97 protein-coding genes (2 of these 97 cut by a window edge) are annotated in these 115,343 nt (G+C 47.3%); 47 read left to right on the top strand and 50 right to left on the bottom strand.

Going from position 1 to position 115,343, the window contains the following annotated elements:
• From ACFFUV_RS16195 to ACFFUV_RS16155, 9 genes are all read left to right on the top strand, one after another.
• Nucleotides 1-1,411: the 3' portion of a sensor domain-containing diguanylate cyclase gene (locus ACFFUV_RS16195; protein ID WP_390194643.1), read on the top strand. The gene continues 509 nt to the left of window position 1, outside the view; the window shows 1,411 of its 1,920 coding nt (coding positions 510-1,920); the start codon falls outside the window, past its left edge; the stop codon is at nt 1,409-1,411.
• 180 nt (nt 1,412-1,591) lie between these two features.
• The gene (gene aspA / locus ACFFUV_RS16190; protein WP_390194640.1) at nt 1,592-3,040 is read left to right on the top strand and encodes an aspartate ammonia-lyase; all 1,449 of its coding nucleotides are present in this window, start codon (nt 1,592-1,594) and stop codon (nt 3,038-3,040) included.
• A 119-nt stretch (nt 3,041-3,159) separates the two neighbouring features.
• Nucleotides 3,160-4,467: an anaerobic C4-dicarboxylate transporter gene (locus ACFFUV_RS16185; protein ID WP_390194638.1), complete on the top strand. Its 1,308-nt coding sequence runs from the start codon at nt 3,160-3,162 to the stop codon at nt 4,465-4,467.
• Nucleotides 4,468-4,630: 163 nt separating this feature from the next.
• The gene (locus ACFFUV_RS16180; protein ID WP_390194636.1) at nt 4,631-6,427 is read left to right on the top strand and encodes a protein-disulfide reductase DsbD; all 1,797 of its coding nucleotides are present in this window, start codon (nt 4,631-4,633) and stop codon (nt 6,425-6,427) included.
• A gap of 155 nt (nt 6,428-6,582) precedes the next feature.
• Complete coding sequence (locus ACFFUV_RS16175; RefSeq protein ID WP_390194634.1) at nt 6,583-7,218, top strand: response regulator; 636 nt, start codon at nt 6,583-6,585, stop codon at nt 7,216-7,218.
• Nucleotides 7,219-7,403: 185 nt separating this feature from the next.
• Entirely contained in the window at nt 7,404-8,033 is a 630-nt protein-coding gene (locus tag ACFFUV_RS16170) for a MarC family protein (protein WP_390194712.1), read from the top strand.
• Nucleotides 8,034-8,234: 201 nt separating this feature from the next.
• Nucleotides 8,235-8,498 (top strand): DUF4212 domain-containing protein, encoded by a 264-nt coding sequence (locus ACFFUV_RS16165; protein WP_390194632.1) that lies wholly within the window; start codon nt 8,235-8,237, stop codon nt 8,496-8,498.
• 12 nt (nt 8,499-8,510) lie between these two features.
• Nucleotides 8,511-10,238: a sodium:solute symporter family protein gene (locus tag ACFFUV_RS16160; protein ID WP_390194629.1), complete on the top strand. Its 1,728-nt coding sequence runs from the start codon at nt 8,511-8,513 to the stop codon at nt 10,236-10,238.
• Nucleotides 10,239-10,336: 98 nt separating this feature from the next.
• The gene (locus ACFFUV_RS16155; RefSeq protein ID WP_390194627.1) at nt 10,337-10,819 is read left to right on the top strand and encodes a hypothetical protein; all 483 of its coding nucleotides are present in this window, start codon (nt 10,337-10,339) and stop codon (nt 10,817-10,819) included.
• Between the two features lie 27 nt (nt 10,820-10,846).
• Here the strand turns inward: ACFFUV_RS16155 and ACFFUV_RS16150 are convergent, their stop codons facing one another.
• Together ACFFUV_RS16150 and ACFFUV_RS16145 are read right to left on the bottom strand one after the other, a co-directional pair.
• On the bottom strand, nt 10,847-14,290 hold the full coding sequence (locus ACFFUV_RS16150; protein WP_390194625.1) for a hybrid sensor histidine kinase/response regulator: 3,444 nt from the start codon (nt 14,288-14,290) through the stop codon (nt 10,847-10,849).
• An 89-nt stretch (nt 14,291-14,379) separates the two neighbouring features.
• Nucleotides 14,380-15,573: a 3-phenylpropionate MFS transporter gene (locus ACFFUV_RS16145; RefSeq protein WP_390194622.1), complete on the bottom strand. Its 1,194-nt coding sequence runs from the start codon at nt 15,571-15,573 to the stop codon at nt 14,380-14,382.
• Nucleotides 15,574-15,757: 184 nt separating this feature from the next.
• On the opposite strand from ACFFUV_RS16145, the gene ACFFUV_RS16140 reads away from it, so the two are divergent.
• From ACFFUV_RS16140 to acs, 3 genes are all read left to right on the top strand, one after another.
• Complete coding sequence (locus ACFFUV_RS16140) at nt 15,758-17,584, top strand: DUF294 nucleotidyltransferase-like domain-containing protein (protein WP_390194619.1); 1,827 nt, start codon at nt 15,758-15,760, stop codon at nt 17,582-17,584.
• A 10-nt stretch (nt 17,585-17,594) separates the two neighbouring features.
• Nucleotides 17,595-18,230, top strand: coding sequence for a 3'-5' exonuclease (locus tag ACFFUV_RS16135; RefSeq protein WP_390194617.1), 636 nt, complete (start codon nt 17,595-17,597; stop codon nt 18,228-18,230).
• Between the two features lie 206 nt (nt 18,231-18,436).
• On the top strand, nt 18,437-20,386 hold the full coding sequence (gene acs, locus ACFFUV_RS16130) for an acetate--CoA ligase (protein WP_390194615.1): 1,950 nt from the start codon (nt 18,437-18,439) through the stop codon (nt 20,384-20,386).
• 91 nt (nt 20,387-20,477) lie between these two features.
• On the opposite strand, the gene ACFFUV_RS16125 is transcribed toward acs, so the two are convergent.
• Complete coding sequence (locus ACFFUV_RS16125) at nt 20,478-21,263, bottom strand: hypothetical protein (RefSeq protein ID WP_390194613.1); 786 nt, start codon at nt 21,261-21,263, stop codon at nt 20,478-20,480.
• Nucleotides 21,264-21,722: 459 nt separating this feature from the next.
• Here ACFFUV_RS16125 and aroQ point away from each other — a divergent pair, with 459 nt between their 5' ends.
• The 11 genes from aroQ (at nt 21,723) to ACFFUV_RS16070 (ending at nt 32,643) form a co-directional block, all read left to right on the top strand.
• Nucleotides 21,723-22,175, top strand: coding sequence for a type II 3-dehydroquinate dehydratase (gene aroQ, locus ACFFUV_RS16120; RefSeq protein ID WP_390194611.1), 453 nt, complete (start codon nt 21,723-21,725; stop codon nt 22,173-22,175).
• Nucleotides 22,176-22,237: 62 nt separating this feature from the next.
• Nucleotides 22,238-22,696, top strand: a complete 459-nt coding sequence (gene accB / locus ACFFUV_RS16115; protein WP_390194609.1) for an acetyl-CoA carboxylase biotin carboxyl carrier protein — start codon at nt 22,238-22,240, stop codon at nt 22,694-22,696.
• Between the two features lie 14 nt (nt 22,697-22,710).
• The gene (accC, locus tag ACFFUV_RS16110; protein ID WP_390194607.1) at nt 22,711-24,054 is read left to right on the top strand and encodes an acetyl-CoA carboxylase biotin carboxylase subunit; all 1,344 of its coding nucleotides are present in this window, start codon (nt 22,711-22,713) and stop codon (nt 24,052-24,054) included.
• A 145-nt stretch (nt 24,055-24,199) separates the two neighbouring features.
• Nucleotides 24,200-25,087, top strand: coding sequence for a 50S ribosomal protein L11 methyltransferase (gene prmA, locus ACFFUV_RS16105; RefSeq protein ID WP_390194605.1), 888 nt, complete (start codon nt 24,200-24,202; stop codon nt 25,085-25,087).
• Between the two features lie 139 nt (nt 25,088-25,226).
• On the top strand, nt 25,227-26,195 hold the full coding sequence (gene dusB, locus ACFFUV_RS16100) for a tRNA dihydrouridine synthase DusB (protein WP_390194604.1): 969 nt from the start codon (nt 25,227-25,229) through the stop codon (nt 26,193-26,195).
• A 23-nt stretch (nt 26,196-26,218) separates the two neighbouring features.
• Nucleotides 26,219-26,515: a DNA-binding transcriptional regulator Fis gene (gene fis, locus ACFFUV_RS16095; RefSeq protein WP_000462885.1), complete on the top strand. Its 297-nt coding sequence runs from the start codon at nt 26,219-26,221 to the stop codon at nt 26,513-26,515.
• 164 nt (nt 26,516-26,679) lie between these two features.
• The gene (locus tag ACFFUV_RS16090) at nt 26,680-27,528 is read left to right on the top strand and encodes a GNAT family N-acetyltransferase (RefSeq protein WP_390194603.1); all 849 of its coding nucleotides are present in this window, start codon (nt 26,680-26,682) and stop codon (nt 27,526-27,528) included.
• 144 nt (nt 27,529-27,672) lie between these two features.
• The gene (locus ACFFUV_RS16085; RefSeq protein WP_390194602.1) at nt 27,673-28,515 is read left to right on the top strand and encodes an ATP-binding cassette domain-containing protein; all 843 of its coding nucleotides are present in this window, start codon (nt 27,673-27,675) and stop codon (nt 28,513-28,515) included.
• Nucleotides 28,516-28,523: 8 nt separating this feature from the next.
• Nucleotides 28,524-29,300, top strand: a complete 777-nt coding sequence (locus ACFFUV_RS16080; protein WP_390194601.1) for an ABC transporter ATP-binding protein — start codon at nt 28,524-28,526, stop codon at nt 29,298-29,300.
• Between the two features lie 24 nt (nt 29,301-29,324).
• Complete coding sequence (locus ACFFUV_RS16075) at nt 29,325-30,851, top strand: ABC transporter substrate-binding protein (protein WP_390194600.1); 1,527 nt, start codon at nt 29,325-29,327, stop codon at nt 30,849-30,851.
• 13 nt (nt 30,852-30,864) lie between these two features.
• Nucleotides 30,865-32,643: an ABC transporter permease subunit gene (locus tag ACFFUV_RS16070; RefSeq protein ID WP_390194599.1), complete on the top strand. Its 1,779-nt coding sequence runs from the start codon at nt 30,865-30,867 to the stop codon at nt 32,641-32,643.
• 73 nt (nt 32,644-32,716) lie between these two features.
• Here the strand turns inward: ACFFUV_RS16070 and nhaA are convergent, their stop codons facing one another.
• From nhaA to ACFFUV_RS16035, 7 genes are all read right to left on the bottom strand, one after another.
• Complete coding sequence (nhaA, locus tag ACFFUV_RS16065; RefSeq protein ID WP_390194598.1) at nt 32,717-34,129, bottom strand: Na+/H+ antiporter NhaA; 1,413 nt, start codon at nt 34,127-34,129, stop codon at nt 32,717-32,719.
• Nucleotides 34,130-34,374: 245 nt separating this feature from the next.
• Nucleotides 34,375-35,517 (bottom strand): iron-containing alcohol dehydrogenase, encoded by a 1,143-nt coding sequence (locus ACFFUV_RS16060; protein WP_390194597.1) that lies wholly within the window; start codon nt 35,515-35,517, stop codon nt 34,375-34,377.
• 10 nt (nt 35,518-35,527) lie between these two features.
• A complete protein-coding gene (gene rhaD, locus ACFFUV_RS16055) occupies nt 35,528-36,328 on the bottom strand; it encodes a rhamnulose-1-phosphate aldolase (RefSeq protein ID WP_390194596.1) in 801 nt (266 codons plus the stop codon).
• Nucleotides 36,329-36,431: 103 nt separating this feature from the next.
• Entirely contained in the window at nt 36,432-37,691 is a 1,260-nt protein-coding gene (locus ACFFUV_RS16050) for an L-rhamnose isomerase (RefSeq protein WP_390194595.1), read from the bottom strand.
• Between the two features lie 9 nt (nt 37,692-37,700).
• On the bottom strand, nt 37,701-39,143 hold the full coding sequence (rhaB, locus tag ACFFUV_RS16045) for a rhamnulokinase (protein ID WP_390194594.1): 1,443 nt from the start codon (nt 39,141-39,143) through the stop codon (nt 37,701-37,703).
• A 220-nt stretch (nt 39,144-39,363) separates the two neighbouring features.
• Nucleotides 39,364-39,687 carry an L-rhamnose mutarotase gene (rhaM, locus tag ACFFUV_RS16040; protein ID WP_390194593.1) on the bottom strand — a complete coding sequence of 108 codons (324 nt, stop codon included), beginning with the start codon at nt 39,685-39,687 and terminating at the stop codon, nt 39,364-39,366.
• 14 nt (nt 39,688-39,701) lie between these two features.
• On the bottom strand, nt 39,702-41,423 hold the full coding sequence (locus ACFFUV_RS16035; RefSeq protein ID WP_390194592.1) for a purine-cytosine permease family protein: 1,722 nt from the start codon (nt 41,421-41,423) through the stop codon (nt 39,702-39,704).
• 353 nt (nt 41,424-41,776) lie between these two features.
• Here ACFFUV_RS16035 and ACFFUV_RS16030 point away from each other — a divergent pair, with 353 nt between their 5' ends.
• Complete coding sequence (locus ACFFUV_RS16030) at nt 41,777-42,583, top strand: helix-turn-helix domain-containing protein (protein ID WP_390194591.1); 807 nt, start codon at nt 41,777-41,779, stop codon at nt 42,581-42,583.
• A 49-nt stretch (nt 42,584-42,632) separates the two neighbouring features.
• Here ACFFUV_RS16030 and ACFFUV_RS16025 read toward each other — a convergent pair whose 3' ends face one another.
• The 13 genes from ACFFUV_RS16025 to pilM form a co-directional block, all read right to left on the bottom strand.
• Nucleotides 42,633-45,275, bottom strand: a complete 2,643-nt coding sequence (locus ACFFUV_RS16025) for an ExeM/NucH family extracellular endonuclease (RefSeq protein ID WP_390194590.1) — start codon at nt 45,273-45,275, stop codon at nt 42,633-42,635.
• A 336-nt stretch (nt 45,276-45,611) separates the two neighbouring features.
• Nucleotides 45,612-46,628 carry a tryptophan--tRNA ligase gene (gene trpS, locus ACFFUV_RS16020; protein WP_390194589.1) on the bottom strand — a complete coding sequence of 339 codons (1,017 nt, stop codon included), beginning with the start codon at nt 46,626-46,628 and terminating at the stop codon, nt 45,612-45,614.
• A 108-nt stretch (nt 46,629-46,736) separates the two neighbouring features.
• On the bottom strand, nt 46,737-47,429 hold the full coding sequence (locus ACFFUV_RS16015) for a phosphoglycolate phosphatase (RefSeq protein ID WP_390194588.1): 693 nt from the start codon (nt 47,427-47,429) through the stop codon (nt 46,737-46,739).
• A gap of 27 nt (nt 47,430-47,456) precedes the next feature.
• Nucleotides 47,457-48,128, bottom strand: a complete 672-nt coding sequence (gene rpe / locus ACFFUV_RS16010) for a ribulose-phosphate 3-epimerase (protein ID WP_390194587.1) — start codon at nt 48,126-48,128, stop codon at nt 47,457-47,459.
• 93 nt (nt 48,129-48,221) lie between these two features.
• On the bottom strand, nt 48,222-49,076 hold the full coding sequence (locus tag ACFFUV_RS16005; protein WP_390194586.1) for a Dam family site-specific DNA-(adenine-N6)-methyltransferase: 855 nt from the start codon (nt 49,074-49,076) through the stop codon (nt 48,222-48,224).
• Between the two features lie 70 nt (nt 49,077-49,146).
• On the bottom strand, nt 49,147-50,694 hold the full coding sequence (locus ACFFUV_RS16000) for an SPOR domain-containing protein (RefSeq protein WP_390194585.1): 1,548 nt from the start codon (nt 50,692-50,694) through the stop codon (nt 49,147-49,149).
• A gap of 39 nt (nt 50,695-50,733) precedes the next feature.
• On the bottom strand, nt 50,734-51,822 hold the full coding sequence (gene aroB, locus ACFFUV_RS15995; RefSeq protein ID WP_390194584.1) for a 3-dehydroquinate synthase: 1,089 nt from the start codon (nt 51,820-51,822) through the stop codon (nt 50,734-50,736).
• A gap of 32 nt (nt 51,823-51,854) precedes the next feature.
• A complete protein-coding gene (gene aroK, locus ACFFUV_RS15990; RefSeq protein ID WP_390194583.1) occupies nt 51,855-52,373 on the bottom strand; it encodes a shikimate kinase AroK in 519 nt (172 codons plus the stop codon).
• A 173-nt stretch (nt 52,374-52,546) separates the two neighbouring features.
• On the bottom strand, nt 52,547-54,190 hold the full coding sequence (locus ACFFUV_RS15985; protein WP_390194582.1) for a type IV pilus secretin PilQ: 1,644 nt from the start codon (nt 54,188-54,190) through the stop codon (nt 52,547-52,549).
• Nucleotides 54,180-54,710 (bottom strand): pilus assembly protein PilP, encoded by a 531-nt coding sequence (locus tag ACFFUV_RS15980; protein WP_390194581.1) that lies wholly within the window; start codon nt 54,708-54,710, stop codon nt 54,180-54,182. The genes ACFFUV_RS15985 and ACFFUV_RS15980 overlap by 11 nt, the downstream gene beginning before the upstream one ends.
• Entirely contained in the window at nt 54,697-55,299 is a 603-nt protein-coding gene (locus ACFFUV_RS15975; RefSeq protein ID WP_390194580.1) for a type IV pilus inner membrane component PilO, read from the bottom strand. The genes ACFFUV_RS15980 and ACFFUV_RS15975 overlap by 14 nt, the downstream gene beginning before the upstream one ends.
• Nucleotides 55,289-55,864, bottom strand: a complete 576-nt coding sequence (locus tag ACFFUV_RS15970; RefSeq protein WP_390194579.1) for a PilN domain-containing protein — start codon at nt 55,862-55,864, stop codon at nt 55,289-55,291. Before ACFFUV_RS15970 ends, ACFFUV_RS15975 begins: the two co-directional genes overlap by 11 nt.
• On the bottom strand, nt 55,854-56,846 hold the full coding sequence (gene pilM, locus ACFFUV_RS15965) for a type IV pilus assembly protein PilM (RefSeq protein ID WP_390194578.1): 993 nt from the start codon (nt 56,844-56,846) through the stop codon (nt 55,854-55,856). The genes ACFFUV_RS15970 and pilM overlap by 11 nt, the downstream gene beginning before the upstream one ends.
• 141 nt (nt 56,847-56,987) lie before the next feature.
• Here pilM and ACFFUV_RS15960 point away from each other — a divergent pair, with 141 nt between their 5' ends.
• Nucleotides 56,988-59,570 (top strand): penicillin-binding protein 1A, encoded by a 2,583-nt coding sequence (locus ACFFUV_RS15960; RefSeq protein WP_390194577.1) that lies wholly within the window; start codon nt 56,988-56,990, stop codon nt 59,568-59,570.
• Between the two features lie 54 nt (nt 59,571-59,624).
• Here ACFFUV_RS15960 and oxyR read toward each other — a convergent pair whose 3' ends face one another.
• The gene (gene oxyR / locus ACFFUV_RS15955) at nt 59,625-60,512 is read right to left on the bottom strand and encodes a DNA-binding transcriptional regulator OxyR (RefSeq protein ID WP_390194576.1); all 888 of its coding nucleotides are present in this window, start codon (nt 60,510-60,512) and stop codon (nt 59,625-59,627) included.
• A gap of 167 nt (nt 60,513-60,679) precedes the next feature.
• Here oxyR and ACFFUV_RS15950 point away from each other — a divergent pair, with 167 nt between their 5' ends.
• Together ACFFUV_RS15950 and ACFFUV_RS15945 are read left to right on the top strand one after the other, a co-directional pair.
• A complete protein-coding gene (locus tag ACFFUV_RS15950) occupies nt 60,680-61,411 on the top strand; it encodes a glutathione peroxidase (protein WP_390194575.1) in 732 nt (243 codons plus the stop codon).
• 313 nt (nt 61,412-61,724) lie between these two features.
• Nucleotides 61,725-61,994: a DUF3624 domain-containing protein gene (locus ACFFUV_RS15945; RefSeq protein ID WP_390194574.1), complete on the top strand. Its 270-nt coding sequence runs from the start codon at nt 61,725-61,727 to the stop codon at nt 61,992-61,994.
• Nucleotides 61,995-62,164: 170 nt separating this feature from the next.
• On the opposite strand, the gene argH is transcribed toward ACFFUV_RS15945, so the two are convergent.
• From argH to argC, 4 genes are all read right to left on the bottom strand, one after another.
• On the bottom strand, nt 62,165-64,039 hold the full coding sequence (gene argH / locus ACFFUV_RS15940) for an argininosuccinate lyase (RefSeq protein WP_390194573.1): 1,875 nt from the start codon (nt 64,037-64,039) through the stop codon (nt 62,165-62,167).
• A 150-nt stretch (nt 64,040-64,189) separates the two neighbouring features.
• Complete coding sequence (locus ACFFUV_RS15935; protein WP_390194572.1) at nt 64,190-65,404, bottom strand: argininosuccinate synthase; 1,215 nt, start codon at nt 65,402-65,404, stop codon at nt 64,190-64,192.
• Nucleotides 65,405-65,494: 90 nt separating this feature from the next.
• Nucleotides 65,495-66,283, bottom strand: coding sequence for an acetylglutamate kinase (gene argB, locus ACFFUV_RS15930; protein ID WP_390194571.1), 789 nt, complete (start codon nt 66,281-66,283; stop codon nt 65,495-65,497).
• A 29-nt stretch (nt 66,284-66,312) separates the two neighbouring features.
• Nucleotides 66,313-67,314 (bottom strand): N-acetyl-gamma-glutamyl-phosphate reductase, encoded by a 1,002-nt coding sequence (gene argC, locus ACFFUV_RS15925; RefSeq protein WP_390194570.1) that lies wholly within the window; start codon nt 67,312-67,314, stop codon nt 66,313-66,315.
• Between the two features lie 156 nt (nt 67,315-67,470).
• On the opposite strand from argC, the gene argE reads away from it, so the two are divergent.
• From argE to ACFFUV_RS15910, 3 genes are all read left to right on the top strand, one after another.
• Nucleotides 67,471-68,610 (top strand): acetylornithine deacetylase, encoded by a 1,140-nt coding sequence (gene argE, locus ACFFUV_RS15920; protein ID WP_390194569.1) that lies wholly within the window; start codon nt 67,471-67,473, stop codon nt 68,608-68,610.
• A 237-nt stretch (nt 68,611-68,847) separates the two neighbouring features.
• A complete protein-coding gene (gene ppc / locus ACFFUV_RS15915) occupies nt 68,848-71,481 on the top strand; it encodes a phosphoenolpyruvate carboxylase (protein WP_390194568.1) in 2,634 nt (877 codons plus the stop codon).
• 415 nt (nt 71,482-71,896) lie between these two features.
• Complete coding sequence (locus ACFFUV_RS15910; RefSeq protein WP_390194567.1) at nt 71,897-72,439, top strand: PadR family transcriptional regulator; 543 nt, start codon at nt 71,897-71,899, stop codon at nt 72,437-72,439.
• A gap of 82 nt (nt 72,440-72,521) precedes the next feature.
• Here ACFFUV_RS15910 and cysE read toward each other — a convergent pair whose 3' ends face one another.
• From cysE to ACFFUV_RS15875, 7 genes are all read right to left on the bottom strand, one after another.
• Nucleotides 72,522-73,343 carry a serine O-acetyltransferase gene (gene cysE, locus ACFFUV_RS15905; protein WP_390194566.1) on the bottom strand — a complete coding sequence of 274 codons (822 nt, stop codon included), beginning with the start codon at nt 73,341-73,343 and terminating at the stop codon, nt 72,522-72,524.
• An 85-nt stretch (nt 73,344-73,428) separates the two neighbouring features.
• The gene (gpsA, locus tag ACFFUV_RS15900) at nt 73,429-74,466 is read right to left on the bottom strand and encodes an NAD(P)H-dependent glycerol-3-phosphate dehydrogenase (protein ID WP_390194565.1); all 1,038 of its coding nucleotides are present in this window, start codon (nt 74,464-74,466) and stop codon (nt 73,429-73,431) included.
• Between the two features lie 117 nt (nt 74,467-74,583).
• On the bottom strand, nt 74,584-75,054 hold the full coding sequence (gene secB / locus ACFFUV_RS15895; protein WP_390194564.1) for a protein-export chaperone SecB: 471 nt from the start codon (nt 75,052-75,054) through the stop codon (nt 74,584-74,586).
• A gap of 153 nt (nt 75,055-75,207) precedes the next feature.
• Nucleotides 75,208-75,642 (bottom strand): rhodanese-like domain-containing protein, encoded by a 435-nt coding sequence (locus ACFFUV_RS15890; protein ID WP_390194563.1) that lies wholly within the window; start codon nt 75,640-75,642, stop codon nt 75,208-75,210.
• A gap of 125 nt (nt 75,643-75,767) precedes the next feature.
• The gene (locus tag ACFFUV_RS15885; RefSeq protein ID WP_390194562.1) at nt 75,768-76,727 is read right to left on the bottom strand and encodes a Wzz/FepE/Etk N-terminal domain-containing protein; all 960 of its coding nucleotides are present in this window, start codon (nt 76,725-76,727) and stop codon (nt 75,768-75,770) included.
• A gap of 58 nt (nt 76,728-76,785) precedes the next feature.
• Nucleotides 76,786-79,398, bottom strand: coding sequence for an SLBB domain-containing protein (locus tag ACFFUV_RS15880; protein ID WP_390194561.1), 2,613 nt, complete (start codon nt 79,396-79,398; stop codon nt 76,786-76,788).
• Nucleotides 79,399-79,422: 24 nt separating this feature from the next.
• Nucleotides 79,423-80,625, bottom strand: a complete 1,203-nt coding sequence (locus ACFFUV_RS15875; RefSeq protein ID WP_390194560.1) for a capsule assembly Wzi family protein — start codon at nt 80,623-80,625, stop codon at nt 79,423-79,425.
• Between the two features lie 397 nt (nt 80,626-81,022).
• On the opposite strand from ACFFUV_RS15875, the gene ACFFUV_RS15870 reads away from it, so the two are divergent.
• From ACFFUV_RS15870 to ACFFUV_RS15855, 4 genes are all read left to right on the top strand, one after another.
• Complete coding sequence (locus ACFFUV_RS15870; RefSeq protein WP_390194559.1) at nt 81,023-81,271, top strand: hypothetical protein; 249 nt, start codon at nt 81,023-81,025, stop codon at nt 81,269-81,271.
• Nucleotides 81,272-81,341: 70 nt separating this feature from the next.
• The gene (locus ACFFUV_RS15865) at nt 81,342-82,010 is read left to right on the top strand and encodes a YjbF family lipoprotein (protein ID WP_390194558.1); all 669 of its coding nucleotides are present in this window, start codon (nt 81,342-81,344) and stop codon (nt 82,008-82,010) included.
• Nucleotides 82,011-82,023: 13 nt separating this feature from the next.
• Entirely contained in the window at nt 82,024-82,773 is a 750-nt protein-coding gene (locus ACFFUV_RS15860; protein ID WP_390194557.1) for a capsule biosynthesis GfcC family protein, read from the top strand.
• Complete coding sequence (locus tag ACFFUV_RS15855; protein ID WP_390194556.1) at nt 82,770-84,953, top strand: YjbH domain-containing protein; 2,184 nt, start codon at nt 82,770-82,772, stop codon at nt 84,951-84,953. The genes ACFFUV_RS15860 and ACFFUV_RS15855 overlap by 4 nt, the downstream gene beginning before the upstream one ends.
• A 49-nt stretch (nt 84,954-85,002) precedes the next feature.
• On the opposite strand, the gene epmA is transcribed toward ACFFUV_RS15855, so the two are convergent.
• On the bottom strand, nt 85,003-85,974 hold the full coding sequence (gene epmA, locus ACFFUV_RS15850; protein WP_390194555.1) for an elongation factor P--(R)-beta-lysine ligase: 972 nt from the start codon (nt 85,972-85,974) through the stop codon (nt 85,003-85,005).
• 348 nt (nt 85,975-86,322) lie between these two features.
• Here epmA and frdA point away from each other — a divergent pair, with 348 nt between their 5' ends.
• Genes frdA through frdD form a run of 4 tightly spaced genes read left to right on the top strand, consistent with a single transcriptional unit; the run spans nt 86,323 to nt 89,668 of the window.
• Nucleotides 86,323-88,125 (top strand): fumarate reductase (quinol) flavoprotein subunit, encoded by a 1,803-nt coding sequence (gene frdA, locus ACFFUV_RS15845; RefSeq protein ID WP_390194554.1) that lies wholly within the window; start codon nt 86,323-86,325, stop codon nt 88,123-88,125.
• Between the two features lie 5 nt (nt 88,126-88,130).
• Complete coding sequence (locus ACFFUV_RS15840; RefSeq protein ID WP_390194553.1) at nt 88,131-88,889, top strand: succinate dehydrogenase/fumarate reductase iron-sulfur subunit; 759 nt, start codon at nt 88,131-88,133, stop codon at nt 88,887-88,889.
• Between the two features lies 1 nt (nt 88,890).
• A complete protein-coding gene (gene frdC, locus ACFFUV_RS15835) occupies nt 88,891-89,274 on the top strand; it encodes a fumarate reductase subunit FrdC (protein WP_390194552.1) in 384 nt (127 codons plus the stop codon).
• 10 nt (nt 89,275-89,284) lie between these two features.
• Nucleotides 89,285-89,668, top strand: coding sequence for a fumarate reductase subunit FrdD (frdD, locus tag ACFFUV_RS15830; RefSeq protein ID WP_390194551.1), 384 nt, complete (start codon nt 89,285-89,287; stop codon nt 89,666-89,668).
• A 71-nt stretch (nt 89,669-89,739) separates the two neighbouring features.
• On the opposite strand, the gene hslU is transcribed toward frdD, so the two are convergent.
• The 5 genes from hslU to priA all read right to left on the bottom strand — a co-directional run bounded on the left by hslU (nt 89,740) and on the right by priA (nt 95,992).
• Nucleotides 89,740-91,086, bottom strand: a complete 1,347-nt coding sequence (hslU, locus tag ACFFUV_RS15825) for an ATP-dependent protease ATPase subunit HslU (protein ID WP_390194710.1) — start codon at nt 91,084-91,086, stop codon at nt 89,740-89,742.
• 41 nt (nt 91,087-91,127) lie between these two features.
• A complete protein-coding gene (gene hslV, locus ACFFUV_RS15820) occupies nt 91,128-91,673 on the bottom strand; it encodes an ATP-dependent protease subunit HslV (RefSeq protein ID WP_390194550.1) in 546 nt (181 codons plus the stop codon).
• A gap of 131 nt (nt 91,674-91,804) precedes the next feature.
• Nucleotides 91,805-92,362, bottom strand: a complete 558-nt coding sequence (ftsN, locus tag ACFFUV_RS15815; protein ID WP_390194549.1) for a cell division protein FtsN — start codon at nt 92,360-92,362, stop codon at nt 91,805-91,807.
• A 113-nt stretch (nt 92,363-92,475) separates the two neighbouring features.
• Nucleotides 92,476-93,483, bottom strand: coding sequence for a DNA-binding transcriptional regulator CytR (gene cytR / locus ACFFUV_RS15810; RefSeq protein ID WP_390194548.1), 1,008 nt, complete (start codon nt 93,481-93,483; stop codon nt 92,476-92,478).
• Nucleotides 93,484-93,790: 307 nt separating this feature from the next.
• On the bottom strand, nt 93,791-95,992 hold the full coding sequence (gene priA / locus ACFFUV_RS15805) for a primosomal protein N' (RefSeq protein ID WP_390194547.1): 2,202 nt from the start codon (nt 95,990-95,992) through the stop codon (nt 93,791-93,793).
• A 304-nt stretch (nt 95,993-96,296) separates the two neighbouring features.
• On the opposite strand from priA, the gene rpmE reads away from it, so the two are divergent.
• Both rpmE and ACFFUV_RS15795 read left to right on the top strand, forming a co-directional pair.
• Entirely contained in the window at nt 96,297-96,512 is a 216-nt protein-coding gene (rpmE, locus tag ACFFUV_RS15800) for a 50S ribosomal protein L31 (RefSeq protein ID WP_390194546.1), read from the top strand.
• A 238-nt stretch (nt 96,513-96,750) separates the two neighbouring features.
• Nucleotides 96,751-98,025: a malic enzyme-like NAD(P)-binding protein gene (locus tag ACFFUV_RS15795; RefSeq protein WP_390194545.1), complete on the top strand. Its 1,275-nt coding sequence runs from the start codon at nt 96,751-96,753 to the stop codon at nt 98,023-98,025.
• Between the two features lie 178 nt (nt 98,026-98,203).
• Here the strand turns inward: ACFFUV_RS15795 and metJ are convergent, their stop codons facing one another.
• Nucleotides 98,204-98,524, bottom strand: coding sequence for a met regulon transcriptional regulator MetJ (metJ, locus tag ACFFUV_RS15790; RefSeq protein ID WP_390194544.1), 321 nt, complete (start codon nt 98,522-98,524; stop codon nt 98,204-98,206).
• A gap of 250 nt (nt 98,525-98,774) precedes the next feature.
• On the opposite strand from metJ, the gene ACFFUV_RS15785 reads away from it, so the two are divergent.
• From ACFFUV_RS15785 to metF, 3 genes are all read left to right on the top strand, one after another.
• Nucleotides 98,775-99,929: an O-succinylhomoserine (thiol)-lyase gene (locus ACFFUV_RS15785; RefSeq protein ID WP_390194543.1), complete on the top strand. Its 1,155-nt coding sequence runs from the start codon at nt 98,775-98,777 to the stop codon at nt 99,927-99,929.
• A 12-nt stretch (nt 99,930-99,941) separates the two neighbouring features.
• Complete coding sequence (locus ACFFUV_RS15780; protein WP_390194542.1) at nt 99,942-102,353, top strand: bifunctional aspartate kinase/homoserine dehydrogenase II; 2,412 nt, start codon at nt 99,942-99,944, stop codon at nt 102,351-102,353.
• Between the two features lie 299 nt (nt 102,354-102,652).
• Nucleotides 102,653-103,543, top strand: coding sequence for a methylenetetrahydrofolate reductase (gene metF, locus ACFFUV_RS15775; protein WP_390194541.1), 891 nt, complete (start codon nt 102,653-102,655; stop codon nt 103,541-103,543).
• Nucleotides 103,544-103,648: 105 nt separating this feature from the next.
• Here metF and zapB read toward each other — a convergent pair whose 3' ends face one another.
• A complete protein-coding gene (zapB, locus tag ACFFUV_RS15770; RefSeq protein ID WP_390194540.1) occupies nt 103,649-103,891 on the bottom strand; it encodes a cell division protein ZapB in 243 nt (80 codons plus the stop codon).
• A gap of 297 nt (nt 103,892-104,188) precedes the next feature.
• Here zapB and glpX point away from each other — a divergent pair, with 297 nt between their 5' ends.
• A complete protein-coding gene (glpX, locus tag ACFFUV_RS15765) occupies nt 104,189-105,196 on the top strand; it encodes a class II fructose-bisphosphatase (protein WP_390194539.1) in 1,008 nt (335 codons plus the stop codon).
• Nucleotides 105,197-105,892: 696 nt separating this feature from the next.
• Here glpX and ACFFUV_RS15760 read toward each other — a convergent pair.
• Nucleotides 105,893-107,329 (bottom strand): ATP-binding cassette domain-containing protein, encoded by a 1,437-nt coding sequence (locus tag ACFFUV_RS15760; protein WP_390194538.1) that lies wholly within the window; start codon nt 107,327-107,329, stop codon nt 105,893-105,895.
• A 208-nt stretch (nt 107,330-107,537) separates the two neighbouring features.
• Between ACFFUV_RS15760 and ACFFUV_RS15755 the strand changes: the two genes are divergently transcribed.
• Complete coding sequence (locus ACFFUV_RS15755; RefSeq protein ID WP_390194537.1) at nt 107,538-107,981, top strand: hypothetical protein; 444 nt, start codon at nt 107,538-107,540, stop codon at nt 107,979-107,981.
• 74 nt (nt 107,982-108,055) lie between these two features.
• On the opposite strand, the gene groL is transcribed toward ACFFUV_RS15755, so the two are convergent.
• From groL to ACFFUV_RS15735, 4 genes are all read right to left on the bottom strand, one after another.
• Nucleotides 108,056-109,702 carry a chaperonin GroEL gene (gene groL, locus ACFFUV_RS15750; RefSeq protein ID WP_390194536.1) on the bottom strand — a complete coding sequence of 549 codons (1,647 nt, stop codon included), beginning with the start codon at nt 109,700-109,702 and terminating at the stop codon, nt 108,056-108,058.
• 71 nt (nt 109,703-109,773) lie between these two features.
• Nucleotides 109,774-110,064 carry a co-chaperone GroES gene (locus ACFFUV_RS15745; protein ID WP_390194535.1) on the bottom strand — a complete coding sequence of 97 codons (291 nt, stop codon included), beginning with the start codon at nt 110,062-110,064 and terminating at the stop codon, nt 109,774-109,776.
• A 243-nt stretch (nt 110,065-110,307) separates the two neighbouring features.
• A complete protein-coding gene (locus tag ACFFUV_RS15740; RefSeq protein ID WP_390194708.1) occupies nt 110,308-111,435 on the bottom strand; it encodes an LPS O-antigen chain length determinant protein WzzB in 1,128 nt (375 codons plus the stop codon).
• A gap of 297 nt (nt 111,436-111,732) precedes the next feature.
• Complete coding sequence (locus tag ACFFUV_RS15735) at nt 111,733-112,788, bottom strand: Wzz/FepE/Etk N-terminal domain-containing protein (protein ID WP_390194534.1); 1,056 nt, start codon at nt 112,786-112,788, stop codon at nt 111,733-111,735.
• Between the two features lie 286 nt (nt 112,789-113,074).
• Here ACFFUV_RS15735 and ACFFUV_RS15730 point away from each other — a divergent pair, with 286 nt between their 5' ends.
• Both ACFFUV_RS15730 and ACFFUV_RS15725 read left to right on the top strand, forming a co-directional pair.
• Nucleotides 113,075-113,692, top strand: coding sequence for a helix-turn-helix transcriptional regulator (locus ACFFUV_RS15730; RefSeq protein WP_390194533.1), 618 nt, complete (start codon nt 113,075-113,077; stop codon nt 113,690-113,692).
• A gap of 229 nt (nt 113,693-113,921) precedes the next feature.
• Complete coding sequence (locus ACFFUV_RS15725; RefSeq protein WP_390194532.1) at nt 113,922-114,266, top strand: DUF3135 domain-containing protein; 345 nt, start codon at nt 113,922-113,924, stop codon at nt 114,264-114,266.
• An 84-nt stretch (nt 114,267-114,350) separates the two neighbouring features.
• Here the strand turns inward: ACFFUV_RS15725 and birA are convergent, their stop codons facing one another.
• Nucleotides 114,351-115,313 carry a bifunctional biotin--[acetyl-CoA-carboxylase] ligase/biotin operon repressor BirA gene (birA, locus tag ACFFUV_RS15720; RefSeq protein ID WP_390194531.1) on the bottom strand — a complete coding sequence of 321 codons (963 nt, stop codon included), beginning with the start codon at nt 115,311-115,313 and terminating at the stop codon, nt 114,351-114,353.
• Nucleotides 115,310-115,343 carry the final stretch of a UDP-N-acetylmuramate dehydrogenase gene (murB, locus tag ACFFUV_RS15715; protein WP_390194705.1) on the bottom strand. It continues 1,013 nt past the right edge of the window, so 34 of the gene's 1,047 nt are visible here — the last part of the coding sequence; its start codon lies off the right edge, out of view — the gene reads right to left on this strand; its stop codon occupies nt 115,310-115,312. Before murB ends, birA begins: the two co-directional genes overlap by 4 nt.

The raw sequence follows: 115,343 nt of genomic DNA, 5'->3' as shown, positions 1-115,343 counted from the left end.
CCGGCCTGTCATACCATACCTTCCTGGCTATCGTATTATCCACCCCATCAGCGACAACAATACCCGCTATGGCTACCTAATTGCGAATCTTGCAGTTCTTAAAATTGTACGCCAACTGACGGCATCAAACGTTGAAACCAATCAATCGATCGATTTCGTTAATGAACTCGGTTTCTATCGCCTTAGCCAGCAAAGCGACAAACTGTTTGGTGACCTCATCGCCGATAGATATCACTATAATCTTCGTAACGAAAACATCGATTTATGGCGACAAATTCAAGCAAGCGACGCTCGTAGAGGGAAGTATATGAGCCCCAATGGCTTATATGTTTTCAAGCCGATGGAGTCAAAGCTGTTCGTTTCCAAAAGCCCGCTCATCATGTTGACTCATATACCAGCGGCTGACATCACAGCACAATTTGATGCTTTGTCGACGGATATTCAACAAGAGTTGGTCATCATCTGGTTATTCTCCGGCATCCTCAGTGGTATTCTGGCGTTGGTTTGGGATGCCAAACAGCGCGAATTACTCGACCAAAAATTTGCTGAGCTGGTGCTCTCCAGTGGCACCGCTATCGTGATTACCGACAGTCACCATCGTATTACTCGCGCCACACGTCGTTTCTGTGAGTTAGTCGACCAAGAAACATCTGACGTTTTAAACGCCAATATTTTCAAATTTACCCTCGATCCCAAACAAGCAAAATCCATCGAGCACGATTTATATTTAGCGGATAGTTGGAAAGGTCAGCTCACCTTTCTCGCCAAAAGTGGCCAACAGCGTATTTGCCAAGCCGAAGTTACCACCTCTTCCTCAAGTTGGAATCGTAATCGTCATTATCTGTATTCGATTAGCGATATCTCTGAACAATATGAACGAATCAAACAACTTAAGAGTCAAACAGAACGTGACCCAGCAACGGAACTGTGGAACAAAAGTAAATTTCATCATGTCTTGGAGCATTACTCCAAGTTATATCAGCGCTACCCAGAGCAGCCGCCAAGCTGCCTCGCGATTATCGACATTGATAACTTCAAACAAATTAATGATTCTCTCGGTCACTCCGTTGGCGACCGAATCATTTTATATGTCGCTGATAAGTTAGCCGCGTTACTGCGCGAAACCGACTTTATCGCCCGCATTGGCGGCGATGAGTTTGCCGTAATCATTCAACATGCCGATACCGATAAAGCAGCACTGCTCATGCGTCGTGTATGCCAAACGATTGAAACCTCACAAGCTTATTCCCTCACCATCAGTGTCGGCATTGCTCAAATTGAGCTTGAGCCCGAACACTCGTTCAGCCACGCTGACGAGGCACTTTACCGCTCTAAAGCCAAAGGCAAAAACTGCGTAACCATCCATGGCAAAGAACAGCTGCACATTATAAAAAGCCACTCCCACGACTGATATTTATCACACGATGATAAAAAACCCGTCTTTTCCTCTATATTTCAGTGTCGATAACAGTATTATGTAGCGGCTAAGTCGGGAGCGATTTACCGCCACATATTCTAACGAATGGATTCTTAATTTTAGATTGGCAAACGATTCATCTTAAATACAAAATAATTATCTAAGGATCCTGTTATGTCGACTTTTACTGACGCTCCAGCAGCAGCCAGCAACGCGACTCGCATCGAAGAAGACTTGCTTGGCCAGCGCCACGTTCCAGCCGATGCTTACTACGGTATTCATACCCTACGCGCCATCGAAAACTTTAACATTTCCAACGTCACCATCTCTGATGTGCCCGAATTTGTTCGTGGCATGATCATGACTAAAAAAGCGGCAGCTTTAGCCAATAAAGAACTTGGCGTCATTCCTAGTGAAGTCGCTCACTACATCATTCAAGCTTGTGACCTGATTTTGGACACAGGAAAATGTATGGATCAATTCCCTTCTGATGTGTTCCAAGGTGGGGCTGGCACATCAGTCAACATGAACACCAATGAAGTGGTTGCCAACGTTGCTTTAGAGTTGATGGGAAAAGAGAAAGGGCAATATCAGTTCGTTAACCCTAACGATCATGTCAATCGTAGCCAATCAACCAACTGTGCTTACCCAACCGGTTTCCGTATCGCGGTGTATAACTCCGTGCACAAACTGATTGAAGCCATCGAGTACTTAAAAGGCGCTTTTGACCTTAAAAGCCAAGAGTTCGGAAGTATTTTGAAAATGGGCCGTACTCAATTGCAAGATGCCGTGCCGATGACGGTTGGCCAAGAGTTCCACGCTTGGTCTGTGACCTTGAATGAGGAAATTCGCGCACTTGAATACACATCAAAACTGTTACTTGAAATCAACCTTGGCGCCACAGCCATTGGTACTGGCCTCAACGCCGCTGAAGGTTATCAAGAACTTGCTATCAAACATTTAGCAGCCGTAACGGGATTAGATGTGGTCGCTGCCGAAGATTTGATTGAGGCAACTTCTGATTGTGGTGCTTACGTTATGACTCATGGCGCTCTTAAGCGCCTCGCCGTTAAGCTCTCCAAAATCTGTAATGATTTGCGCTTGCTATCTTCAGGACCACGCGCGGGTCTCAATGAGCTCAACTTACCTGAACTGCAAGCTGGCTCATCAATCATGCCCGCCAAAGTCAACCCTGTGGTACCGGAAGTGGTTAACCAAGTGTGCTTTAAAGTTCTCGGTAACGACAACACGGTCTCATTTGCAGCAGAGGGTGGGCAACTTCAATTAAACGTGATGGAACCGGTCATCGCACAAAGTATGTTTGAATCAATTTCTCTACTTTCAAATGCCTGCGTTAACTTGCGTGACAAATGTATTGATGGCATCACCGTCAACAAAGAGGTGTGTGAGAATTACGTCTACAACTCGATTGGTATCGTCACTTACCTCAACCCATACATTGGTCATCATGAAGGCGACATCGTCGGAAAGATCTGTGCAGAGACAGGCAAGAGCGTACGCGAGGTCGTCCTTGAGCGTGGCTTGCTTAGCGAAGAGGAAATTGACGATATTTTATGTGTCGATAACTTCCTGCATCCGAAATACAAAGCCAAACGCTACTAACCAATAAATCGCTAACCAAAGGGCCGATCCGTCGAGCCCTTTTTGTTGGCCTTTATTGGTACGCCATTCCCATTATTTATCCAATCATGTTTGGTATTACTCATTATTAAGGTTTATTCATGATCACACTTGAGTTACTTATCGTCCTGCTGTTTATCTATCTGGGCGCCCGAATGGGTGGCATCGGGATTGGGCTTGCGGGAGGCGCGGGCGTCATTGCGCTATCAGTAGTGCTGGGCGTTCCCACCAGCCAAAGTTTTATTCCGGTTGACGTCATTTTAATTATTATGTCCGTCATTACTGCAATTGCCGCTATGCAAGTGGCTGGAGGTATGGATTGGTTGGTACAATTAGCCGAAAACTTTCTGCGAAAACACCCCGAGCGTATTACCTTCTATGCGCCCATTGTGACTTTCCTAATGACCTTGATGGCAGGCACCGGGCATACCGCGTTTTCCACCTTACCCGTCATTGCCGAAGTGGCCAAAGGGCAAGGCGTTAGGCCTTCTCGTCCTCTATCTATCGCCGTCGTGGCTTCTCAAGTCGCTATCACAGCGTCGCCCATCTCTGCCGCGGTCGTTGCATTTGCAGCGATGCTAGCGCCACAAGGCGTGGATTATATCATGCTGCTCGCTGTCTGCATTCCAAGCACTTTCATTGCTTGCATGATCGGTGCGTTTGTTGCCAACTTTATGGGCTGTGAGCTAAAAGATGACACGATTTATCAGCAGCGTTTAAATGATGGTCAAATCAAACTCGAACGTCAACAACAACGCCAGATTCTGCCAACAGCCAAAACGGCCACCTTTATTTTTCTTGGCGCGATCTTATTGGTTGTATGCTATGCCGCTGCAATTTCAAACTCAATTGGATTAATCACCGATCCGGCGTTAGGGCGCAATGAAGCCATTATCGCAGTCATGCTCGCAGCAGCAGGTATTATTGTCTTCACCACCAAAGTGGACGCTTCAAAAATTCCAAGCGCCGCAACTTTTCGCTCTGGCATGACCGCTTGTGTGTGTGTCCTCGGCGTCGCATGGCTAGGATCAACTTTTGTGAATGCCCATGTCGAAGACATCAAACACGTTGCGGGTTCTTTACTATCACAACACCCTTGGATGCTTGCCTTAGTGCTGTTTTTAGCGTCAATGCTGCTGTATTCCCAGGGCGCAACGACTGTGGCTTTGATGCCTGCCGCATTAGCGATTGGTGTTGCACCGTTGACCGCCGTGGCGTCATTCTCAGCAGTGAGTGCGCTATTTGTACTGCCGACCTACCCAACACTACTGGCCGCGGTCGAAATGGATGATACAGGCTCAACCCGAATTGGTCGTTATATCTTTAACCACCCCTTTTTAATTCCTGGTGTGGTGACCATTGCCAGTTCAGTGATTTTGGGCTTTGGTTTTGGCAGCCTAATTCTGTAATCATCCCCATTTAATGGCGGCCAATGTGCCGCCATGCGTGTTTTATTTTGTGACATACAATCCGCGTAAGCCGCAAAATATTGGTATTGATGAAACTTGTTAGCGATCAAACGGGTCTGATTGAGTTACACTAGCCCACAGAACGTCCAAATTTGATTCCATTATGCAGCGTGTTACCCGTCAAATTTTATTGATATTCATTACTTTATTGGCTTCATGGTCAGCAATTGCTGACTTTAACCCTCCCGCCAGTTCTACGATTAACAGCTTAGGCTCAAGCAGTAATCAATTCGTGACTGTCGATGAAGCGTTTGTCTTCAATGCTTATCAACAAGGTGATCGCGTCTATATCGACTGGCAAATTAAGCCGGGTTATTACCTGTATCAAGAGCGCCTTAATTTTAGCGCTGAAAATGCACAGCTTGGCGAGGTTCAATATCCAGACGGTACGCCCTACCATGACGAATTTTTTGGTGACGTGCACATCTATACAGAACCTTTATTAGCCGAAGTCCCGCTGACTCAAGTGGGCGAAAACGGCCGTCTTTTGATTCAATATCAAGGTTGCGCGCAAGCCGGTTTTTGTTATCCACCAGAAACGCGTGAGCTGGCTTTGATGCCAGTGAAAGAAGTAGGTAGCGCACAACCGTCAGCATCGACATCTCAACCTCAACAACCACAATCCATTTCTACATCACAAACGCCAACTTCCCAACAAAGTGGGCTTGCTCATCAACTTGCGGAGCAATGGTGGACACCCTTGCTGTTTTTACTACTCGGTATCGGCCTCGCTTTTACGCCTTGCGTGCTACCGATGTACCCCATTTTAACCAGTATTGTGCTTGGCAGCGGGAAACTGAGTCATAAGCGTGCTTTAGGCTTAGCGTTTGTCTACGTGCAAGGCATGGCGCTCACTTATACTTTACTCGGCTTAGTTGTCGCGTCAGCAGGGTTACAGTTCCAAGCGGCATTGCAGCACCCATATGTGCTAATCACCTTAAGCGTTTTATTTATTGCTTTGGCATTATCGATGTTTGGCGTGTATACCATCCAACTGCCAAACCGAGTTCAAACTTGGCTTAGCCACTTAAGTAATCAACAGCAAGGCGGCAAATTATGGGGCGTCTTTGCTATGGGCGCGATCTCGGGATTGGTATGCTCCCCGTGCACTACCGCACCACTTTCCGGCGCTCTACTTTACGTCGCACAAAGCGGTGATTTGCTGACCGGAGGGGTTGCACTGTATACGTTAGCACTGGGTATGGGAATTCCACTGATCATCGCGGCGGTGTTTGGTAATAAACTCCTCCCACAAGCCGGTGAATGGATGAATCGAGTAAAAACCTTGTTTGGCTTCATTCTCCTCGCCGCACCGATTTTCTTACTGGAGCGAATCCTCCCTGAAAGCTGGTCTCTCACTTTATGGTCGTTACTGGGTATTGCAGCATTTGGTTGGCTATATCACGCCAAAAACAGCCTCCCCTTTGGTGGCTGGAAACAGAGTGTCGTCGCCATTATTGCAGTATTGGGGTTGGTCGCATCCGCTCAGCCACTAATCAGTTACTGGGTATCAGCGCCAACTCAAGCCACACACACCATTGCTTTCAAGCGAATCAGCACGTTAGATGAACTCAAGCAACAACTCGCCGATGCAAAACAGGCTGGAAAACCGGTGATGTTTGATTTCTACGCGGATTGGTGTGTTGCCTGTAAAGAGTTTGAAAAATACACCTTTCACCAGCCAGACGTTGAAAACAAGCTAAAAGACTTTGTTTTGATTCAAGCTGATGTCACCAAAAGCATGCCCAATGACATTGAGCTAATGACCTACATGAAAGTCCTCGGATTACCCACGATCGAATTCTGGGATAGTCAAGGAAACCATGTTCCAGCAGCTCGCCTAACCGGTTTTGTTAAAGCGCAGCCGTTCCTTTCCCATCTCGAGGCTCACGGTTTATAAACATACGATGCCGGCCATAGCGTTGGCATCGTCATTTATATGCAAATTTACTAATAAAAGTCGATTTAGTTCAGACTTTTAATGGTTCAATATTGTTCATTCGCCTAAAGCTGACAATAATTTCATTAACGATTTAGTTAAAAGAAATTAACGTCATGGATTCCACTTACACCATCATCATCGCAGACGACCATCCTTTGTTTCGTAATGCCCTGTTTCAATCGGTGCATATGGCGATTAGTGGAGCGAATCTTCTTGAAGCGGATTCCCTTGAAGCATTACTTGAATTGTTAAAAAAAGAGCCAGAACCTGACTTATTGCTGCTTGACCTAAAAATGCCTGGCGCCAATGGCATGTCAGGGTTAATTCAATTACGTACCGAGTACCCTGAACTGCCGATCGTGGTTATTTCTGCCAGTGAAGAACCGGCGGTAGTCACTCAAGTCAAACATCATGGCGCATTTGGGTTTATTCCCAAATCCAGTGATATGCGTGAATTGGTCAATGCCCTGCACACCGTGTTAAACGGTGAACCGTTTTTCCCTGAAGGATTGATCATTAACGATCCTAAATGTCAGCAATTGACCGAAAAACTCGCCACGTTAACACCGCAGCAATATAAAGTTCTTGGTATGTTGTCCGATGGCCTACTCAACAAGCAAATCGCGTATGAGCTTAACGTCTCAGAAGCTACCATTAAGGCCCATATGACTGCGATTTTCCGTAAGCTAGATGTAAAAAATCGCACTCAAGCTGTGATTTTACTCCAACAACTGGAAACTCAACTTTAAGCCCTACCCATGCCCCTGAACTGTAGGGGTATTTTGTTGCAATTTTATCCATCTTATCTATTCACACTTAGGACTCCAGACCTGATAAACTATTCAACAATGTCATGTTATTGACTGAATAAACGTCAGCGAGCAATTCATCATACGCGGCGACCAACTCACTTATAGAATCAGGGGATTCGATGTTGTTGAGCGTACTCCTTACTCAGTTTGTTGTGCTTTGGGCGGTCATTGACCCTATCGGCACTGTTCCAGTATTTCTATCACAGACAACGCATTTAGCCGCAAAACAGCGTCGACTGGTGGCGTTAAAAGCCGTCGCCATCTCAACGGGCGTGTTGTTGTTTTTCCTGATCGCAGGTCAGTTTTTACTTGAGGCCATGCAAATCCCGCTTCCTGCTTTCCAAGCCGCAGGAGGTTTAGTTCTATTGCTGTTTGCGTTGACGATGATTTTCGGCGAAAGCAAACCCGGCACAGAAAGCAAGTTATCCAAGGAGCTTAAGCGATCTGAATTAGCCAATTTAGCTGTGTACCCTCTCGCGATCCCATCGATTGCATCTCCTGGCGCAATGATGGCGATTGTGATGCTAACGGATAACCATCGCTATGCCGTGATGGATCAGCTGATGACCGCCGGCATCATGATTCTAGTGCTTCTGATTACCTTATTCTTGCTGTTCGGCGCGAGCAAAATTCATAAACTGATTGGCGACGTTGGCGCAGAAATTATCAGCCGCGTAATGGGTCTTATTTTGGCAGCCGTAGCCGTCAACAATTTGTTGATGGGAATAAAAGATTTTTATTTAGCGGTTTAGATCATGCAAACGACTTAGACCTTTGGCTAAGTTGACGACATATTAACATTCCACTTTCTGAGTTCGACTCACATAAACGCCCGTTAATCGGGCGTTTTTCGTTTTTTACGCCCGACTAAAGTTGAAAAGCGGCATTGCATATCCCTTGCTATTGTATTTCTCGAAACATTTTATTAACAACAAACAACTAAGGAGACGGCAATGGCGTTTGAAAGTCAGGAAAAAGCCAAAGCCTACTGGGAGAAGAACGTGAAGCTAATGGTGACCTTAATGGTTATCTGGTTTGTCGTGTCTTTCGGTTGCGGCATTTTGTTTGTCGATGAGCTTAATCAATTTCAACTTGGCGGATACAAACTCGGATTTTGGTTCGCTCAACAAGGTTCAATCTATGCATTTTTAGCCATTATTTTCTACTACGCGTGGAAAATGCGCCAGATTGACCGCGAATTCAATGTCGATGAGTAAGGAGTCTCAGCAATGGATTTAAAAACCATCACCTATATCGTCGTTGGTGCGACCTTCTTACTCTATATCGGCATTGCGATATGGGCGCGAGCGGGTTCAACCAAAGAGTTCTATGTTGCTGGCGGCGGGGTAAACCCAATCGCTAACGGCATGGCCACCGCTGCAGACTGGATGTCAGCAGCTTCGTTTATTTCCATGGCTGGTCTGATTGCCTTTATGGGGTATGGCGGCTCGGTATTTTTAATGGGCTGGACAGGCGGTTACGTTCTGTTAGCTCTACTCCTTGCGCCTTACTTACGTAAGTTTGGTAAATTCACCGTACCTGAGTTTGTCGGTGAACGCTTCTACTCAAACGCGGCTCGCGTCGTCGCCGTAGCGTGTTTGATCATTGCATCCGTGACTTACGTTATCGGGCAGATGAAAGGCGTCGGTGTCGCGTTTGGTCGCTTCCTCGAAGTGGATTACGCGACAGGCCTTGGCATTGGGATGTGTATCGTCTTTATCTATGCGGTTATGGGCGGCATGAAAGGCATCACTTATACTCAGATTGCTCAATATTGCGTCCTCATTCTTGCTTACACCATTCCAGCAATATTTATCTCTCTGCAACTCACCGGCAACCCTTTACCACAGATTGGCTTGGGAAGCACAATGGCCGGAACCGACCAGTACTTGCTTGATAGGCTCGATCAAGTGGTGACGGAACTCGGGTTTAGTGAATACACCACCCAAGTGCGAGGCGACACGCTCAACATGTTCGCTTATACCATGTCGCTAATGATCGGTACCGCTGGCTTGCCACACGTTATTATTCGGTTCTTCACCGTACCAAAAGTACGTGACGCACGTACCTCTGCGGGCTGGGCACTGTTCTTTATTGCCATTCTTTACACCACCGCGCCAGCTGTTGCGGCAATGGCACGCTTAAACTTGATGGATACCGTCAACCCAACACCAACCACCAACTTGGTGTATGACGAGCGTCCGGACTGGTTCAAGAACTGGGAAAAGACTGGTCTGCTTGGCTTTGAAGACAAAAACGGTGACGGTGCAATTCAATATACGTCGAATGCCGAAACCAATGAGCTTAAAGTTGATCGCGATATCATGGTGTTAGCGAACCCAGAGATTGCCAAATTACCGAACTGGGTGATTGCTTTGGTTGCAGCCGGTGGCCTAGCGGCTGCACTTTCAACTGCCGCAGGTCTGCTACTGGCGATTTCATCGGCGATATCCCATGACTTGATAAAAGGGGTTATCAATCCAAATATCTCGGAGAAAAAAGAGCTGCTCGCCAGTCGAATATCCATGGCGGTTGCGATTGCCGTCGCAGGTTATCTCGGCCTCAATCCACCTGGTTTTGCCGCAGGGACCGTTGCGCTGGCGTTTGGACTTGCTGCCTCATCGATTTTCCCAGCGTTAATGATGGGTATCTTCAGCAAATCTATCAATAAAGAAGGCGCAATAGCGGGGATGATCACAGGTATCAGCATCACACTATTCTATGTATTCCAACACAAAGGGATTCTATTTATCTCAGACTGGACATACTTAGAAAGCTGGGGCAGCAACTGGTTCCTAGGCATTGAGCCAAACGCGTTTGGTGTCGTCGGTGCGGTGTTTAACTTCATCGTTGCATTTTTAGTCTCTCGCGTCACGGCAGAAACACCACAAGAAGTTAAGGATTTGGTTGAGCACGTTCGCGTTCCTGCAGGTGCAGGCGAAGCGCAATCACATTAATACACTACTTAGACCACAAAAGCCCCCACGGGGGCTTTTTTATTCAATCAATTGCTGTAATTTAGCCATCATTAAGCTGTTGTTGTAAGGAGCTAAATATGTTCAAAAATAAGCACTTTATCCTTGCCCTTCTCATTGCTCCCATTCTTTCTATTATTGCGTATATCGGAACTGATCTCGCGGTGAGTGAGAAGCCGAGTAGCGCTGAACCAGGGGAAAGTTACAAATTAGCCAGCCAGTCGAACTGCCGTTACACCAGTGGTTTATGCAACATGGAGAATGGTGACTTTAAATTGAAGTTTCGTAGTGAAGACCTGACTGCCGAACATTTGGTATTGAGCCTCGATTCTCAATTTCCATTACAACACGCCAAGCTATCACTGGTCAGCGATAAACAGCAAGCAGGGCAACCTATCGACATGCAGCCCAATGACGACTCGATGCAGCATTGGCAATTATCCCTTCCAGCACCGAAAACTGACAGTGACTGGTTACGCGTCGTGGTTCAGTCCAACGACACTCTGTACTATGGTGAAACCCAAACCAAGTTTGTCACTTACAAAACCTTACTTGATGAGTAAGGTCTGATTTTTTCGAGCTCGGCAGACTTACGCCTCTGCCGTAGCACGATTGAGTAACGCACGCAGTTTCAATGGTTTAACGGGTTTTGCAATAAAGTGAAAGTGTCGCGTATTGATTTCTGCCAATAGATCATCGGTGCGATCTGCACTAATAATCACCCCAATAAACGGTTCTTCAAGCTCCGCTCGACAGCGCTCCAGTACCTCAATTCCAGTGCGTCCATGGTCCAATCGATAGTCAGAAAGCACCACCTTGGGATGCCAATCATCGTCGATGCATTGCACACTTTCCTCGAGGTCACTGGCCAGCCTAACATCACACCCCCAGCGCGACAGCAGATTTTCCATTCCAACTAAAATATCCGGCTCATTGTCCACGCACAAAACCTTGAGGTGATTGAGATCAAAACTTGGAGCGGGCGCACTGGGTGTTGAGACTGGTGGCTCAATATGATCGACGCGAGGTAACGTAATCGAAAACACGCTTCCCTGCTTTGGCCATGAGCGCATCGTAATGGTGTGGTTAAGCACTCGAGCAATCCCTTTCGAAATCGCTAAACCAAGTCCAAGACCTTGATCGCTTCGCTGCTGGTCGCCGCGATTGAACTCTTCAAAAATCTCTTGCTGCTTGTCGTGCTCAATCCCTAACCCATTATCCCAAACATCGATACGCACCTCGCCATTGACTCGTCTGGCGCCAAGGATGACTTTGCCTTTCGGGTTATAGCGAAAGGCGTTAGTGAGAAAGTTTTGCACCACTCGGCGTAATAACTTCGGATCCGAATAAACCATTAAGGACGAACTGACCATATGGAAATCAATCTCTTGCTCTTTGGCAAGTGCACTGAATTCCGCATTCAGATTAGCCAATACATCTCTAAGGGCAAACTGACTCATGTTGACATCTAACTTGCCAGATTCAAGACGTGAAATATCCAGCAGGTCGCCAATTAAGTCTTCTGCTGCACCAAGCGCACTCTCAATATGGTGGGCCAATGTCTTGGTTTGTTCATTGGGTGCCACTTCGGTAAATGATGAAGAAAAGAGCCGCGCCGCATTCAACGGTTGCATCAAGTCATGGCTAACCGCAGCCAAAAATCGTGACTTAGACTGCGATTCAAATTCCGAACGCCGGTTGGCTTCGACCAGTTGCTTATTCAAAGCTTCGAGTTTCTGGGTACGGTCTTTGACCCGCTCTTCCAAGGTTTCATTAGCTTGTTGTAATGCACGCTCTGCATCTCTGAACACGGTGATATCGGTAAAACTCATCACAAATCCACCGCCAGGCATCGGATTGCCCTGCACCTCGATCACTCGTCCATCAGGGCGTACGCGAGAGGAGGTATGGCGTGTTCCTTGTTCAAGGTGGTAAATACGCCGACGAACGTGATCTTCAGGGTCACCAGGCCCACACAACCCTTGCTGGGCATTGTGACGTATCACATCGGCAATCGGTCGCCCAACCTGAATCAACCCAGGTGGAAAATCAAATAGCTCCAAGTATCGTTGATTCCATGCCACCAAACGCAACTGTTTGTCGACCACCGCAATACCTTGCCCAATGTGTTCAATCGCACCTTGTAATAAGCCACGACTAAAGTCGTATAATTCAGAGGCTTCATCGACAATTGTCGCCACTTCTTCAAGCTGCATATTGCGCCCTTGCAGCGCAGAACTCAGCACCAACTTCGCCGACGAGGCCCCAAACACTCCCGCCAAGACACGCTCGGTATGACGAATCAACGAAGAAGGCGCTTGTTGATTCGGTAATAAGGTATTCCGTTGCTGACTCCAATATTGATTAAACGCCATCCGTACTCGCGAGCGGCCTACAAACCGAGAGGCCAGCATTTCCAATTCACCCACCGTGACCCGATTTTGATATAGGCTGATGTTTTCACCTTCCGGTAAAGGCGTTCCAACAAACGCCGCTGATTGCAACCGCTCACTCAAACTCGAACGCGTGATCAAAGAGACACCAATGTAAAAGATCGCATTGAGCACAACGCTAAACATCATCCCCCAATCTGCACGCTCAATGCCCCATGCGGTCAGCAGTTCAGGTGGCGTAATTACCCACAGTAATGGGTTGGTTTGTTCATCACCCGCTAACATGCCGGTTTGCGACATCAATGTAATCAGCCATACCGCAAACCCAAAACCTAACCCGACATACACGCCTTTACGGTTGCCCAATCGCCAGTACATCCCGCCAAGTAATGCAGGAGCAAATTGAGTGATCGCCGCAAACGATAAAAAGCCGATAGCGGATAACGAATGAATATTGTCGAGCACCTGAAAAAACAGCCAGGCCCCGAGCAAAATCAAGAGAATCAAAGCACGGCGTATCATCAGCAAAAAGCGCGAAAAATGACGATGATTTCGCTGTGATAAACGCATTCGTCTCAATAACAGTGGCATGACCATGTCATTGGAGACCATAATCGCCAACGCAATGGTCGAGACAATCACCATCCCACTCGCAGCAGAGGTGCCGCCTAAAAAAGCCAATAAAGCAATTTCTTCGGCGCCGACGCGCATCGGGACACTAAGGACATAGGTATCACTGCTGACACCGGGCATTAACCCTTGGCCGACCCAAGCAATCGGCAAAACAAACAACCCCATCAACACAAGATACAAAGGAAAAACCCAGCGCGCCGTATGCAGATCTTGAGGACGCTCATTTTCGACAATCATGGTATGAAACTGCCGAGGTAAGCAGACTAAAGCCATCATAGTCAGTGCGGTATGTATCAAGAGCGTTGGAAAATTCGGCGCTTGATAAGTGGCTGGAATGATTTGGTCAAAATGAAAGTTTGACTCTGAAAAACCAATCATCACAATAAACCCACCGACGGTTAAGAACGCAACCAATTTCACGATCGATTCAAAGGCGATGGCCATCATCATGCCGCGGTGATGTTCGGTGTTATCAATATGGCGAGTACCAAATAAGATGGTAAATACCGCCAGCGCCGCAACCACAAACAGAGAGACATCAACTCCATCGGTGCCCACTCGCTGAGTAAAGTCGGGAGCAATCACGTTAAGCCCCATCGAAATCCCCCGCAATTGCAAGGCGATATAAGGCAAAATACCAATGACGGCGATGAAAGTAATCACCACCGCCAAGCCTTGAGATTTCCCGTAGCGAGCGGCAATGAAATCCGCAATCGATGTAATATGCTCGCGCTTGGCGATCAAGATTAAACGCGCCAACACTCGCCAGCCTAAAGTGAAGACAATGATCGGCGCAAGATAGATAGGTAGAAATGACCAAGGGTTAGTGCTGGCTTGTCCCACCGTGCCAAAGAAAGTCCATGACGTGCAATAAACCGCAATCGATAAACTGTACATCCAAGGCCGCCAATGTGCGAGCCAACCTTTACGTTTATCACCATACCAAGCGATGAGAAACAGCACCCCAAGGTAGATAATCGAAACCGGAATGACGAACCATCCTTGCATTGAACATCCTCTGTTTTGGCATAAAAAAACTCCCGACAAGGGGAGTTTTCATTTAACAAAGGAGCTCGAATAAACTCAACGTAGCAAGGCTAATTCTGTGCTTCAACCTTCGCTTTAATCTGAGTATCCGTGACCGGTGACGAGGTTTTTGTCGGCGTGACCTTAATAAATAACGCCACCACGCCCATCGCAGCCATGGCCCAAAAGACGTTCGCGCCCCAATGCTCGTATCCCCAACCGCTGAAAGTGGTCATCAAGGCAGTAAAAGCACCAAGTGCAATGGCATTATACAGGGCTTGTAATGCCACCATACGGCTCGGTTGTGACTTTTGAATATATTGAATCGCGGCCACATGGGATAGCGCAAAGGTAATCCCATGCAACAGTTGTATCACCACCAGCGCAGCGAGGAAGGTGGTTGACGCGGTTAAACCCCAACGCATAATCACTCCGCAGGCAGCGATCAAAAATAGAGTCCGTAATGACAGCCCGATAAACAGCCGTTTACTCATAGCAAAAATAAACACTTCCGCTGCCACACCCAAGCTCCATAGATAACCAATAATATCTTCTGAATATCCCGCCTGCTTCCAATAAATGGTGCTAAAGCCATAATACGCCGCATGGCTACCTTGAATCAGGGCCGCCAGAGCCAAAAATTTCACGACCTCACTATCGCGCAGCAATTCGGTCAATTTTGGACGCGGCACCTTAGAGTCTTGCTCGGTCACTGGCATCGGGTTGGTTGCGCGCAATGAAAATAAAACCGCAACAGTAAACCCTGCCAGAGCGGTGAATAAAATCATATCAGTGCCAAAATGCGTGACGAGGAAACCGACAACAGTTGAACCCGCAATAAACGCCACAGACCCCCACAACCGGGCTCGCCCATAATCCAACAGTTTTAGGCGATTGTAATAATTGGCGACCGAGTCAGAGAGCGGCAAAATAGGGCCACAGCAAATATTAAACAGCACCGTGGCGAGCGCCATTAACCAAAAACTTCCGCCAGTAAAAAAGTGAAAACCAATAAAAAGTAGACCAGCAAATGTGATGAGTCGTAGCGCAGGCATTAACTGTTCTGCGCGATGCACACGCGGCGTCAACACTAAGTTCGCCACACAGCGCGTAGCCAAGCCAATTCCTACTAATAAACCGATGTCTGTCGGCGAGACTCCCTGCCCTTCAAACCACAACGCCCAAAATGGCAAGTACACACCATAAGCAAAGAAGAAACCTAATAAATACTGGGAGATCCAGCCATAGGGAGAGGGCTTAAACATTCACGATCCTTGATTAAAATAACGATGAAAACGCGGGCTATTATCTACTGGAAGTGTCTCTTGAAAAAGGGAATTATCAGACAAACAGCGTTTCCCATTTTGCACCAGTACGACCAAAGTCGTCTGGAGCTTAGACAAAGATTTGCCACACTAAAACAACTTAAGGGATCTATGAGTCACACGAATGCCGGACAAATTCAACACCCAATCACCGCCTTTTGACCGATTAAGCGAACCACAACAGAAAAAATTACGCGCATCGCTAGATGTCGCTTACTTTCGCCAACGGGAAAAAATTCTGCAAACAGGGGCGGAAAGTCGTCATTTGCATGTCGTGATTAAAGGTGCGGTTGAAGAACGTTCTGCTGATGGCCACGAAGTGTACGCTCACTATGCGAATGATGATTTATTTGATGTTCGCTCGCTATTTGAAGGCAGCTGCAAACATCACTATGTGGCCTTGGAGGACACCCTAACTTACCAGTTGCCAAAAGAACTCTTTCTCGAGCTCTATAATGAAAATGGGGAATTTGCGGCGTACTTTGATAATAACCTCGCGAAACGCCAAGCTTTGCTTGATGCTGCCCATCAGCAACAAAACTTAGCCGAATTCATCCTGACCAAAGTCACTGACGACATCTATCATCCACCACTTATTTTGGAACCCAATCAACCGTTAAAGGCCGTTACTCAAATCCTTAAAGACAATGGTCGCGACGCGGCGTTGATTCAACTCAGTGCGCATAACCCAAGACTCAACAAGGCGCTTAGCCCTCTTCCATACGCGATTGTCACCCGAACCAATCTGCTTCACGCAGTGATGCTAGAAGGGGTCGACCTTGACGCACCAGTGCATCAAGTCGCTTCATACCCTGTGTTTCATGTTGAACGCGATGACTTCCTGTTTAATGCCATGATCACCATGACGCGCCACCGCATGAAACGGCTTATGGTTTGCGATGGAAAACAAGCCATTGGCATGCTGGATATGACGCAAATCCTCAGCGCCTTTTCCACCCATTCTCATGTCCTGACATTGAGCATTGCTCGAGCGTCGTCGATTGAAGAGTTAGCCCTGGCGTCAAATCGGCAACGTAATCTGGTTGAAGTCTTACTCCGAAACGGCATTCGAACCCGTTTTATTATGGAGCTAATTTCTGCCGTCAACGAACACATCATCGAAAAAGCGTTTGAATTGGTCGTGCCCCCAGCGCTGCATGATCACTGCTGCCTTCTGGTACTTGGCTCCGAAGGACGCGGTGAACAAGTACTGAAAACCGATCAAGACAACGCACTGATTATCAAAGATGGTTTGGAGTGGCATCAGTGTGAAAGCGTGATGCAGACACTAACTCATACTCTGCAACAGCTGGGGTATCCGCTGTGCCCGGGCAACGTGATGGTCAACAATCGCAAATGGGTGAAGAACCAAACCGACTGGAAGCAGACAATTAGCCGTTGGGTGGAACAAGCCCAGCCCGAAGAGATGCTCGATCTCGCGATCATGGCCGATGCCACCGCCGTGGCAGGAAACCGAGCCCTGCTCAAGCCCGTCAGTTTACACCTGTCGTCACTCATGGCGAACCGCATGTTGGTGTTGCAAACCTTCACTCAACCTGCATTGCAATTTTCAACACCGCTCACTCTGTTCGGCAACGTCAAAGACGACAAACAAGGACTTGATGTTAAAAGTGGGGGAATTTTTCCAATTGTGCATGGAATTCGTGCCTTAGCTCTTGAATACGCCCTCATACCCAAAAACACCTTTGACCGTATCGATGCCTTACACCATAAGCAGATTCTCGATGAAGAAACTGCCGATAACCTCACCGAAGCACTTAAGCTCTTTTTTAAGTTACGCCTGACCCAACAGTTAAGCCAGCAACATTCTCACAACCGTATTGATCTCAAGCAGCTTGAGCGCTCGGAGCGAGATCTGCTGCGCCATGCTTTTCACGTGGTTAAAAAATTCAAGCAGCTGCTTGCTCACCACTTTCAAATTCGCGATTAAAGAGAGATAGATGAACTGGCTGGCAAGGAAATATTGGCATTACAAGCTGCGAGGTTCTCCTTATCAGGCGCTGTTTTCCGGCGTGACGGCTGGTCAATTTGTCTCTGTCGATTGTGAAACCACCAGCCTTGATCCCAAGCGAGCTGAACTGGTGACCATCGCTGCCACCAAAATCATCGATAATCGCATCATCACCAGTGCGCCATTTGAGGTGCACTTACGAGCCCCGCAATCTCTCGATTCCGGGTCGGTAAAAATCCATCGAATTCGTCATCAAGATCTTGCTGATGGCCTTGATGAAAAAACCGCGCTTCTCAAACTCATTGCCTTTATTGGCCAGTGCCCACTCGTTGGTTATCACATTCGCTACGACAAAAAAATTCTCGACCTCGCGTGCCTGCGTCATTTGGGGTTTCCATTACCCAACCCCGTGATTGAAGTGAGCCAAATCTACCACGACAAATTGGAAAAACACCTGCCTAATGCCTATTTTGACCTTAGCTTAGAAGCCATTTGTCGCCATCTCGACTTGCCGATGCAAGAAGATAAACATGATGCTTTAGAGGATGCCATCGCTGCCGCGATGGTGTTTGTGCGCCTAACCAAAGGCGACTTACCTAATTTTAATGTCCCAAATTCTTCGTAATTCGACCCAAGCGAACCACCAAAATGAGAGCAGTTTCACCCAATTCACTTTTTCTCCATCTCCTTAATCCTAAAGTCTAATTGTCGAATCACGGCCGGTAGATGACAGTTATAGGCACACCCTTCGCAGAGCAAGTGATGACAAGTAACAACAATTTCAACTTTGCCAGACGAATGAGCACTTGCTGAATTCACAAGGAGACAACCATGAGTGAAGCCCATATCTATCCGGTTCAAGATAATATTAAAGCCAATACACACGCGGATAACGACACTTATCAGAACATGTATCAGCAATCCGTCAGTGATCCTGAAGGCTTTTGGAGTGAACACGGTAAGATCGTTGACTGGATTAAACCCTTCTCTAAAGTGAAACATACCTCGTTTGATACTGGGCATGTGGATATTCGTTGGTTTGAAGATGGCACACTCAATGTCTCCGCCAACTGCATCGACCGCCATCTGTCCTCGAGAGGGGATGAAGTCGCGATTATTTGGGAAGGCGATGATCCTGCCGAAGACAAAACGCTCACGTTTAAGCAACTGCATCAGCAAGTATGTCGCTTCTCTAATGCTCTCAAACAGCAAGGGGTCAAAAAGGGCGACGTGGTGTGCCTCTATATGCCAATGGTCCCGGAAGCCGCGGTTGCCATGCTGGCTTGTACGCGTATTGGCGCCGTTCACACCGTGGTGTTTGGGGGCTTTTCACCCGATGCGCTTGCTGGGCGTATTATCGACTCCAATGCAAAATTAGTGATCACCGCAGATGAAGGAGTTCGCGGTGGACGCGCGGTCCCTTTAAAGAAAAATGTCGATCAAGCACTTACCAATCCTGACGTCAGTGATAACACCAAAGTCGTGGTGCTCAAGCGCACAGGCGGTGACGTCGCTTGGCATGGCGAACGTGATGTCTGGTGGCATGAAGCTACTGCTGCGGTATCGGATGACTGTCCACCCGAAGAAATGAACGCAGAAGACCCTCTTTTTATCCTTTATACCTCAGGGTCAACTGGCAAGCCTAAGGGAGTACTTCACACCACTGGCGGCTATCTGGTATACGCGACAATGACGTTCAAATACGTTTTTGACTACCAACCGGGAGAGACTTTCTGGTGTACAGCCGATGTGGGTTGGATTACGGGCCACACTTACTTAGTTTATGGTCCTCTCGCCAATGGCGCTAAAACCATTCTGTTTGAAGGCGTCCCCAACTATCCAAACACCAGCCGCATGAGTGAGGTGGTCGATAAGCATCAAGTCAATATCCTCTATACTGCGCCCACGGCAATTCGTGCGTTAATGGCTAAAGGGGACGAAGCCATCAAAGGTACAAACCGCAGTAGCCTGCGCATCATGGGGTCTGTGGGTGAACCGATCAACCCAGAAGCATGGGAGTGGTATTACAAAACCATCGGTAACAGCCAATCACCGATTGTCGATACCTGGTGGCAAACCGAAACGGGCGGTATTTTGATTACGCCGCTACCAGGCGCAACAGCGCTCAAACCAGGTTCCGCGACTCGGCCTTTCTTTGGCGTTCAACCGGCGCTGGTTGATAACGTAGGTAATGTCATTGAAGGTGCAACCGAAGGTAACTTAGTGATTCTAGACTCTTGGCCGGGACAAATGCGTACGGTGTATGGTGATCATGACCGCTTCGAACAAACCTACTTCTCAACCTTCAAAGGTATGTATTTTACCGGTGATGGTGCACGCCGAGATGAAGATGGCTACTACTGGATTACCGGACGCGTCGATGATGTCTTGAACGTTTCAGGACACCGCATGGGAACAGCAGAAATAGAATCGGCTTTAGTGGCTCACGATAAAATCGCTGAAGCAGCGATTGTCGGCATTCCACACGATATCAAAGGCCAAGCCATTTATGCTTATATCACCTTGATCGACGGTGAAGTGCCGAGTGCCGAGCTGCACAAAGAAGTGAAAGATTGGGTGCGTAAAGAAATTGGCCCCATCGCGACACCCGATGTCTTGCACTGGACCGATTCACTGCCTAAAACACGCTCAGGCAAAATTATGCGTCGCATTTTACGTAAAATTGCGACGGGCGATACCAGTAATTTAGGTGATACTTCGACCCTTGCGGATCCGAGTGTGGTCGACAAGCTCATTGCCGAGCAAGCCGAACTTTGCTAACCACTCGAATCAACCAACTTTGAACGCGCCAGTATCGAGCTAGCTGGCGCAATCACTGATAGAAAAGGCACCAACGGGTGCTTTTTCTATTTTAATCAAACTGATAGGTATAAGAAGCGACAATACGCTTATCCGCATCATCGAGATAAGTATTGTTGTCTTGCATAAACACAAATGCGTTCATCGAATTATTTTTGTTGAAACGGTAGCCACCACCTAAGCCACCAAAGGCCCCTTTGTAATTCTCACCCTCTTCGTTTTTTGAACCATAAGACCCTGCAGCAAATGCAATTAACGTCAATTGAGGCGTTAACGATTTCAGGCTGAACGCGCCAACATAGGCACTGTGACTACCAGAACTGACCGTGGTAAACCCGTTTTCAGGCGACGGCATTCCGATAAAAGAGTCATCACTGCACTTGGCATCAGACGCTCCAGAACAATCTAGGTACTCCCCATCATTGTAGGTGTAGCCCGCCATCGGAAAAATTTGAAAACCTGCAGGTTCAAATCCAAAGTAACTCAGTGGCATGAAGGTACCGACACTATAGTTGGTCTGCGTCGCGCCATTCGAGTACTCGTTCTTACCAAAGTTAAAATTCACAATGCCGACAGGGAACAACCATGAGCCGCCAATTCGCCATTCATGGGCATCTTCGTTGACTCGAGCATTCAGTTTACGGGCCTCATCAATGGCCAACGATCCAGAGAACGCCACGTTGCTATCGTCAAAATCAAAATTGTTTGCGTAAGAGATACCAACTTTGGTGATCACTTTGGTCGGGTCATCGTCCAACTTTTCCTGATTGGATTTCACCTCACCTTGAGCACAAGCCAGCATTGGAATAAAGAGTGTTGCCAATAGTGTTTTTTTCATAATATGAATCCTTATGATTGTAGCCACCATCGATCGCATAACGCTTCGATGCCTCACTATGTGGCCAACGAACAAAAAATGGTCGCACAATATATAGGGGTTTATACCGCGAATAAAGCGCTATAAATTTCCGTCATCGGCTTGAATTAAGAACGTGTCTGTGTCGCTATTTCGCATTCAAATGAATGAACACCCAATCATCGAAAGAATGAACGTGAAGTGCCGACTTCAATTTCCGAACCCAGTTCAAAGATCAGAAAATTGATTTACCAAAAATAGGGAACATTGGGGAAGAAAGCAGGTCATTAGACCAGTAAATTGCTGCGATTTGCCGTGAATTAGCTATAATCTTATTCAATTTCTAAAAATCGGTACTTTTTTCATTTAAAACTGATGCTGATTTGATAAAAATGTGGGAATATCGGTAATTAACTCACAATAAGGGAAGATAGCTGCAATATGTCTACAAAGTTAAGCATTCTAATTCTAAACGGGCCAAACCTTAACCTTTTAGGATTACGCGAACCAGGCCACTATGGAAAACAGACCTTAGACTCAATTGTAGAGACCCTATCTTCGCAAGCCAAGCAAGCCGGCATAGAGCTCGAACATCTTCAGTCTAATCGTGAATACGAGTTGATTGAAGCCATTCACGCCGCTCACGGAAAGGTCGATTTTATCATCATCAACCCTGCCGCATTTACTCATACAAGCGTAGCACTTCGCGACGCTTTACTTGGCGTGTCGATCCCATTTATTGAAGTGCACTTATCGAACGTCCACGCTCGCGAACCATTTCGCCACCACTCCTACCTATCTGATAAAGCGGAAGGGGTGATTTGCGGATTAGGGGCGCAAGGTTACGAATTCGCTTTAACTGCCGCCATTACTAAATTGACGCAGTCGAAGTAAACACAGACACTCCCAGCCCTTCTTGGGGCTGTCTTACTCACAAGATAAAAGAGAAAGAAAAGATGGATATCCGTAAAATTAAAAAGCTTATCGAATTAGTTGAAGAGTCTGGCATTGCTGAGCTAGAAATCTCCGAAGGTGAAGAATCGGTACGCATTAGCCGTAATGGCGTTCCTGCTCCAGCAGCACCGATTCAATACGCTGCGGCTCCAGCGCCTGCTGCACCAGCGGCGGCACCAGCAGCACCCGTAGCAGAAGCGGCACCAGCAGCCCCTGCCGCACCGGCGGGTCACCAAGTTCTTTCTCCAATGGTTGGTACGTTCTACCGTGCGTCTAGCCCTGATGCAAAACCATTCATCGAAGTTGGTCAATCAATCCAAGCTGGCGACACGCTCTGCATTGTTGAAGCAATGAAAATGATGAACCAAATCGAAGCAGACAAATCTGGTGTGATTACTGCCATCCTAGTTGAAGACGGCCAACCAGTTGAATTCGACCAACCACTCGTTGTTATCGAATAAGCGGGGCTCGCCTTATGCTAGATAAAGTAGTCATCGCGAACCGAGGTGAAATCGCACTTCGTATCCTTCGCGCTTGTAAAGAACTCGGAATCAAAACCGTAGCTGTCCACTCAACCGCTGACCGCGATTTAAAACACGTATTGCTTGCAGATGAATCTATCTGTATCGGTCCAGCACGCGGTATCGACAGCTACCTAAATATTCCTCGTATTATTTCAGCAGCAGAAGTAACGGGCGCGGTGGCCATCCACCCAGGTTACGGCTTCCTGTCTGAAAACGCTGATTTTGCAGAACAAGTTGAGCAGAGTGGCTTCATCTTTGTTGGACCAAAAGCGGAAACCATTCGCATCATGGGCGACAAAGTCGCGGCCATCAATGCGATGAAGAAAGCGGGTGTTCCTTGTGTACCAGGCTCTGACGGTCCTTTGGATGACGATGATGCCAAAAACAAAGCGCACGCAAAACGCATTGGTTACCCAGTCATCATCAAGGCGTCTGGCGGCGGCGGTGGTCGTGGTATGCGTGTGGTACGCGCTGAGAAAGATCTGATCCAAGCGATTGCCATGACCCGCGCAGAAGCAAAAGCAGCGTTCAACAACGACATGGTTTACATGGAGAAATTCCTAGAAAACCCTCGCCACGTTGAAGTTCAGGTTATTGCTGATGGTCAAGGCGGCGCAATCCATCTTGGTGAACGTGACTGCTCAATGCAACGCCGTCACCAAAAAGTGGTTGAAGAAGCTCCTGCACCAGGCATTACTGAAGAAATGCGTAAATACATCGGTGAACGTTGTACTCGTGCATGTCTTGAAATTAACTACCGCGGTGCCGGTACCTTTGAATTCTTGTACGAAAACGGCGAGTTCTACTTCATTGAGATGAACACCCGTATTCAGGTAGAGCACCCAGTAACGGAAATGGTGACAGGTGTCGACCTTATCAAAGAGCAGCTGCGTGTTGCGGCAGGTCAACCGCTGTCTTTCACTCAAGACGATATCAAGATTCGCGGCCATGCCGTTGAGTGTCGTATTAACGCGGAAGATCCAGAACGTTTCCTTCCTTGCCCTGGTAAGATCGAACGTTTCCACTCACCAGGTGGCATGGGCGTTCGTTGGGAATCGCACATCTACTCTGGCTACAGTGTACCGCCACACTACGATTCAATGATTGGTAAGCTTATCACTTACGGTGAAAACCGTGATGTAGCAATTGCTCGTATGCGCAATGCGCTGGGTGAAATGATCATTGAAGGCATCAAAACCAACATTCCTCTTCAGGAAGAGATCATGAAAGATGAAAACTTCCAACACGGTGGCACCAACATCCACTATCTAGAGAAGAAGCTGGGTTTACAATAAGCCTGATTCGCAAAATACCGCGAATTACTCATTTCTTAATGCCCACTTCGGTGGGCATTTTTTATTTGCGCGCGATATAAGCTCAAACTCACCGGTGAGTTCTGCTACACTTTGCGCCAATTCAATCATTGAAAGAGCAAATGCTATGCCTTGGATTCAAATCAAGCTCAATGCCACCAACCAAAACGCCGAACAGATCGGTGATATGTTGATGGAAGAAACCGGAGCACTTTCCGTGACGTTTCTCGACGCTCATGACACGCCTGTATTTGAACCGCTTCCGGGAGAAACCCGCCTGTGGGGAGATACCGACATCCTGGCGCTGTATGACGCCGAATGCGATAGCAATTGGGTTATCGAGCAAATTAAAACCAGCCACATGTTAGCCCAAGACTTTGCCTATAAAGTGGAGCAACTTGAAGACAAAGACTGGGAACGCGAGTGGATGGATAACTTCCACCCAATGAAATTCGGCGACCGTCTATGGATTTGCCCGAGCTGGCGCGATATTCCAGAGCCAGATGCGATCAATGTTATGCTTGACCCCGGCCTCGCCTTTGGCACTGGTACCCACCCAACGACAGCGCTATGTCTAGAATGGTTAGAAGGTCTCGACCTTGCTGGTAAGACCGTCATCGACTTTGGCTGTGGTTCCGGAATTTTGGCGATTGCTGCAATCAAACTCGGCGCTGAGCGCGTGATTGGTATCGACATTGATCCACAAGCATTGCAAGCATCTAAAGACAATGCTGAACGTAACGGAGTTGCTGATCAGCTCAACGTCTTCCTGCCTCAAGACCAGCCGCAAGACCTGGTCGCAGATGTCGTCGTCGCCAACATTTTGGCCGGGCCTTTGCGTGAGCTTTCACCCGTTATCAGCGGATTAGTGAAACCAAATGGTGTCCTTGCCATGTCGGGAGTTTTAGATACTCAAGCGCAAGATGTCGCGAGTTACTACCAAGAACAATTCTCATTAGATGTAATTAAAGAGCAAAATGAGTGGTGCCGAATCTCTGGCGCGAAGCGAGATTAAACAAGAGTTTGCGCGTTAATTGTTTGAAAAACATACAGTTTACAAAAACAAATTGTAAATGCTCAAATAATAGTCTTTTCACGCACCGAAAAAATGCGTAAAATGCGCGCCCTTACTGCTACACAACTGTGATGACGTTTTGAAAATCGGAAATTACCAACTTAACAACAATCTGATCGTTGCTCCCATGGCGGGTGTCACCGATAGACCGTTTAGAGAGTTGTGTCTTCGATATGGTGCAGGTATGGCGGTCAGTGAAATGATGTCGTCAAATCCCAAACTATGGAAAACGTCAAAGTCAAAACAGCGCATGGTACATGAAGGCGAATCGGGCATTCGCTCTGTACAAATTGCCGGTTCTGATCCGCAGTTGATGGCAGAGGCAGCGCAATTCAGCGTTGAAAACGGTGCGCAAATCATCGACATAAACATGGGTTGCCCTGCTAAAAAAGTGAACAAGAAGCTAGCCGGCTCTGCGCTGCTGAAGTTTCCAGAATTAATCGAAGATATTCTGAAAACCGTGGTGGAGGCAGTCGATGTTCCCGTAACATTGAAAACCCGCACTGGCTGGGACACAGACAATAAAAACTGTGTTCATATCGCTAAATTAGCCGAAGACTGCGGCATTCAAGCTCTTGCTCTGCATGGCAGAACAAAAGCGTGTATGTACAAAGGTGAGGCCGAATACGACAGCATTAAAGCGGTCAAGCAAGCCATTTCAATTCCGGTTATCGCTAACGGTGATATCGATAGCCCAGAAAAGGCAAAGCAGGTTCTAGAGTACACTGGTGCCGACGCTTTAATGATTGGTCGTCCTGCCCAAGGACGTCCGTGGATTTTTCAAGAAATCCACCACTATTTGGAAAACGGCACCACGATGCCTGAACTTCCAGTTGCGGAAGTGAAAGACATCCTGCTTGGTCATGTTCATGCTCTTCATCAATTTTATGGAGAGTTCTTAGGCCCTCGCATCGCTCGTAAGCATGTGGGTTGGTACCTAAAAGAACACGAACAAGCGAGTGAGTTTCGCCGTACCTTCAACGCTCTCGAAGCTGCGAATGAGCAACTCGAGGTGTTGGAAGGTTATTTTGATAACGTTGCATCATAATTAAGAGAAGAGCTAGACCGAATATGTTCGAACAAAATCTGACTTCAGAAGCATTAACAGTAACGACAGTAACGTCACAAGATCAAATTACGCAGAAGCCTTTACGTGACTCTGTTAAAGCATCTCTTAAAAACTACTTGGCACAATTGAATGGCCAAGAAGTTACAGAGCTATATGAGCTAGTTCTCGCTGAAGTTGAACAGCCACTACTAGATACCATCATGCAATACACTCGCGGTAACCAAACTCGCGCAGCAACGATGATGGGCATCAACCGCGGTACTCTTCGCAAGAAACTTAAAAAATACGGCATGAACTAATTCAATTAGTTAAGTCATTGATTCAAAAGCCACTGCTCTTCCGAGTTAGTGGCTTTTTTCATTTTATGTGCCCCGATATGTACCCTAAAAACTAGGTCACTTATTCTTGACTCTTACCGCTGCTTTTAGAAAATAGCTCACACACAGATTAACAAGAGCGTGGCATGCAATACTCGATTCTCCCACTCACCTCCGCTGATTTGCCTCTGGCTCATGCGATGACCCAGGCTTTGGGCTGGCCGCATCGCCAACAAGACTGGCAACACATTCTCGACTTAGGAGACGCTATCGCGCTCAAAGATGACTCAAAGCTCATCGGGACTGGGGCGGTGTTACCTCAAGGTGACTACGCAAGCATAGGACTTGTGGTCATTGACCAAAAGTATCAGCAACAAGGACTTGGGAGAACGATTGTCGAGCAGTTAATCAATCACTCCCCTCTCGTGGATTGGTATTTAACCGCGACACTGGCTGGCGAGCCACTGTATCGAAAATTAGGGTTTCGTCACTATCAACGTGTACACCAATATCAAGCCAAGGTGAAACCACTCACTCCTGTTCCTGAAAACCGCCCATCGCAGCATACGATTGATGACTATCGACCTAACGATAGCGCTTCATTACAGCAACTTATGCAAAGCGCAACACAGATGAACCGCGACAAAATTGTTGATTGGTTGTGCCAAACCTCTCAGCGCATCATCGTACTCAAACACCTGCAGCAAATCACTGGCTACGCATGCTTGCGCGAGTTTGGGCGAGGCTTATGTATTGGCCCAGTGATCGCACAAACGGAGGATCAAGCCTGCTATCTGATTCGTGAGCTTTTAGCCGGAGTATCGGGGCAATTTGTGCGTATCGATATTCCCAGTCAGTATCGAATGATTGCAGCGACGCTGACAACCTTTGGACTCATGCAAGTGGACGATGTGAGTCAAATGGTCAAAGGCGCTACACCAACCATAAACCCGGACTGCACTCAGTTTGCGCTGGTCACTCAAGCCATCGGTTAATCGAAGCCCTATGAGAACCGGTGCCTAACGTACTGGTTTATCGAGTTTTCTATATCTCCGCAATGAAGTCGTCAAATTACTCTTTACTCGGAGAATGACTATTTGTTATGTTATAACAAATTATAAGTTATAGTATAACATTGCATGAATTCTCGTTTTTCTCTGTTGCCACCAGTGCTTGAAGTTAATGACTTAAGCCTCACAATCCAAGGTCATACCTTGGTTAATGACATCAACTTCTCATTATCCGCTGGTGAACGAGTGTGTCTGATCGGTGCCTCCGGGTCAGGAAAATCACTCACCGCAAGAGCGATCAGCGGGGTTTTACCTTGGTATTGCCAGCGTAGCGGTACCATCAAGGTAAATGGACAAGAAGTGAGTCATAAACCGGTACTCGCCCGCCCATCAACAGCACGTGTCGCCACGATTTTTCAAGATTCATTCAGTGCATTAAATCCGTTAATGCCGGTTGGCAAGCAGTTGGCATTGAGCGTCAATGCTGGCTCTCAGCATGCGCTATATCAGTTACTTGAACAGATGGAATTGGACAATATCGAGCAGATGATGAACCGCTTACCGAGCGAGCTATCGGGTGGGCAGCGTCAACGAATTTGTATCGCGTTTGCTTTGCTCAGTGGCGCCAATATATTGATTGCCGATGAACCGACGACGGCTCTTGATGTGATTAACCAACAACAAGTGGTGAAGCTATTAAAGCAATGCAGCGGACACCACTGCTCCCACAATGAACAATTGCATGGTAATCCGTTAGCGTTACTGTTTATCACTCATGATATCAGCGTTGCAGCTCAGCTCTGTGAACGCGCCTTAGTGATGGAAAATGGGCGCATTGTCGAATCAGCAACAATGGCTCAGCTTCTGAGTGCACCTCAGCACCCTTATACCCAGCAGTTAGTTCACGCGGCGTATCAAACCAACAGCGCGCGAGTGACCCAGCCCCCTTTTCAAAACGTTGCCAACGGATAAATCACGCGATGTCTTTTTTACAGTTAGAACAGGTCTATTATGCCTGGCGTTCAAGTACAACGCCGAGCGTCAACGGTGTATCACTCTCTTTAGACCCTCTCGAGTGCGTAGGGCTGGTTGGCGGCTCTGGTAGCGGTAAATCCACCCTCATCAAACTCATTCTTGGGCTTGCTAAGCCACAAAATGGTCACGTGTACTGGCAACAACAAGCGCTGCAACAGGCGTCGGCTCGTCAACTCAAGGATTACCGCCAAGCGGTACAATATATTCCTCAAGAGCCCCATACCTCGTTACCACCAAACCAAAACGTGGCTCAAGTGCTGAGCACCCCGTTAAAACACTTAAAAGGCCTTCGTGCTTCGTACCGTCAATTATGCCAAGCCGTAGACCAAGTTGAGCTACCGAAGGCAATATTAGACCGAAACATTACCGAATTATCCGGCGGGCAGGCTCAGCGTATCGCGCTGGCCAGAGCTTTGATTGTACAGCCCCAGTTTCTCCTCGCAGATGAACCGACCAGCGGTCTTGATCTGCCGTTACGTGAGCAAATAAAGCAACTGCTGATCAACGTATGCCAACAGAACAGCATGGGATTGCTGTTAGTCACTCACGATATCTCACTCGCCAGTGGGCTGTGCTCACGGTTATTGGTCATGAACAACGGCAGCGTTATCGAAGACCGCCCCACAGATCTGCTGCTCGCGTCTCCGCAGCACAGCTATACCCAACAATTACTGCAAGCGGTGCCAAGTCTGCCCGCCGCTCAACACGCTTACAAAGCCTAATAAAACCAAAAAGGAAATGACTCCATGATTCAACCAAAGCAGTGGCCATGGCTTGGTCTTATTGCCTCACTCTCTCTGCTCACCGGCTGCTTTGACCGTTCGTCATCCACAGCCGAACAACAAAAAGCGCAACAGAGCGAATCATCTCAACGCATCAAGTTGGCCATGTTATTGCCACCTCGTTCCGCGTTGAACCCGCTCAGTGATGACGCATTTAAACTCTCCCGTTGGAGCACAGCAGAAACCTTGGTCAAACTTGACCAGCAAGCCAACCTACTTCCTTCACTAGCGACCAGTTGGGAGCAGTTAAACGCGACCGAATGGCGATTTGAGATCCGTCCTGAGGTCATATTTCATGACAACACCCCTCTCACCTCTCAGGCGGTGGTTAATGCTTTAAATGTGGCGATATCTGCTTCACCAAAGCCTCGTATTTTGGATGGCGTTGAACTCTCGGTGCAAGCTGATGGTGAGCATGCGATCATCATCCGTACTCAAGTTCGCGATCCGCTATTACCACAACGGCTATCAAGCCCTCAGCTTTCTATATTGTCTCTCAATGCTTACGGTGAAAACGGGGTGATCAGCCCGGTTAAAGCAGGAACCGGACCATTTGTCCTTACCGCTCTCCATGGCACTAGCTCTGCCACGTTAGAACGTTTCGATGATTACTGGGGAGAAAAGGCACAAGCACCGGGTATCGATGTCAGCTTTGTACCTGACGGCATGGCAAGAGCGGCGGCACTGCGTACTGGAAGCGCCGATATTGTCGAGGCGATACCCGTTTCTCAGGCACCTCTTGTTGATCAAAACTTAGTGCATGAAGTTCCGATGCCGCACACCAATACATTATATCTCAACACTCGTCGCGGAGTGATGAGTGATCCAGCGATGCGTGCCGCTGTGCGCCAAGCACTTAATCGTGAGCAACTTGTCAACAATGTTTATGAACAGCGCGCTGATATCGCCAAAGGTCTGCTTGGGCCAGCAGTCGCTTGGGCTGAACAATGGCGACAACCGGTTAATTACCCTGTGCAAGCAGCGCAGCCAAAAGGGCAAACCATTACTTTAGCCACATTTACCGACCGAACGGAATTACCAGAAGTGGCGATCTACCTCGCACAGCAACTCACTGATGCCGGCTTTAACGTCAAGCAAGATGTACGCGAGTATTCGCAGATAGAATCCGATGCATTAGCCGGCAAGTTTGATGCGTTTATTTTATCACGTGCGACGGTACTCGACTCTGGAGATCCCGTTGCTTATTTATACAGTGATTTTAGCTGCGAAGGTTCATTCAATATCGCACAGCTATGCGACCCCAATATTGATCAAGCATTAAAAGAGGCTGCTCAACTCACTGGTGTTGAACGTCAAAAAGCAATTATCGCTGCCGAAAATGCCATTCTGGCAAGTGATGCGGCAATTCCAATGCTCCATGAACGTGTGATTCAAGGAGAAGCGGCTCATGTTCGTGGGGCGCTGCGTGATCCACGAGAGCGTGAACTGATTGATAACCACACCTACATCGCCCGCGATGAAGCGCTGTAAAGGTTAAACCACTATGCTTGTCGCTCTGATGAAATCTAAGCAGCGCATAATACCATGGGGCCAAACGAGACCTTACGCTTGGCTTCCGGCATTATCTCGTTTGGTCACGTTGGCCGCGGTGGTATGGTTAGTTGCCATGCTGCCTTGGCTATCGGGACAAGATCCCGCGCTGGCCATTTTGCGAGCGCGTTCAGCGGAACAAAATCCAAGTGTCGCAGCGTTGGAAGCGATACGCCAGTCATTAGGGCTCGACCAAGGGCCAATCGCCCTCATGTGGCAGTGGCTAGGCGGCATCATACAAGGTGATGCGGGTATCTCGTGGGTATCGGGGCGCCCCATTCTCCAAGGCATGCTGCAAGCGAGCGGCGTCTCTGTGTCTTTGATGAGCTTTGCGCTTGTTGGCGCTTTGCTGATCGCATTTGCGCTGACGTTACCTACATTACGCCGCGGATTACAGGGCCAAGCCTATCGTAGCAGCGGAATGCTTGCGGTCACCTTAACCGCGCTGCCTGAATTTCTGCTTGCCTCTTTGCTGTTGCTGATTGGCGCAGTATGGTTACGCTGGTTTCCGCCCTTTGGTTGGGGGCAGCCAGTACAGGTTGTATTGCCTGCACTGGCATTAGCAATTCCTGCTGGCGGTTATTTGGGACGTCTACTCTCCGATACCGTAGCCCAAGTATTCAGTGAGGCGTGGATTACCACATGGAGCGTTGCTGGCGTCAGTCGCCTTGCTATCGTTCGCGCGGTATTAAAGCGAGCACTGGCAACCACACTGCCTTTAATTGGCTTAGTATTAGTGTCTCTAGTTGGCGGGGCAATTGCGGTAGAAAAAGTGTTTGCGATTCCCGGGCTTGGCCGTGCAACTCTTGGCGCGGCGATTGCCAAAGATGTGCCTAGCTTGCAACTGGGTGTGCTGCTCATTTTGCTGCTGGCCTTTGCGGTAGGGGTTTGCGTCAATATGCTGCGCAGCATGCTCGTTGGCAAGGCTCTGCGTCAAGGTGCGATGCCAACCCCCAAAGAGAGCAGCATCACCACTGGAAAAGTCACGCGCTGGATGGCCATTTTCTGCGCGCTATTTCTTGGTGGTATTGTTGGCTTGGGTTTATTTCGGGACCCGTTTGCCATTGAGTATGCTCGCTTACAAGCCCCTTCGCTCACCCTGCCGTTTGGCGCGGATGCGATGGGTCGTGATTTACTGGCTCGCGTGGCTCACGGCAGCCTACATACTTGCTTTGTCGCATTGTGCGTCGCTGTCGTGTGTTTAGTGATTGGCTTTATGATCGGTCAATTTCCACGTTTAATGGCTGGGCCGATTGAAGTTGCTAATGCGCTACCTCCGGTTCTCACTGGATTGATCATTGCCGCGACTTTGGGCCCTAGTGGATTTGGCGCAGCCTTAGCGGTTGTGATTGTCAGTTGGGCACCTCTAGCGGCCCATGCGGCAAGTTTAATCAGTGATGTCAAAGCGCGCCCTTACATTCAGATGTTGCCGCTACTCGGTATTACCGCGTTACACGCAAATGTATTTTACGTGTTCCCAGCGGTGTTTCCGTCTCTGCTGAGGCATGCGATGCTACGTATACCAGGCATTGCACTCGCACTGGCGTCGCTGGGCTTTTTAGGGCTTGGCTCACCACCACCTAGCCCAGAGTGGGGGAGAATTCTTGCTGAGGGAATGCCTTATATTGAACGCGGCTATTGGGGCGTGTTGGCGCCAGCGCTATCACTGATTGTCTTATCGGTGTTTGCAGTGAGCGCAGCCAGCCTAAAGCCAACCACCTCACCAACCTAATAAAACCCCGCGCTATGGACAGCCACGGCGCGGGGCTTTGCTTAATCGATAAGCCTGAATCGATAAACCTGAGTTAAGAAGACTCACCTTGGTAAGGCGTAACAAAGCGCAGCCATAAATAGCCAAGGATACCCGCTATTAAGGTCGCAAGCATAATCCCAAGCTTGGCGTCCAGAAGCTGCTGCTGACTGTCATCAAAACTCAAAAGCGCAATAAACATCGACATGGTAAAGCCCATTCCAGCGAGGATCGACAAACCAAATATCTCTTTGAAGTTTAGCGAACTGTTGATTTCACCGACACCGGTTTTGACCGACAACCAAGTTAAGCTGAAGATGCCGAGCGGTTTGCCCACCAGCAGACCAAATACAATCCCCCAGGCAATCGGCGCATGCAGCATATTATTCAACGCTTGCTGCGTCACTTCCGTTCCGGCATTGAGAAACGCAAAGATTGGCACAATCAATAAACTCACTGGTTTATCAAGCAGGTTTTCCCATATACGCAGTGGCGTACGGGTTAAACTGGCTTTGCGTTGAATTTCTCCAAGAGCTGAATCTTTACTTTCATCACTTAACACTTCGCGATGCTCTTCGTCTGTGGATTGCTGAGGGTCGCTAAGCCGCTGGTAAATCGCACCTGCGGTATTTTTCATGGAGTGCGCTAAATGCCCTGGGTGCATTTTCGGTCTAGCGGGAATCGCCAACGCCGCCAATACCCCGGCAATGGTGGCATGAACCCCAGATTGCAAAATGAAATACCACAGCCCGAGCGCCAAGACCACATACCAAAACGGGCCGCGAATACCAAAGCGATTTAACGCCAATAAACCAACGAAGAATCCGGCGGCGATGTAGAGCGCATTCCACACGATTTGGTCTGTATAAAACAGCGCAATGACGATCACCGCGCCAATATCATCAACAATAGCAAGGGCGACCAAAAACACTTTCAAACTTGGATTCACTTTGCTGCCAAGTAGCGCCATGATCCCTAATGCAAACGCGGTATCGGTTGCCATCGGCACACCCCAACCACTACTGCCCTCTCCGCCGTAGTTAATCGCGTAGTAAATCAGTGCGGGAAACATCATGCCGCCCACCGCCGCTAAAATCACCGCCGCCGAGTTTTTAATCGAACTCAACTCTCCGGCAATAAATTCACGCTTTACTTCCAGCCCGAGAATGAAAAAGAACAGCACCATCAAGCCATCATTGACCCACTCATGGAGATCCATTTCAAGACGAAAGTCATCAACAAATAAGCCTAGAGTGACTTTTTCAAATTGGTGGTAAAACGAGGCGTAGTCTGAGTTAGCAAGAAACAGAGCGATAAATGTTGAAGCGAGAAGAATAATCGCCCCTGTGGTCTGATTATCAACAAACTCGTTAAAAGGTTGTTTTACATAACGGCTAAAAGAGCGCTCAAGAGGAGGGCGAATATCTTGAGATTGAGCGTCAGATTCATGGTCATTCGATTGCGTCATCGCGAGAAGTCCTTAATCTTAATTTGCGGTGCGCCAGCACCGATTTGAATTTACAGCATCACGGTTTACTCATTTATAACTCATTGATTACAAAATCATCCTATCACCAAAATGTGACACATGACAAAGTTTTGACTCGGTTTGACGAAAATTTCACCATAATTAAAATACACAAAAGCCAACCTCAATATTGAGATTGGCTTTTATTGCTTTTAGGTTACAGGTAACCAAAAGCTCTCAAAGCACTACAACGCTTTATGATAAAGCTCAATCACTTGCTCACGAGTCATTGGCGCAGGGTTACCGCCAGCGCAAGGATCGGCCAATGCATCATCTACCCAAGCCAGAATATCTTCTTCACTCACCCCCAATTCGGCAAATCCGCGAGGAATTCCCACTCGGCGATTTAAAGCATTGAGTGCATCGATGGCTGCAACACTGGCTTGCTCGCTGTCCATATCGGACGTATCTACCCCCAACGCTTTGGCAACTTGAGCAAATTTCTCGACTCGATATGGACGATTAAACTCACTGACGATCGGCAGCAAAATGGCATTGCATACCCCGTGAGGTAAGTCTTTGTGCGCGCCGGCGGGATGCGCCATGGCGTGTACCATACCGAGGCCAGCACTATTAAACGACAAGCCAGCGATAAACTGACCATACGCCATTATTTCACGCGAGTTAATGTCAGAGCCGTCATCGACCGCTTGTGGCAAACTTTGGGCGATGGTACTGATGGCCTCAAGAGAAATGTAATCCGTCAGCTTATGAGCGCCCACCGAAACGTAGGACTCTAGAGCATGGGTTAACGCATCAATACCGGTTGCTGCAGTGGTCGCGCTCGGAATGCCAAGCATCACACTGGGGTCATTCACTGAAATATCCGGAATAATTTTATCCGAGATGATGACATGCTTAACATGAGTCGCGGTATCGGTGATCACCGCGTTACTGGTGACCTCTGCTGCAGTGCCGGCAGTGGTATTAATCGCATACAGTGGCGCCCCCAGCTTGGAGACTTTTTCTACCCCATTGTAGTTGGCTATCGGCGCTGGATTCGCGGAAAGAATACGAATCGCTTTTGCGGTATCAATCGAGCTGCCGCCTCCAAAACCAATAATGTAGCGAGCGTCACTCTTTTGGTACATCGCCAATGCTTGGTTGACGGTATTGGTATCTGGATTAGGACGAACATCCTTAAACAGCGTGAGTTCGAGTTCACTTTCCATCAGTTTGTTGGCAAATCCGAGTTCAACTAAGGTCGGGTCGCAAATCAACAACCCTTTATCACCGGCATGCTCTGCTGTCAGACGCTCGATCAATGCATCAATCGAACCGACACCAGATAAGTTAATTTTTGGAAACGCTAGTTTAAACACACTCATGTTGTTTACCTCATAGATTAAATTCTTGTTTGAGAATTTCCATGTTCTCTTTGGTGACCCCTTCAGGCTCATAACCTGCTGATGTACACATCAGATACAGCTTGGCCCCTTTGTTAGCCACATCAATAAAATCAAAAGCTTGTAGAACATCAGCGCCGGAGGCCGTTGCGCCATGCTTCTCCCATACCGCCACATCATTGACCAGCAAAGACGCCGTGGTTCCGTCGGCCAACTCTTCAGAAGACGGCAAGCAGTAAGGAATCATGCCGACACCGCGTGGCACAAATGCCCGTACCTCGGGTAGCATTTTCCAGCAGGTATACGTGAACAGTTCGCTACTTTTAGAGATATCCGGATGATGAGAGAGTGCAATCAACTCCAGGGGATGGGTGTGAACCACAGATTTATGATCAGAACCTGCTTGACGCTTCGCGACTAATATTTTGATATGACTGATAAATTCTGATGTCGGTGCAAAGTTGTCACTCGCCTTACCCCCCCATAAAATACGGTAACCATTCGCTTGGTCATTAATGCGTAGAATGCAACCAGCGTAATCAGGGTCTCGCAGCTCACGAATACGCTGCCCTGTGCCTTTGACGTAATAAATACGCCCTGCGCTTTCCATGGGTAGTTGCAATGGCAGCGCTTTTTCTGGGCTATTCACCTCACCAACATCACCGTAAATATCGGTTAAATCCACGGAAATATTACCGCCATTGCGCTCGGCCCACTCACGCTGCCAAAGGTATTGGGACACTTCGCTGACTTTGGCGATTTCGTTTTTTACTGCGTCATTTAACTGAGTCATAACTAAACCTTTTAAAATTCGATAGGGTGAAAACACGTTATCGAGTAAGCAAGAAAGCGCATCAGGAGCCCGCTCTCTCTTACTTACTCGACATTCAGGGGAATTAACGTGTTTCGTTGATGGTGGCTTCGTAATCTTTAATGTCTTTCATCCAGTCAAAGCCCACCGGTACTTGGTTTTGCGCGCAGTAGTAATCCCACACCGCAGCCCATGGCAATGAGTGCGCTTCTTCCATCAAACCCAAACGCGTTGTGAAATCAAACTCGGCTTCTGCCGCTTTAAGCTGCGCGGTCGGCTCTAATAGCGCTTTAAGCAGTGCTTTTTGCGCATTACGTGTCCCGATCACCCATGCCGCCACTCGGTTGATCGACGCATCAAAGAAATCCAAACCGATTGAGACACGGTCTTGTAGTTGATTACGTACGATTTCACGCATGATGGCTTGCGTTTCATCATCAAACGAAACCACATGGTCCGAATCCCAACGAACAGGGCGCGTCACGTGTAGCAGCAAATCTTGAACGTAGAGCGAACAGGCGCTGATTTTGTCGCTGATCATCTCTGTGGGATGGAAATGGCCAGCATCCAAACACAGCGCGGTGTTGCGAGTTGACGCGTATGCCAAATAGAATTCATTGCTGCCCACGGTGTATGCTTCTGCGCCGATACCAAATAATTTACTTTCAACGGCGTCCTTGTGGTAAGCCGGGTCAATCTTTTCTGCCAACGCGTCATCCAGCGCATCCAATAGACGTTGACGCGGTGCAAGGCGGTCAACGGGCATGTCTTTCATACCATCGGGAATCCAGATATTCATTACTGACGGCGACCCCAATTCACGACCGAAATACTCTGAGACCTTGCGTGAGGCTTTCACATGCTCCACCCAGAACTGACGAACTTCTTCGCTGGGATGTGAAAGCGTTAAGCCATCATCCGCTTTAGGGTGAGAGAAAAGAGTTGGATTAAAATCGAGCCCAAGATCGTGTTGTTTTGCCCACTCAACCCAGCGAGCAAAGTGCTCAGGCTTAATTTGGTCACGCTCGACATGCTCATCACTATCGAGATAAATGGCATGTAAGTTGACGCGCTTTTTGCCTGGAATCAATGAGAAGGCTTTTTCCATATCCGCGCGCAGTTCGGCAGGCGTGCTTGCGGCACCTGGATAATTACCTGTAGTTTGAATACCGCCGCTTAGCGCCACATCAGGAGATTCAAACCCTCGCACATCATCGCCCTGCCAGCAGTGAATGGAGATCGGCGTGGTTTTTAGTTCGGCTAACGCTTGCTCGGTGTCGACACCGTAGCGGGCAAACACTTGTTTGGCGTTTTGATATGCAGTTGTAATGTGTTCGTTGCTCATGTTGGGTACCTATTTTTTGATCTGTTGGTAGCGGGATTTGATTTGGGCTAATCCCTCGACGTTATTGGGTTGGAAATAGTGAACATCAGAAGACGCATCAATGATTTGTCGCGCTTCTTCAAGCGAGGTAATGATGTCCGAGGCAATAAATTGATTTACCACGTTGCCTAGCGCAGAGGCTTCTGTTGGTTCGGTTGAGACCGTGATTTGGCAGACATCCGCGCACAGTTGATTAAGCAGTTTGTCTTGTGTTCCACCACCGACAATACGCAGTTCACGAATCGGCTTTGCCGTGACTTCACTGAGCTGAGCAAGTACCTCGTCATACGCCAGCGCTAAACTGTCATACACGCAGCGCAGCACTTGAGATAGCGTGTCTGGTGCAGGTTGACCACGTTTGATAAACCACTGCTTGATGGCAGTCGTCATCGAATCAGGGTTAAGAAAGTCGTTGTCATTGGGATTAAGCACAAACTCAAATGGCGTTGCTTGGCGCGCCAGCATGGCAACGTCGCTAAACATCAAAGAAGGATTCTCTGCTTTAATACGCTGAATAAGCCACAAACCCATGATGTTTTTCAGCACGCGATAGCGGCCATCAACGCCACCTTCATTAGTAAGATTGTATTGATAAGCCAATTCGCCGGTGTAAGGCTGCTCGCTTTCCACGCCAACCAAAGACCAAGTGCCCGAACTTAAATACGCCATGTTGTCGCCGGCGATAGGCGTTGCAGCAACAGCAGAAGCTGTATCATGACTGGCGACAGAGCACACAGGAATGTGCACATCCGCAATTTGGTATTGACCAATAATGCGATTTGGCATTCTAGGCTCAAGCAGCCAATCCATTTTTGCTCCGCACGCTTCAACCAATGCTTTGTTCCAGGTTTTGGCTTCGCAGTTGAGCATCTGGCTAGTCGATGCATTGGTGTATTCGCAATGCTTTACACCACACAGCTTGTAGTTGAGGTAATCTGGAATAAATAGCAAGGTATCGATATCAGCAAACCATGATGGCTGCTGATCAGCGATGGCTTTAAGTTGATAAAGGGTATTGAACGGCAGAAACTGAATGCCCGTGGTCGCATAAATCTCTTCGCGAGTGAGTTGGCTATCGACCAATAGCTGGTCAAGAACGCCTTGCGTACGTTTATCTCGATAACTGACAAACTCCCCCAAATGCTTGCCAAACTTATCCAGCAGTACGAAATCCACACCCCAAGTATCTATACCCAGCGAGCACACAGGAATATCTGCCGCCAACACCTTATTGATACCCACTTTGATCTCTTCGAGGATCGAGTACAGCGCCCAGCAGGATTCTCCCTCTGTCATCACCTGCTGATTTTGAAATCGATGAAACTCTTGAAGTTCGATCTTTTTATCTTTCAGATAACCGACCATCACGCGCCCACTGGACGCACCTAGGTCTATTGCTATTACCGCTTTCATCGTCAATAACACCTCTTGTTCTTTACAGGTATTAAAGCGTTTTCAGCCAGCAAATAACTTCAAATATCGTCCTTTAAAAACGCAAATGCTGCGTTTTTTTCAAGAAGCTTATGCGGCATTTCAAATTTTTGTGACCCAGCTGAACCTCATACCAATTTGGCACGTTGCAATGCAAAAAGCCCCACCGAAGTGGGGCTTTGACACCAAATAATCGCCATCGTTATGCGAGATAAAACACCGACTCTAACTCCAACGATTGTGGTGAGTTATCAGCGTTCGTCGCCATAATGTCTTGCATAAAGGCCCACCATTCTTGGCAGGCAGGAGTCTCAGCAACCTGCTGCCAGAGAGCCTCATCTTCGATTTCCACATAGCCAAATAGCTGGTGAGTCGCTTGATGGAAAAAGATCGAATAATTGTGCCCACCATGCGCTTTCAGTTCTTTGACTAACTCTGGCCATATTTCGTTATGGCGTTTCTGATATTCTGCTTTACAACCTTGATTCAGTTGCATCACAAAGGCTTTACGAATTAACTCACTCACAAAAAAACTCCTTACTACGATTTATCACGCTGGGTGATCCAAGTGGTGGCCGCAATGAAATAAAGGATGGTTGGGTAGATGACAAACGCTTTGAACGAGTCAAATGCCGCTTGATAATCCGCCCCAGAACCCCACACTTTCAGCGCCGATAACACCATCGCTGCTAAACAAGCGAGAGCGATCGCGCCGCTGACTTTCTCAAGTGTCCCTGCAGGTTTATGTACCGGTTGCTGTTGATGTTCCTGTTTCGCTTGTTGTTGATGACGCTGAGCTTCTCGCTCTAGGCTTTGCTCGTACTCGGCTTGTTGTACGCGGTAATCGTCGCCCGCTCCCATCGATTTCGCGAGTAAGATGTACACCACCATGGATAACAGATACGTTGGCACAAATAAGAAGAACAGGTGCAAAATACCTAACTGCTCACAACTCACCGCAAACACCACGCCAATTGCCCATGCCAGCAGTGCTGCCTTATTCAAGCTATTACCTTGATACTGAGACCACAGTGGCGTTAAGCCGATTTTTTTAAAGACCCAATGCTCAGACACCACGATTGCGCCAACGGGTGCCAGTAACAGTCCCATATAACCGACAAAGTCTAAAAGACGAGTAAACACAAATGGAAAACACGCAATGATTGCTGTCACGATGCCAACAATGGTGGTGATATACGCTCGAGATTTACTGGGGAAAATACTTTGAATCGCGAGACCGGCGCGGTAAATCGTCGGATTAGAGGTTGTCCAGCCTGCAATGATCACTGCAATAATGCCAGTTGCTCCTAACGCTGCGTAAGCAATGCCGCCCGCATCAAGGTTAGACATAGTGGTTTGCAATAACAGCATCGCACCGGCCCCCATAATTCCGGCACAAATCCATGCGATATAATGGCCAAAGAACATGCCAAAGGCAGAGAAGTAACCGTATTTCGGGCTCTTCGCAAAACGCAGCAAAGCCATGTCGCCAAGGGAACCATGCATCGCGAGGTTACAGACCCAAGCGAATGCTGCGATCTGCCAAAATGTCATCGAAGGAGAGCCATCTGGTGTTTGCCCCGTCCAGATATATTGATCCGCCAATGCCGTAAACTGACCAAATCCGGTAAACGCTTCACCGTTGCCAAGGTTACTTAACGCAGGCAAACACACCATGCCACCGGTCACAAATACCACCAGCAACCAAGGTGAGCATACCGTGGCAAATTGCGCACACTTTTTAAATCCAAGCACCGCAATCGCCACCACAATCGCGCCCACGGCTAACGCCACCGCAATGAACGCCCCACTGTTTGGGTACCAATGGGTCTGGGCTGGAATATTAAATAAGATTCGTACCGCTGATGCTGAAACCGTGATCATGGCACCACCCAACGCGCAAAACAGTACCGCATTCACCACGTTATACACTTTATTGAAACCCGGGCCTGCAATACGTCTCAAATATTCGTACACAGTTAACCGTGATTGGGTCGCAATCGGCGCGGTGATCAGCGCCCACGTCAGCACGGCCATAACGTTGCCGACTAACAGCCCCATTAAAATATCAAAAGTACTGGCACCCCATGCTACAAAGGCCGCGCCAATCACAAATTCAGTTCCGGCGACGTGCTCACCAGAATAGGTCCCGAGAAAGTGCCGCCATCCTAACAACTTATGCTGCGGCACTCGTTCTTGTTCGTACTCATTGAGCTCAGTCTTACTGTGCTCAGTCGTCGTAGAGGTAATAGTTGTAGACATTATCGTCTCCTTGCTATTCATAAGCTTTTGTTTCAACCGTCATTTTTTCCAGCGGCTTTTTATTGTTGTGACTCATCGCTCTCGCTAAGGTAGGGTGAAATGAAAACGTGAGTTTTTGCGCTGTTAGCTTACGAAGTTGAGCAATTTAAACCTTGGCGATTTGGCGCTTCTCGAGGCGCAATTCGGTCAGTTTATTAAGGTGGGTGACGCGTTGTTCACACTTTTAACATTCTTAAAATCTAAAGAAAAAAAGTGGGAGACTTTGAGGAGAAATATCGTCGATATGCTTCTAAAATCGGGTATCTGATGAGGAGGCTGATGTCATGATTTATCTAAAATCGAACGAGTTTTTCATGAATTCTCACAGTTCTGTGACCACGGAACTACGAGCGCCACAAGAACCGTATCCAGAACATGCCCATAACTTTGAAGAGTTGATTATTGTTGCCCACGGCAGCGGGACGCATGTCATGAATGATGTGCCGATGAACATCAGTAAAAACTACGTGTGTTTTGTCGCTCGTCAAGACCGTCACTTATTTGATCACGTCGATAATCTGTTTTTGAGCAATGTATTATTCGAGCGCGATAAACTCCCCTTGAGTGCCGAACTACAAAAGTTCATTCCGCAAAGTGATGATGATCAGCATGGTTGGTTTATCAGTGAAGAAACAGCGCATCGTGCTAACCAAATTATTCAGCGATTGGATGTCGAATCACACATCGACAGTGATGAATCACAGATCATTGCCCAGGCCCTGTTTCAGCAATTGATTGTCGAGTTATGGCGAGGAAAAGTGACCGAAATAGACACCCTTAGCCACGACGATAAAATCTGTTACGCCCTGGCAAAAATTCAGCGTGGTTACTCTCAATTGCATGATATCGATGCGCTTGCCGAGGAAGTTAAACTCTCTCCGCGTCAACTGACAAATAGCATCAAAAAATACACCGGCATGAGCTTTAACCAATATCTCCATTACACACGGGCTTGCCGTGCATTATCAGCCATTCTCTATACCGAACAGTCAATTACCGACATCGCGTTTGATGTTGGCTACCAAGATAGCAACTACTTTTCGACCAAGTTTAAACAAGTCTTTCATACCACGCCGCGTGATGCTCGGCTGAAAGGAGAGACGCAGCCAGCGCTGCGTTAGACATAAAAAAGCCAAGCATGATGCTTGGCTTTTAGTTACGAATCAGCGATTACGCTTGGCCACGCCGACGACGCCATAAGCCAACGCTCGCAAGGCTCAGAATCAAGCCCAAACCAAATGAACCGACCTCTTCTTCCTCATCTGGGTCGCTATCACTAAAGCGCAATTCCAACACCGCGGGATCGTGGTCTGATGCTCGGAATTGATCACGGTATTTAGGAAATCCATCCCCCTTGTAATCATCGCTGTAGTCAAACACCGTAGATTCCGCCGCATTGATATGCCAATCCCCTGCATCAACCACAAATGCCTCTAAACTTGGGCTGATCAACAAGTGATCCAGTGTGCCGACTTCGTCATTGTATGAATAACTCCAACTGTCATCATGGAAGAGCTCAACCGCATTAATGTAGCCGTAGTTTTGGCTGATGACAGCACCTTCGTCACCAAACTGCTCTTGGCCATCGATCGAAGTATTGCGCGCTGCGCGAATCTCTTTACCATATTTTTCAGCGCTATAATCGGTAAGCACCAAAATAGGGTCTTCTTTGGCATAAGCGTTCATATCGCCAAGTAGCACCTTGTAACCATCGATATTCGCCAGTGCATCACCTAACGCCACCGCCCCTGCGACACGGAAGTTCTCACATGAGCCTTGGAAGTCGGGATCCTCCCCTCCTTGTCCGCCTTCACTTTCCGGCGCGGCATCTTCCCAACAGGTTGAACCTTTGGATTTTAGGTGATTCACCGCCACGGTGATGGTTTGGCTTCCATCAGCCAAGGTAAAGCTTGGGGCAAGCGTGTCACGTTGGTAGTTAACGCCATCTTCGATAACATCGCCATCGCTATCCACCACGGCGGGCGCATGCTGCTCAGGCATTGCAATCACACGAGATTGACTTAAGCTCACCACGCTACTGCGATAAATCACGCCAACAGAAATCGCATCCGTACCAACAGAGTCCTCCTCGTTGGTCACCCCATCGCCATTTGAGTCAACCGCCACGAATTGATATTGCTTCTCAGGGTCATCAATCACAGCGTTCAATTGCTCAACTAGCTGACGAATCGCCCCGCTGTCACCAAAGCCGTTATTTTCAATTTCCATCAAGCCGACAATATCAGCATCAAGCGCGGCAATCGCCGCCACGATCTTGGCTTGTTGCACTTCAAACTCTTCGTAACTTTCCGCTCCGCGATTACTACCAAACTGGTTGCTGTCTCCACCAAATGGCGAATTAAAGTAGTTAAGAACATTGAAGCTGGCAATGCGTAAATCGCCGTCATCGGACACGTTCGGCGCCTCTGTACGCGGTGAGTTATGCACAAAATGACTGCTATCCAATTGATTGGTCACAATCAAACGATACTCATCATAGCTATATGAAATCACACCTTCAGCACCCACCAAGGTATCATCAACACGGATATAATCTTCTGTCGAACCATCTTGATCGGCATCGGTTAACCCGAAATCTGGGTAGTAAGGAATGGTGGCGTTAGACGTTCTTTGGTCGGACTCAACAAACAGGCGACGATCGGCATTATCTGCACTCGCCTGCAACGACTCAGCAGAACCGGCTGCAAAGTGCTGGTTTGGTTGATAGTTCAGCTGACCTTGCGCGACCACCATATTATTGCGGCTGGCGTCATAGTCGTAGCTGAAGGTTCGAGTGACACGCATGTCCAAGCTTTGTGGTAATGAAACCAACATGCCTTCGTAGCGTTCGAGCGTATCGGCAAAGCTTTGATCGCTCTCTATCACCTCGATGGGTTGAGCTTGTGGCGCAGATTGCTGAGACTCAACAACCCACTGATTGTTACCAACCGACAGTTGAGTCAGGTTGTAGTATTCTTGCACCTGACCTTTCGCGCACACCACATCACCAGGCTCGAGATCGGAGGTGGTTTGCCCGGTGTATACAAACAAGCCTTCAGAAGTCAAAGGGTTGCCGTCATCCGACAAAGCCTGCAGGTAGAAACCACGAGTCAGTCCCGTCGTTACCGCACTCACCACGCCTTCGACAAAATATTCTTCATCCGTAATGTAAACACCATCAGGAATCAAAGGCGACGTAGCGCCTTCACCTTGAATGTCTTGAATCGCGGTAAAGCTTGGCGCACTGCCATCGAGCGTACAGGTAAAGGCTTCCAGTGCTTCCACGTCATCGAGTGAGCCCAAACCATCAATATTATTTTGTGCTAGGCTCGCCCACTGTGAGGCATTAAACACTGGGGTAGGTGTCAATGCATCATGATAGCGGACTAAGGTTTGATTCTCCCCCCAGCTCTCGTCGCTATCGACCACACCCACCACATCAACCAGCTCATCATTAAGGTACAAACCAATGGCATCATTGCCGTTAAAATTGGCTACTGAGTTGTCTTGTAAATCGGTGACGGCCAAAATATCACTATTGGCACCTGAGTGAGCAATGACATACACATCGCCAGCGGAGATCGTAACACTCTCTAACGAAGTGGCAGCTTGCCAAGTGCCACCATTTGACTGACGAGCAATGGAATAGCCATTTAGCGTTACGGTTTCGCTGCCAGTATTGGCAATCTCGACTGCTTTATTGTAGCTTGAGCCTTCCACATATTGTGAGATAACAATCTCGGCGTGGGCCGACATTGCCATCATTGAGCCGATGGCCGTAGCCAACACGCTCTTAGTTCGTTTACTTTCCATAAGTCCCTCATCACCTTTTCAGCTTTGTTGTTGTGATTACTGAAAAGGCCTTCCATGTCTCAATGTTGTTATTTGCAACCTAGTGTTGCGCGTACAGTGTTCAAGTTTTTTGTGCAAATTCAAACCATTCACCCAGCCTATCGAGAGATAAATCTCATACAAAGGACAGATATTTATAGATTGCGCATGATTTCAACAAACAAAGTAAGATAGGAAAAAGACATTAATATTACGCATTGATTTAAATAAACTTTTTTACTAGATATCAAATTTTAGATATAAAAAAACCTTCGCTATATGCGAAGGTTTTTAGAAGTTTATTGATGGAATTAGCAATTAGGTACGAGAAACAAAACCAATCGCTTTAAATACTTGCTCGAGGGTCTTATTTGCTTCTGCAGACGCCTTTTCTGCGCCGGCTTTCATTACTGAATCGAGGTAGGCGCGGTCATCACGAATACGTCGATATTCCGCTTGTACCGGCTCAAGCATCGCGACCAAAGCCTCACCCACATCTTTCTTAAACGGACCGTACATTTCTACGCCTTGATACTTAGCTTCAATCTCAGCAAAGCTCATATTGGTCGCTGCAGCGTACAACCCCATCAAGTTCGAAATGCCCGCTTTGTTTTCAATATCGTGAGCAATACGTGGCGGAGTTTCAGTATCAGTTTGTGCTTTATTGATTTTCTTGAGGATCGATTTCGGATCTTCAAGCAACGTAATCACGTTCTTACGGTTATCATCCGATTTCGACATTTTCTTGGTCGCATCTTGTAAGCTCATGACACGCGCATTCACTTGAGGAATGTAAGGCTCAGGCACGGTAAAAATCGGCTGCTCTGGGCTATAAATATTATTAAAGCGTGTTGCAATATCGCGAGCCAATTCAAGATGTTGCTTCTGATCACTTCCCACCGGTACTTGGTTGGCTTGATACAGTAAAATATCGGCCGCCATCAATACAGGGTAATCAAATAAACCGACATTCACATCATTCGCATAACGGGCAGATTTATCTTTAAACTGGGTCATGCGATTGAGTTCACCCATTTGGGTATAACAGTTAAGAAGCCAACCTAGTTGAGCATGCTCTGGGACGTGTGACTGAACAAATAGCGTGCTCTTTTTAGGATCAACACCAACCGCAAGACAGATCGCCAGCGCATCTAATGTTGCTTCATGCAGCGCTTGCGGATCTTGGCGAACCGTAATTGCGTGCAGGTCAACAACGCAGTAGTGGCAGTCGTAGTCATCTTGCATTTGTTGCCATTGACGTAGAGCACCCAAGTAGTTACCAATACTTAGTTCACCAGAGGGTTGAACACCACTCAATACGATGGGTTTGCTCATGAGAATGATTCCTTTGACTTCTTAATAGTTAAATGAAAACCGCACATGCTTTGTGCGGCTTTAGCAGTGTACTCATTGATGAGTATTTTACTAGCCCTTTTCAGCCATTTATGCTGATACAGGCACAAGCTCGAGCAACTGCGCGATGTTGTCAGCCACAAAGCTCGGCTCAGATTGGGCGATCGGTTCACCATGGTTGTAGCCGTAGGTTAAGCCGAATGAGGCACAGCCTGCGTTTTTCGCCGCAAGAATATCGTTCTTAGAGTCCCCAACCATCAACATTTGCTGCGCCGTTAATTGATGCTTTTCTAATAACCAATTCAGCGCCACAGGATTTGGCTTTTTCTCAGCAAATGCGTCACCGCCTAATACATCGCTAAACAAATGCGCTATACCATGCTGAGCCAAAATATCAGGCACAAACTGTGACGGCTTATTCGTGACCACCGCGAGAGTATACCCCGCTTGATGCAGAGTATTCAGTGTTGAAGCCACATTGGCGTATAGGTGGCTAAGCTTGTGTTCGGTTTCAGCGTAATATTGGTCAAACAGCTGACGCGCCTGCGCTCTGAGTTCATCGCTCAAGCTTGGATCAACCGTCAGGCTCTGACTTAACGCGCGGCCAATAAGGATATCGGCTCCGTTGCCAACGTAGTCACGTACTTGGTCTTCACTCACCGCTGGGTACCCCAACTGTTGAGCGGCTTTGTCAGCAGCGACCGCAAGGTCTGGCACGCTGTCGAGTAAAGTACCATCAAGATCGAAAGCAATTAGCTTTATCTGGTCTAAATTTGGGCTCAAAATGGTTTCCTAATTAAGGGAGTATCGTTACTGAACATCTGAGAGCTGCGCGCGCATCTCATCAATCACGGCTGTGTAGTCCGGTTGACCAAAGATGGCCGAACCAGCGACAAACATATCCGCGCCCGCTTCGGCGATTTCCCGAATGTTGTCAACTTTAACACCACCGTCAATTTCCAAACGAATATCACGCCCTGAAGCGTCAATGAGTTTACGAACGGCACGCAGTTTATCCAACGTATGGGGAATAAAGGATTGGCCACCAAAACCAGGATTCACGGACATCAATAAAATCATATCGACTTTATCAAGAATATAATCAAGGCAACTTAATGGTGTGGCCGGATTTAAGACCACGCCCGCTTTACAGCCATGCTCTTTAATCAGTTGTAGAGTGCGATCGACATGTTCAGAGGCTTCGACGTGAAACGTGATCATTGAAGCGCCCGCTTTGGCAAAATCAGGAATAATGCGGTCAACCGGCTTTACCATCAAATGCACGTCAATCGGCGCAGTAATGCCGTAGTTGCGTAGCGCCTTACAGATTGGGGCACCAAACGTTAGGTTAGGCACATAATGGTTATCCATTACGTCAAAATGCACCACATCGGCGCCAGCCGCGAGGACATTTTCAACCTCTTCACCTAAGCGTGCAAAGTCGGCGGATAAAATGGATGGAGCAATAAGAAAATCTTTCATACCTGACCTCAATGGCTAACAAATCGCATCAATGCTTATCACACTTTTCGTGCGTTAATTTACATCGATTCTACCTAAGCCAGCGCTGAGATCCTAGCGTTGCTTTGAGTTGGTTAGCATCGCTTCAATAGTATGCGGGTTGAACAGTGCCAATAGTTCATCAACCTTGTTACGCCCAGCGCCATTACGACTGATGGTGCGTTTGACTTTCACAACATTAAGCTCCGCACCATGGTAGAGACGGCGGGTTAAGGTGGTATCGTGATTCGAGATAAGGACGGGGATGCCACGTTCTTTCGCTAAACGCTCAGCCACATCAGCCAAGGCCGCTTGATCATCCAGCGAGAAACCGTTACCTGCGTACGAAGTAAAATTAGCGGTCGTTGAAAGCGGCGCGTATGGCGGGTCACAATACACCACACAGCCCTTACGAGCTCGTTTGAACGTCTCGGGATAACTTTCGCAGACAAACGTTGCCTTCTTGGCTTTTTCAGCAAAAAACTCCAGCTCTTGCTCTGGGAAGTACGGTTTTTTGTAGGAACCAAACGGTACATTAAAACCGCCTTTTTTGTTGTAACGGCATAGACCGTTAAAGCCAAATCGGTTCATATAAAGAAAAGCCAAGGAACGATAGAAGGTATCTTCCGTACGATTGAACTGCAGTCGCACATCAAGGTAAACCTCTTTGCGGTTATTTTCCGCAACAAACCAACGCTTGGCTTCCGTGATGTACTGCTCTGGATGCTCTTTCAATAAGTTGTAGAGATTGATCAGATCCGGATTGATGTCGGCCAGCAAGTAGTGCTCATAATCGGTATTAAGAAAGATAGAGCCAGCCCCAACAAAGGGTTCCACCAGCTTCTTTGCTGCTGGTAAGTGACGCTGAATATCTTCAACTAAGCCGTATTTTCCACCCGCCCACTTTAGGAACGCCCGCTGCTTCTTCATCAACTGTTCTTATCTTTCAACCACAAATTAAGGCTGCGAAATGTAACATATTTTATCGCTAAGCTCAGCGTTATTTCACTCGGTCAATCTCACGATGGACCTGACTGAGCGATTTTGCCCAAGGCTCCAACTGTTGAACATCACTTGGTAAGGTCGAGACCGCATCACGTGCCAACTGAATGGTTGGATAGTTGCCGTAAGAGACGATAAACCAATCTCTTTCATTGCGCACTGTTGGGTAGATATACACATCACCGTCGAGGTTATGGCGATCCAAAAACTCTTGAACCTCCGACACTGAACTGAGTGCGGCCAATTGCAGAGTATAACTGCGTGGCGAGAACGCCTTTAGCGCTTCACGTGTATACGAGAAAGTAATGACTGGCTGAGCGGACTCAGCGTCTGCAGTACTGGATGCCTCTGCAGTTTGAGGCGCAGGGTCACTCAACGTTTGAGCTTGTGCTGCCTGTTCAGATTCTGAGCTGGAGACCTGGTTTTGGCCATCGTCATCCTGCGCTTGCAGTTTAGCCGCATCAATCGCTTGAATCATCGCTGAGGTATCGACCTCTTGCGGTTTGCCATCCAGTAATGCATCCACCACATCAGAGGTGATCACGACGCGCTGTTCACCAGAATCTTGGCTATCAACGCTGGTGGTGCTCTGTGTGACATCGGGTGGCAAAGCTGATGAGTCATCCTCAGCAGCATCATCGGCAGCAGGAGGCACTGGCACTTCAACATTTTCCATGTTGCGCTCTTGTGGCTCTGATTCCAAGGTTGGAATCACGGTTTGTTCCATCTGTGTTTCCAACTGTTGTGCTTTTTGTTGAGCGGTTGGCTGATTCATCATCCACCAATAGCCGCCGCCGATGAGCAGCAACAAAATCAACACAATCAGAGTAATCATCAGTGGCGATCCAACAATCGAACGGATCACGATACGTTTTTCTGGCTTGTGGTCACCCAAGGCCATAATCTCTCCCGGTAGTCGTCCTGCTTTACGATAGGCGTTTCTGACTCGCTTCTCGGCACTGTCTTCGACAAAGCGTATCACGAGTTGTTCAAAGAATCTGTCGGCATCATCTCGACTTAGAGGTTCTATTTCTAAATCAATCGGCTTTTGCTCTTGACCATAACTGAGACGGGTGAGTAGTGGTTCAAGGCTATTTTCCTGCGCAAACATCACCACGCTAATGTCCCACTTCGGGGTATTTTGCGCTTCAAGGACGAGCATCCACAGCTCAGAAACAAATGTTTCACTCAAGAGATGGGCATCATCAATGACGATCACAATATTGCAGTTATCATCACTTTTCAGACGAGAAAAACTGTCGACAAGGCTGTCGTGAGGGTTAAATAAAGGCTCAGAAAGCAGTTGAGTCAAGACGGTTGTACGGCGAGATTCGTCATCTTGACTTGGGTGACACATCAAAAGTGACTGATTTTTATCTTGAGCCCAAGCTTCAAGAAAGCGCTGAGCGAGCCAAGTCTTACCTGAACCAAACGCACCGCCCACGGTGACAAAATTGGAACCATAATTGGTTAACAACTGTAAGCGTTCTAGCAGATCAATCTGCGTATCAAGCTCCAACACGCGTGGTTGATGCGTTACATTCATGTAATTGTCGTCCTACTGACCATTGACTGGCAAAATAAATCAGAGGGTGCGGCAGTAATCGATAGCTTGTTCAATGATCGAGTCTGGCACTCCTTTCACCACTTCAGCGCGCCCAATGTCTGTCGGCAACACTAATCTCAGTTCACCAGAAAGGACTTTTTTGTCGCGCATCATGTGACGCATGAAATCATCAAACGACATGCTCTCTGGTGTATGAACTGGCAGGTGAGCTCTTTTCAGTATAGAGACAATTTTTTCGACTTGCTCTTCGCTGATAAGACCTTGAAGCTGAGCAGTTTTTGCCGCCATCGCCGTCCCCGATGAGACTGCCTCACCGTGTAGCCAATTACCATACCCCAACTCGGCCTCAATGGCATGACCAAATGTATGACCTAGGTTCAGCAATGCGCGAATACCTGATTCTTTTTCATCCTGTGCAACCACTTCCGCTTTGATTTCACAACATCGTGCAATGGCGTAAGTCAGCGCTTGTTCATCCAAGGCATATAAGGCATCAAGGTTATCATCCAACCAATCAAAGAAAGGACGGTCGTAAATGATGCCGTATTTGATCACTTCGGCCATACCCGCAGCAAACTCGCGGTCTGGCAAAGACTTCAAACAATCGGTGTCAATAATGACCGATTTAGGCTGATAAAAAGCCCCAATCATGTTTTTACCCAATGGGTGATTGACGGCCGTTTTCCCCCCCACGGAAGAGTCGACTTGTGATAACAAGGTCGTGGGTACTTGGATAAAATCAACGCCTCGCTGATAACATGCCGCGGCAAAACCAACAAGATCGCCAATCACACCACCGCCGAGCGCAACAATCACCACATCTCGACTGTAGTTACCTTCAAGCAGGAAGTTCATCACCAGATTAAAAGTCTCTAGGGATTTGTATTTTTCACCGTCCGGCAATTCGAGTAACGAAGGTTGGCAACCTTGCTGCTCAAGCTGCTGAATAATTTTCTGCGCATACAAAGGCGCCACTGTCACATTACTGATGACAACGACTTTTTGTTTTGCAGGAAGAAAAGAAAAGTGGGCCGGATCATTAAATAATCCGGCACCAATTGAAATTGGGTAGCTACGTTCGCCTAAGCTGACCGTAATCCGTTCCATGGCAATCTCCAAAAAAGCTAGATAAAAATGATTTAGCTTTCTTCTAGCATTTTTACGATCTGGTTGGCTACCACTTTTGCACTTTGATCGTCAGTACGGACCGTATAGTCCGCAATTTCTTCGTATAGAGGGTTGCGCTCTGCCGCTAACGATTCCAGCACTTCACGAGGGCTGTCAGTCTGTAGCAGAGGACGTTTCTTGTCACGGTTAGTACGTGCAAGTTGTTTTTCAATGGTTGTTTCTAGGTAGACCACTATGCCGCGAGCAGAAAGACGATTACGGTTTTCTTTGCTTTTGATTGAACCACCGCCTGTTGCGAGAACAATACCTTGTTCTTCCGTCAGATCGTTGATCACTCTTTCCTCGCGAATGCGAAAGCCTTCTTCACCTTCAACATCAAATACCCATGCGATATCCGCACCTGTGCGCTCTTCGATCACTGTGTCGGAGTCGACAAAGTCCATATGAAGTTGTTGAGCAAGGTGTCTACCAATTGTGCTTTTGCCGGCACCCATAGGGCCAACAAGGAAAATATTGCGTTTCTCAGCCATGTTAAGCAGTAATTTACAACGTTAATTCAATGACATCGCCACAAGTTTGTCGGGGTTTAGCCGACGATAAAAAGTGCTTGTGGCACCAATTCCTCACAGATAATTCGTGATAAGACCCGAAATTATCTAGATAAGGTGTCACTAATGCAAATTTATTTTCGATTTTATTATATTTACTGAATGACAACCTTCGGTGTAACAAAGATAAGTAGTTCACTTTTACCCATTTTTTGATAGCTACGGCGAAATAAAGCGCCAACTAATGGTAAATCCCCTAATAACGGAACTTTATCCACGGTATCGCTCACACTATGTTGATAAATACCGCCAAGCACAACCGTTTCCCCACTCGCCACGAGCACTTGCGTTCCGATGCGCTGAGTTTGAATAGCAACCGCTTCTCCCGTCCCGGTTTTTACCACTTCACCGGGCCTATCTTGCGTGACATTAAGATCCAATATTAGCTTGTTGTTCGGCGTAATTTGCGGCGTGACTTTGAGACTGAGCACCGCTTTCTTAAATTTAACCGCCGTGGCACCACTCGACGCGGCTTCAACATAGGGGATTTCAGTACCTTGCTCAATGTAAGCAGGCTGTTTATTGGTGGTCAGCAAACTTGGACTGGAAATAATTTCGGCCTTGGACTCACTTTGCAGCGCCGAAAGCTCTAAATCCAACAGCGTATTACTGCCTAACGTGGCAATTTGAAATGCGATTGACGAAGTATTGGCTGCTGTCGCGCCTAAATTAACGTTTAACCGTTGGTCAAATGCCGGGCTTTCTCCTGAAGGTGGAGGTTGATTGGCTTCAATCGAGCCTGCAATCGAATAATCTTGCTGCTGTGACATAACACCCCAACGTACGCCCAGTTCCTCCAAACTGCCCTGATTGAGTGACACAATCCGCGCCTCAATCTGTACCTGCTTCACCGCCACATCCAAAGCATCAATCATTTTTTGAATCTCAGCTCGTTGTTGCGGATAGTCATGTACGACCAGCGTATTGGTACGTTCGTCAAACGCTAATGAACCTTGATCCGACAGTAAACCTGAATGCTCGCCGTTAAGCATGTTCGCAAGGTCAGTGACTTTAGCGTATTGCACCTCGATGACTTGTGACCCAAGTTGTGAGCGATTAAGTAACCCCGAAGCGGGCAATTCGTCACGCGGGGCAATAACCATCACATTGCCTTCAACTTGCTTGGAGAGTTGTTTAAGTTGCAAAATGACGTCCAAGACTTGGCTCCACGGGACCGACTGCAAGCGTAAACTTAAACGGCCTTGTACATTATCAGAAAGCACTAAGTTGATATCGCTAAACTCGGCAAGCCAATACAAGGCACGCCGTAAATCAATATCTTGAAAATTCATCGAGAGCTGTGAGTGATTGTCTTGCTGTTTTGTGGCTTGTTCATCAGGCTCTAGCGTTATCACGATCATTCCGTCCCGCAGCTGATGGTGATACTCATATTTCCGATCAATTGCTAACAGAAAGCCGACGCCCTGAGAGGTGGGCTGCACATCAATGTGACTGACTAATGTACCAAACTCTTTGACATCCAGTCGCAGAGCATCACTCTCTGCCATGGTGATATTGGTGAGTTCAATCCATAGTTTCTCATCTTGACGTTCGCTCTTAATCACCACATTCCGAGTATCGAGCTTAATCAAGAGCTTGGCATCACGGTCCGCATCGACTTGAAAATCCAACATTTCAGCCACATTCAACACCTGCGAGCTTTCGGCCGCGGTGGGGATGACCAATAACGCGATGAGCACGACATGACTCATCACTTCCCTGAGTAGTTTATGGCTCATGTCGTTCCTTTTCTAAAGCGTAATTTGAGGTTAAAACCAGCGACGATACCTCTCCACAAGAGGAACGTAGCTCGATATGATTGGGGGTGATATCGGTAATTTGATATTGCTCAGCGCCGATATAACTGTGCTTTCTCGCGCTGTAAATCGATTGGTTTGGCAGTTCAAATAGCGCCAATTGTTGATCTTGGCTGCTTACAATACCCGATAAGGTCAGCATCGAGAGTGGATACTGGAGTAATGGCGTCGCTTGATGAGCCTCGAATAAAGGACGGCAAGACGTATTGAGGTTCACTGCAGACGCTACGTTGCCTGTCGGTAATGACTGCGGCAAAGAGAACGGGGAGCGATATTGACGTCCTCGGTAGTCAGACACTTGCCAATATGCCTCACTCACCTTTGACGAGAGCTCGGTCGCGGGTTCAGTTGGCAGAGGCGGAATATTGAGCGGCGAAGATTCATTGCCGCACGCAGTGAGCACAAGCGCAACCCCACTGAGGATGAGTTTATAACAATCCATTGCGCTCACCCTGCCAATAGAAATGAATGTTGGCGGTGACCCTCACGCTATCGTCAGTGGGGCTATGTTGTTGCCAGATCATGTGTTCGAATGTCATGACTTGTTCCATTTGCGCTAATTGAGCCATGAACTCACCGATAGCGTGATATTGACCATGGAGCTCGACATGCAAAGGCATGCGCAGAAATGGTTCAATCGTTTGTTTGCTTCCCCATTTGAGATGCGTGACTCCCAACCCAAAACGCTGAGCGAGCTTGTCGACGTCACTCACAATTGTCGCCTGTTCCAGTTGAAACGGAATACGCTGAGTAAAGTCATCAACCAGATGCTCAACGGCTCGATAACTCACTTGCGTTTCGCCCCTCTCGATCACTTGCGAACGAGACTCAAGCAAGCTGAGCGTTTGCTCGGTTTCACGCATGATTAAGCGTTCAAGTGTCATCAACTTAGCCGAAAAATAGCCAACATAGCTTGCGATGCCCAAACACAATGCCAGTAAGATTGTCGTTAACCACTGTATGTAACGTGGTGACTCGGCAAAGGTTTCCAGCGACTCAAAATACTGCCACCAAGCGTTTTCATGGCTCATAACCAAAAGCCTCCAGCCCTCGTGGTCGAAGAGTGAATGAAAGATGAAATTGACTCATTGAGCGTTGCGATGACAATGAAGAGTTGGTCAACGCATGAAGCGTTACCTTAGAAATTCGCTCTGTCGCTTCCATACGAGTCAGGGCTTGTGTCAGTGCTTGGGTTGTCGCGGTTTCACCTTTTGCTGTTACAACGCCGCTTCGTAATTCGAGATGAGAGAACACCACTTCCTCGCTCACCTGCTTGGCCAGCATATTCATCAGTTCCACTGGTTGATTACGGTATTGATGCCACTCGGCATACTGAGCAAAGCGCTTTAACTCGATTTGATGGGCTATTTCACGCGTTTCTTGCTGGGCTGAGCGAGCATTTAACCGCTCGTACTCAAGATTGAGATCAGTCAACCGCTGCTGCTGAATCTCAATCTGGCGGTCGATAAGATAACCGCCTAGGCCACTAGCAATCAGAAACAGCCCAAAGGTGAAACCCAATAAACACTGCACGCGGCGTTGATTAGCTGCTCTTCTCGTCGCTCGCCATGCCAGTAAATTGATCTCATGCAACATGTGATTGCCCTTGCCAGCAAAGTGCTCGCATCGCTAACCCCGTTGCAATCGCATACGAGGAGTGAGCAACAGGATCGCCTTGAGAGCTTTTGGTCACCAGTAGGTCAAAAGGGTCAAAAAGCTCACAGGTGATGCCAAGGTGATGCTCGATCTGTTCAGCACTGAACGGCGATGCGCCTCGCCCGCACAACCAAATCCCCTCAATATGACACCCATGCAGTGCCAAAAGCTGCTGTCGGCAGCGCTGCAATTCACCAATAACAAACCGCAGAGACTCATTCTCGTTACGGGCCGTCTCCTCCATAATCTGAATCACCTCTGGCGAAGAGCGGCCGTTATGAGGCAAAGGCATACTGCGCGTAAATGGATCAACCTCTAAAAAATCAATGACCATCTGAACCCCATCCGCATCAACGTTGACCAATAACCATTGGCGGCTGTGCGTTCTCTGGACCTTGACATGCCAAAGCTGGAGCAAAGTGTGGGCGTGAATCGTGATAAAAACAGGCGATAATTTGGCGGCTTGTAGCGGATGGCAATGGTTTTCGATCACTTCTTTCTTGGTCGCATAAACTTGGTAATCCACCAGAGAATGTGAATGAGCAACATGATGGAGCGGAACAAAATCGAGCTGAATGTCGTCCATATTCAACGCAATTTGAGCACAAAATGCCTGAGCGATAATAAACTCAATGTCGGGGTCTGAAGGTTGGCTATCTAGTTGTAATACTTTACTAATTACCGAATTATCCGGAATCGCCAGTGCCACTCGACGCTGAAGAAAAGGCAAGCTCTTCCTTAGTTCTTTGAGTTTCTTTACAATTTCCTGATAATTCGTCTTATGGTTATCGGAGAAAATACCCGTTTTTATTGGCAATTCTTGATAGTCCATAAGCATAAAATGGTCGTCGATTGGTTTCACTGTGACCGCCTTTACGCCGTCATGACCAATGTCTATGCCAGTAATGATAGATTTACCCATTTAGCTCAGCTCCATACTATTCGCTTGGCTCTTGTGTTTAAATGGGCGCACCATTTAGCACAAAACAAATTTTGAGCTAAGTTTTAGCTTAGAGTACAAGGGTTTGCCTATAGCAGACCGAAACTAATCAGGGATTCTCCGGTGAAGTTCATAAAGCGTTTTTTTATTTTCATACTGATTTGCATGATTCTTGGAGTCGGTGCAATTTTTGGCCTCTACTACTATGTCAAAGCCGATCTACCCGATGTCGCGACATTACGAGAAGTCAAACTGCAAACACCAATGCAGGTTTTTAGTCAAGATGGTCAATTGATCTCCCAATTTGGTGAAAAGCGTCGTATTCCCGTCAAATATGAAGATATACCTCAACATCTTATTGATGCGCTGATCGCCACCGAAGATAGCCGTTTCTACGAACACCCAGGTATCGACCCTATTGGTATTACTCGTGCCGCCGTGGTTGTTTTGCTATCTGGCTCTGCGAAGCAAGGGGCCAGTACCATTACTCAACAGCTGGCGCGTAACTTCTTCCTCTCTAACGAGAAGAAGTTAATGCGAAAAATCAAAGAAGTGTTTATTGCGATTCATATCGAGCAGTTACTCTCCAAGCAAGAGATCATGGAGCTGTACGTTAATAAGATCTTCCTGGGCTATCGCTCTTATGGCTTTGGCGCGGCGGCTCGTGTTTACTTTGGTAAAGATCTTCAAGACTTAAGCCTCAGTGAGATTGCCACCCTCGCGGGTATGCCAAAAGCGCCCTCAACCATGAATCCTCTGTACTCGATTGAACGTGCAACCAACCGCCGCAATGTGGTGTTAGCACGTATGCTGGATGAAAAGTACATTACCGAGCAAGAGTATCAACAGGCGCGTTCTGAAACTTTAGTTTCACGTTACCATGGCGCAGAGATCAAACTCAATGCACCGTATGTGGCAGAGCTTGCTCGAGCATGGGCGGTTGAACACTACGGGGATGATGTTTACGACAGCGGTATCAATATTTACACCACGGTCGACTCCAAACTTCAGCGTGCAGCAAACCAAGCCGCGGTGAATAACTTAATTGGCTACGATGAGCGTCACGGCTACCGCGGTGCAGAAAAAGTACTGTGGCAACCAGACCAAGCGCCAATGTCTAAAGATGACATTGAAGAACACCTTAAAACCGTACCAACGTATGGCAAATTGGTACCTGCTGTGGTCGTCGCTCGCGGAGAGAAAACAGCGCAAGTTGTCGTTAAAAATCACGGCACACAATCTCTCGATTGGGATGGAATGAAGTGGGCACGTAAATACTTAACCGATGAACGTCAGGGGTCTGCACCACAAAGCACTGATGACATTCTTGCCGTCGGTGAGCAAATTTGGGTGCGCGGTGAAACCATTAACCTTGATGACAACAATCAACAGCAAGTCACTGACGTTGAAGAGGAAGATCTCGAGCAACAGGAACAAGATAATACCGAACCTGCTACACCCATTCATTGGCGACTGGCTCAAGTTCCAAACGCAAATACCGCGTTTGTTGCCATGAACCCAGAGAATGGTGCTATCGAAGCGCTGGTTGGCGGCTTTAACTTTGTTCATAACAAATTTAACCGTGCAACCCAATCTGTACGTCAAGTCGGGTCAAGCATTAAGCCGTTTATCTACTCAGCGGCACTGGATAACGGCATGACTCTCGCGAGCTTGATTAACGATGCTCCTATTAACCAATGGGATAAAAGCCAAGGTACTGCATGGCGTCCGAAAAACTCGCCACCGACTTATGGCGGCCCAACGCGTCTGCGCATTGGTTTAGCGCAATCGAAAAACGTAATGGCGGTGCGTGTCTTGCGTGAGGTCGGGCTCGATAAAACGCGCGATTACCTAACACGTTTTGGCTTTGATAAAGATCACCTGCCGCGTTCAGAAACCATAGCACTCGGTGCTGGCAGCCTCACCCCCGTGAAAATGGCGCAAGGTATTTCGGTTTTTGCCAACGGTGGTTACTACGTTGAACCTTACTACATCAGCAAAGTGGAAGACCCATTTGGTCAACTTGATTACCAAGCGCCAAGTCAGCTGATTTGTCGTGAAAACTGTCAGCCGACTTCGACAGTCGAGAGTGAGTTTAACGAGCAAGATGTTGCTAGCGACGAGCAACAACCTCAACAAGCGAAGCAAGTCATTTCTGAACAAACCGCATTCTTGGTGCGTGAAATGATGTACAGCAATGTTTGGGGTGGCGGTAACTGGGGTCAAGGTACTGGCTGGAATGGGACAGGTTGGCGTGCACAAGTTCTTGATCGTCGTGATATTGGTGGTAAAACCGGGACGACCAATGATTCCAAAGACACTTGGTATAGCGGTTATGGTCCTGGCATTGTCGCAACGGCATGGGTCGGGTTTGATAACCACAATCGCGCTTTAGGCCGCACTGCCCCCAACCCGAACCTTGGTAAAGATCAAGTATCTGGCGTAGAAGCTGGCGCGAAAACCGCGCAGCCTGCGTGGATAGACTTTATGCGCGTCGCCCTTGAAAACACGCCACCGCAACAGAAACAAGTCCCGCCACATATTGTGCGCGCACGTATCGACCGTGACTCGGGGCTGCTGAGCAACAAGTCTGATGCCAGCTCGATGTTTGAATACTTCAAAGAGGGGACAGAACCGACGGAATACCAAAGTGATGATATTACTGACAGTATTTACTCGGAGTCACCGTCACAAGAGCTGTTCTAAACCACAGAAAACAAAAAGGGTTGGCCAACGCCGACCCTTTTTTATATCTCGTTTTTACTGGACTAAGCGACTTTGAATCACCGAGGCTAATTGCTCATAACGCGAACGCAATGGTGAACCAGGACGATACACCAAGACAATATTACGCGAAGGCTCCGGATTATAGGCTTCTAAGTAGCATACGCCATCTTTGCGCTTTTCATGCGGCAGCGACAATTTAGGAAGCAAGGTGATTCCGGCTCCGGCTGCTACCATGTTGCGCAGCGTTTCCAAGCTGGTCGCTTTAAAGCGCTCATCATCTTTAGCTCCAGCAGCAAAGCAGTAACCCAGCGCTTGGTCTCGTAAGCAGTGCCCATCCCCCAACGACAGCACTGTGCGGCCCTTGAGCTGGTCCATATTAATCCGCTCAAGCTCGGCCCATTCATGATCGCAAGGCACTGCAACACTTAAAGGTTCATCATAAATCGGAATTTCTTTAAATGCCTCAGTCTCAGCGACCGACGCCAACACCACACAATCGAGCTTGCCATCTTCCAATTCGCGCATCAGTTGTTTGGTTTGCGCTTCATGGAGAAATAACTCTAATTGCGGAAAATGCTCTTTTAGATAAGGAATGATCAGCGGCAAAATATACGGCCCAAGCGTTGGAATAAAGCCAATATGAATGGGGCCCGTCATTTCACCACTTTGCCCACTGGCCATATCTTTAAAGGTTTTCACTTCGGTAAGAATACGTTTCGCTTGATCAACTAACTGCAAGCCAGACTCGGTAAATAGAACACGACGACTGCTGCGCTCAAGCAGAGCGGTACCCAATTCATCCTCAAGTTTTCTCACCTGTCCGCTCAATGTTGGCTGGCTAACAAAACAGGCTTCCGCAGCTTTCCTAAAATGCTTATGTTCCGCAAGCGCAACCAAGTACTCAAAATCTCGAATATTCATCGCTTTACCCATAGAAAAAAACTATCAAAACCATAGCACCAAACGATTAGAGCTATCAAAGCTTTTTTTCAATAATGTCACCAACTAGGCAGAAGGTAAAAGCGGATTGTCGTTACACTGAAGACGCCATCAAACACATTTAATTCATTCATTTAAGGATTGTAACTATGTTTGCATCGAAAGAAGGCCAACCGGTACCACAAGTCACTTTTCCCGTTCGCCAAGGCGACAGTTGGTCAGAGCTTACGACCGATCAACTATTCAAAGATAAAACCGTGATTGTGTTTAGTTTGCCCGGCGCATTCACGCCGACATGTTCGTCAAGCCATTTACCACGCTATAACGAGCTATTTCCAGTATTTAAAGAACACGGTGTGGACGCTATTTTATGCGTCTCGGTCAATGATACGTTCGTCATGAACGCTTGGAAACAAGACCAAGAAGCCGACAACATTACTTTTATTCCTGATGGTAACGGTGAATTTACCGAGGGAATGGGTCTCTTAGTCGACAAAAAGGATCTGGGCTTTGGTAAACGTTCATGGCGTTACAGTATGCTCGTGAAAAACGGCATTATTGAAAAAATGTTCATTGAACCTGACGAGCCAGGCGACCCGTTCAAAGTGTCTGATGCCGATACCATGCTCAGCTACATCGCACCTGACTTTAAAACCCAAGAATCAATCACGGTATTCAGTAAACCCGGCTGCCCATTTTGCGCTAAGGCCAAACAAGCGCTGATCGATCATGATCTTCAGTATGAAGAAGTTATTTTAGGAAAAGATGCCACAACCGTGAGTTTGCGTGCGATTTCTGGTCGTACAACGGTGCCGCAAATTTTCATTGGTGGTCGACATATTGGTGGTAGCGAAGAGTTGGATACCTATCTTAACCAGTAACGATTATACCGAGTTATTAGGTGGGGCTTTTCGAGTGTTACTGGTTTGTCTTGGTTAAGCCCCCCTTCTAACAATAGTGTCAGCACTACACTATTGAGCCCATGGTGCTTGAGTTAGCCGCTTATCGTAACGTGCACTACTGAGTGGCTAAACTGTCCCTCAGGTCTATGGGTAAGGTCCCCAAAGTCAGTTACTCTCTCCTCTGACTTTGGGGATTCTTTTAATTACTGCGCAAAAACCAGCGCCATAAGCTGCCTGTTTTTCCTATCTCTGCTAGCATTCCAGTAATCTTCTTTTATTTTCGGAGAAGCCTATGAGTTGCCCTTACTGCCAATCCGATTGGTTTTGGAAAAAGCTTGGTCGTTGTCAACGGTGTATGGATCAGCTGACGGTGTTGTCAGTGGTATGTTGGTTAGTATGGTGGTTTGCCTTTCGCCAAGAGCCGACGTCAATCCAATCCATCGCCTTGATTGTCTCGGGTTTCGCCTTTAATGGCTTGCTGTTTCTACATCTCGGCATGCGCTTCGTCATCCTGCCTTGGCAACAACGGCATAAATCTCATCAGCACAACCACAAACGCTAGATACAAAAAAGCCCCAAAACCAATAACAGGTTTGGGGCTCTCTTAGAGAACTTTCTAAGAAAAAGCAGTGGTACTTAAATAGACCCTCACCTTTCTTGATAGTTCCACGAAGTAACGATCTTTTTTGATCATTTTTAGCTGATTTTTTACTTCATTTAGAAATCAGTCTCTTATGCAACACTGACCTTAGTAATAACTTGTTCAACCAAGTTAATCTCTAACGCCACCTCATCGCACGCGTGTTGACGAGGACACTGATCACAATCTTTAAGAACCTTCTCGGGCAGCAAGGACTTCGAGGTGGGCAAAAAGCTCTGCTTCATAAAGAACTCTGGAGTCCGAGTTAAAACGAATACTTTTTTGATTGCCATTTGCCGAGCTTTTTCCACCAGATGATGAACAATTGCGCTGCCTTGGCCTTGGCCTTGCCATCCTGGCTCAATACCTAATGACCGAATCTCGGCCAATCCAGAATCGTAGACATACAACGAAGCACAGCCCGTGACTTCGCCGTTATTTTCGGTCACCGCAAACGATCCAATATCACGAATCAACTCATTACGTGAACGGGGCAAGTTCTCACCAAGGTTAGCCCAGTAGGCAACCATACCTTCTAGCGACTCAACATCGGTTAAACGTGCAGGACGCACTTTGACGGTAGAAATGTCACGCTTTAGCACCCGTTTATCCGCTTGTTCGACCGCGTAAGCGACTTGTTGAGGCGACACCCCACCCAATGCACTGCGCTTCTCAAGGCAGGACTCGATGGTGAGAATGGCGTAAACATCTTCTTCAATCACAGGAGAGAAGGTTTTGAGCTGCTCAAGACTTAGCTCTTCTAATGCACAACCTTGTTGAATAGCACCGACGACCGCAACCCCAACAATATGGTGAGCTTCACGAAATGGAATCCCTTTCGCCACCAAGTAGTCCGCTAATTCTGTGGCGTTCGCATAACCTTGCTTCGCAGCTTCAAGCGTACGTTCACCGTTCACTTTGATTCCATCAAAGCACAGAGCGGCCATTTCCATACAGTCATTCCAAGTATCGAGCGCATCAAACAGCCCTTCCTTGTCTTCCTGCATGTCTTTGTTGTAAGCCAACGGCAGCGCTTTCACCGTCATCATCATCGCGGATAGTGCGCCATACACACGGCCTGTTTTACCACGAATCAACTCTAGCGCATCTGGGTTTTTCTTCTGCGGCATCAGTGAAGAGCCTGACGTCACGGTGTCGGCCAACTCAATAAAGCCAGATTCACCCGAATTGTAGAAAATCATATCTTCAGACAGGCGAGACAAATGCAGCATAGAAATCGACGCCACAGACATCAGCTCCATCACGTGGTCACGGTCAGATACCGAATCTAGAGAGTTACGAGTTGCACGACGAAAGCCAAGATTATGAGCAAGTTGCTCACGGTCAATTGAGTAGGCGGTGCCCGCTAATGCGCCAGAGCCTAATGGACAGGTATCAAGACGTGTTAACGCATCAGACAGACGCGAATAGTCACGCTCAAACATTTCAACATAAGCCAAACACCAGTGAGCAAATGTGACTGGCTGGGCGCGTTGAAGGTGAGTATAACCCGGTAGCACGGTATTTTGGTGCTGTTTGGCCACGTTTACCATCTGCTTTTGCAAGCGATCAAGGGTAAGCAGCAATTGTTGCCCTTGCTGGCGACACCACAACTTTAAATCTGTTGCGACTTGGTCATTACGTGAACGTCCCGTGTGGAGTTTTTTACCAAGGTCACCCACTTTACTGATCAGCTGCTGTTCAACCCAAGAGTGAATATCTTCCGCATCTGAGCGTAGAATTTGGTTGGGCGCTTCCATCACTTCAAGCTTAAGCTCGTTTAATGCTAACTCCAGCTTCTGTTGCTCTTCTTCGCTAAGCACGTCAACTGAGCGTAGGGCTTTTGACCAAGCAATCGAACCAACAATATCTTGTTCAGCCAATCGGTAATCAAAGCGAAGCGAGTCATTAAAGTCTTTGAACCTAGTATCTGCTGCTTGGGAAAATCTTCCGCCCCATAATGCCATTGCGTCTCTCCTACGACTTCCAGCCACAAGTTACCTTCTTGCTTATGACTCGAATTTGATTGCAGCAAAGACCGCGACATCGCGATCTTTGCTTAGCTTCTAGTGATGGTGTGAGCCGAGTTCTTTGCCCGACTCATCAGCTGTGCTTGGTTATTTCTTAGCTTCGTTCAAAGCACGAATGCGGCTTGAGAGAGAGTAAAGACGGATAAAGCCGCCAGCGTGGCTTTGGTCGTAAACTTCGTCTGCGCCGAATGTCGCGAACTCTTCAGAATATAGACTGTTTTCAGAACGTTTTTGCGTTACTGTTGCTTGGCCTTTATACAGCTTAATCACAACTTCGCCGTTCACGTCTGCTGCTAAAGATTCTGCCGCTGCCATGATCGATTTGCAAAGCGGCGTAAACCAGCGACCATCGTATACAAGGTGCGACGCTTTTACACCTAGTTCTTCACGGAATTCGAACGAAGTTTTATCTAATACCAGTTGTTCAACGGCACGTAGCGCTTCCATCATGATGGTGCCTCCTGGTGTTTCATAACAGCCACGAGATTTCATGCCAACAAGACGGTTTTCGACGATATCGATACGGCCAACACCATGCTTCGCGCCTTTTTCATTTAGCGTAACCAGCGCTTGGTAAGGGCTAAGTGCTTGACCATCAACCGATACGACTTCACCATTTTTTACACCAACAGTCACATATTCAGCTTCATTCGGCGCTTGCTCTGGGTCAACAGTCCATACCCAGCAATCTTCGTTTGGTGCATTCCAAGTGCTTTCCAACACGCCACCCTCTGTAGAGATGTGCCATGCGTTTGCATCACGTGAATAAATTTTCGTCAGTGACGCAGTACAAGGGATGTTGCGCTCAGCTAGGTAATCTAGACACTCTTCACGGCTAACAAGATCCCATTCACGCCAAGGGGCAATCACTTTTAAATCAGGGGCAAGCGCTGCAAAGGCACCTTCAAAACGCACTTGGTCATTTCCTTTACCTGTACAACCGTGGCAAAGCGCATCAGCACCAACTTTACGGGCAACTTCCACTTGAGCTTTCGCAATAATAGGGCGTGCCATGGACGTACCAAGTAGGTATTTTCCTTCATAATAGGCGCCCGTTTTAAGCGTTGGGTAGATGTATTCCGCCACCATCTCTTCTTTAAGGTCAACGACATAGCACTCTGAAGCGCCAGACGCTTTGGCTTTTGCTTCAACCCCTTCAAGCTCTTCGGCGCCTTGGCCTACATCGGCCACAAAAGCAACCACTTCACAATCGTAGTTTTCTTTTAGCCATGGAATGATCACGGATGTATCTAGACCGCCTGAATACGCGACAACAACTTTATTTACGTCAACTTTGCTCATGTTAATTCTCCTAACACTTAGCTCTGCTCTCGGCGGTCAGGCTAAGGATTTAATTCTAAATTCGTGGTGTAATCGTTAGTGGTTTAGCCACTAAGGTAAAAATCGTGTGCCAATGCTTTGGCCGCTAAATAAGGTCGCGAGCTTTTCTGGATAACGCCAAGTCGCCACTTCGATCGCTTGTCCAAGCTCTTTCGCCGCTTCCAAGGCCGCGTTGACTTTAACAATCATGCCATCGGTAATAACTTTGCCATCGATAAGCTTTTTCGCTTGCTCGGCATCTAGGCTATGCAGTAAATGGCCTTTGCCGTCCAGCACACCGCTCACATCGGAAAGCAGGACTAATTCCGCGTTTAATGCCCCCGCGACAGCTACTGCCGCTTGGTCTGCATTGACGTTCATCATTTGACCGTCTTGCGTCAAACCAATGGAACTAATGATCGGTAGAGCGCCAGTGGCCAAAATCGCTTCGACAACCGTGGCGTTGCCCGGTGTCGCTTTGCCCACCGCGCCCAGCTCCGGGTCAAGTTCTTCAACCACACACAGCCCGCCATCCGCCAAGCTCAATCCCACAGCATTCAAACCATCTTTGATCGCTTGACCTTGCAGCATCTTGTTTGCTGTCCCTGCAAGAGCACCAGCAATCACTGGAATCTGCTCATAAGGCGTTACACGTAAGCCATCTTTTTTGATCGACTTAAGTTGTAATTTCGCCATAAGATCGTCCACTAGGTAGCCTCCACCGTGAACGACCACAATTCGTCGCTGAGCTTGCTGCTGGTAAGTGGCAATCGCCCCAAATACTTGACTTAGGGTTTCACTATTCGACAGTGCCGCGCCACCTAACTTGATGACAAGCGGAGATTGAGTTGTCTCTGTCATAACATTTCCTTGCACTACGCTATGCCTAACTAAAGTAAGGCAGTAAGCTCAGGGTAACCAAAGTGGATATTGACGCACTGCATCGCTTGACTTGATGCGCCTTTTAATAAGTTGTCGATGGCCGAACCAACGATGATATGCTCGCCTTGGACTTTCCAGCCGATATCGCAAAATGGCGTTTTCTGCACATCTTGCAGTTGTGGCATCGCGGATTTAACTCGCACCAGCGGTTTGTCTGCATACGCCTCTTGCATCGCTTTCGCCACTTGCTGCTCAGTGACACCGGAAGCCAGTTTCATGGTAATCGTTGCAAGAATGCCTCGTTTGAAGTTGCCAAGGTGCGGCGTAAAAATAACGTCACAGCCGAGATGACTGGCAATTTCAGGTTGATGGCGGTGAGTAAACACGCCGTAGGAATGAAGGCTGACCTCACAAAAACTGTTGGTCATGGTCGCTTTACGCCCTGCGCCCGTCACACCACTTACCGCGTTAATCACTGGCCATTGCTGCGTATCGATAAGGCCAGCCTCAATAAGTGGTTTCATTGCCAATTGTGAAGCCGTAGGATAGCAACCAGGAACCGCAATTAGCTGCGCCTGTTTGATCTGTTGCACGTTCCATTCGGCTAAGCCATAAGCCGCATTTTCTAGCCAACTGCCGTGTTGATGTTCGAACCCATAAAATGTTGGATAAAATTCACCGTCATTGACACGATAAGCGCCTGAGAGGTCAAAGACCTTACAACCCGCCGCCAAAAACTGTGGAGCAAGGTCATGGCTCACTTCATGAGCGGTGGCTAAAAACACCACATCTGACGCTTGTGCAACAGCTTCTACGTCTGTCAAAGGCAAAATAGCGTCATCCACAATGCCCGCCAACTGTCCGTGCAATTGAGAAATCGGCTTTCCTGCATCTAAACTGTTGGCGGAAACATACAAACCTGATAGCGTGAGCGACGGATGTTTATTAACCATTATGGCCAGTTCCGCGCCGGTGTAACCGCTAGCTCCGATTATTGTGGTTTTTAACATGTTTTAGCATCCAAAATTCGGGGTAAAAAACCAACCTGAATACTGATTATAAATTTAGAAATTTTCAGGTTTATTGATTTTTTATTCATAAAAAATGATTTAATATGTCTTTTACCTTTTAAGTGAATCTCTGTCAACAGCTAAGGCGAGAATATTATGCAAATACCAGGATTTATTGAGATATATCGCGACCTCATTTCAACCTCTTCCATCAGCTCTACAGACCCAAGCTGGGATGAAGGCAATGAGCAAGTGATCAACAAACTCGCAGGCTGGTTGCAAGACTTAGGCTTTGAGCTGCACATTACCGAACAAGAGCAAGGTAAATTCAATTTATTGGCTAAGAAGGGGCAAGGAGAAGGCGGCCTGCTTCTCTCTGGGCACAGCGATACAGTGCCATTTGATGAAGGTAAGTGGAATTACAACCCGCACGCGCTAACAGAAGACAACAACCGCTTTTACGGCCTTGGCACGGCAGATATGAAAGGTTTCTTTGCGTTTATTCTTGAAGCCGTTAAAAGTATTGATTGGTCGAAGCAAAATAAACCACTTTATATTCTCGCGACATGTGATGAAGAAACCACTATGCTGGGCGCGCGCCGCTTCACTGATGAAGCGCCGATCAAACCCGACTACTGCATTATTGGCGAACCCACAAGTCTGGTTCCAGTACGTGGACATAAAGGTCACGTAGCAAACGCGATTCGTGTCACTGGACGTTCAGGACATTCTTCCGATCCCTCTCTTGGCATTAATGCCATCGAAATCATGCATGAAATCTTATTTGCGATGATGCAACTGCGTGACAAACTGGTCAAAGAGTACCATCACCCAGGCTTTGCCATTCCAAACCCGACTATGAATCTGGGCCATATCCATGGCGGTGATAGCCCGAACCGCATCTGTGGCTGCTGTGAACTGCATTATGATGTTCGACCGTTGCCAGGCATTTCCTTAGACGGATTGGATAACATGCTACGCGGCGCTCTAAAAGAAGTCGAAGCCAAGTGGCCAGGACTGATCGACATTCGCCCGCTGCACGATGCGATTCCAGGCTATGAATGCGATCATAACCACCCGTTTATCCACGAGATGGAAACCATCTGTGACACGCCATCACAGACCGTCAATTACTGTACTGAAGCGCCGTTTTTACAAGAACTTTGCCCAACGCTCGTGCTGGGGCCCGGCTCAATAGACCAAGCTCATCAGCCCGACGAATTCTTGGCGTTTGAGTTTATCAACCCAACGGTGAGAATCTTAACTGACTCTATTCGCAAATATTGTTTTCAATAATTCACACATCACGTGATGGTGTGATTGGCGATAAAGACAGACAGGACGTTATTTTCACCTAAATTTGTAATTTTTTTTCAGTACGTCAACCGGAAATATTTGAACAATTTCGCAGTTTTGGTGCGCTATCACAGGCAAGTTAACCTATCAAAATTTGCTCAGCATTCCATTTTTCGCTAGATTGTTCTCTTGAATAAAAGAACATTGGATGTAATTTTTTTACAAGGCAGGACGACAATGAACGAGAAATATTCTGCGCTCAAAAGCAACGTTAGTATGCTTGGGCATCTGCTAGGGAATACTATCCGTGATGCTCACGGAGATGAAATCCTTGCGAAAGTGGAGACCATTCGTAAGCTTTCCAAATCCGCCCGCGCAGGCAATCAATCGGACCGAAACAATCTGATTGAAGAAATAAAAAACCTTCCAGATGAACATCTAACGCCAGTAGCACGCGCGTTTAACCAGTTTTTGAATCTGACCAATATTGCCGAGCAGTACCACACTATCTCACGCCACTGTGAATCTCATATTAATGAGCCTGATGCCCTCAATAGCCTATTTACAAAACTACAAGAAAACAGCGTCAGTAAACTCGACGCCGCACAGGCTATTCGTGATCTTAACATCGAGCTTGTACTCACAGCGCACCCAACCGAGATCACTCGTCGCACCATGATTAATAAATTGGTGAAAATTAACGAGTGTCTTTCTAAGTTAGAACACAGCGACTTAGTGCCTAAAGAACGCCAAAAAACCGAGCGTCGTCTTGAGCAGCTGATCGCACAGAGTTGGCACTCTGATGTGATTCGTAAGCAACGCCCAACCCCGCTTGATGAAGCGAAATGGGGATTTGCCGTTGTCGAAAACTCGCTATGGGAAGCAGTTCCTGAGTTTTTGCGCGAACTCAATGACAAACTTAAAGAACACCTAGATGAAGGGCTGCCTATTGACGCACGCCCTGTTCACTTCTCTTCATGGATGGGTGGAGACCGTGATGGTAACCCATTTGTGACTCATACCATTACTCGCGAAGTGTTATTGCTTTCTCGTTGGAAAGCCGCTGATCTCTACTTAAACGACATCAACGAGTTGATCAGTGAGTTATCGATCACGAAGTGTAACGATGCCGTTCGTCAGTTAGCGGGTGAAGATGAGCATGAACCCTATCGTGCGGTATTAAAACAGCTGCGTAGCATACTGGTTGAAACCAAAGAAATTTTAGACGCTAAACTGCACGGACAAGAACTGTCGGTTAAAGCGCCGCTGCGACATCTTGACCAGCTTTGGGAACCATTGTACGCGTGTTATCAATCCCTTCATGAGTGTGGCATGGGCGTTATCGCTGACGGTTCTCTGCTGGATACCTTACGCCGCGTCAAAGCATTTGGTGTTCACTTAGTACGCTTAGATATTCGTCAAGAGAGCACTCGCCACTCGGACGTTCTTTCTGAACTGACTCGTTACCTTGGTCTTGGTGATTATGATCAGTGGAGCGAGCAAGATAAAATTGCCTTCTTAACCAATGAACTGAGCTCAAAACGCCCATTACTACCGCGTGACTGGCAGCCATCAGAACCGGTTAAGGAAGTTCTCGATACCTGTCGTATTATCGCGGCGCAGCCTCGTGAATCGTTTGGTGCGTATGTCATCTCGATGGCACGCACAGCCTCGGATGTCCTCGCTGTTCATTTACTTCTCCAAGAAGCCGGCTGTCCATACCGTATGGACGTGTGCCCACTGTTTGAAACGCTTGATGATTTGAACAATGCAGAAGCCGTCATTAAACAGTTGATGAGTATCGACTTGTATCGTGGCTTTATTCAGAACCATCAAATGGTGATGATCGGTTATTCCGATTCGGCGAAAGATGCCGGTGTGATGGCGGCAGGCTGGGCACAATATAGCGCGATGGAAAAACTGGTGGCAGTTGCAGAAGGTGAAGGCATTGAGCTAACACTGTTCCATGGCCGTGGTGGTACCGTTGGACGCGGCGGCGCACCTGCACACGCAGCACTACTTTCTCAACCACCAAAAAGCTTGAAGAGTGGCCTGCGCGTAACAGAACAAGGCGAGATGATTCGCTTTAAACTCGGCTTGCCAGACGTTGCCGTCAATAGCTTCAACCTCTATGCAAGTGCGATTCTGGAAGCCAATCTACTGCCGCCTCCGGAACCAAAGCAAGATTGGCGCGATCTCATGGAAACGCTGTCTGATGTCAGCTGTGAAGCTTATCGTAACATCGTTCGTGGCGAGCCAGACTTTGTACCTTACTTCCGTCAAGCCACCCCTGAGCTAGAACTAGGTAAGTTGCCACTCGGTTCTCGCCCATCAAAACGCAACCCGAATGGTGGCGTGGAAAGCTTACGTGCGATTCCGTGGATTTTCTCATGGAGCCAAAACCGTTTAGTACTGCCAGCTTGGTTAGGGGCAGGTGAAGCCATTCAATTCTCGGTCGACAAAGGCCATCAAGCCCTACTTGAGGAGATGTGTCGCGAATGGCCATTTTTCTCCACTCGTCTCGGCATGTTAGAGATGGTGTTCTCTAAATGTAATATCGATATCTCTCGTGACTATGATCAGCGCTTGGTGGATGCCAACTTACTTCCACTTGGTGAGCGTTTGCGTAAGCAACTACAAAGCGACATCAAAGCGGTGCTTAACGTCGAAAACAACGAGAACTTAATGCAGAGCGACCCATGGGGACTGGAATCTATTCGTTTACGGAATATTTATGTCGAACCATTGAATATGCTACAGGCTGAGCTTCTCTACCGTACACGAAGTACTGAGCAAGCCTCTCCTGACCTCGAAGAGGCATTGATGGTGACGATCGCCGGCATTGCTGCCGGTATGCGTAACACCGGCTAATACTACTAAAAGGGGAAAGCGTAATTGGCTTTCCCCTTTTTTCTGTCTTTTTCTTATCTATCATTTAGCACAAAAATCCATCTATCCTGAATATATAAATGCTAATGATACATTCCTCTGCTAAATGTAAATATTGAGTGAATTATCATTTTTTTTATAAATCACTCGTATCTATTCTACCTAATGCTTATTATTTAGATATACTACTCATCCTAGCGAAACAGAATAAAATTTATATTCGCTCCTTTCGGGCTTTCTAGCCTCGATTTCATCTAGGTGATAAACGGCTTTTCTGAGGTGACATTGCCAACACAGTGTTGGCCACTATCGAACAGAACTGAATAAATGTGCCAAAGAAGCACACCAGTGTTCACGATAGTGAGTTTGAAGTTTATTGACTATTTGGATTGAAGACATGTCATTACCGCACGTTATCTTGACCGTACTCAGCACTCGTGATGCAACGGGTTACGATATTACTAAAGAGTTTTCCTCTACCATTGGTTATTTTTGGAAAGCAAGCCATCAACAGGTCTACCGCGAACTCAACAAAATGGCTCAAAACGAGCTCGTCACTTGTGTCCTTGAGCCACAAGAAGGCAAACCAGATCGTAAAGTTTACTCTATCACCGACGCAGGACGAAAAGCGTTAGGCGAATGGTTTGAACAGCCAACAGCTCATCCAACCGTACGCGATGAGTTTTCAGCAAAATTAATGGCATGCGCCGTACAACCATCAGAACTGTTCCGTGTACAACTGGCGGAGTTGATTGAAGAATCGAAGAAGTTAATCGCGCACTATAAAGAGATTGAAGCGGCCTACTATCCAACGCCTTCTCTGTTAGATACCCAGCAACGCTTGGAACGTTTAACGCTCCGTCGCAACTTATTTAGCCGCCAAGCGTGGCTTGATTGGGCGCAAGAGACACTGGCTGAGTTAAACGCACTATCACAATAAATCAGTGCAACGACAGCATTGAATGATCAGTGAAAAAAGGCGACCAGAAGGTCGCCTTTTTGTGTATTGAATCGTCTGGGCTTTAAATCCCATCACCATTGATGAACGTTTGATTTTTACCGTTAAACTGTTGGTCCATATCAAATGAAGGGCGCTCAGACTTCGGTCGACCGACAATTTTAGCGGGTACCCCAGCAACGGTTGTATGCGGCGGGACAGGTTGCAGAACCACAGAGCAAGAGCCAATTTTCGCCCCCTCACCGACTTCAATGTTGCCGAGGATCTTGGCCCCTGCGCCAATCATCACCCCTTCACGAATTTTCGGATGACGGTCACCGCTCTCTTTGCCTGTCCCCCCTAAGGTCACGTCTTGCAGAATCGATACATCATCCTCAATCACAGCAGTCTCACCGATCACAATACCCGTTGCGTGGTCAAGCATGATGCCGCGTCCAACTTTTGCTGCCGGATGGATATCGACCTGACACGCCACCGAAATTTGGTTTTGCAGATACGTCGCTAACGCTAGACGCCCTTGTTTCCATAACCAATTTGCAACTCGGTAACCTTGTAGCGCGTGGTAACCTTTCAAATACAGCAATGGCATCGAATACATTGACACCGCAGGATCTCGATTCACCGTCGCGCAAATATCGCACGCGGCAGATTCGGTGATCGTACAATCGGCGGCGAACGCCTCTTCAATCACTTCTCGAATCGCCATCGCCGGCATGGATGGGGTATTCAATTTATTCGCAAGAATGTAGCTAAGCGCGGACGATAAGCTATCGTGCTTGATGATTGTTGCATGGTAGAAGCTGGCGAGCATCGGCTCTTGCTCGGTTAAGTCACGAGCTTCTCGAACCACCTTCTGCCATACATTCTGTTTTTGACAATGTTTCATTTTCTTTCCTAGGTGGCAAATCCTTCCTGCCTAACGAACCGTTATCTTTCTCAGCGTCAAAGCATCGACCTAATCACACGATTCATTACTGGTTTTCGGTCTTTTTATCACGAGCAAGAAGATCTTGAGCAGCCATTTTGGCATCTTTACCCTGATATAAAACTTGGTAAATTTGTTCAACGATGGGCATTTCAACTCCCTTACGTTGAGCAAGCATCCACACTTCTTTGGTGTTGCGGTAACCCTCGACCACTTGTCCGATATCATCCTGAGCGGTATCAACATCTTTACCTTGGCCCAAGGCCAAACCAAAACGACGGTTTCGTGATTGGTTATCCGTGCAGGTTAACACTAAATCCCCTAACCCTGCCATGCCCATAAAGGTATCAGGTTGGGCGCCTAAAGTAACACCTAGGCGAGTCATCTCCGCCAAACCTCGAGTAATCAATGCGGTACGCGCATTCGCGCCAAATCCGATACCATCAGAAATACCAGCACCAATCGCAATCACGTTTTTCACAGCACCGCCAAGTTGCATGCCCGTAAAATCTTTATTGGCGTAGACACGAAATGTTTTGCTGCAATGAATCTTTTCTTGAAGGTCACGGACAAACTCATCATCCGGCGAGGCCACCGAGATAGCCGTCGGCATACCAACCGCAAGCTCTTTAGCAAAAGTTGGCCCTGACAACACCGCCAATGAATACTGTTCGCCAAGCACATCATGCGCGACGTCTTGAAGTAGACGCCCTGTTTCTGGCTCGAGCCCTTTAGTGGCCCAACACAAACGTGAATTCGCGTGTAAGTATGGTTTCAGGCTGGTTAGCACGAGACCAAATACGTGGCTTGGTACCACCACAAGTAAGTCTCGGCTGGCGCTGACAGCGCGTTCAATATCCGCTTCAATAATCAGTGACTCAGGAAAACTCACGCCAGGCAAAAACGCCTGATTTTCTCGGGCAGCTTGTAGGCGAGCCATATGTTCAGATTCATGCCCCCACAACACGACGTTCGCGCCATTACGAGCCAGTGAAATCGCCAAAGAAGTCCCGTAGGAGCCAGCACCAATCACGGTCATAGCAATCTCTTTACCGTAGGCATTATCGATTTTTTCGTTTGTCATTATTCCGCCTGAAAATGAGAGTGAGCGATTATTGTAAACAAAAAATGCACAAGGCAGATCTGAAAATCAGGTGCATTGTGCATTTTTTCATTATTTTGGAGTCAAGCTCCACCGCAATTACGCTTCGGTAGAGGCTTCGCCTTGCGCAGCTTGCTGTTGTAGGTAGTTCATAAACAACGCGTCAAAGTTAACTGGCGCCAAGTTAAGTTGTGGGAAAGTCCCTTTTACAACCAGGCTAGAAATCGTTTCACGTGCGTATGGGAACAAGATGTTCGGGCAGAACGCGCCAAGACAATGAGCAAGTTGGCCCTGCTCCATGCTTTCAGCAGTAAAGATACCACCTTGTTGTACTTCGCATAGAAATGCCGTTTCTTCTTCGTTTTTCACTGTCACAGTCAAACGCAAAACAACCTCATAAACACCTTCACCGAGTTCACGGCTTTGCGTATCAAGGTCAAGTTTTACATCTGGATTCCAATCTTTTTGGAACATTTGCGGTGAGTTTGGTGCTTCAAAAGAGACGTCTTTTAAGAAAATACGTTGAATCGCAAAGTTTTGTTGCGCTTCTTGAGGTGCTGCTTCAGCCATATCTAAATCCTTTATTTCAAAATTCAAAGTCTCTCATGAGACTACCCTGAGAAGATGATTTGTGAAGACGTGATGTACGCTTTCTCGTCATAGTCACATTTCTCAGACGCAGCCGCTAAACGAAATTAGCCGCTGCCGAAAAACCGTCGAGTATTATTTTTTCCCGGTTACTAATGGCAAGTTCGCTTCGCTCCAAGCGACCAAGCCGTTTTTAAGCAGGTTAACGTTTTCGAAGCCTGCTTTTGCCAACAGATTGGCACTTTCTTGAGCCGTTTGACCTGTTTTGCATACCACAATGATGGGGTCAGATTTATGGCTTTCAAGGCTACCCAAGTTACCTTGTTTAATATCAGACGGCAAAATGTGAACTGCATCAGTAATGTGGCCTTTGCGGAATTCATCTTTGGTTCGAATATCCACCACAACGCCATTCTCACGGTTCATCAACTGAGTCACTTGCGCCGCACTGATTTGCTTATAAGCTGCAGTGGAAGATTTAAAAATACTGACTAGCAGGGCAATAAACACCCCAACCCAAACCAAACAAAGAATCATATTCTGTTGGAAAAATTCTACATACTCTTGCATATTCTTGCTCTTCACAGATGAGATGAAGGGAGGAAAAGCCTCCCTAATAAAAATTCAGATTGGAGTATAACTGGGATACCGTGCTGAGGCGAGTGTTGGCTTCAATGATTTGAGCCAGAGCGAGTTTATGGATTTAAGGCAAAACGCACCAAGACAATAGCCGTACCTAGCATGCCGCCGAGTAAGGTTGCCAAAATACAAATGAGAGCACGTTTCGGCCCAACTTTTTCTTCAGGCACGACGGCAGGATCGACCGTTTTGAATGCATATTCATCTCGCACTTCCGCCAGCATTAATGACTTGGTTTGATCTTCAATTAACTGATAAAACACAGATTGCATATCAACAACATTGGTTTTTTCCAACTGCTGCTGCAGGTAGCTAATATTAGTGCGTGATTCGTTGAGAGCATCATTTTTGACTTTACTGTTGAGCTCATCCACCAGCCACGCAACCCATTGCTGCGCAACATACGGTGAAAAGTGAGTAATACTGACCGTCACTAACCCTGTCTCTTTATCTTCAGCGACCGAGAGTAAATCTTTAAAACGCTTGTACGCCTCCCAGTAACTCGGTTTAAGGGAATCCCCCTCTTCATCTTCCTGCCAGACTTGAGTATTTGAGTTATATAGATCTTGGTTAATGACCAATTTATTGTGTTTGGCATCCCAATCTTCTGCAGCCATGAGCGGAACCCAAAGGTCATATTTATCAATGAAGGCATTAATAAACTTACGTGATTTGAGTTCAGCCAGTGCCAGCGTTTTATTATCGGTAGAAGAGTCTTTTAGTGAGACTCCCGCCAACGATGCTAAACCACCAAACTGGCTGGCAACGGCGGCGAGTGACCCAGCTTGCTCACCCTGAGCAGAAACCAGAGTCGCACTGGATTGATAAGTATTCGGTTTTGATAAAGCAAACGCCACACCGAGAATCATAAATAGCGCGGTGACAGCAATAATGATTTTTTTGCCATTCCAAAGGGCAATGATCAACTCTTTTAGGTCGATTTCATCGCTCTCTTTATACAGAGGAATACTCTGTACCTGAGAGATGGATGGCTCGTGAAGAGCAGGGTTACTCATAATTAGCCTCTAAACGACAGTGCCCATTGTTGAGCACTGGAGTAGTTGTATACAAAAGTTATTTAATTGCGCTCCACGCAACACCAATTTGGTACAGAATTTGGGTGGCGGAGGTTAAGGTACTTAAACCATCAAGGTAATCGGTATCGATTGGCACGATGATGGTGTCGCCCGGCTCTAACGGCGTTGATTGGCGACTAAACCAGAACGAGTTGTTCGGGAGATAGACAGATCCATCCGCTCGCACAACATAGATTCTGTCGACATCGGCTTGCTTCTTGGTGCCACCTGCTGCAGAGATATAATCTTCGACAGACATGGCTTGATCGAAGGTATGATTCGAGGCAAATTGCACCTCGCCCATGACACTCACCACTGGCCGTTTGGCTGGAATATAGAGCTTGTCGCCTTTTTCCAACATCAGATCCGCGGTTGGGTCTTGCGCTAACGCATCCGGTAAATCAATCACCAAACGCCCCACAGCTTCAGCCTTCGCTAATTGGTTAGCCACCGCCATCGCCTCATTGGGACTCGAAGTGTAACTGGCATTCGCGGTCTGACGTCTTAAGGCCAAGCTACCAATTTCCTGTTTGAGCTTGAGGTTAAGCATTTTTAAGCGCTCTTGCTCCTGGCGTTTCAAGCTATCACGACTAAATACCGCCCCTTGTGGGTAGGCAAAAGAGGTCAAGCCGCCCGCTCTCGTAATGACATCACTAAGGGTTTCCCCACGCTGAAATGCGTAAGTGCCAGGGAACACTACTTCTCCTTGTAGCTCAATGGTGTTGCCTTTTTGCCAATCGGGCTGTGTTTTAATGATGATGTTGTCTTGCGGTTCAATGTTCAGTGCGCTTTGCCCTGCCAATACTTGTTGAGGCGAAAAGCTCTGATGCAACACATTAAAGCTGTCACGCGTTTTTTGATAACGGCTCAATTCCGCTTTATAAAGGTAAGCTTGCTCGGTTAACCCCCCAGCAGCATCAATAACCGAAGCGAACGTACTGTTTTGGGCAAGTGGATATACCCCAGGGAATTTCACCGCGCCGGTAATTTCTATTAACTTCGCAGGGTCATGAATACTCGCTTGAGCTTTGATCCGTTCAATGATCGGTTTAAGAAGTACTGCACGACTTGATTGCTTAACCACCTCGGCTTTAGCGACCTGTTCCATATCTTCAGAACCAACAGGCTCAGATTCCCGAGTCACCATGGCGCCCGTTTCACGGTCTAGCACTTCAACTTGCTTTGGCGCGATGTTGTTGGCGGACACTTTCCCGTTGCTTTGCCGCTGGTACCAGTAATGGCTATCAATGCCGTTATCAAACACAAATACTTGATCGCCTTCTTGCAACGCAATGTCATCGGAAGATTGTGGGTGTTGAATGGCTGAAGAAAGATTAAATTGGATCACTCGAATATGGCCGCTAAGCGGATTTTCACGCACCACGAGAGCGTATTCCAAGTCAGCAGTTTGTTTTAGGTCACGACGAGCATTCGAGACTAAGTCGGTAATTCGCATACCGCGTTTAAAATTATAAGCCCCCTGACGTACCACTTCACCGCGCAGTGCCACCGCCTGATTCAGTCGGTCGCTCATGGCTAAAATCGTCACTTGGTCGCCATTGTGTAACTCAAAGTCCCAATTTTGTGGCTTGGTTAGATCCAGCGTGATCTGGGTTTTCCCTTCAGGGGTATAACGAACAACATTTACTTGCGAAAGAAACGCATTGGCTTGAGTACCACCTGCATATTCAATCAGGGTTTTTATTGTTTTGTGCTGGTTGAGTTCATAGTGTGCAGGACGAAGAACATGTCCGCGAACCACTACGTCATTGGTTTTAAGCGGAACGAAAAGCGTATCGCCCGCCATCAAACGCACATCTTGCGAAGCATCGCCATTCAGCAGCATGTCATAAACATCAAATTCACTCACCACTTTACCGCGGCGTTTTAACTGGATAGCTCGCAAACTGCCGGTATGCTTGATACCTCCAGAAGCGGTGAGCAACTGTGAAATGGTGGTAATGCCATTAACATTATAAGCGCCTGGCTGCTCAACATCTCCGGCCACAAATACCTGCATGGCTCGCAGCGAGCCGAGTGACACTTCGGTTTCCACCCCAATCACTTTGCGCTTTACTAAACCTTTAATGTGCTGGCGAACTTCTTCAAAGCTTTTGCCAGCAACATATTCAGGGCCAAGCTCCGGAAAGGTAATTTTACCTTCACGATCCACCTTCAAGCGGTAGTTTTTTTCGGTTTTACCAAACAACATCACCTGAATTTCATCACCAGGGCCGATGACATAATCAAGTGGTACAGGCATATTATCAATCGCCGAAAAATCTCTCGCTTTACCAGCAAACAGGTCATAACCAAACCAAGGTACAGAAGCAGAGTCAGAGACTCCGCTACCTTGCGCAATTCGAACCTTAGTGGTCGCACGCTTAGGTGCTTTTACAGGTTCAACCTCCGCCGGTGCTTCCAAGCTTGTGCTTGATGCTGACATATCAACACCTAACTGTTGCGCTACCGCCTGCTGCTGACTTGGCGATAATGACTGAAACTGCGCCACTTGCGCAGCTGTCGGCGTCGCCGCATGCGCAAAATGACCAGTAATTAAAAAAGACAAAATTGCACTATATCGAGCAACTTTGCGAATTAAGCTAGGCATAAATAAACCAATTCCAAACAAAAACTAAAATCTAAACTGATAACGAGACCAAATACTTTGGTCATCAAATGATGAAAACCCCGCGCCAATATTAAAACGGCCACTAAGCAGTGGTAGCTGGTAGTTCACCTCAAGGTTCCTTTCGTCTTCTATATAGCCATCGTATTGTTTTGATAAAATAAAACTTAATTGATGGTCGTTACTTAATTGCAGGTAACTGGCGAAAGACATACTGTGCTGATATTGATATCTCCGCGAGACGCTCATCGAATCCGCGACTTTCTCTAATGATAATTGAGACTCATCAGCCACCGTTTGCGACTCAATCACCAAACGCAGCGCATGGCGATCAAAGCCAATTTGTCCACTCCACCCCAACACATAGGCACCAAGGTCATGCCCCTCTGCTTGCGTTGTTGCCTCGCCGTAAACGCGCTGAGACCAACCCGCCACATTCGGGAACGCAATTTGAATATCGGCAGATTGCTGAACGTCGTCTTGTAAACTGGATGGTTGATTTTGCTTATCAAACCAATAATGAGCGCTGTATCCAACTTCAAGCCAAGAGGCTGGTTTGATTTGCGCTCTGTTGGACCAGAGATAGTGGTACCCATCACGGTCTACATCCGTTAGCACACTAGTGATATGCCATGCACCCAGTAAGTTTTGCCCACCTGAAGTGAGGTCAACACTGACATCATCGCCACTCGTATCCAGAGTCAAGTTATGCTGCCAACTCGGGCCCCACCAACGCGGTAAGTAACCGAGTGTGACGGTCGTGCTATCAAAAACCTGCCATGCTAAATAGCTGCCTTGCCACTGATAGTCATAATCGCTTTGGTCATAAATCGCCTGAGTTGCAATACGATATGCCCAGCGCCTACTGGCATGTTCATAACTGACGCCAAGTGAGGTTTGTTCGTCATCTGGTGCGGCAAAATAACCTTGTCGACAATCGTCACAGCCCGACAAGGTCAAGGCACGATTTCCACGGTTTAATTGCGCACTTGAGCGCTGATATAACACATGCGATCGCGCCATTGTTAGATCATCGCTGTTCGCATCAAGAGCAATGACACCCACCGATGACCAAGGTAATGGGAAAGCATTAACCGGGTTTTCAATCATCCCTGAATCAGCTAATGCTAAAATATCAGAACGCAAAAATGGGTCATTCACTTCCGCCCAAGGAGACGCCACCCCGTTAGCAGAAACAAATAAAAGCACTAGGACTTTTTTATTTTTTACAAAACCCTCACACACCAACGTATTTCAAAACCTATTAAATAATTTGAGTTGGCTAAATCATATTGGAGCCAAATTTTGGAAGCGAAATTATAATAATCTGTTTGTTATTTCAACGAATAATTAACTTGTCTATCAAGTTAATTATATTACAGAACGAGGTACTATTTAATAATCCTTTCTTTACATAGAGATAAAAATAAACATCGATATCTTTCGCAATAAATAACTTATAGATAAAATACTCAAAACATACAGAACAACATGCCAATTAAAATATTTTTTTTGTTTGTACAATAGTTGAGTTGTGAAATAGAATTTTATTGAGGTTTATCTGATATGCCTTAATGGTTATTTTATAAATGAAAGGGAATAGGTAATGAAAAATATTTTTCTAGCCATGCTGATGGTACTAGGCGTTTCTTCTAATGCCTTTGCTGTTGGTGAACAAGCGGCAGCCGCAAGCGCAACAACCAGTGGTACTGCCGCGGGTGCAGGTGCTGCGACAGCGGCTGCTGCTGGCTCAGCAACAGCTGGAGCGGTTGCCGTTGGCGCTGCCGCTGCCGCTGCGGTTGCAGTCGCGTCATCTTCATCAAACGATGGCACAACAGACGGCACCACAAATTAATTTAATATAAATACAGCACCCTAAAGAGGGGATCTTTAGGGTGCTTTTTTATGTAGCTAACGGCAGAACCATGACATTCCCTATACAAAAACAATTCCTGCTTATTTTTATTTTAAGCCTACTCACAGGGTGCTCACAAAAAGCAGCAATTACTGGTGAGACAATTCAACAAGCCCTGTGGGGAACAGACGATATAAATTTAGACCGTCAGCATATCAGTGATCTTCCGTACGCCAGTAGCTACGTAAAAATAAATAACTCTGCACGTATATTTATGGTGTTAGCCTTTGCTGAAGAAAACCCACATAGTGGCGACATGCAATTAAAATGGATGTCGGCAGACAACGCGATGATTGTGACTGAAAATGGCCGAGTGATAAAAACCCTCAACCTTCCTCAGCATAATCTTTCAGCTGTCACGCCAAGGTTTGGTTTATTTAACTTTAGCAGTAGTCAAAAACAGTGGCGTGCCATTTATGATTGGCAACCTGACTACGATTATGACCACACCGCGCTCATCAATAGCTATCAAAACGGCCAGCAATGGGTGCGTTCCACCTTATGGAAAAAACGCCTAAATGTATGGCAGGAAGACATCAAGTTTGTGGGGTCTTCACAGCACATGCAAAACGTATTTTGGGCCGATGACCAAGGTCAGGTATTGAAATCTCAGCAGTGGCTAATTCCAAACCAGCTCTACATCGAGCAAGAAATCCTCAAACCGTATTCATCTAATTAATGGCAATGTAACCATGTTTCGCATTTATGCCTTAGTCGCCAGTTTATTAACGTCCAGTGCATGCTTTTCAGCCGCACCACTTGTGATTGATTATCCTCAGCTCAATCTAAGCCTGCAGTATCCGCAAGCGGTACGTCTAGAAAAAGCGCTCGACGATGCACAAACTCAACTCAGTAAAAACGCGTATTCACTGCAAGACTACGCAATCGCTAACCGTTTGTTTAATCATCAAAAACAATCTCAGGCAGAACAGCTCCAACGGCGCACTGTCTCGAAGTTGCGTGTGCTTAGTCGCGGCCAAACCGATTTAAGCCCGTTACTGGATCTTGCAGATCAAGTAGCAAGTTGGAACGTCGGTTATCGAGAACGATTAAGCCTTGATATTGATGAAGTGCGAATCACCCCGGCCAGCAACCCTATGCTACGCGGGCACTTTTCGCTGATCGCACCACCACGCTCGAAGACCATCACTATCGCTGGTTTGATCCACTCGCCATCACAAACTCAAGTCAAAGCGGGGAATACTGCTGCAGACTATCTCAATAATGCGCTTCTGCTTCCCGGTGCCAACAAGAGCTTCGCTTGGCTGATTTACCCAGATGGTGAAACTCGTCAAATTGGCTACGCCTATTGGAATGATGAACGTACTCCCGTTCCGCCGGGCTCCACACTCTATATCGGCTTTGACGCGCCCTCAGCCAAACTGCAACAGCTCGAGCAAGACATTGTTTTACTTATCGGATGGAAGAAAGACATCAAATGAATATCCCTCGCCTCACTACTTTTGCCTTTGCGCTCTCGATGATGCCTTTCTCCCATGCCGCCGAAGCCCCTTTTAAAGTTTCTCAATCTGATTTTGGCGGAACCGGGCTGATGCAAACCCCAAGCGGCCGAATGGCAGAACCTGGGGAATTTAATCTTGGCGCCACCATCAACGACGACTATCAACATTATATGGCGTCACTCCAACTGTTGGACTGGTTAGAAACGACGGTCCGCTACACTCGTGTCCCAGATGTCAAATTCAGTAACGACAGCGAATACAGTGGCGATAATCTCTATACCGACAAAGGTATTGATGTCAAAGCGCGCATCCTAAACGAAAGTTACTGGCTCCCAGAAACGTCTATTGGTATTCGTGACCTTGGCGGAACTGGGTTGTTTGATGGGGAGTTTATCGCCGCAACAAAACGCTTTGGTAACCTTGATGTGACCTTAGGCCTGGGGTGGGGATATTTGGGACAGAGAGGTAACATCAGCAATCCTATTTGTCATTTTAAAGATAGCTTTTGCTCGCGCCCCAACGGCTATAAAGGAACAGGTGGGAGCATCGATTCCGAGCGATGGTTTAAAGGCCCGGCCTCGGTATTTGGTGGCATTGAATATCAAACGCCTTATGAGCCGCTACGGATAAAAGTTGAATACGAAGGCAATGATTACAGCCAAGACTTTCCTTATGTTCAAGGCGGGAAAGCCATGCCTCAGGCCACTCCCTGGAATCTGGGCGTGCATTACCGAGTTAGCGATTGGATAGATACTCGCCTCAGCTATCAACGTGGTAATACCTTAACCGTTGGCTTTAACTTCTATACTAACTTTAACCATATGCAAGCGACATGGCTTGATGACCCAAAACCGACACTCAGCCAGCGTCCCTCTCAAGATTGGTCCTCAGCAGCAAACCAACTCGCCGCTAACGCCGGTTATACCCAAAACCATGTTTATCAAGATGGTCGTGGGATTGTGGTCACCGCAACGGCGAAAAAGTATCGTGGCCGAAATGAATCGCTAGAACGTGCCGCAACGATTTTGCACAATACATCTGGGGATAATATTGATCACTTTACGATTATTGAACAAAACCAAGGGTTAGCAGTTAGCCAGACTCATATTGATCGCCGTGCTTTTGTTAGCGCAGCCACCTATCAAGACATCGATAGTGATCCCAAGCAAACCTTCGTAGATCAAGATCCTGAAAACGTATCGGGCCGAGAACTGGCCAAACAATATCATGCGTTTTCTTATGGTATTGAGCCGGTACTGTCACAAAGCGTTGGCGCACCAGAGTCTTTTTACTTGTATTCATTTGGCGTCAATGCAATCTCGCGTTACTGGCTCACAAATCAATTGGAATTAAGCGGCTCGGTGTATTTCAACCTCTTTGATAACTATGACAAATTTAACTATGTTGAAAACTCGCCGCACGTCCAAAACCATGCCGTACCTCGAGTTCGTACCATGTTCCGAGCCTACGTCAGTGATAACCCCGTACGCCTCAACAACCTCCAGCTCACTTGGTTTAACCGGCCAAGTAACAATATCTACACTCAAGCGTATGCTGGCTATCTTGAAATCATGTTTGCAGGTATTGGCGGCGAGGTTCTCTATCGACCAAACAACAAAAACTGGGCGGTTGGTCTTGATGCAAACTTAGTCTCTCAGCGTGACCCTAACTCTTGGTTTGGCCTCTACAGCGATGATTACTTCTTTTATGACGCATCAAGCTGCAGCGAGACAACAGCCGAATGCCAAGCCTATGTTTTAAGCCAAGGCACCACGGGACATCTCACTGGTTATTACATGCCGAAATGGTCACTTTTGGAAAATACGCTGTTTAAGGTTAGCGTCGGTGAATTTTTAGGTGGCGACAAAGGCGCGCGTATCGACTTTTCTAAGCAGTTTGATTCTGGTGTGATTGTGGGAGCGTACGCGACAATTACCGATCTGACAGCCGAAGATTATGGCGAAGGCAGTTACAACAAAGGCTTTTACATCTCGCTGCCTCTCGACATCATGACCGTGAAACCAAGCACCGATCGCGCGGCCATTAACTGGCAACCGATCACACGTGATGGTGGGCAGATGCTCAATAAGAAATATCAGTTATTTGACGTCACTGATCCACGTTCGCCATGGTCACAACGCCCAAACCGATTCCAATAAGCCATAACGCCCAGTGTCAATCCATTGGGCGTCATGTTCTTACTCGCGGCTATGCTCGCGGAAAGGGAAAGGCGGTAATATGATCAATATGCTCGGCGCCAAGCGCCAGCATGATTAAGCGGTCAACCCCCAACGCAACCCCAGCGCAGTCAGGCAACCCCGAACTTAGCGCCGCCAGTAAATGATGGTCTATCGGCTGTGGCTTCAACCCCATCTGTTGCCGCTTTTGGTTGTCCGCCTCAAACCGGTTTTGTTGCTCAACAGCATCATCCAATTCGTAAAACCCATTCGCCAACTCAATACCTTGAAAATAGACTTCAAAACGCTGAGCAACGCGTGAATCATCAGGATTAATTTTGGCTAACGCCGCTTGCGAGGCAGGAAAGTCACACACAAATGCAGGCGCTTTTTGGCCAATTTTACTCTCCACACCGATACTAAATAACAGCTGCAGTAAGGTATCACGGTCTTGCTCAGGGTCAGCGATATCACTCAACCCCAACTGAGCCGCCACCGCTTTTAGGCGGTCCATACTTGCTTGCAACGGACAAACGCCAAGTACCTCAAGAAATGCCTGCTGATACGTCAGACGAGTGGCTGCGTCACAATCCAAAACCTGCTGTAATAATTCATCCATCTCATCCATCAATTGATGATGATCGTACCCCACTCGGTACCATTCAAGCATGGTAAATTCTGGATTATGAAAGCGCCCATTTTCCTCATTGCGAAACGCTTTGCACAGTTGATAAATACTGCCACTTCCCGCGGCTAAAAGACGCTTCATGTGAAATTCTGGGCTGGTCATCAAATACAGCTCACGGCCATCTGCATAACCCGGGCCAATAAACTGAGTCTTGAAGGTATCTAAATGCACATCGGTCACTGTGGCATGGCTCATGGCTGGTGTATCCACTTCCAAAACACCGCGCTGAAAAAAGAACTCTCGAATTGAACGTACAATCGTTGCTCGTTGTTGAAGTTGATTAATGGTGGCGGTCGGTTGCCAATCAGTCGACATAGCAAGAGGCTCTATGGTAATCGCAAAGCAGGCATTTTATCGTGCGAATCTCAGCCTGCCTAGCGCTTTCAAAACGTGGGTCAATGACTCTAATAACAGCAATATCGTTAACAACCCAGCTATCCGTGATAATTCTCACATAAGACATAAAAACCAATCCAATCTTTGTACTACTCAAACAAAAACCTAAATAAATCAATATATCCCCAAAACACCTCTCCTAAACTAGCAGCAGCACTCAAGAGAGTGCACGGTAGCGAAAGTCATCTTCATCCAAGACGGTCGCGGCTAGGACGAATAAGCCAAACTCAATTGGCTTCAAAATAATAAAATCACTGGAGGATAACTGTGCAAACGATCACCACAGATATCGCAGTCATCGGCGCCGGCGGCGCTGGTCTTCGCACTGCCATTGCGGCAGCTGAAGCAAACCCTGAGCTCGAAATCGCTCTGATTTCCAAAGTGTACCCAATGCGCTCTCATACCGTCGCAGCTGAAGGGGGCTCAGCCGCAGTTATCAAGGAAGAAGACAGTTTAGATAATCACTTTAACGACACCGTCGGGGGTGGGGATTGGCTTTGTGAACAGGACGTTGTTGAGTATTTCGTAGAAAATTCCACACGCGAAATGATTCAAATGGAGCAATGGGGTTGCCCTTGGAGCCGAAAAGAAAACGGCGAAGTCAATGTGCGCCGTTTTGGCGGTATGAAGGTTGAACGTACTTGGTTTGCGGCTGACAAAACGGGCTTTCATATGCTGCATACCCTGTTTCAAACCTCAATGAAATACACCAATATCAAACGCTTTGATGAGTATTTTGTGGTGGATTTATTGGTCGTCGATGACCAAGTTCAAGGCTTAATTGCGATTCATATGTCGGAAGGCGAATTGGTCACCATCAAAGCCAAGTCCGTCGTATTAGCAACTGGCGGCGCTGGACGTGTTTACCACTGCAATACCAATGGCGGTATTGTCACTGGCGATGGAATGGCGATGGCCTATCGTCATGGCGTTCCTCTGCGTGATATGGAATTTGTGCAATATCACCCAACGGGCCTACCCGGAACCGGAATTCTGATGACTGAAGGCTGCCGCGGAGAAGGCGGTATTATCGTCAACAAAGATGGCTACCGCTATTTACAAGATTATGGCATGGGACCAGAAACCCCTGTGGGCCAACCCAAGAACAAATACATGGAGCTCGGCCCACGAGACAAAGTCTCTCAAGCCTTCTGGCACGAGCAGCAAAAAGGCAACACCATCAAGCATCCACTTGGCGACGTCGTCCACCTCGACCTGCGCCACTTAGGTGAAGAATATTTACATGAACGCTTGCCGTTTATCTGCGAATTGGCGAAAGCCTATGTCAACGTAGACCCAGCCAAGGAACCGATTCCTATTCGTCCAACCGTGCATTACACCATGGGGGGCATTGAAACCAATAAGGATTGTGAAACACGCATTAATGGTCTGTTTGCAGTCGGAGAGTGCGCCTCTGTCGGCCTTCATGGTGCGAATCGTCTCGGTTCAAATTCGCTGGCTGAATTTGTGGTCTTTGGCCGCGTTGCCGGAGAAAACGCCGTTAAACGCGCCGCCGAATTTACTGGCTGGAATGACGCCGCAATTGAGCAACAAGTCCAAGCCACACAAGCACGTATCCAAGCCTTGATGGCGCAAGAAGGTGATGAAAACTGGGCGGACATTCGAACGGAAATGGGCCACACCATGGAAGCAGGTTGCGGCATCTATCGTGAACAACACTTGATGCAGCAAACCATCGACAAACTCAGTGAACTCAAACAGCGCTACAAAAAAGTCAGCATTAAAGATAAAGGTAAAGTCTTTAACACTGATCTTTTGTATGCGATTGAAGTTGGCTACGGTCTTGAAGTCGCTGAGGCCATGGTGCACTCAGCCATTTTGCGCAAAGAATCGCGAGGGGCGCATCAACGTCTTGATGAACAATGCACCGAACGTGATGACATTCATTTCCTCAAACACTCACTGGCCTTTTATCAGCCAGATTCGGCGCCGACGATTGACTACAGTGATGTCACCATCACCAAATCGCAACCCAAAGCACGCCTCTACGGCGAAGCCGCCGAGCAAGCTGCAGCGCAAGAAGCTGCGCAAACCGGTTCACAGGAGTAAGTTCTATGTCATCCACTCGTATTCAAAAAGTCGATATTTTGCGTTACGACCCAGAGCGTGATTCTGAACCACACTTCCAACGCTTCGATGTTCCGTGCGACGAGACCATGTCGGTACTCGACGCTCTGGGGTATGTCAAAGACAACTTAGACAAAGACCTCGCCTACCGCTGGTCTTGCCGCATGGCGATATGTGGTTCTTGTGGCATGATGGTCAACGGTGTCCCAAAACTGGCCTGTAAAAGCTTTCTGCGTGATTACCCAGACGGCATTAAGATTGAACCCCTGGCAAACTTCCCTATCGAGAAAGACTTAATCGTCGATATGACGCCGTTCATTGAGCGTTTAGAAGCCATTAAGCCATACATCATCGGTAACGACCGCAAACCAGAAGATGGCACCAACATACAAACACCGGAGCAAATGGCGCGCTATAAGCAATTCGCCGCCTGTATTAACTGCGGTTTGTGTTATGCCGCATGTCCGCAATTTGGGCTTAATCCAGAGTTTGTTGGCCCTGCCGCGTTGACGCTGGCTCATCGCTATAACCTTGATAGCCGTGATCATGGCCAAGCTGAACGCATGCCAATCATCAATGGTGAAAATGGGGTTTGGGGCTGTACGTTCGTCGGTTACTGCTCAGAAGTGTGTCCTAAAAATGTCGACCCAGCAGCAGCAGTCAACCAAGGCAAAGTGGCCTCAAGTACGGACTTTATCATCGCCATGTTTAAGCCTGATGGTCAATCAGCTCAAAAGGAGGGCTAAGATGAGTAACCGTAAGCCTTATGTTCGTGAAGTCAAAGCGACATGGTGGAAAAGTCATCCGTTTTATCGCTTTTACATGCTACGCGAAGCAACGGTATTGCCACTGATTCTGTTTACACTATTTTTGACCTTAGGCTTAGCGGCTTTGGTCAAAGGTGCCGATGCGTGGCAAACATGGCTCAACTTTATGGCTCACCCTATCGTGATTGCAATTAACCTCGTCGCTTTAGCCGGTAGCTTATTCCATGCTCACACCTTCTTTAAGATGTTTCCTCAAGTCATGCCGATTCGTTTCAAAGGCAAAACCGTGGATACGAAAGTGTTGGTTCTCGGGCAATGGGCCGCTGTGGCGTTCATTTCTTTGGTTGTTTTAATTATTGTCTAAGGGGCGTGTTATGAGTAATCACAACGATCGCGTAGATCGCAACCCGGCTCGCTCTGATGAGCCGATTTGGTGGGGGTTATTTGGCGCTGGCGGTAGCTGGTTTGCCATGATAAGCCCAGTAACGATACTGGTGCTCGGTATTTTAGTGCCGCTGGGTATTATTGACAGCGAAGCGTTAAGCTATGATCGAGTTCAGGACTTTGCCACCAGCATTATCGGCGCACTCTTTATTATCGCAACACTAGCCCTGCCTATGTGGCATGGCATGCACCGTGTGTATCATGGTATGCATGACCTTAAGCTGCATACTGGGGTCGTTGGCAAAGTGTTGTGTTATGGCGTCGCAGGCGGTATTTCACTGCTGGCTGTCGTGTTTATCATTATGCTGTTCTAACCAGCGATTGCGATCAAAAAAGGCGAGGAATTTCCTCGCCTTTTTACTGCTTCAACGAAATAACGCCAACATTACAAAATAAAGCGGCTCAGATCTTCATCTTCAATAAAGCCACCTAAACGCTCTTTAACGTAAGCGGCATCAATTTCAAAGGTCGAACCCGCTTTATCAGTGGCATCAAACGAGATTTCATCCATCAAACGTTCCATCACCGTATGCAAACGACGGGCACCGATGTTTTCCGTGGTTTCGTTAACTTGCCATGCTGCGTCAGCAATTTGCTGAATACCATCATCCGTAAAGCTGATTGTCACGTCTTCGGTTTTCATCAAGGCCATGTATTGCTCGGTCAACGATGCTTTTGGCTCGGTGAGAATACGTTTGAAGTCGCTCGAAGAGAGCGCTTCAAGTTCAACTCGAATCGGCAAGCGACCTTGCAATTCAGGAATCAAATCCGATGGGCTGGCAACTTGGAAAGCCCCTGAGGCGATAAACAGAATATGGTCCGTGCGCACCATACCATGTTTGGTTGACACTGTGCTGCCTTCAATCAATGGCAGTAAGTCACGCTGAACCCCTTCGCGAGACACATCGGGGCCAGAACTCTCACCGCGCTTACAGATTTTATCAATCTCATCGACAAACACGATGCCGTTGTTCTCAACGTTATAAATCGCCTGCTCTTTCAGCTCTTCTTGGTTAACCAGCTTAGCCGCTTCTTCTTCAGTCAAGGCTTTAAACGCATCCGAAATTTTCATCTTACGTTTTTTCTTGGTATCACCAGCGAGATTAGCGAACATACCTTGTAGCTGGTTGGTCATCTCTTCCATGCCTGGAGGCGCCATAATTTCAACGCCCATTTGCGGCGCGGCAACTTCGATATCTATCTCTTTATCATCGAGCTTACCTTCGCGCAATTTCTTGCGGAAAGACTGGCGAGTGCTTGATTGCTCTTCACTCTGCTCATTTTGTCCCCAAGCATCACGTGCCGGCGGCAACAACGCATCAAGAATGCGCTCTTCTGCTTGCTCTTCGGCGCGGAATTTTACTTTTTCCATCGCTTGTTGATGCGTCATTTTGACCGCAACGTCGGTAAGGTCACGAATGATGGTTTCGACTTCCTTGCCCACATAACCGACTTCAGTAAACTTGGTGGCTTCGACTTTCATAAATGGCGCATTGGCCAATTTCGCTAAGCGGCGAGCAATTTCTGTTTTACCTACACCGGTCGGGCCAATCATCAAAATATTTTTTGGTGAAACTTCAACACGTAAGCTCTCTTCAAGCTGCATACGACGCCAGCGGTTACGTAGCGCAATCGCGACTGCGCGCTTGGCTTTATCTTGGCCAATGATATGGCGATTTAATTCATGAACAATTTCGCGGGGAGTCATTTCAGACATAGGGAATTCCTTAATTTGATGCGTTTACCACTATCTATTTATGTTGCGTACTCGGCTTACTCAGCTTCGGTATTCGCGTCAATTTCTAGTTCTTCGACAGTGTGGAATTGGTTGGTGAACACACAAATATCGCCAGCAATTTTTAGCGATTTTTCTGCAATTTCACGAGCGTCTAATTCGGTATTTTCAAGTAAAGCGATGGCCGCCGATTGAGCAAAGTTACCGCCTGAGCCAATCGCAATCAGATCATTTTCTGGCTGAACCACATCACCATTACCCGTAATGATCAGCGACGCCGTTTCATCGGCTACCGCCAACAAAGCTTCGAGTTTGCGAAGTGCGCGATCGCTACGCCAATCTTTAGCCAATTCAACTGCCGCTTTGGTCAAATGACCTTGGTGCATTTGCAGCTTGCTTTCAAAACGTTCAAACAGCGTGAACGCATCGGCGGTACCACCAGCAAACCCGGCCAACACTTTGTTGTTGTATAGACGACGCACTTTACGGGCATTGCCCTTCATTACGGTATTACCCAGCGACACTTGGCCATCTCCGGCGATGACAACTTTATTATTACGACGAACGGATACGATAGTAGTCACGTGTAGGGCCTCTTAATTCTTTTCACTTGGAAGATAACGAATATATGAGGATCACAATAAAAAAAATCAAGTGACCACGGCGGGATCAAAAAGCACAAAGGCTAACCGAGTGGCTAGCCTTTGTGAGGAAATTACTGATTATCTTTCCAGATGGCGCAAGGTTCAATCTTGGCGCGCTGCAGTTTATGCTTGTCTCGTTCGGCATCCCGTTTAAATTTATAAGGGCCTAAGGTGACACGATACCAACTGCTGGTCTCTTTTTTGCGAATCTTGCTGCTGAGGCCTTGAAACGCGATATTAGCTTTGCGCTCTTCCGCTTGTTGCATGGTTTTAAACGCACCGCACTGCATCACATAAGGGATCTCAGACACCACTTGCTCTTTGGCCTGAACTTCAATTTCGCGCTTTGGTAGCGACTCAACGTAGTCCCATTTCTCTTCTGGTGGAGGTGGAAGCGTCTGCTTTGGTGCTTTCGGCTTAACGATCGGCTGAGTCTCAACCTCTTGAACCACCGGTTTTGGCGGCTCAGGATCGTTACTGAGAATATACAATCCATAACCAAATGCGCCAGCTAACACCAAAGCAATCAGCCCACTACGCCATGGTTTACGCGGCGGCGTATTTTTTCTGGCTGGCTTTTTTGCAGCACTGGCTCCACGGCCACGCTTTACATAATCTTTATTTGCCACGGTCAAACATCAACAATTAAGTACATAGCCCGATATGGTAATGCAGAATACGAAAGGATGACAGCATTGAAATGGAAGCGGCACGTCAAATCATCACCCGCCGCAACCTTTCTTTAAACAAGACGCGGTGGCGCAGCACTTTCTCGAACAATCAGCTGCGTTTCAAGCAGACGAGATCCTGCACGAACATCATGCCCTCGCAGCAGTTCCAGCATCATCAACATCGCTTGACGACCAATCTCATACCTCGGTTGAGAAATCGTCGTCAACGGCGGATCACAATACTGAGCATACTTAATGTCATCAAAACCCACGATCGATAAGTCTTGAGGAATACGTAACCCCAATTTTTTCGCCTCTTGAATCGCGCCAATTGCCATCGAGTCGTTGTGACAGAAGATGGCCGTTGGTGGCTCAGGTAAAGCCAATAACTGACGCACCGCTTTAGCGCCGTCTTCAAAACCAAAATGGCCGTAATAGGTATAGCTAGGATTCATTGCTATTCCAGCTCGGCGTAGAGCTTGCTGATAACCTTGATAGCGGAACTGACACAAAACTGCACTTTCCGGGCCGGAGATCTGCGCAATGCGTTTGTGGCCCATTTGCGTCAAGTAGTTCACCGCTTCAAACGCTGAGGTCAAGTTATCGATATGTACAGTGGGCAGTTCAAGCTCAGGTGCGAACTCACATGCCATCACCATCGGTGGGAGGTTTTTCTGTTCGGGCTTACTGACATCAAATGGCAAATCGGTCCCAAGCAGCAGCATGCCATCAGCTTGCTTGGTAAACACTAAGTTCACAAACGAACTTTCGCGCTTACGCTGCTGACCACTGTCGCCAAGTAATACGATGTAACCATGTTCCATCGCCGCATCTTCAATACCTCGAATGATCTCAGTGAAGTACGGATCGCAAATATCAGGAACGATCGCGATAATTGTTTTTGATTCGTTACGGCGCAGATTGCGCGCCAAAGAATTTGGTGAATATCCAGCTTCCAGCACGGCATCTTCAACCCGTTTTCGTGTGGCTGACGAGACTTTTTCAGGGTTCATCAACGCCCTAGATACGGTTGCGGTTGAGACGCCTGCGAGCTGGGCAACATCCTTCATTGTCGCCATAAAAAATTAACCCTCTCAATTCCTTTCCAAGTAGCCAAGACGCCACTTCTTTTAGATTTATGATTTTTGGTGATGAACTAAAGCTCATTTCTTATATTAACTTGATTGCATTACGCAATCGTTTACCTTATTCATAAGAATGAATAAAAAAGTATACAGGACTTAGTTTATTCATTTCGAAACATAAAGTTACGGCTAGATTAACAAAAAAGGCAGTTTGTTGGTGATTTTCGTCACAGATAAATGAAAAATGATGACAATTCTTTTAATTGATACGCAGCCAGTGACGTATTAACAAACTTCCCACTTAACTCAAATCTTGAGGCTCAATATCCAGAGACCAACGGACTTTCTTGGCACTTGGCAGCATCTGGATCGCTGGTTTTGCGCTATTGAGTAATTTCTGCATCACCGGACGCGATTGCGTTTGCAGTAATAGCTGCCAGCGAAATTTACCTGCCCGCTTCGCAATCGGTGATGGGGTTGGCCCCAGTACCATACAATATTCATCAAATAGAGGATTGGCCTCCAATGTTTGCCTGACTTGACGTAAAAAGTCTTCCACCATTGCTGAGTGATTGGCTTCTGCTTTAAATAAGGTCAGATAGGAAAATGGGGGCAATATGGCCAACTTGCGCTCAGCCAGCGCGCTTTGCGCAAAATGGCGGTAATCTTTTTCAAGTAATGCTTGAAGTAGGCTGTGTTCAGGATGATGGGTTTGCAGGACCACTTCACCAGGTTTACTCGCTCGCCCTGCTCGTCCAGCCACTTGAATAAATAGCTGTGCTAAGCGCTCCGATGCGCGGAAGTCACTACTATAAAGCGATCCATCAACGTCCAGCAGAGCCACCAGCGTAACATTAGGGAAATGATGCCCTTTCGCCAGCATTTGCGTACCGATGAGAATTTGGTACTCCCCTTTACGAATCGCTTCTAATGCCGACTCCAAGCTGCCTTTGCGCCGTGTGCTGTCTCGGTCAATTCGAATCGCCTTAAACTCAGGAAACAGCTCTGCCAGTTTGTTTTCCAATTGCTCAGTCCCTACGCCGACGGTGACAAGGTGTGTCGAGCCACATCCCTGACACTGATGGATGACGGGCTGCTGTGAACCACAATGATGGCAGCGTATTTCGCTGCTACTTTGATGATAGGTGTAATAAGCATCACAGCGCTTGCATTCGGCAATCCAGCCACATTCATGGCACATAAGAGCAGGAGAAAAACCACGGCGATTCAAAAACAACATCACTTGGTTGCCAGCCGCTAAATGGCGACGCATTTCAGCAATCAAAGGGGCAGACAGTCCACTATCTAAATATAACCCTTTAATATCCAATACTTTATTGGTTGTTGGCAGCGCATTCCCCGCACGCTTTGATAAAATTAAGTGGTGATACTTACCGCTTAGCGCGTTATGCAGTGTCTCTAATGCCGGGGTCGCCGAACCCAACACTATCGGAATGTTCTCTTGGTTTGCGCGCATCACCGCGACATCTCGCGCATGATAACGCAGGCTGTCTTGCTGCTTGTAGGAACCATCATGCTCTTCATCGACAATAATGATGCCCAAGTTGGCAAACGGAGTCATCAAAGCAGAGCGCGTTCCAATAATGATTCCAGCCGAGCGATCCTTTGCCGCAAGCCAAGCATTAAGACGCTCCGTATCATTCAGTCCCGAGTGAACCACTTCCACTGGCACATTAAAGCGTTTTTTAAATCGATTAATGGTTTGAGGAGTGAGACCGATTTCCGGTACTAACACCAATGCCTGAGCACCTCGTTCCAGCACGGGTTTAATCAGGTTTAAATACACTTCTGTTTTGCCAGAACCGGTCACCCCTTCTAGTAGGTAACAACCGAACTCTTGGCGTGAATTCACTGCCGCAATGGCAACTGCTTGCTCTTGGTTAAGCTTGGGTTTATCAACCTCGGCCTCAATCGCTTGTGGCCAAGCGGCGCGGTGGGGCGTTTTATCAACGCAGACAATCCAGCCTTTTTCTCTCAGGTTTTTCAGCACCGAACTCGACACATCCGCATCGATAAACGCTTGCTGAGAAAGTGCTCCCGATGACAACATGTTCATCACTTTCGCCTGCTGTACTGCTCGCCCTAGCCCTTGCATTAATTGATTCTTACCCGCTTCGGTAAGCTGCCACTCCACGACTTTTGCCCACTCAGCTGGTTTGCCTTTACGCAAAGCACTCGGCATCGCATTACTGAGCGTTTCGCCAAGAGGATATTGATAATACTGACTGCACCACATTAATAGCTTATAGAGCGGCGCAGCCCATAGCGGCTGATGATCCAGAACTTGATACAATGCTTTAAGCTGCTCACGAGCAAAACTCGACTGATCCGTTAACTCAATAACAATGCCAACCAAGGTTTGGCGACCAAAAGGGACAGACACACGCCCTCCAACCACCGGGTAAGCACCACTTGGTATCAAATAATCAAACAGTTTATCTAGAGGAACAGGAAGCGCGACACGCGCAATCGCAGGCTGCATAAATAAGCGGGTAACTCTCAGTTTGCTAAGACGAAACCCAGTTTAATCGATCACTTCATGAGTTGATAGTTTCGTGGTGATTGCGGTGACTGTCGATGAACAACAATAACATGGTGAAAAAAGTAGCAATCAATTGAGGCAAAACTATTGATTCACGCTCAGGGAAACATTACTATACTGCGCCTTGACCATATGGCTTGCTTCGACGAGTTCGATTCAGCGGTATGTCATTTCTATATTATTAACTACGTGTGGTGTCCGGCTTTGAATCGGATAGCGACACGGCCTAAATTGAGGTTCTCCCATGAAAACTGGTATCCACCCAGAATACAAAGCCGTTAAAGCAAACTGTTCTTGCGGTAACACTTTTGAGTTCAACTCAACTCTTGGTAAAGAAGAAATCCACCTAGATGTGTGTGACAAATGTCACCCATTCTACACTGGTAAACAACGTATCGTTGATACCGGTGGTCGTGTTGATCGCTTCAACAAGCGTTTCGGCAACCTATCAAGCAAATAATCCATTTCGATTATTGATTGATACAAAAAGGGCGCTACGGCGTCCTTTTTTGATCCTGTTGATTTAACCTTTCCGCTACAACCTCTCTAACCTCAAATAATACCGATACAAAACGTTATCTGGTCTTATCTCTTCGATATTTAGTCATTTTGACTGATCTAAGTCAGCCTAGTGTCTAGGCAGCCTCGGTACCATAGATTAAAATTATCTTTCCCCCATCAAATGAGCACCTAAACATATGTCTGATGACAACCAAACGCTCTCTGCGGAAGAGCAATTTCGCCAACAAGCCCTGGATTACCATGCCAAACCAACCGCTGGTAAAATTTCAGTTGAGTTAACCAAACCTGCTGACTCAGCACTTGATCTTGCTCTCGCATATAGCCCAGGCGTTGCCGAACCGGTTCGTGAAATCGCACAAAATCCAGACACGGTGTATCGCTATACAGCAAAGGGCAACATGGTAGCGGTGATTTCAAACGGTACCGCTATTTTAGGTCTAGGGAATTTAGGACCGCTGGCATCAAAACCAGTGATGGAAGGGAAAGCGCTGTTATTCAAGCGATTCGCAGGGTTGGATTCCATTGATATTGAAGTAAAACATCGCACCATTGACGAATTCGTTGATACCGTTGCAAATATTGCGGACACCTTTGGCGGCATTAACCTTGAAGATATCAAGGCTCCTGACTGCTTTGAAATCGAAAAACGCCTCATTGAACGTTGTGATGTGCCCGTTTTTCACGATGATCAACATGGTACCGCCATCGTCACCGCCGCAGGTATGCTCAATGCGATTGAGCTACAGGGTAAGAAACTTGAAGAGTCAACCATCGTGTGTCTAGGCGCTGGCGCGGCCGCAGTCGCCTGTATGGAACTGCTAATTAAATGCGGCGCAATGCGTGAAAAAATCTACATGCTTGACCGCAAAGGCGTCATCCATACTCGCCGTGATGATCTTAACGAATACAAGCAGTTGTTTGCCAACAACACCGATAAACGTACCTTAGAAGATGTGATTGAAGGCGCCGATCTTTTCCTTGGTGTTTCTGGTCCAAACCTTCTTTCTGCTGACGCGCTAAAATTGATGGCAGATAAGCCAGTGGTCTTTGCGTGTTCTAACCCTGATCCTGAAATCAAGCCATCGATTGCTCACGAAGTGCGTAATGATTTGATTATGGGAACCGGACGCAGTGACTACCCAAACCAGGTCAATAACGTTCTGTGTTTCCCATTTATTTTCCGTGGCGCACTGGATGTGCGTGCTAGCGAGATTAATGATCAAATGAAATTGGCGGCGGTTGAAGCCATTCGCCAACTCGCCAAAGAAGACGTTCCTGCCGAAGTACTTAACGCCGCAGGCGTGGAATCACTACAGTTTGGTCCTGAATACATTATTCCCAAACCAATGGATAAGCGATTGCTCCCTCGAGTGGCCCGTGCCGTTGCTGAAGCGGCGGTTGAATCGGGTGTGGCGCGTATCGATATGCCAGAAAACTATATGCAAGATTAAGCATCATGAGAGGCCTGAATCGAGCGCAAAGCGGTGAAAACCCAAAGCGCGCATTGAGGCTCTTTAGATGTGGTTCTTGATAGAAAAAGGTTGGCAAATGCCAACCTTTTTTTGTGTAAACACAGCGCCATCAATTTAGAAAAGTGGAATCTAAGTAGCACTATTTCTTACAGCAGACTTACTCGTCATTGTAAGATTCAAACTCAATACCCATTTCTGTCATCAGTCTTTTCACTTCAGCAGGAATATCGTCTGGGCGATCTTTGCGCAAATCTTCATCCGTTGGCAGGGGTTGCCCGGTATACGCATGCAGAAACGCCTCACACAACAGCTCGCTATTGGTGGCATGACGCAGGTTGTTGATTTGACGACGAGTACGCTCATCAGTCAAAACTTTCAATACTTTCAATGGAATAGATACGGTAATTTTTTTTACTTGCTCACTCTTTTTGCCATGTTCAGCATATGGGCTTATGTATTCCCCATTCCAGTCTGCCATTGCGCACCTTCGTAAAAGTTTAGGAATTAGTTTTAGACCCACAATTTTAGCGGCTTTTAAGTCTACAAGCAAAGACATATAGACGTCTAGAAGTGTTGACGTCTCATTTTTAGCAAAGTAAAGTGACGGGGTATGGAATGGAAATGAATGAATCGGTGTTTTTTGAGCAGTTTGTTCACTCTATAACCGATTCACTCCCCATATATAGCGCATTCCAATTAACAAGTCATTCTCTTCGCAAGGAAATCTTATGAGTACTCACAAACCTGCCACAATAGCGGTAAGAACTGGGATTGAATCTGACACACAACATCACGCGGTTGTGCCACCGATTTATCTATCAACCAACTATGGTTTCCCTGCGTTTGGTGATGTGCCTAAGTATGACTATACGCGCTCAGGTAACCCAAACCGCGGGCTATTAGAACAAGCGCTTTACGAATTGGAATCCGGTCAGGGGGCCGTTGTCACCAACTGTGGCACCTCTGCTCTGAACTTATGGGTATCAGCCTTTATTGGCCCTGATGATCTGATTATTGCTCCCCATGACTGTTATGGCGGCACTTACCGCTTGTTTAATACCCGCTCACAAAAAGGTGATTTCAAGGTCGAATTTGTTGACCAATCCGACCAAGCCGCCTTTGATGCGGCGATTGCGAAAAAACCAAAACTGATTTTGCTAGAAACCCCGTCTAACCCTTTGGTACGCGTGGTTGATATCGAAAAAACATGCCAAAAAGCCAAACAAGTCGGCGCTCTGGTTGCTGTCGACAACACCTTTTTGACACCGGTGTACCAAAAGCCTTTAGAACTCGGTGCAGACTTTGTTATTCACTCCACCACTAAATTTATTAATGGTCACTCTGATGTGATTGGTGGGGTAGTCATTGCTAAACAGCAAGAGCACGCGGAGCAACTCGCTTGGTGGGGTAACTGCATTGGCGCAACCGGCACGCCATTTGATAGCTACCTAACACTACGCGGAATTCGTACCTTGGGCGCAAGAATGCGTGTGCATGAAGAGAGCTCATTGAGCATTCTTGATTACCTCAAAACCCAACCTCTGGTTGGCGCTATTTTTCATCCAAGCTTGCCTGAACATCCAGGCCATGAGATCGCGAAAAAACAGCAATCAGGATTTGGCTCGATGCTCAGCTTTGAGTTTGCTGGCAGTTATGAGCAACTCCAAACCTTTGTAACCGGCTTAAAACTGTTTTCACTTGCCGAGTCCCTTGGTGGCGTCGAAAGCCTGATTTGCCATCCGGCGACCATGACTCATCGTGCTATGGGCGAAGCCGCTTTAGCGGAAGCTGGCGTCTCACATCAACTGCTTCGACTTTCAGTTGGCCTTGAAGATGCACAAGACTTAATTGCCGATCTCGACCAAGCTTTCAATCTCGTTTAAGGAGAGGTGGTGATGACTCACCCTCGACAACTACATAAATTCGGTGGCAGCAGCCTAGCAGACCCCGAATGCTACCGCCGTGTAGCCAACATTTTAAAGCAGTACTCAAATGCCGATGACTTGATTGTGGTCTCGGCGGCGGGCAAAACCACCAACCGCTTAATTGAGTTTACTGACGCCCTGCATAAAGATGGCCGAGTGGCCCATGAAGTTTTGCAAGCGCTGCGCCAGTTTCAGACCGATTTGGTCTGTGAACTATTAGAAGAAGATGCACAAACACCGCTACTCTCAGCACTGCAAGATGAATTTACCACATTGGGTGAACTCAATGCGCCGCTTACTGCAGAGCAGCGCGCGGCGGTGCTCGGTCATGGCGAAACGTGGTCAGCGCGCTTGCTTGCTGCGCTTTTAACACAGCTTGATCTGAACAGTGTCTCTCAAGACTCACGGGCTTTCTTGCGTGCACAAACGGGCACTCAACCCGAGATTGACCAAGGTGCTTCATACCCTCTATTACAAGCGATTTTGGCGCAGCATTCTGGGCATCGCATCGTGGTAACAGGTTTCATGGCGCAAAACGATCAAGGGCATACGGTACTTCTTGGACGTAACGGTTCAGATTACTCGGCAACCATTATTGGCGCATTGGCTCAAGTCAGCCAGGTCACGATTTGGAGTGACGTTGCTGGCGTATTCAGTGCTGACCCAAGAATCGTCTCTGAGGCGTGTTTATTGCCATTGCTCCGCCTTGATGAAGCCAGTGAATTAGCAAGGCTGGCCGCGCCAGTATTACACAGCCGAACCTTGCAACCCGTGGCGCAAAGTGCGATGGATCTTCACCTACGCTGCAGCTATCAACCGGAGTCTGGCTCAACTCGTATTGAACGTGTCCTCGCCTCGGGTCGCGGTGCAAAGATCATTACCTCACTGGACGATGTCCTACTGATTGAGCTCAGTTTCGCCTCAGGTCATGATTTTAAGCGCTTGCAAACCAATGTGTTAGAGACCTTGAAGCGAGCCCAGCTTCAACCCTTAGCCTATGAAGTACAAAGTGACCAACATGTTCTTCAGTTGGCGTACACGGCGGAAATCGCCACGGGCGCGCTGAGCTTTCTTCAAGACATGGCAACCGAAGCCGATCTCAAACTTAAAGAAGGGTATTGTTTAGTCGCCGCGGTGGGGGCCGGCGTCACCAAAAACCCAAATCACTGTTATGGCTTCTACCAACAACTGAAAAACGCCCCGGTTGAATTTATTTCTGAGACCGACTCTGCGCTCAGTTTGGTGGCGGTACTGCGCTCAACGGAAACTCAAAGTCTGGTTGAAGGCATTCATACTCAGCTTTTTCAAGCGCAAAAGCGCGTGGCCATCGTATTGTGTGGTAAAGGCAATATCGGAACCAGTTGGCTTAAACTATTCGCAGAGCAAAAACCGGAAATCGAAAAACGTCACGGCATGAATTTCGAGCTAATTGCAGTGGTCGATAGCCAAACATATTGGTTTGATGAACAAGGGATCGATCCCAATACCGTCGATGCTCGATTCGCCGATGAAGCAATCTCCTACCAAGATAACGAGTGGATCCAACGCATTGGGGCAATTCAAAGTTTTGATGATGCCGTGGTACTGGATGTCACCGCCAGCAAAGAACTTGCTGCGCGCTATCTAGAAATCGCAGAGCAAGGCATGCACCTAATCTCGGCGAATAAAGTCGCGGGTTCTGCATCGGGTGATTATTATCATCAAGTGCAAGACGCGTTCTTTAAAATCAACCGTCATTGGTTATATAACGCAACCGTTGGTGCTGGGTTACCGATTAATCATACCGTTCGCGACTTGCGCGAAAGCGGCGATGAAATCGTCGCCCTATCCGGTATTTTCTCCGGTACCCTATCATGGCTTTTCCAGCAATATGATGGCAGCGTCCCGTTTATCGAACTGGTGGATCTTGCTTGGCAGCAAGGCTTGACCGAGCCGGACCCTCGTAGCGATCTAGATGGCTCAGATGTCATGCGTAAATTAGTGATTTTGGCCCGTGAATCAGGGCTTCAGCTTGAACCCGAACAGGTTAAAGTCGAGTCTTTAGTCCCTGCAGAATTGCGCGAGATGACACTGGACGACTTCCTCGATAACGGCAACCTTCTGAGCGAACGTTTAGCGGAACGTTTAGAGAAAGCGCAGCGGGAAGAGAAAGTGCTGCGCTACGTGGCTCGCCTTGAGAAAAATGGTCAAGCTAGCGTGTGTGTCGAAGCCTTGAATAAAGAACATGCGCTCGCTAACCTACTGCCTTGCGATAATATCTTCGCGATTGAGAGTAAGTGGTACAAAGACAACCCGCTGGTGATTCGCGGCCCAGGAGCAGGGCGTGAAGTCACCGCTGGCGCGATTCAATCAGACTTGAACCTTCTGGCCAGCATGCTGTGATTAAAGGCCGCCACTTGCATAATGTAAGTGGCGGCTTTGTTGTGTTCACTTCCCTTCTTCCCCACCGCTGTTTCACCTCACAGTTTCGCAACTTGCTCAAACCCCGATATGCTTAAATAGCCACCAGAACGCTTGATGCAACGAATGATTGAGAAACCCTCATTATTAACTTGAGAAAAATTCATAATGAGACAGTTGACATTAAAAGCTATTCATTACATTCTTTGGACATATAGACGTCTAAACGTAAAAATAATTTTTAGTTGATGGATGTGGTTGGTCACCACAGGAGAAAACACATGGGATATACGCACGCTGGGCACATTGACGCCTTAAACCAGAACATTGCTGAACTGTCAGACAACATCAATGTGTCATTTGAATTCTTTCCGCCAAGCAGCGAAAAGATGGAGGAAACATTGTGGAATTCGGTACATCGCCTAAAAACACTGCAACCGAAGTTTGTCTCGGTGACGTATGGCGCGAACTCTGGCGAGCGTGATCGCACGCATTCGATCATCAAAGAAATTAAATCTCAAACCGGCTTGGTCGCCACACCCCACCTCACCTGTATTGATGCCAGCCGCGAAGAGCTGACAAAAATTGCCGATGACTACTGGGCCAATGGCATTGAGAGCATTGTTGCTCTGCGTGGCGATATTCCACCGGGTGGCGGCGCACCACAAATGTATGCGTCCGATCTGGTTGAATTGTTAAAGTCGCGCCACGATTTTGATATTTCGGTTGCCGCATTTCCTGAAGTTCACCCAGAAGCGAAAAGTGCGCAAGCCGATCTTTTGAACCTGAAACGCAAAGTAGATGCGGGCGCCAATCGCGCGATTACTCAGTTCTTTTTCGATGTAGAAAGTTATCTGCGTTTTCGTGATCGCTGCGTAGCCGCTGGTATTGATGTCGAAATCGTCCCTGGCATCCTACCGGTTTCAAACTTTAAGCAGGCCTCCCGCTTTGCGGCGCAAAACAACGTCAAAGTCCCCGGTTGGATGGCACGTCAATTTGAAGGATTGGACGACGATCCAACCACTCGCCAACTGGTCGGAGCGAGCCAAGCGATCGATATGGTACGCGTGCTTAGCCGTGAAGGGGTGAAAGACTTCCACTTCTACACCCTGAACCGAGCTGAGATGACTTACGCCCTGTGTCATACGCTAGGTGTGCGCCCAAAAGCGTAACGGGACACCCAACATGAAGGGTTGACCGCCTCCATGTTTATCCCATAAAAAAACGCCAACTTCATATTGGCGTTTTTCGTTCAAGTATCACTTTGCAGCAAAGGCTTATTCCACTTCATCCATTTTGCCAAGCAAGTTACGAATACGCTCTTGCCATGCTTGATGCTCTTGCTGCATCTGTTGTGATTTTTGCTCTAACTCTTCACGGCTGCTGCGTAACTCTTCAGCTTCAGTCGTCAGTTTCGCTTTTTCTTCTTTTAGTTCTTCAACTTCCATTTGCAATAGTGCAATGGTATCGACTGCGGTTTGAATTTTTGCTTCTAGTTGCTCTAGTACTTCAAAAGACATGTTTGCCTACCCTTAATATCATTCGGTTTAGTGTCACCCTGCGTTCATTCTACTCAGCCACATCCCTAGACACACGCGCTATATTTGCAAATGTGGTCTATTCGGCTAAAAAATCAGCGTGATTTAACACAGATCTGACCTGAACGCGTATTTGTTCTTAAACCACCCCACTTTAAAAGCTTGCTTTGATGCAGTTCAAGTTACATCACCACAAAAAAATCAATCTCAAACCATTGATATGCTAAAATCTCGCCAGTTTATTTTCCCTTTCGATCAATCAATTTTGGGAGTCTTCACATGAAGCGCGATTTAGCAATGGCCTTTTCTCGAGTCACAGAAGGGGCAGCATTAGCAGGATATAAATGGTTGGGACGCGGTGATAAAAATGCCGCAGATGGTGCCGCAGTGGAAGTGATGCGAACCTTACTCAATAAAACCGAAATCCAAGGAGAAATCGTGATTGGCGAAGGCGAAATCGATGATGCGCCTATGCTGTATATTGGAGAGAAAGTGGGGCTTGGCGGTGACGAAGTGGACATCGCTGTCGACCCAATTGAAGGCACACGTATGACGGCCATGGGCCAATCCAACGCACTTGCCGTCTTGGCCGCTGGTGAAAAAGGCAGCTTCCTCAAAGCGCCCGACATGTATATGGAAAAACTGGTAGTAGGCCCTGGAGCGAAAGGCTGCATCGACCTCAATAAGCCACTCAAAGAAAATCTAGAAAATGTCGCCAAGGCATTGAATAAAACGTTAGATACGTTAGTCGTTGTTACATTGGCCAAACCGCGTCATGACAAAGTCATTGCTGACATGCAAGCCATGGGAGTTCGCGTATTTGCCGTGCCGGACGGCGATGTGGCCGCCTCTATTTTGACCTGTATGCCAGACAGTGAAGTGGATATGATGTATTGCATTGGCGGGGCGCCTGAAGGTGTCGTGTCGGCTGCCGTGATTCGTGCTCTCGATGGTGATATGCACGGGCGCTTGCTGCCTCGCCATAAAGTCAAAGGTGAAACCGAGGATAACCGTATTCTTGGCGCTAATGAAGTACGACGCTGCCAAGAAATGGGCGTAACACCAGAAGTGGTTCTAACCATGCAAGACATGGCACGCAGTGACAATGTGGTGTTTGCCGCAACCGGCATCACCAAAGGCGATCTTCTTGATGGTATCACTCGTCAAGGAAACATCGCCACCACAGAAACCTTATTGGTGCGTGGACGCTGCCGCACTATTCGTCGTATCAAATCGACCCATTATTTGGATCGTAAAGACCCAGAAGTCTTGGATCTTATTCTTTAGGTAATAAAGGGGGACGCTGACTAAACATCGTCCCCTGAGCACCAAAACCGTCGCTCAACACTGCGGTCAGCCTAAACCAGCACTACCCTCAATCTAAGCAAGTATCATTGCCCCCCTGAACAAATATATTCGTCACCCTCAACTTGATTCAGAGTCTATCCCTCACTCACCCAACTCAACAATCAGATTCTGAATCGGCGCTTCGCTGGTTCAGAATGACGCTGGTGAGCCGCAGTGAACCATCGCTCTATAACCTTCTGTACGCGCTGTCGCCATGACCCAGCACTACCGTCAACCTAAACAAGCATAATCTTCATCTTGAACAAGCGTCACCATCACCCTTCACAAGCATCATTTCACCCTGCACAAATATCTTCGTCACCCTGAACTTGATTCAGGGTCTAGCCCTTACTCACCCAACTCAACAACCAGATTCTGAATCGGCGCTTCGCTGGTTCAGAATGACGCTGGTGAGCCGCAGTGAACCATCGCTCTATAACCTTCTGTACGCGCTGTTGCCATGACCCAGCACTACCGTCAACCTAAGCAAGTATCATTGTCATCTTTAACAAGCGTCATCGTCACCATGAACAAATATATTCGTCACCCTGAACTTGTTTCAGGGTCTATATCTCACTCACCCAACTCAAAAACCAGATTCTGAATCCACGCTTCGCTGGTTCAGAATGACGGCGGTTAAGTTCGCCGAATAATCACTCTGTGCCCTTGTTCAGCAGGTTCAAAGTCGACAAAGTTGGTCACCGCATCTAACGCGTCATCTTGATGATGTGTCACATACAAAAGCTGCGTCAAGTTAGCACTGGCAATACGACTCAGCGCAAAGAACATCAGCTTACGGTTCAAGTAATCCAGCCCTTGATAGGGCTCGTCTAAAATCAGCAAGGCAGGCTGCTTGATAAGCGCACGAGCAATCAGCAATAATCGCTGCTGCCCATAGCCGAGCGACTTAAACCCTACCCGTTCTAACTCGCTCATCTCCAATACCGACAGCCATTGACGTGCCAACTGAATTTGCTGGGTACTTGGCTTTTCATATAAGCCAATCGAATCAAAAAAGCCCGATAGCACGACATCCAGAGCGCTACATCCTACTCGGTATTGTAAGTGCAACGCTGACGACACAATGCCAATACGCTTTTTCACATCCCAAATACTTTCACCACTGCCGCGTTTCATACCGAGGACACGGATATCATTGCTATAACACTGTGGATGATCCCCCATAATCAACCCGAGCAGCGTACTCTTGCCACAACCATTGGGACCTCTAATTTGCCAATGTTCGCCACGCTTAATTTGCCAATCAAGATCTTGAAAAATCAGCCCATCGACATATTCCACTTTGACGCTGTTCATCTCAACCAATGGGTCAGGGACTAGCTGAATATCGCTTTGCAGTTCCACTAAATCGACAATCGCATTGCTTTGCTGTGATGAGAGCGCTTGCAATTGCTGCATCAGAGGATGCTCAATAAACTGTGCCTTTTCCATGGTTTGCTCAAGTTGGTCCTGAACAAATAATGCAACATGAGTCATGCAATCTGGCATTTCATCATCCCGCGAGGTAACAACGATAATTTGCATGGTTTGGGCGCATTCATTGAGTAACGCCGAGAGCGCGGCACGATGGGCAGTATCAAGCCCAGAATACGGCTCATCAAGAATCAGTAACTCAGGCTCGTTTGCCAGCGCACGAGCCAGCATCACCCGCCGAGTTTCCCCCGTCGAAAGCTGACGAAATGGACGGTGGCGTAGGGTAAGAAGATCGGTTTGAGCCAGTAATTTTTCTAACTCTTGCGATGAAGACACATTTTCCATCACCAGTTGCTCAACACTTGAACCATAATCAATATGATCTTGGAAATCCGTTTCGTCATTGGCAAGTTCTCGCTCCAACAGCTGCTGCTGCAACGCTAGCGACACGCAGCCTATACGCGCAGGACGTTCTGAGATGGCTGCGCTCTCAACCTCACCACATAAAATGTTCACCAATTCAGCAAGACACTGGCTTTGCGAACTAAACACCGTCCAGTGCTGTTGAGGCTCGATATTCCAGTGGGCAACTTTCAGAGTGTAGAGGCCAGCTTGATGCTCTAGCGCATTGATCTTCATATGCTTTCCCTGTCGATAATGAGATAAACCATAGTGCAATAAGCTTGGGGAGATTTCCATCGTTAAACCGATATCAGGTTTGGCCGTGAAACCAAGAGAATTTACACGATACTGGAATATTTGTTAAAAACGTTAGAAACACGCTGACACAAAATCCTTGGCATTTGTCAGACTAATAGGAAGTTATTCAACCAACGGAATTTTATCTATGCTATTGACGATGCAGAAACTCTTCGCTCGCGCCTTTGCTTATCTTTTTTATATCTTCTCCGGCGTCATCGTAATCAGCAGTATCTATTCTGCGATTATCAGTTATCACACTCATCCGGAGTTTATTGACGCCATCATCAAATTAATCAATTCCAATATTATTGCGCTTGCCGTCTTTGAACTCGCGATGGTGATCCATAAAGAGTATGGAAATGAAGATCAGCATGATGTCATTATGCTGCTGCGACGTACTCTCCCTCGTTTTATCGGTACTGTATGTGTCGCTTTAGCTCTAGAAGGGCTGATTATGGTGATTAAATACAGCCAAATGGATATGGCAGGGAACTTAATTTATCCGGTTGGCATTATTGCCAGTGCAGGCGTGCTGTTGTTGTCACTCAGTTTCTTTCTGAAATACGTGCCAAAACCAAAGGAAGAGTAGGCATTAGGTATAAAAAAGCCCGCGAACTCTCCGCGGGCTTTTTATTGTACGTTATGGATAACGTAGCAGCGGGATTACATCATACCGCCCATGCCACCCATACCGCCCATGCCACCCATATCAGGCATTGCAGGGGCATCTTTTTGCGGTAAGTCAGTTACCATCGCTTCCGTGGTGATCATTAGACCAGCAACAGAGGCAGCAAATTGCAGTGCACTACGCGTTACTTTCGTTGGGTCTAGGATACCCATTTCTAGCATATCACCGTATTCACCAGTTGCCGCGTTGTAACCGTAGCTGCCTTCACCCGCTTTCACGTTGTTGGCAACCACTGAGTCTTCATCACCTGCGTTTTTGGTAATTTGACGGATTGGTGCTTCCATCGCGCGTAGCGCAACACGAATACCGACATTTTGCTCTTCGTTGTCGCCAGTCAGCTCAGTGAGTTTAGAAGCCGCGCGGATCAGTGCAACACCACCACCAGCAACCACACCTTCTTCAACCGCTGCGCGAGTTGCGTGTAGAGCATCTTCAACACGGTCTTTTTTCTCTTTCATTTCAACTTCAGTTGCCGCGCCGACTTTGATCACAGCAACACCGCCTGCCAATTTAGCAACGCGCTCTTGAAGTTTTTCTTTGTCGTAGTCAGACGTTGCTTCTTCAATCTGTTGACGAATTTGACCAACACGACCTTGAATCATTTCTTCTTCGCCAGCACCGTCAATCACGGTGGTATTTTCTTTGGTGATGGTAACGCGCTTCGCTTGGCCAAGTTCTTCTAGAGCCACTTTTTCAAGCTCAAGACCAATCTCTTCAGAAATCACCGTACCGCCAGTCAGAATCGCGATATCTTGTAGCATCGCTTTACGACGGTCACCAAAACCAGGCGCTTTTACCGCTGCCACTTTAACGATACCACGCATGTTGTTCACAACCAGTGTCGCCAGTGCTTCACCTTCAACATCTTCGGCAATAATCAGCAGAGGACGAGACGCTTTAGCAACCGCTTCAAGGGTAGGAAGCAACTCACGGATGTTAGAGATTTTCTTATCAACCAATAGGATGAATGGGTTTTCTAAATCAACACTACCCGCTTCTTGATTGTTGATGAAGTATGGTGATAGGTAACCGCGATCAAACTGCATACCTTCAACCACATCAAGTTCATCTTGTAGAGCTTGACCTTCTTCAACCGTAATGACGCCATCGCGGCCCACTTTTTCCATCGCTTCTGCGATGATGTTACCAACGGTTGAGTCAGAGTTTGCTGAGATAGTTCCTACCTGAGCAATCGCTTTGTTGTCGTTGCATTCAACAGACAGTTTTTTCAGCTCTTCCACCGCCGCAGTGACCGCTTTATCGATACCACGTTTAAGATCCATTGGGTTCATGCCCGCAGCAACCGCTTTTAGACCTTCATTGACGATAGATTGTGCAAGTACTGTTGCTGTCGTTGTACCGTCACCCGCCGCATCGTTGGCTTGCGATGCAACTTCTTTCACCATCTGCGCACCCATGTTTTGGAACTTGTCTTCAAGCTCAATTTCACGTGCAACAGAGACACCATCTTTAGTGATGGTTGGTGCGCCGAACGATTTGTCCAGTACAACATTGCGGCCTTTAGGGCCAAGGGTTACTTTTACTGCGTCAGCTAGAACGTTCACACCTTCTAGCATTTTTACTCGTGCGTCATTACCAAATTTAACGTCTTTAGCAGCCATGTTTTCTTTCCTTTCTAAATTCGATTTTGATAGTCGTTGTTTTTCAGAATTGAACTACTCAACGATTGCTTTTATTCAACGATAGCCATGATGTCATTTTCAGACATGATCAGAACTTCTTTACCGTCGATCTTCTCTGTTTTTGTGCCGTAGCTTTCAGCAAAGATAACAGTATCGCCAACTTGAACGTCCAACGGCTGTACGGAGCCGTTTTCTAGGATGCGGCCCTTGCCTACAGCCAGAATCACACCGCGAGTTGACTTTTCCGCAGCAGAACCGGTAAGCACAATGCCACCTGCTGATTTAGATTCAACTTCTTGGCGCTCTACGATAACTCGGTCGTGTAATGGACGAATGTTCATCGGTCGTCTCTCCTGAATATTCCATGTTGTTTTTGATTAATGCGCGATACCACAGAGGTATCAAAGCCTTGTGGTTCATATGTGGGGGAGTGTGATCAGGTTTCCAAGGGGGAGAGGATAAAAATTTGTGATTTGTTTAACGAAAATGAGTAGATTCCAACTTTTCTAAAATGATCGCACTACGCGTCATTGCAGAAAATACCGAAGCATGTCTTTGGAATCTACTCTCAACAACAAGGCGGCTTAATCAGGCTGCTTACGAAAAGCAAAGCGAATCAGCACAATCGCCACACCTAACATACCACCAAGCAACGTACCTAAAATTGCAATTAATGCGCGCTTTGGTTTATCTCGCGAAACTGGCTTTTCAATATCTTCCAAGATTTTATAAGTTTGAAAGTTAATGTTGGTATCGACCTTTAAATTATCCAACATCGTCAATTTAGCATTAATCTGCTCAAGACGCGGTTCAATAATACTCAAATTCTTAATGGAATTGAGCGCTTTTACTTTGGCATCCAGTGCTTTTGAGCCCATATCGATTGAAAATAACTCACTGCCATCACCGCTTTGAATCGGCTGGCGAATATCAGCGGCTTCGGCAATACCTAATGCGTACTCGGCTTTTTCTGCTTCCACACTAAGCCGCGCTTTGGCCTGCGCCATCAAAATATTCTTTTGCTGAGCCAATTCGTTTTTCTTGGCACTCACTACGGCTTTCAGGTTATTCAGCGCATCCTGATGGGTTTGCACATCAATCATTTCTAAATAGCCAGTGAGCAGATCATAACTGCTATTTTTACCAATCGATTGCAAAGACAGCGTGTAGGGAGAAATTTCATCTTTGGGGTTTAACTTGGTTGCAGAAATGCGCTCAAACCATTCTGAATACAGTTTGCGAATCGCATCTTGCGCTTGCTCTGAATCATCCCCATCAGCGATCTCAAGATCCGCTTTAAATTCCTTAAACTCCGTACTCGAGTTCAAATAACGACGCTTATTATTGGTTGAGTTAAACGCCGACACAAACTGCTCAAACAAAATTTCTGGGTCAACTAAGTCATCAAGTTCTTCACTGACCAATACGGTACCGTCATCTTGATAGATGTCGAACACTGGCTGAAATTGTTTTACCTGCTGACGATATTGCGCCACATCTTGCTGTTGCGGCATCGCCACCAGCGCTTTAGAACTCCACCACTGCTGCGCGGTCAAAGCATAGGTAATCGCCAATGCGGCACCCAAAATGGTAAAACCAATGACCCACCACTTCCCTTGCCACAAAGCGGTAAACAGCTCTTTTAAGTCAATTTCATCATTTGATTGAGGATGAACATTTTCACTATGGGATGAAGAAGAGTGAACATTCATTGGGGTGTAATTTGGGCTCGCCACTGACATTCCTTAACGCTAAAACTCACAACGCAGATGAGAAAGTGCTCTCAACTATTTAAAATCCTTCAACAAAAAACAGTGTACCGTAACCAAAGGCATTGAACAGGGTTGCAGGTCATTGTCGTAACCTTGGTCACGGAAACGGTCATCTGTGATTGAATGGACTCACTTTAATTGAATGTTAGTACAAGTGGCTCTCGCCACATCACCAAAAGATGAGAAATGCGTTAACTTTAAGAAAACTCTTAGCTTTTTCTAATACAAGACACAGCGTCATTGTTTAAAAAGTGATTTTACGAGTAGCCACACTCCAGCAATGAAGCCGCCAACCAAGCATCCGAGAAGCAACAGCAGTGTCGATGAGGCTCGGTCTTGCTGGCTGGCCGCCAAGGGATCACTTAAATTATGAAAGCCATTAAACCGACTAATGGGTGCTGTGGACAACTGTTGCAACGCCGCGAGCTTCGCATCAATCCCATTAAGCTCAGGTGAGACAAGGGCGTAATTGGTTAAGTTTTTCAGTTGATTCAAATGATGAGTATAGCGCTGAGTATCCACGTTCTGTGTTTGTGCGACCAAGCGCTGCGCCTCAGTACGATTTATTTCTGCATCGATACGACTTTGAGCCTGCATTTCGAGCAACTTTTGTCTCTGAAGTAGCTCATTGCGCTTGGCACTGACTAAGGCTTCCAGATTCGCTTTCGCAGCCTCTTGAGTGCGGTTGACGCTATATTCAACATATTGAGTGAGTAAATGTTGGCTCTGCTGCGCGCTACTGGCTTGCAACCGAAGTTGATAATTTGGAAGCGCAATCTGGCTCACATCCGCACCTTGCTTAATTAAGCTTTGGTACTCTTTACGGTCTTGTTCATCGGCAGTTGCTGTGATTTGGCCAATCCACGGTGCTTGTTCCCCCAATGAAGCTCGAAAACGAGCTTTATTATCGGCAGAGTTAAACGTCTCAATAAACTGGCGGTAAAGCTGGTTAGGCTGAGTCAATGCGCTAAGTTCTGGTGAACTATCCCCAAAACGATAGCTAAATATAGGTTGGTAAGCCTGCACATGTTGACGATAACCCATAATATCAGAGGCATGAGGCGCCGAGATTTGCGCATAAGATGACCAATGAGGTGCTCGGGTTTGAGCGTAGAACAGCGTTACCGCGCCAGCAAACAACACGCAAGCCACAATTAGCCACTTGCCTTGCCATAGCGTAAGCAGCAGCTCTCGCAGAGCAATCTCTTCATTATGCGAGGCTGAATGATGAGAAGACGACGAGGAAATCTTCACAAAGGACTCGTCCCAAACAGGCTTACGTACTACGTTCATCTTGACACCTTCACTCCTCAACTTATCTACCCTGACAAGTTGTTTTGTCGACCAATCACTCGATGCATAAGCATCAGTTTTCATTAAACAAAATAATCCAAATGCATTATATGATTTATAAAACGAATGGTTAACTTTTTCGTAATAGAAATGAACAAAGATCTTGGTTTGACAAAATGTGATGAACGTCATGGCATATGCAAGCCACGACGTCTGCTAAAATTGTAAATACTTTTCTTTATTAACTGGATCCGACATAATGAAATGGTGAACAAAAGAGGACATTATGAAAACCGTTGATAAGATTTTGCAGTCGATCAAACGTGACGGTGCGGTGACAGCAAAACAATTAGCAGAAGAATTTAACATGACCACGATGGGCGCTCGTCAGCATCTTCAGGCTCTGGAAGATGATGGCGTACTTGCATTTCATGATGTCAAAGTCAAAGTCGGCAGACCGACTCGACATTGGTCCCTCACTCAAAAAGGTCACGCTCAATTTGCTGATCGCCATGGTGAATTAACTATTCAGATGATCGATGCTGTAGAGTCCGTTTTCGGACAAGATGGAATCGCCAAAGTCACAGCAGAACGAGAAAGCAAAACCATTGAGCACTACCAACAAGCACTGTCTGACTGTCATCTTTTAGAACAAAAACTGGCGGCATTAGTCACCCTACGTGAACAAGAAGGGTATATGGCTGAACTGCATCATATCGAAGATGGCTATTTGTTGGTTGAGAATCATTGCCCGATTTGTAAAGCAGCGACTCGCTGCCCAAGCTTATGCCAATCTGAGCTCAACGTGTTTCAATCCTTACTCGGCGAGCAATGCACAGTTGAACGCCAAGAGCATATTGTACTTGGGCAACGACGCTGCACTTATAAGATTCAAGAGAAGTAACCACTCACACCCAGCCATCATTTATGGCCAGCTAGTCGCCCACTGAGCATATTGCAACTTTCCTTGCGTAAGAAAATGACATCGCTCCCTAATTAAGTCTTACTTTTGAGATTGTATAAATCCTCACCAATAAAGTTTGATAACTGGAGTATGCTTGATAATAGTTGACCAATTTGTTTGGTCATTTATTCGCTTAGCAATTTGTGTGTTTTTGAGTAAGGAAAGCTCCATGCGTCAAGCCAGCCCTGATCAGCAGTTACCACCATTTGATGAATTGGTAGAACTGGCCGAGAAAAACCCCGCCGCCTTTGAGCAATTTAAACGTGATATGTGTGAAGAGATGATTTTGTCAGCATCCACTGCGATGCGTGATAGGTTATGGGCTCAGCAAAGCCATATTGATTTGGTAGTAAAGAAATGCAAAAACCCAAATCAAGCGAACGTCCTTTTGATGACTGAACTGACTCAGCAGATGTCTAAATTCCAAAGTGCGTTAGAAGGAGAAATCAGCCCATCCCACCCAGACAGTCGCCAAGACAACATTATTCCGTTTCCGCAATCACAATGGCGTTAACTACCACAATGACGTTAACTACGGCCTTAAAAACTCTGGAATAAAAAAGATATGATTAGGGAGCCCCATCTGCTCCCAGTCGACTTACGCTTGACCACGCAAAGAGATCTCTCCGCCAATAAAAGCCTCGATGCCCTGTTTGGTTTCCAGCAATACCGCACCTTGCTCATTAATCCCGCGTTCAATACCTTCGATTTCTCGATTCCCCATGATCAACTTCACTTTGCGCCCGAGATAGTTGTCTAGCGGGTTCCAACGTTCGACAAAGTGAGACATACCATGCAGCTCATAATCATCAAGGGCTTGATGAATCGCGTTAACCAGTTCAACCGCCAGTAAATTACGGTCGAAGTTTTGTTCGCCAAGGATCTCGCCAACGGAGGTCCATGGCTGGGTGATCCCCGCCGTTTGCTCAGCCATACGTAGGTTTATCCCCATACCAATGACTAAATTTGCCGCGCCGCCAGCTTGGCCCGACATTTCAACTAAAATGCCTGCTAACTTGCGGTCTTGATAATACAAGTCATTCGGCCATTTCAGTTTGACGCCTTGAATGCCAAACGCTTGAAGCGCTTCAACAATTGCCACGCCGACAACAATGCTCAAGCCCATTGCCGCCGCCATACCTGCATCTAAACGCCAAAATACCGATAGGTACAAATTAGAACCAAATGGCGAAATCCATTCACGGCCACGACGACCCCGCCCTTTTCCTTGATATTCAGCAATGCAGACCGTTCCCGATTCAAGTTGCTCCGTTCGCTCTAAGAGATACTGGTTGGTCGAATCAATAATCGGGATCAATTCAAGCGGCTTGTGCGTTTTTGCTTTGAGGATGCTTTCATCGAGTAACTGCATTGGCGCCGCCAGTTGATAGCCTTTGCCCTGTATTCGAAAGATATCCACGCCCCATTGCTGAATGCCTTTAATGTGCTTACTGATGGCCGCGCGAGAAACACCAAACTCTTGGCCTAGCTCCTCTCCCGAATGGAAACCACCCGCGGATAACTGTTTGAGGATGGCCAATTTCACTTTATGTTCTTTCATGCTTGTCTTTCCACCAGCTGATCCAAATAG

Origin of the sequence: Vibrio olivae, from assembly GCF_042428525.1 — a bacterium.
GTDB lineage: Bacteria > Pseudomonadota > Gammaproteobacteria > Enterobacterales > Vibrionaceae > Vibrio > Vibrio olivae.
This window is presented reverse-complemented; position numbering and strand designations above follow the sequence as displayed.

Bases quoted from the DNA above. Each gene is read 5' to 3' on its own strand.
- aspA (WP_390194640.1), top strand. From the start codon at position 1,592: ATGTCGACTTTTACTGACGCTCCAGCAGCAGCCAGCAACGCGACTCGC.
- ACFFUV_RS16185 (WP_390194638.1), top strand. From the start codon at position 3,160: ATGATCACACTTGAGTTACTTATCGTCCTGCTGTTTATCTATCTGGGC.
- ACFFUV_RS16180 (WP_390194636.1), top strand. From the start codon at position 4,631: ATGCAGCGTGTTACCCGTCAAATTTTATTGATATTCATTACTTTATTG.
- ACFFUV_RS16175 (WP_390194634.1), top strand. From the start codon at position 6,583: ATGGATTCCACTTACACCATCATCATCGCAGACGACCATCCTTTGTTT.
- ACFFUV_RS16165 (WP_390194632.1), top strand. From the start codon at position 8,235: ATGGCGTTTGAAAGTCAGGAAAAAGCCAAAGCCTACTGGGAGAAGAAC.
- ACFFUV_RS16160 (WP_390194629.1), top strand. From the start codon at position 8,511: ATGGATTTAAAAACCATCACCTATATCGTCGTTGGTGCGACCTTCTTA.
- ACFFUV_RS16155 (WP_390194627.1), top strand. From the start codon at position 10,337: ATGTTCAAAAATAAGCACTTTATCCTTGCCCTTCTCATTGCTCCCATT.
- ACFFUV_RS16150 (WP_390194625.1), bottom strand. From the start codon at position 14,290: ATGCAAGGATGGTTCGTCATTCCGGTTTCGATTATCTACCTTGGGGTG.
- ACFFUV_RS16145 (WP_390194622.1), bottom strand. From the start codon at position 15,573: ATGTTTAAGCCCTCTCCCTATGGCTGGATCTCCCAGTATTTATTAGGT.
- ACFFUV_RS16140 (WP_390194619.1), top strand. From the start codon at position 15,758: ATGCCGGACAAATTCAACACCCAATCACCGCCTTTTGACCGATTAAGC.
- ACFFUV_RS16135 (WP_390194617.1), top strand. From the start codon at position 17,595: ATGAACTGGCTGGCAAGGAAATATTGGCATTACAAGCTGCGAGGTTCT.
- acs (WP_390194615.1), top strand. From the start codon at position 18,437: ATGAGTGAAGCCCATATCTATCCGGTTCAAGATAATATTAAAGCCAAT.
- ACFFUV_RS16125 (WP_390194613.1), bottom strand. From the start codon at position 21,263: ATGAAAAAAACACTATTGGCAACACTCTTTATTCCAATGCTGGCTTGT.
- aroQ (WP_390194611.1), top strand. From the start codon at position 21,723: ATGTCTACAAAGTTAAGCATTCTAATTCTAAACGGGCCAAACCTTAAC.
- accB (WP_390194609.1), top strand. From the start codon at position 22,238: ATGGATATCCGTAAAATTAAAAAGCTTATCGAATTAGTTGAAGAGTCT.
- accC (WP_390194607.1), top strand. From the start codon at position 22,711: ATGCTAGATAAAGTAGTCATCGCGAACCGAGGTGAAATCGCACTTCGT.
- prmA (WP_390194605.1), top strand. From the start codon at position 24,200: ATGCCTTGGATTCAAATCAAGCTCAATGCCACCAACCAAAACGCCGAA.
- fis (WP_000462885.1), top strand. From the start codon at position 26,219: ATGTTCGAACAAAATCTGACTTCAGAAGCATTAACAGTAACGACAGTA.
- ACFFUV_RS16090 (WP_390194603.1), top strand. From the start codon at position 26,680: ATGCAATACTCGATTCTCCCACTCACCTCCGCTGATTTGCCTCTGGCT.
- ACFFUV_RS16085 (WP_390194602.1), top strand. From the start codon at position 27,673: ATGAATTCTCGTTTTTCTCTGTTGCCACCAGTGCTTGAAGTTAATGAC.
- ACFFUV_RS16080 (WP_390194601.1), top strand. From the start codon at position 28,524: ATGTCTTTTTTACAGTTAGAACAGGTCTATTATGCCTGGCGTTCAAGT.
- ACFFUV_RS16075 (WP_390194600.1), top strand. From the start codon at position 29,325: ATGATTCAACCAAAGCAGTGGCCATGGCTTGGTCTTATTGCCTCACTC.
- ACFFUV_RS16070 (WP_390194599.1), top strand. From the start codon at position 30,865: ATGCTTGTCGCTCTGATGAAATCTAAGCAGCGCATAATACCATGGGGC.
- nhaA (WP_390194598.1), bottom strand. From the start codon at position 34,129: ATGACGCAATCGAATGACCATGAATCTGACGCTCAATCTCAAGATATT.
- ACFFUV_RS16060 (WP_390194597.1), bottom strand. From the start codon at position 35,517: ATGAGTGTGTTTAAACTAGCGTTTCCAAAAATTAACTTATCTGGTGTC.
- rhaD (WP_390194596.1), bottom strand. From the start codon at position 36,328: ATGACTCAGTTAAATGACGCAGTAAAAAACGAAATCGCCAAAGTCAGC.
- ACFFUV_RS16050 (WP_390194595.1), bottom strand. From the start codon at position 37,691: ATGAGCAACGAACACATTACAACTGCATATCAAAACGCCAAACAAGTG.
- rhaB (WP_390194594.1), bottom strand. From the start codon at position 39,143: ATGAAAGCGGTAATAGCAATAGACCTAGGTGCGTCCAGTGGGCGCGTG.
- ACFFUV_RS16035 (WP_390194592.1), bottom strand. From the start codon at position 41,423: ATGTCTACAACTATTACCTCTACGACGACTGAGCACAGTAAGACTGAG.
- ACFFUV_RS16030 (WP_390194591.1), top strand. From the start codon at position 41,777: ATGAATTCTCACAGTTCTGTGACCACGGAACTACGAGCGCCACAAGAA.
- ACFFUV_RS16025 (WP_390194590.1), bottom strand. From the start codon at position 45,275: ATGGAAAGTAAACGAACTAAGAGCGTGTTGGCTACGGCCATCGGCTCA.
- trpS (WP_390194589.1), bottom strand. From the start codon at position 46,628: ATGAGCAAACCCATCGTATTGAGTGGTGTTCAACCCTCTGGTGAACTA.
- rpe (WP_390194587.1), bottom strand. From the start codon at position 48,128: ATGAAAGATTTTCTTATTGCTCCATCCATTTTATCCGCCGACTTTGCA.
- ACFFUV_RS16005 (WP_390194586.1), bottom strand. From the start codon at position 49,076: ATGAAGAAGCAGCGGGCGTTCCTAAAGTGGGCGGGTGGAAAATACGGC.
- ACFFUV_RS16000 (WP_390194585.1), bottom strand. From the start codon at position 50,694: ATGAATGTAACGCATCAACCACGCGTGTTGGAGCTTGATACGCAGATT.
- aroB (WP_390194584.1), bottom strand. From the start codon at position 51,822: ATGGAACGGATTACGGTCAGCTTAGGCGAACGTAGCTACCCAATTTCA.
- aroK (WP_390194583.1), bottom strand. From the start codon at position 52,373: ATGGCTGAGAAACGCAATATTTTCCTTGTTGGCCCTATGGGTGCCGGC.
- ACFFUV_RS15985 (WP_390194582.1), bottom strand. From the start codon at position 54,190: ATGAGCCATAAACTACTCAGGGAAGTGATGAGTCATGTCGTGCTCATC.
- ACFFUV_RS15980 (WP_390194581.1), bottom strand. From the start codon at position 54,710: ATGGATTGTTATAAACTCATCCTCAGTGGGGTTGCGCTTGTGCTCACT.
- ACFFUV_RS15975 (WP_390194580.1), bottom strand. From the start codon at position 55,299: ATGAGCCATGAAAACGCTTGGTGGCAGTATTTTGAGTCGCTGGAAACC.
- ACFFUV_RS15970 (WP_390194579.1), bottom strand. From the start codon at position 55,864: ATGTTGCATGAGATCAATTTACTGGCATGGCGAGCGACGAGAAGAGCA.
- pilM (WP_390194578.1), bottom strand. From the start codon at position 56,846: ATGGGTAAATCTATCATTACTGGCATAGACATTGGTCATGACGGCGTA.
- oxyR (WP_390194576.1), bottom strand. From the start codon at position 60,512: ATGAATATTCGAGATTTTGAGTACTTGGTTGCGCTTGCGGAACATAAG.
- ACFFUV_RS15950 (WP_390194575.1), top strand. From the start codon at position 60,680: ATGTTTGCATCGAAAGAAGGCCAACCGGTACCACAAGTCACTTTTCCC.
- ACFFUV_RS15945 (WP_390194574.1), top strand. From the start codon at position 61,725: ATGAGTTGCCCTTACTGCCAATCCGATTGGTTTTGGAAAAAGCTTGGT.
- argH (WP_390194573.1), bottom strand. From the start codon at position 64,039: ATGGCATTATGGGGCGGAAGATTTTCCCAAGCAGCAGATACTAGGTTC.
- ACFFUV_RS15935 (WP_390194572.1), bottom strand. From the start codon at position 65,404: ATGAGCAAAGTTGACGTAAATAAAGTTGTTGTCGCGTATTCAGGCGGT.
- argB (WP_390194571.1), bottom strand. From the start codon at position 66,283: ATGACAGAGACAACTCAATCTCCGCTTGTCATCAAGTTAGGTGGCGCG.
- argC (WP_390194570.1), bottom strand. From the start codon at position 67,314: ATGTTAAAAACCACAATAATCGGAGCTAGCGGTTACACCGGCGCGGAA.
- argE (WP_390194569.1), top strand. From the start codon at position 67,471: ATGCAAATACCAGGATTTATTGAGATATATCGCGACCTCATTTCAACC.
- ppc (WP_390194568.1), top strand. From the start codon at position 68,848: ATGAACGAGAAATATTCTGCGCTCAAAAGCAACGTTAGTATGCTTGGG.
- ACFFUV_RS15910 (WP_390194567.1), top strand. From the start codon at position 71,897: ATGTCATTACCGCACGTTATCTTGACCGTACTCAGCACTCGTGATGCA.
- cysE (WP_390194566.1), bottom strand. From the start codon at position 73,343: ATGAAACATTGTCAAAAACAGAATGTATGGCAGAAGGTGGTTCGAGAA.
- gpsA (WP_390194565.1), bottom strand. From the start codon at position 74,466: ATGACAAACGAAAAAATCGATAATGCCTACGGTAAAGAGATTGCTATG.
- secB (WP_390194564.1), bottom strand. From the start codon at position 75,054: ATGGCTGAAGCAGCACCTCAAGAAGCGCAACAAAACTTTGCGATTCAA.
- ACFFUV_RS15890 (WP_390194563.1), bottom strand. From the start codon at position 75,642: ATGCAAGAGTATGTAGAATTTTTCCAACAGAATATGATTCTTTGTTTG.
- ACFFUV_RS15885 (WP_390194562.1), bottom strand. From the start codon at position 76,727: ATGAGTAACCCTGCTCTTCACGAGCCATCCATCTCTCAGGTACAGAGT.
- ACFFUV_RS15880 (WP_390194561.1), bottom strand. From the start codon at position 79,398: ATGCCTAGCTTAATTCGCAAAGTTGCTCGATATAGTGCAATTTTGTCT.
- ACFFUV_RS15870 (WP_390194559.1), top strand. From the start codon at position 81,023: ATGAAAAATATTTTTCTAGCCATGCTGATGGTACTAGGCGTTTCTTCT.
- ACFFUV_RS15865 (WP_390194558.1), top strand. From the start codon at position 81,342: ATGACATTCCCTATACAAAAACAATTCCTGCTTATTTTTATTTTAAGC.
- ACFFUV_RS15860 (WP_390194557.1), top strand. From the start codon at position 82,024: ATGTTTCGCATTTATGCCTTAGTCGCCAGTTTATTAACGTCCAGTGCA.
- ACFFUV_RS15855 (WP_390194556.1), top strand. From the start codon at position 82,770: ATGAATATCCCTCGCCTCACTACTTTTGCCTTTGCGCTCTCGATGATG.
- epmA (WP_390194555.1), bottom strand. From the start codon at position 85,974: ATGTCGACTGATTGGCAACCGACCGCCACCATTAATCAACTTCAACAA.
- ACFFUV_RS15840 (WP_390194553.1), top strand. From the start codon at position 88,131: ATGTCATCCACTCGTATTCAAAAAGTCGATATTTTGCGTTACGACCCA.
- frdC (WP_390194552.1), top strand. From the start codon at position 88,891: ATGAGTAACCGTAAGCCTTATGTTCGTGAAGTCAAAGCGACATGGTGG.
- frdD (WP_390194551.1), top strand. From the start codon at position 89,285: ATGAGTAATCACAACGATCGCGTAGATCGCAACCCGGCTCGCTCTGAT.
- cytR (WP_390194548.1), bottom strand. From the start codon at position 93,483: ATGGCGACAATGAAGGATGTTGCCCAGCTCGCAGGCGTCTCAACCGCA.
- priA (WP_390194547.1), bottom strand. From the start codon at position 95,992: ATGCAGCCTGCGATTGCGCGTGTCGCGCTTCCTGTTCCTCTAGATAAA.
- rpmE (WP_390194546.1), top strand. From the start codon at position 96,297: ATGAAAACTGGTATCCACCCAGAATACAAAGCCGTTAAAGCAAACTGT.
- ACFFUV_RS15795 (WP_390194545.1), top strand. From the start codon at position 96,751: ATGTCTGATGACAACCAAACGCTCTCTGCGGAAGAGCAATTTCGCCAA.
- metJ (WP_390194544.1), bottom strand. From the start codon at position 98,524: ATGGCAGACTGGAATGGGGAATACATAAGCCCATATGCTGAACATGGC.
- ACFFUV_RS15785 (WP_390194543.1), top strand. From the start codon at position 98,775: ATGAGTACTCACAAACCTGCCACAATAGCGGTAAGAACTGGGATTGAA.
- ACFFUV_RS15780 (WP_390194542.1), top strand. From the start codon at position 99,942: ATGACTCACCCTCGACAACTACATAAATTCGGTGGCAGCAGCCTAGCA.
- metF (WP_390194541.1), top strand. From the start codon at position 102,653: ATGGGATATACGCACGCTGGGCACATTGACGCCTTAAACCAGAACATT.
- zapB (WP_390194540.1), bottom strand. From the start codon at position 103,891: ATGTCTTTTGAAGTACTAGAGCAACTAGAAGCAAAAATTCAAACCGCA.
- glpX (WP_390194539.1), top strand. From the start codon at position 104,189: ATGAAGCGCGATTTAGCAATGGCCTTTTCTCGAGTCACAGAAGGGGCA.
- ACFFUV_RS15760 (WP_390194538.1), bottom strand. From the start codon at position 107,329: ATGAAGATCAATGCGCTAGAGCATCAAGCTGGCCTCTACACTCTGAAA.
- ACFFUV_RS15755 (WP_390194537.1), top strand. From the start codon at position 107,538: ATGCTATTGACGATGCAGAAACTCTTCGCTCGCGCCTTTGCTTATCTT.
- groL (WP_390194536.1), bottom strand. From the start codon at position 109,702: ATGGCTGCTAAAGACGTTAAATTTGGTAATGACGCACGAGTAAAAATG.
- ACFFUV_RS15745 (WP_390194535.1), bottom strand. From the start codon at position 110,064: ATGAACATTCGTCCATTACACGACCGAGTTATCGTAGAGCGCCAAGAA.
- ACFFUV_RS15740 (WP_390194708.1), bottom strand. From the start codon at position 111,435: ATGAATGTTCACTCTTCTTCATCCCATAGTGAAAATGTTCATCCTCAA.
- ACFFUV_RS15735 (WP_390194534.1), bottom strand. From the start codon at position 112,788: ATGAACGTAGTACGTAAGCCTGTTTGGGACGAGTCCTTTGTGAAGATT.
- ACFFUV_RS15730 (WP_390194533.1), top strand. From the start codon at position 113,075: ATGAAAACCGTTGATAAGATTTTGCAGTCGATCAAACGTGACGGTGCG.
- ACFFUV_RS15725 (WP_390194532.1), top strand. From the start codon at position 113,922: ATGCGTCAAGCCAGCCCTGATCAGCAGTTACCACCATTTGATGAATTG.
- birA (WP_390194531.1), bottom strand. From the start codon at position 115,313: ATGAAAGAACATAAAGTGAAATTGGCCATCCTCAAACAGTTATCCGCG.